This is a genomic window from Streptomyces sp. NBC_01241 (assembly GCF_041435435.1).
Classification (GTDB): domain Bacteria; phylum Actinomycetota; class Actinomycetes; order Streptomycetales; family Streptomycetaceae; genus Streptomyces.
Map to the genome: position 1 here is coordinate 5732863 of NZ_CP108494.1, position 115343 is coordinate 5848205.

Annotated in this window: 95 protein-coding genes, 1 tRNA gene and 7 pseudogenes (1 of these 103 running past the window's edge); 56 read left to right on the plus strand and 47 right to left on the minus strand. The window is 71.1% G+C overall.

What is annotated here, in order from left to right:
• Positions 1-213 precede the first annotated feature (213 nt).
• The 4 genes from OG306_RS25825 to OG306_RS25840 all read left to right on the plus strand — a co-directional run bounded on the left by OG306_RS25825 (position 214) and on the right by OG306_RS25840 (position 4946).
• Positions 214-1497 (plus strand): extracellular solute-binding protein, encoded by a 1284-nt coding sequence (locus OG306_RS25825; protein ID WP_266905487.1) that lies wholly within the window; start codon positions 214-216, stop codon positions 1495-1497.
• 84 nt (positions 1498-1581) lie between these two features.
• Positions 1582-2568 (plus strand): carbohydrate ABC transporter permease, encoded by a 987-nt coding sequence (locus OG306_RS25830; protein ID WP_266748466.1) that lies wholly within the window; start codon positions 1582-1584, stop codon positions 2566-2568.
• Positions 2565-3395 (plus strand): carbohydrate ABC transporter permease, encoded by an 831-nt coding sequence (locus OG306_RS25835; RefSeq protein WP_266748467.1) that lies wholly within the window; start codon positions 2565-2567, stop codon positions 3393-3395. Before OG306_RS25830 ends, OG306_RS25835 begins: the two co-directional genes overlap by 4 nt.
• 9 nt (positions 3396-3404) lie before the next feature.
• Positions 3405-4946 (plus strand): glycoside hydrolase family 3 protein, encoded by a 1542-nt coding sequence (locus OG306_RS25840; RefSeq protein WP_266748468.1) that lies wholly within the window; start codon positions 3405-3407, stop codon positions 4944-4946.
• 315 nt (positions 4947-5261) lie between these two features.
• Here OG306_RS25840 and nagB read toward each other — a convergent pair whose 3' ends face one another.
• On the minus strand, positions 5262-6047 hold the full coding sequence (gene nagB / locus OG306_RS25845; protein ID WP_266748469.1) for a glucosamine-6-phosphate deaminase: 786 nt from the start codon (positions 6045-6047) through the stop codon (positions 5262-5264).
• 165 nt (positions 6048-6212) lie between these two features.
• On the opposite strand from nagB, the gene OG306_RS25850 reads away from it, so the two are divergent.
• Both OG306_RS25850 and OG306_RS25855 read left to right on the plus strand, forming a co-directional pair.
• Positions 6213-6434, plus strand: a complete 222-nt coding sequence (locus tag OG306_RS25850; protein WP_266748470.1) for a hypothetical protein — start codon at positions 6213-6215, stop codon at positions 6432-6434.
• A gap of 291 nt (positions 6435-6725) precedes the next feature.
• Positions 6726-8192 (plus strand): PAS domain-containing sensor histidine kinase, encoded by a 1467-nt coding sequence (locus tag OG306_RS25855; protein ID WP_266752425.1) that lies wholly within the window; start codon positions 6726-6728, stop codon positions 8190-8192.
• A gap of 179 nt (positions 8193-8371) precedes the next feature.
• On the opposite strand, the gene OG306_RS25860 is transcribed toward OG306_RS25855, so the two are convergent.
• Both OG306_RS25860 and OG306_RS25865 read right to left on the minus strand, forming a co-directional pair.
• Positions 8372-8629 carry a WhiB family transcriptional regulator gene (locus OG306_RS25860; RefSeq protein WP_003953983.1) on the minus strand — a complete coding sequence of 86 codons (258 nt, stop codon included), beginning with the start codon at positions 8627-8629 and terminating at the stop codon, positions 8372-8374.
• A gap of 318 nt (positions 8630-8947) precedes the next feature.
• Entirely contained in the window at positions 8948-9916 is a 969-nt protein-coding gene (locus OG306_RS25865; protein ID WP_266748471.1) for a diacylglycerol/lipid kinase family protein, read from the minus strand.
• A gap of 210 nt (positions 9917-10126) precedes the next feature.
• On the opposite strand from OG306_RS25865, the gene OG306_RS25870 reads away from it, so the two are divergent.
• Positions 10127-10531 (plus strand): hypothetical protein, encoded by a 405-nt coding sequence (locus tag OG306_RS25870; protein WP_266752426.1) that lies wholly within the window; start codon positions 10127-10129, stop codon positions 10529-10531.
• 112 nt (positions 10532-10643) lie between these two features.
• On the opposite strand, the gene OG306_RS25875 is transcribed toward OG306_RS25870, so the two are convergent.
• The 3 genes from OG306_RS25875 to OG306_RS25885 all read right to left on the minus strand — a co-directional run bounded on the left by OG306_RS25875 (position 10644) and on the right by OG306_RS25885 (position 12498).
• Positions 10644-11597 carry an RNA polymerase sigma factor SigF gene (locus tag OG306_RS25875; protein ID WP_371665650.1) on the minus strand — a complete coding sequence of 318 codons (954 nt, stop codon included), beginning with the start codon at positions 11595-11597 and terminating at the stop codon, positions 10644-10646.
• Positions 11594-12007: an anti-sigma regulatory factor gene (locus tag OG306_RS25880; RefSeq protein WP_148839137.1), complete on the minus strand. Its 414-nt coding sequence runs from the start codon at positions 12005-12007 to the stop codon at positions 11594-11596. Before OG306_RS25880 ends, OG306_RS25875 begins: the two co-directional genes overlap by 4 nt.
• Positions 12008-12237: 230 nt before the next feature.
• Positions 12238-12498, minus strand: coding sequence for a UBP-type zinc finger domain-containing protein (locus OG306_RS25885; protein ID WP_266748472.1), 261 nt, complete (start codon positions 12496-12498; stop codon positions 12238-12240).
• 35 nt (positions 12499-12533) lie between these two features.
• Between OG306_RS25885 and OG306_RS25890 the strand changes: the two genes are divergently transcribed.
• Entirely contained in the window at positions 12534-14138 is a 1605-nt protein-coding gene (locus OG306_RS25890) for a Na+/H+ antiporter (protein WP_266748473.1), read from the plus strand.
• A 56-nt stretch (positions 14139-14194) separates the two neighbouring features.
• Here OG306_RS25890 and OG306_RS25895 read toward each other — a convergent pair whose 3' ends face one another.
• The 4 genes and pseudogenes from OG306_RS25895 to OG306_RS25910 all read right to left on the minus strand — a co-directional run bounded on the left by OG306_RS25895 (position 14195) and on the right by OG306_RS25910 (position 17405).
• Positions 14195-15091 carry a 1-aminocyclopropane-1-carboxylate deaminase/D-cysteine desulfhydrase gene (locus OG306_RS25895; protein WP_371665651.1) on the minus strand — a complete coding sequence of 299 codons (897 nt, stop codon included), beginning with the start codon at positions 15089-15091 and terminating at the stop codon, positions 14195-14197.
• A gap of 68 nt (positions 15092-15159) precedes the next feature.
• Positions 15160-15570 (minus strand): annotated as a pseudogene (locus tag OG306_RS25900) (N-acetylmuramoyl-L-alanine amidase); the annotation flags it as partial.
• A 77-nt stretch (positions 15571-15647) separates the two neighbouring features.
• Complete coding sequence (locus tag OG306_RS25905; RefSeq protein ID WP_266748475.1) at positions 15648-16844, minus strand: globin domain-containing protein; 1197 nt, start codon at positions 16842-16844, stop codon at positions 15648-15650.
• Positions 16845-16955: 111 nt separating this feature from the next.
• Positions 16956-17405: an RrF2 family transcriptional regulator gene (locus OG306_RS25910; RefSeq protein WP_266748476.1), complete on the minus strand. Its 450-nt coding sequence runs from the start codon at positions 17403-17405 to the stop codon at positions 16956-16958.
• 189 nt (positions 17406-17594) lie between these two features.
• Between OG306_RS25910 and OG306_RS25915 the strand changes: the two genes are divergently transcribed.
• The 10 genes and pseudogenes from OG306_RS25915 to OG306_RS25960 all read left to right on the plus strand — a co-directional run bounded on the left by OG306_RS25915 (position 17595) and on the right by OG306_RS25960 (position 26403).
• Positions 17595-19001 carry a family 2B encapsulin nanocompartment shell protein gene (locus OG306_RS25915; protein WP_266748477.1) on the plus strand — a complete coding sequence of 469 codons (1407 nt, stop codon included), beginning with the start codon at positions 17595-17597 and terminating at the stop codon, positions 18999-19001.
• A gap of 160 nt (positions 19002-19161) precedes the next feature.
• Complete coding sequence (locus OG306_RS25920; RefSeq protein WP_266752430.1) at positions 19162-20187, plus strand: family 2 encapsulin nanocompartment cargo protein polyprenyl transferase; 1026 nt, start codon at positions 19162-19164, stop codon at positions 20185-20187.
• 187 nt (positions 20188-20374) lie between these two features.
• Positions 20375-21043, plus strand: coding sequence for a DUF6304 family protein (locus OG306_RS25925; RefSeq protein WP_266748478.1), 669 nt, complete (start codon positions 20375-20377; stop codon positions 21041-21043).
• Between the two features lie 358 nt (positions 21044-21401).
• Positions 21402-22385, plus strand: a complete 984-nt coding sequence (locus OG306_RS25930) for a DUF1648 domain-containing protein (protein ID WP_266905477.1) — start codon at positions 21402-21404, stop codon at positions 22383-22385.
• A gap of 2 nt (positions 22386-22387) precedes the next feature.
• Complete coding sequence (locus tag OG306_RS25935) at positions 22388-22747, plus strand: GntR family transcriptional regulator (protein WP_266748480.1); 360 nt, start codon at positions 22388-22390, stop codon at positions 22745-22747.
• Positions 22748-22856: 109 nt separating this feature from the next.
• Positions 22857-23054: pseudogene (locus OG306_RS25940) on the plus strand (LysR family transcriptional regulator); the annotation flags it as partial.
• Positions 23055-23231: 177 nt separating this feature from the next.
• Positions 23232-24251: an NAD-dependent epimerase/dehydratase family protein gene (locus OG306_RS25945; protein WP_266907616.1), complete on the plus strand. Its 1020-nt coding sequence runs from the start codon at positions 23232-23234 to the stop codon at positions 24249-24251.
• 198 nt (positions 24252-24449) lie between these two features.
• The gene (locus OG306_RS25950; protein ID WP_266748481.1) at positions 24450-24809 is read left to right on the plus strand and encodes a DUF952 domain-containing protein; all 360 of its coding nucleotides are present in this window, start codon (positions 24450-24452) and stop codon (positions 24807-24809) included.
• Positions 24806-25732, plus strand: coding sequence for an NAD(P)H-binding protein (locus OG306_RS25955; RefSeq protein WP_266748482.1), 927 nt, complete (start codon positions 24806-24808; stop codon positions 25730-25732). The genes OG306_RS25950 and OG306_RS25955 overlap by 4 nt, the downstream gene beginning before the upstream one ends.
• Before the next feature lie 47 nt (positions 25733-25779).
• The gene (locus OG306_RS25960; RefSeq protein ID WP_266748483.1) at positions 25780-26403 is read left to right on the plus strand and encodes a nucleotidyltransferase domain-containing protein; all 624 of its coding nucleotides are present in this window, start codon (positions 25780-25782) and stop codon (positions 26401-26403) included.
• A gap of 178 nt (positions 26404-26581) precedes the next feature.
• Here the strand turns inward: OG306_RS25960 and OG306_RS25965 are convergent, their stop codons facing one another.
• On the minus strand, positions 26582-27061 hold the full coding sequence (locus OG306_RS25965) for a VOC family protein (RefSeq protein WP_266748484.1): 480 nt from the start codon (positions 27059-27061) through the stop codon (positions 26582-26584).
• 356 nt (positions 27062-27417) lie between these two features.
• On the opposite strand from OG306_RS25965, the gene OG306_RS25970 reads away from it, so the two are divergent.
• The 3 genes and pseudogenes from OG306_RS25970 to OG306_RS25980 form a co-directional block, all read left to right on the plus strand.
• Positions 27418-27534 (plus strand) — tRNA-OTHER (locus OG306_RS25970).
• A 300-nt stretch (positions 27535-27834) separates the two neighbouring features.
• Positions 27835-28005 carry an RCC1 domain-containing protein gene (locus OG306_RS25975; protein WP_266748485.1) on the plus strand — a complete coding sequence of 57 codons (171 nt, stop codon included), beginning with the start codon at positions 27835-27837 and terminating at the stop codon, positions 28003-28005.
• Between the two features lie 84 nt (positions 28006-28089).
• Positions 28090-28313 (plus strand): annotated as a pseudogene (locus OG306_RS25980) (protein kinase domain-containing protein); the annotation flags it as partial.
• Positions 28314-28822: 509 nt separating this feature from the next.
• On the opposite strand, the gene OG306_RS25985 reads toward OG306_RS25980, so the two are convergent.
• On the minus strand, positions 28823-29803 hold the full coding sequence (locus tag OG306_RS25985; RefSeq protein ID WP_266748486.1) for a helix-turn-helix transcriptional regulator: 981 nt from the start codon (positions 29801-29803) through the stop codon (positions 28823-28825).
• 282 nt (positions 29804-30085) lie between these two features.
• Between OG306_RS25985 and OG306_RS25990 the strand changes: the two genes are divergently transcribed.
• The 3 genes and pseudogenes from OG306_RS25990 (at position 30086) to OG306_RS26000 (ending at position 33101) form a co-directional block, all read left to right on the plus strand.
• Positions 30086-30943: a hypothetical protein gene (locus OG306_RS25990; RefSeq protein ID WP_266748487.1), complete on the plus strand. Its 858-nt coding sequence runs from the start codon at positions 30086-30088 to the stop codon at positions 30941-30943.
• A 31-nt stretch (positions 30944-30974) separates the two neighbouring features.
• A pseudogene (locus OG306_RS25995) lies at positions 30975-32027 on the plus strand (S8 family serine peptidase); the annotation flags it as partial.
• A 78-nt stretch (positions 32028-32105) separates the two neighbouring features.
• Positions 32106-33101 (plus strand): hypothetical protein, encoded by a 996-nt coding sequence (locus tag OG306_RS26000; RefSeq protein ID WP_266752433.1) that lies wholly within the window; start codon positions 32106-32108, stop codon positions 33099-33101.
• A gap of 103 nt (positions 33102-33204) precedes the next feature.
• On the opposite strand, the gene OG306_RS26005 is transcribed toward OG306_RS26000, so the two are convergent.
• The gene (locus tag OG306_RS26005; protein WP_371666272.1) at positions 33205-33294 is read right to left on the minus strand and encodes a hypothetical protein; all 90 of its coding nucleotides are present in this window, start codon (positions 33292-33294) and stop codon (positions 33205-33207) included.
• Positions 33295-33432: 138 nt separating this feature from the next.
• Here OG306_RS26005 and OG306_RS26010 point away from each other — a divergent pair.
• Positions 33433-33753: pseudogene (locus OG306_RS26010) on the plus strand (tyrosine-type recombinase/integrase); the annotation flags it as partial.
• 7 nt (positions 33754-33760) lie between these two features.
• On the opposite strand, the gene sodN reads toward OG306_RS26010, so the two are convergent.
• Positions 33761-34156 carry a superoxide dismutase, Ni gene (sodN, locus tag OG306_RS26015; RefSeq protein WP_093899557.1) on the minus strand — a complete coding sequence of 132 codons (396 nt, stop codon included), beginning with the start codon at positions 34154-34156 and terminating at the stop codon, positions 33761-33763.
• A gap of 181 nt (positions 34157-34337) precedes the next feature.
• Between sodN and sodX the strand changes: the two genes are divergently transcribed.
• Entirely contained in the window at positions 34338-34796 is a 459-nt protein-coding gene (sodX, locus tag OG306_RS26020) for a nickel-type superoxide dismutase maturation protease (RefSeq protein WP_266748488.1), read from the plus strand.
• On the opposite strand, the gene OG306_RS26025 is transcribed toward sodX, so the two are convergent.
• Positions 34700-35329: a CGNR zinc finger domain-containing protein gene (locus OG306_RS26025; RefSeq protein ID WP_266748489.1), complete on the minus strand. Its 630-nt coding sequence runs from the start codon at positions 35327-35329 to the stop codon at positions 34700-34702. The genes sodX and OG306_RS26025 overlap by 97 nt on opposite strands.
• Positions 35330-35376: 47 nt before the next feature.
• On the opposite strand from OG306_RS26025, the gene OG306_RS26030 reads away from it, so the two are divergent.
• Both OG306_RS26030 and OG306_RS26035 read left to right on the plus strand, forming a co-directional pair.
• Positions 35377-36180 carry a class I SAM-dependent methyltransferase gene (locus OG306_RS26030; RefSeq protein ID WP_371665652.1) on the plus strand — a complete coding sequence of 268 codons (804 nt, stop codon included), beginning with the start codon at positions 35377-35379 and terminating at the stop codon, positions 36178-36180.
• A 79-nt stretch (positions 36181-36259) separates the two neighbouring features.
• Complete coding sequence (locus OG306_RS26035; protein ID WP_323183935.1) at positions 36260-36529, plus strand: hypothetical protein; 270 nt, start codon at positions 36260-36262, stop codon at positions 36527-36529.
• 88 nt (positions 36530-36617) lie between these two features.
• Here OG306_RS26035 and OG306_RS26040 read toward each other — a convergent pair whose 3' ends face one another.
• Genes OG306_RS26040 through OG306_RS26050 form a run of 3 tightly spaced genes read right to left on the minus strand, consistent with a single transcriptional unit; the run spans position 36618 to position 39306 of the window.
• Entirely contained in the window at positions 36618-37379 is a 762-nt protein-coding gene (locus tag OG306_RS26040) for an amino acid ABC transporter ATP-binding protein (protein ID WP_323183937.1), read from the minus strand.
• Positions 37376-38326, minus strand: a complete 951-nt coding sequence (locus OG306_RS26045) for an amino acid ABC transporter permease (protein ID WP_266748491.1) — start codon at positions 38324-38326, stop codon at positions 37376-37378. The genes OG306_RS26040 and OG306_RS26045 overlap by 4 nt, the downstream gene beginning before the upstream one ends.
• A gap of 29 nt (positions 38327-38355) precedes the next feature.
• Positions 38356-39306, minus strand: coding sequence for an ABC transporter substrate-binding protein (locus tag OG306_RS26050; protein WP_266748492.1), 951 nt, complete (start codon positions 39304-39306; stop codon positions 38356-38358).
• A gap of 519 nt (positions 39307-39825) precedes the next feature.
• Between OG306_RS26050 and OG306_RS26055 the strand changes: the two genes are divergently transcribed.
• The 5 genes from OG306_RS26055 to OG306_RS26075 all read left to right on the plus strand — a co-directional run bounded on the left by OG306_RS26055 (position 39826) and on the right by OG306_RS26075 (position 44615).
• Entirely contained in the window at positions 39826-41049 is a 1224-nt protein-coding gene (locus OG306_RS26055) for an NAD(P)-dependent malic enzyme (RefSeq protein ID WP_266748493.1), read from the plus strand.
• Positions 41050-41353: 304 nt separating this feature from the next.
• On the plus strand, positions 41354-42319 hold the full coding sequence (locus tag OG306_RS26060) for a zinc-binding dehydrogenase (RefSeq protein WP_266748494.1): 966 nt from the start codon (positions 41354-41356) through the stop codon (positions 42317-42319).
• A 50-nt stretch (positions 42320-42369) separates the two neighbouring features.
• A complete protein-coding gene (locus OG306_RS26065; protein ID WP_371665653.1) occupies positions 42370-43758 on the plus strand; it encodes a cellulase family glycosylhydrolase in 1389 nt (462 codons plus the stop codon).
• A 66-nt stretch (positions 43759-43824) separates the two neighbouring features.
• Positions 43825-44034 carry a helix-turn-helix domain-containing protein gene (locus OG306_RS26070; RefSeq protein ID WP_266748496.1) on the plus strand — a complete coding sequence of 70 codons (210 nt, stop codon included), beginning with the start codon at positions 43825-43827 and terminating at the stop codon, positions 44032-44034.
• Positions 44034-44615 (plus strand): Clp protease N-terminal domain-containing protein, encoded by a 582-nt coding sequence (locus tag OG306_RS26075; RefSeq protein ID WP_266905470.1) that lies wholly within the window; start codon positions 44034-44036, stop codon positions 44613-44615. Before OG306_RS26070 ends, OG306_RS26075 begins: the two co-directional genes overlap by 1 nt.
• A 172-nt stretch (positions 44616-44787) precedes the next feature.
• On the opposite strand, the gene OG306_RS26080 is transcribed toward OG306_RS26075, so the two are convergent.
• On the minus strand, positions 44788-45774 hold the full coding sequence (locus tag OG306_RS26080) for a PadR family transcriptional regulator (protein ID WP_266905468.1): 987 nt from the start codon (positions 45772-45774) through the stop codon (positions 44788-44790).
• A gap of 1 nt (position 45775) precedes the next feature.
• Positions 45776-46633 carry a DUF4097 family beta strand repeat-containing protein gene (locus OG306_RS26085; protein WP_266748499.1) on the minus strand — a complete coding sequence of 286 codons (858 nt, stop codon included), beginning with the start codon at positions 46631-46633 and terminating at the stop codon, positions 45776-45778.
• Between the two features lie 185 nt (positions 46634-46818).
• Here OG306_RS26085 and OG306_RS26090 point away from each other — a divergent pair.
• Positions 46819-47635 (plus strand): annotated as a pseudogene (locus OG306_RS26090) (hypothetical protein); the annotation flags it as partial.
• A gap of 55 nt (positions 47636-47690) precedes the next feature.
• Here OG306_RS26090 and OG306_RS26095 read toward each other — a convergent pair.
• Positions 47691-47873, minus strand: coding sequence for a DUF6104 family protein (locus OG306_RS26095; protein ID WP_003961784.1), 183 nt, complete (start codon positions 47871-47873; stop codon positions 47691-47693).
• Between the two features lie 22 nt (positions 47874-47895).
• Positions 47896-49098, minus strand: a complete 1203-nt coding sequence (locus tag OG306_RS26100; RefSeq protein ID WP_266748500.1) for a zinc ribbon domain-containing protein — start codon at positions 49096-49098, stop codon at positions 47896-47898.
• A 638-nt stretch (positions 49099-49736) separates the two neighbouring features.
• On the opposite strand from OG306_RS26100, the gene OG306_RS26105 reads away from it, so the two are divergent.
• The 13 genes from OG306_RS26105 (at position 49737) to fxsT (OG306_RS26165) (ending at position 71843) form a co-directional block, all read left to right on the plus strand.
• Complete coding sequence (locus OG306_RS26105; RefSeq protein WP_266905466.1) at positions 49737-50495, plus strand: CU044_2847 family protein; 759 nt, start codon at positions 49737-49739, stop codon at positions 50493-50495.
• Positions 50492-52579 (plus strand): trypsin-like peptidase domain-containing protein, encoded by a 2088-nt coding sequence (locus OG306_RS26110; RefSeq protein ID WP_266748502.1) that lies wholly within the window; start codon positions 50492-50494, stop codon positions 52577-52579. Before OG306_RS26105 ends, OG306_RS26110 begins: the two co-directional genes overlap by 4 nt.
• Before the next feature lie 100 nt (positions 52580-52679).
• Positions 52680-53711, plus strand: coding sequence for an AAA family ATPase (locus tag OG306_RS26115; RefSeq protein ID WP_266748503.1), 1032 nt, complete (start codon positions 52680-52682; stop codon positions 53709-53711).
• A 7-nt stretch (positions 53712-53718) separates the two neighbouring features.
• Positions 53719-57219 carry an SAV_2336 N-terminal domain-related protein gene (locus OG306_RS26120; RefSeq protein WP_266748504.1) on the plus strand — a complete coding sequence of 1167 codons (3501 nt, stop codon included), beginning with the start codon at positions 53719-53721 and terminating at the stop codon, positions 57217-57219.
• Between the two features lie 299 nt (positions 57220-57518).
• Entirely contained in the window at positions 57519-57692 is a 174-nt protein-coding gene (gene fxsA, locus OG306_RS26125; RefSeq protein ID WP_266748505.1) for an FxSxx-COOH cyclophane-containing RiPP peptide, read from the plus strand.
• Between the two features lie 157 nt (positions 57693-57849).
• Complete coding sequence (locus OG306_RS26130) at positions 57850-59088, plus strand: FxsB family cyclophane-forming radical SAM/SPASM peptide maturase (RefSeq protein WP_371665654.1); 1239 nt, start codon at positions 57850-57852, stop codon at positions 59086-59088.
• The gene (locus tag OG306_RS26135) at positions 59085-60476 is read left to right on the plus strand and encodes an aKG-HExxH-type peptide beta-hydroxylase (protein WP_266748506.1); all 1392 of its coding nucleotides are present in this window, start codon (positions 59085-59087) and stop codon (positions 60474-60476) included. Before OG306_RS26130 ends, OG306_RS26135 begins: the two co-directional genes overlap by 4 nt.
• An 80-nt stretch (positions 60477-60556) precedes the next feature.
• Positions 60557-63550, plus strand: coding sequence for an FxSxx-COOH system tetratricopeptide repeat protein (fxsT, locus tag OG306_RS26140; RefSeq protein WP_371665655.1), 2994 nt, complete (start codon positions 60557-60559; stop codon positions 63548-63550).
• A gap of 85 nt (positions 63551-63635) precedes the next feature.
• Positions 63636-64049: a CU044_2847 family protein gene (locus tag OG306_RS26145; protein ID WP_266748508.1), complete on the plus strand. Its 414-nt coding sequence runs from the start codon at positions 63636-63638 to the stop codon at positions 64047-64049.
• Positions 64046-65011, plus strand: a complete 966-nt coding sequence (locus OG306_RS26150; RefSeq protein WP_266748509.1) for an AAA family ATPase — start codon at positions 64046-64048, stop codon at positions 65009-65011. The genes OG306_RS26145 and OG306_RS26150 overlap by 4 nt, the downstream gene beginning before the upstream one ends.
• A 7-nt stretch (positions 65012-65018) precedes the next feature.
• Entirely contained in the window at positions 65019-66968 is a 1950-nt protein-coding gene (locus OG306_RS26155) for a hypothetical protein (protein WP_266748510.1), read from the plus strand.
• Positions 66961-68280 (plus strand): CHAT domain-containing protein, encoded by a 1320-nt coding sequence (locus OG306_RS26160; RefSeq protein WP_266748511.1) that lies wholly within the window; start codon positions 66961-66963, stop codon positions 68278-68280. Before OG306_RS26155 ends, OG306_RS26160 begins: the two co-directional genes overlap by 8 nt.
• On the plus strand, positions 68277-71843 hold the full coding sequence (gene fxsT, locus OG306_RS26165; RefSeq protein ID WP_266748512.1) for an FxSxx-COOH system tetratricopeptide repeat protein: 3567 nt from the start codon (positions 68277-68279) through the stop codon (positions 71841-71843). The genes OG306_RS26160 and fxsT (OG306_RS26165) overlap by 4 nt, the downstream gene beginning before the upstream one ends.
• A gap of 153 nt (positions 71844-71996) precedes the next feature.
• Here the strand turns inward: fxsT (OG306_RS26165) and OG306_RS26170 are convergent, their stop codons facing one another.
• From OG306_RS26170 to OG306_RS26200, 7 genes and pseudogenes are all read right to left on the minus strand, one after another.
• Entirely contained in the window at positions 71997-75836 is a 3840-nt protein-coding gene (locus OG306_RS26170) for a multifunctional oxoglutarate decarboxylase/oxoglutarate dehydrogenase thiamine pyrophosphate-binding subunit/dihydrolipoyllysine-residue succinyltransferase subunit (RefSeq protein WP_327258775.1), read from the minus strand.
• Positions 75837-76093: 257 nt separating this feature from the next.
• Positions 76094-77170 carry a HAMP domain-containing sensor histidine kinase gene (locus OG306_RS26175; RefSeq protein WP_371665656.1) on the minus strand — a complete coding sequence of 359 codons (1077 nt, stop codon included), beginning with the start codon at positions 77168-77170 and terminating at the stop codon, positions 76094-76096.
• The gene (locus OG306_RS26180) at positions 77167-77904 is read right to left on the minus strand and encodes a response regulator transcription factor (RefSeq protein WP_266748515.1); all 738 of its coding nucleotides are present in this window, start codon (positions 77902-77904) and stop codon (positions 77167-77169) included. The genes OG306_RS26175 and OG306_RS26180 overlap by 4 nt, the downstream gene beginning before the upstream one ends.
• A 222-nt stretch (positions 77905-78126) precedes the next feature.
• Positions 78127-78819 (minus strand): spermidine synthase, encoded by a 693-nt coding sequence (locus OG306_RS26185; RefSeq protein ID WP_371665657.1) that lies wholly within the window; start codon positions 78817-78819, stop codon positions 78127-78129.
• 219 nt (positions 78820-79038) lie between these two features.
• Positions 79039-79654: pseudogene (locus OG306_RS26190) on the minus strand (hypothetical protein).
• A 38-nt stretch (positions 79655-79692) separates the two neighbouring features.
• Positions 79693-80085 (minus strand): hypothetical protein, encoded by a 393-nt coding sequence (locus OG306_RS26195; protein ID WP_266905457.1) that lies wholly within the window; start codon positions 80083-80085, stop codon positions 79693-79695.
• Positions 80086-80123: 38 nt separating this feature from the next.
• Positions 80124-81752: a transposase gene (locus tag OG306_RS26200; RefSeq protein ID WP_266905456.1), complete on the minus strand. Its 1629-nt coding sequence runs from the start codon at positions 81750-81752 to the stop codon at positions 80124-80126.
• A 317-nt stretch (positions 81753-82069) separates the two neighbouring features.
• Here OG306_RS26200 and OG306_RS26205 point away from each other — a divergent pair, with 317 nt between their 5' ends.
• Positions 82070-82921, plus strand: coding sequence for a rhomboid-like protein (locus tag OG306_RS26205; RefSeq protein ID WP_266905455.1), 852 nt, complete (start codon positions 82070-82072; stop codon positions 82919-82921).
• Here the strand turns inward: OG306_RS26205 and OG306_RS26210 are convergent.
• Positions 82848-83693 (minus strand): nucleotidyltransferase, encoded by an 846-nt coding sequence (locus tag OG306_RS26210; RefSeq protein WP_371665658.1) that lies wholly within the window; start codon positions 83691-83693, stop codon positions 82848-82850. The genes OG306_RS26205 and OG306_RS26210 overlap by 74 nt on opposite strands.
• Positions 83694-83824: 131 nt before the next feature.
• Here OG306_RS26210 and lon point away from each other — a divergent pair, with 131 nt between their 5' ends.
• Complete coding sequence (lon, locus tag OG306_RS26215; protein ID WP_266748522.1) at positions 83825-86248, plus strand: endopeptidase La; 2424 nt, start codon at positions 83825-83827, stop codon at positions 86246-86248.
• 290 nt (positions 86249-86538) lie between these two features.
• Here the strand turns inward: lon and OG306_RS26220 are convergent, their stop codons facing one another.
• Together OG306_RS26220 and OG306_RS26225 are read right to left on the minus strand one after the other, a co-directional pair.
• On the minus strand, positions 86539-87297 hold the full coding sequence (locus tag OG306_RS26220) for a polysaccharide deacetylase family protein (protein WP_266752439.1): 759 nt from the start codon (positions 87295-87297) through the stop codon (positions 86539-86541).
• A 224-nt stretch (positions 87298-87521) separates the two neighbouring features.
• Positions 87522-88379: a lysozyme gene (locus tag OG306_RS26225; protein ID WP_266748523.1), complete on the minus strand. Its 858-nt coding sequence runs from the start codon at positions 88377-88379 to the stop codon at positions 87522-87524.
• Positions 88380-88604: 225 nt separating this feature from the next.
• On the opposite strand from OG306_RS26225, the gene OG306_RS26230 reads away from it, so the two are divergent.
• Positions 88605-89102, plus strand: a complete 498-nt coding sequence (locus tag OG306_RS26230; protein ID WP_371665659.1) for a MarR family winged helix-turn-helix transcriptional regulator — start codon at positions 88605-88607, stop codon at positions 89100-89102.
• A gap of 315 nt (positions 89103-89417) precedes the next feature.
• On the opposite strand, the gene OG306_RS26235 is transcribed toward OG306_RS26230, so the two are convergent.
• Positions 89418-90203 (minus strand): hypothetical protein, encoded by a 786-nt coding sequence (locus tag OG306_RS26235; protein WP_371665660.1) that lies wholly within the window; start codon positions 90201-90203, stop codon positions 89418-89420.
• A 367-nt stretch (positions 90204-90570) separates the two neighbouring features.
• Between OG306_RS26235 and OG306_RS26240 the strand changes: the two genes are divergently transcribed.
• The 5 genes from OG306_RS26240 (at position 90571) to OG306_RS26260 (ending at position 96388) form a co-directional block, all read left to right on the plus strand.
• On the plus strand, positions 90571-93549 hold the full coding sequence (locus tag OG306_RS26240; RefSeq protein ID WP_266748525.1) for a sensor histidine kinase: 2979 nt from the start codon (positions 90571-90573) through the stop codon (positions 93547-93549).
• Positions 93546-94028, plus strand: coding sequence for a roadblock/LC7 domain-containing protein (locus tag OG306_RS26245; protein ID WP_266748526.1), 483 nt, complete (start codon positions 93546-93548; stop codon positions 94026-94028). Before OG306_RS26240 ends, OG306_RS26245 begins: the two co-directional genes overlap by 4 nt.
• Positions 94025-94438 (plus strand): DUF742 domain-containing protein, encoded by a 414-nt coding sequence (locus OG306_RS26250; protein ID WP_266748527.1) that lies wholly within the window; start codon positions 94025-94027, stop codon positions 94436-94438. Before OG306_RS26245 ends, OG306_RS26250 begins: the two co-directional genes overlap by 4 nt.
• On the plus strand, positions 94419-95069 hold the full coding sequence (locus OG306_RS26255) for a GTP-binding protein (RefSeq protein WP_266748528.1): 651 nt from the start codon (positions 94419-94421) through the stop codon (positions 95067-95069). Before OG306_RS26250 ends, OG306_RS26255 begins: the two co-directional genes overlap by 20 nt.
• A gap of 80 nt (positions 95070-95149) precedes the next feature.
• Positions 95150-96388: a styrene monooxygenase/indole monooxygenase family protein gene (locus OG306_RS26260; protein WP_266748529.1), complete on the plus strand. Its 1239-nt coding sequence runs from the start codon at positions 95150-95152 to the stop codon at positions 96386-96388.
• An 89-nt stretch (positions 96389-96477) separates the two neighbouring features.
• Here OG306_RS26260 and OG306_RS26265 read toward each other — a convergent pair whose 3' ends face one another.
• From OG306_RS26265 to OG306_RS26285, 5 genes are all read right to left on the minus strand, one after another.
• Entirely contained in the window at positions 96478-97677 is a 1200-nt protein-coding gene (locus OG306_RS26265; RefSeq protein ID WP_266748530.1) for a C40 family peptidase, read from the minus strand.
• Positions 97678-98221: 544 nt separating this feature from the next.
• Positions 98222-100921, minus strand: coding sequence for a PQQ-binding-like beta-propeller repeat protein (locus OG306_RS26270; RefSeq protein ID WP_371665661.1), 2700 nt, complete (start codon positions 100919-100921; stop codon positions 98222-98224).
• An 81-nt stretch (positions 100922-101002) separates the two neighbouring features.
• Positions 101003-101269: a hypothetical protein gene (locus OG306_RS26275; RefSeq protein WP_266905450.1), complete on the minus strand. Its 267-nt coding sequence runs from the start codon at positions 101267-101269 to the stop codon at positions 101003-101005.
• 17 nt (positions 101270-101286) lie between these two features.
• Complete coding sequence (locus tag OG306_RS26280; RefSeq protein WP_266748534.1) at positions 101287-102042, minus strand: TetR/AcrR family transcriptional regulator; 756 nt, start codon at positions 102040-102042, stop codon at positions 101287-101289.
• A 47-nt stretch (positions 102043-102089) separates the two neighbouring features.
• Positions 102090-103025, minus strand: a complete 936-nt coding sequence (locus OG306_RS26285) for an AurF N-oxygenase family protein (protein WP_371665662.1) — start codon at positions 103023-103025, stop codon at positions 102090-102092.
• Between the two features lie 198 nt (positions 103026-103223).
• On the opposite strand from OG306_RS26285, the gene OG306_RS26290 reads away from it, so the two are divergent.
• The gene (locus OG306_RS26290; RefSeq protein ID WP_266905446.1) at positions 103224-104342 is read left to right on the plus strand and encodes a ferritin-like domain-containing protein; all 1119 of its coding nucleotides are present in this window, start codon (positions 103224-103226) and stop codon (positions 104340-104342) included.
• Between the two features lie 33 nt (positions 104343-104375).
• Here the strand turns inward: OG306_RS26290 and OG306_RS26295 are convergent, their stop codons facing one another.
• From OG306_RS26295 to ligD, 9 genes are all read right to left on the minus strand, one after another.
• Positions 104376-105257: an alpha/beta fold hydrolase gene (locus OG306_RS26295; RefSeq protein WP_266748537.1), complete on the minus strand. Its 882-nt coding sequence runs from the start codon at positions 105255-105257 to the stop codon at positions 104376-104378.
• 35 nt (positions 105258-105292) lie between these two features.
• Positions 105293-106537: an amidase family protein gene (locus OG306_RS26300; protein WP_266748538.1), complete on the minus strand. Its 1245-nt coding sequence runs from the start codon at positions 106535-106537 to the stop codon at positions 105293-105295.
• Positions 106538-106541: 4 nt separating this feature from the next.
• On the minus strand, positions 106542-107999 hold the full coding sequence (locus OG306_RS26305) for a peptidoglycan D,D-transpeptidase FtsI family protein (RefSeq protein WP_266748539.1): 1458 nt from the start codon (positions 107997-107999) through the stop codon (positions 106542-106544).
• Between the two features lie 55 nt (positions 108000-108054).
• Complete coding sequence (locus OG306_RS26310) at positions 108055-109434, minus strand: FtsW/RodA/SpoVE family cell cycle protein (RefSeq protein WP_371665663.1); 1380 nt, start codon at positions 109432-109434, stop codon at positions 108055-108057.
• A gap of 248 nt (positions 109435-109682) precedes the next feature.
• The gene (locus tag OG306_RS26315; protein ID WP_266752443.1) at positions 109683-110993 is read right to left on the minus strand and encodes a sensor histidine kinase; all 1311 of its coding nucleotides are present in this window, start codon (positions 110991-110993) and stop codon (positions 109683-109685) included.
• 107 nt (positions 110994-111100) lie between these two features.
• Positions 111101-111850, minus strand: coding sequence for a hypothetical protein (locus tag OG306_RS26320; protein ID WP_371665664.1), 750 nt, complete (start codon positions 111848-111850; stop codon positions 111101-111103).
• 86 nt (positions 111851-111936) lie between these two features.
• Positions 111937-112290 carry a zinc-ribbon domain-containing protein gene (locus OG306_RS26325; RefSeq protein ID WP_371665665.1) on the minus strand — a complete coding sequence of 118 codons (354 nt, stop codon included), beginning with the start codon at positions 112288-112290 and terminating at the stop codon, positions 111937-111939.
• Positions 112287-114521, minus strand: a complete 2235-nt coding sequence (locus OG306_RS26330) for a HEAT repeat domain-containing protein (RefSeq protein WP_371665666.1) — start codon at positions 114519-114521, stop codon at positions 112287-112289. The genes OG306_RS26325 and OG306_RS26330 overlap by 4 nt, the downstream gene beginning before the upstream one ends.
• A gap of 316 nt (positions 114522-114837) precedes the next feature.
• A protein-coding gene (gene ligD / locus OG306_RS26335; protein ID WP_266748543.1) for a non-homologous end-joining DNA ligase crosses the window boundary here: on the minus strand, positions 114838-115343 show its 3' portion. 391 nt of this gene lie beyond the right edge of the window; 506 of the gene's 897 nt are visible here — the last part of the coding sequence; the start codon falls outside the window, past its right edge; its stop codon occupies positions 114838-114840.

Sequence of the window (115343 nt, forward strand, 5' to 3'; positions counted from 1 at the left end):
TGGCACGGTCCGGTCACGGCTCGTCGCCCTCCCTTAGGTGTCGGTCCTATAACGGACGCGAGTGCACTTCTTATACACCCTTGACACCCCTAAAGGTCTAGGCCAAGCTCCCGGTGCTGGTCTAAACCATTAAAGACCAGGTCCAGCCCCAGCAGTACTCGTCGAATGTCTTCGCGGTGGGCGGGGTTGCAGTATCCCTGAGGAGGGTTTGGCGTGAAGCGCAAGCTCATCGCGGCGATCGGCGTCGCGGGCATGATGATCGGCCTGGCGGCGTGCGGGTCCGACGACGGCGGTAGCGACAGCGGTAAGAAGACCGGCCCGGACAGCTACAAGGGCGAGACCCTCACCGTCTGGGCAATGGATGGCTCCACGCCTCCCGGCTGGACCAAGGACCTGACCGCGGCCTTCAAGAAGAAGACCGGCGCCACGCTGAAGTTCGAGGCCCAGAAGTGGGACGGCATTCAGCAGAAGATCACCACCGCTCTCTCCGAGTCGACCCCGCCGGACGTCATCGAGGTCGGCAACACCCAGACCCCCGCGTACGCGGCCACCGGTGGCCTCGCCGACCTCGGCGACCTCAAGAAGGAGATCGGCGGCGACTGGGTCGAGTCCCTCAACCAGTCCTCGGTCTTCGACGGCAAGCAGTACGCCGCTCCCTGGTACTTCGCCAACCGTGTCGTCATCTACAACAAGAAGGTCTGGGCCGACGCCGGCATCAAGGACACCCCGAAGACGCGTGACGAGTTCTTCAAGGACCTCGACGCCATCAAGAAGAAGGGCAAGGCCGAGCCGATCTACCTGCCCGGCCAGAACTGGTACTTCTTCGACGGCCTGACCATCGGTCAGGGCGCGGACCTGGTGAAGAAGGAAGGCGACAAGTACGTCTCCAACCTCTCCGACCCCAGGGTCACCGCGGCCATGAACCTCTACAAGAAGTACCAGTCCTACTCCAAGGCCCCCAAGGACAAGGACGAGGCCACCCCGCAGCAGGCCGAGGTCTTCGCCAAGGGCAACGTCGGTGCCTTCATCGGCATGGGCTGGGAGGCCGCCACCGCCATCACCGCCAACAAGAAGATCGAGAGCGACATCGGCTACTTCACCATCCCGGGTGAGACCGCCGACAAGCCCGAGGGCGTCTTCCTCGGCGGCTCCAACTTCGCGGTCGCCGCGGGCAGCAAGAAGCAGGAGCTCGCCAAGGAGTTCCTGAAGCTCGCCCTGTCCGACCAGTTCGAGGGCCAGCTGGCCAAGGAGAACGGCGTCATCCCGAACAAGGAGTCGCTCAACTCCAACCTGACCGGCAACGGCGCCGCCGAGGCCGCGGCCCCGGCCGCCGCCGCCGGTGGCACCACCCCGCTCATCCCCGAGTGGGCCGCTGTCGAGAACGATCCGAACCCGATCAAGAGCTACATGACCGCGGTTCTGAACGGCAAGAGCCCCGAGGACGCCGCCAAGGCGGTCGAGGCCGAGATCAACAAGCGTCTCTCGCAGAAGAGCTGATCGCACGCGCCGGGGGGCGGGGACCGACCGCCCCCCGGCGCGCCCGCGTGTCTGGAACGTACGGCCCAAGAAGAGATGGCGAGCATGTCAGTGCAGACCGAACAGGTGGACTCGGTCCGGGCAGCCGGTGTCCGCGAGGATGACGCGCCTCCCGGCGGCCCAGCCGCTTTGCGAAAGAAGCGGGGCGGAGGCTCGGCCCCGTACCTGCTCCTGTTGCCCGCACTGCTCGCCACGGCGCTGCTGCTGGGCTACCCGCTGGTCAAGAACGGCATGCTGTCGTTCCAGAACCTCAACCCGCGCCAGCTGATCCAACACCTGACCGAGTGGAACGGCGTCGACAACTACAAGGAAGTCCTCGGCAGTTCGGACTTCTGGAAGGTCGTCGAGCGTTCGGTCTTCTTCACCGCCGCCAACGTCGTCCTGATCATGCTGCTCGGGATGCTGGTCGGCCTGCTGCTCGCCCGCCTCGGCAAGAAGATGCGCCTGCTGCTCATGCTGGGCCTCGTGCTCGCCTGGGCCATGCCGGTCATCGCCGCGACCACGGTGTACCAGTGGCTGTTCGCCCAGCGCTTCGGAGTCGTCAACTACGTGCTCGACAGCCTCGGCTGGCACTCGATGGCCGACTACAACTGGACCAGCGGCCAGTTCTCCACCTTCTCGCTGGTCACTCTGGTGATCGTCTGGCAGTCCATCCCGTTCGTGGCCATCAACCTGTACGCCGCGTCCACGACGATCCCCAAGGAGCTGTACGAGGCCGCCTCGCTCGACGGCGCCGGAACCTGGAAGAGCTTCACCTCCGTGACGCTCCCGTTCCTGAAGCCGTTCCTGCTGGCCACGACATTCCTCGAAGTCATCTGGGTCTTCAAGTCCTTCGCCCAGCTCTTCGCGATCAACCGCGGCGGCCCCGACCGGCTCACCGAGACCCTGCCCGTCTACGCCTTCGTCGAAGGTGTCGGCAACCAGCACTTCGGCATGGGCGCCGCCATCTCGTTCCTGACGATCATCGTCCTGCTGGCGTTGACCGGTTACTACCTGCGCACGGTACTGAAGCAAGAGGAGGACGAGCTGTGAGGCGCTCACTGTTCGGCCGGATCTGGCCCAACGCGACGGCTGTCGTCCTCTTCATAGGCTTCGCCTTCCCCGTCTACTGGATGTTCAGCACGGCGTTCAAACCGACCGGCGACATCATCACCGACACCCCGGTGTGGTTCCCGACCGACATCACCTTCGAGCACTTCAAGAAGGCCGTCCGGGCGGACCACTTCTGGACCCTGGTCGGGAACTCGTTCACCGTCACCCTGATCTCCGTGGCCGCCTCACTGGTGATCGCGCTGGTGGCGTCCTTCGCGATGGCACGCATGCGCTTCAAGGGCCGGCGAGGCATCCTGCTGACCTTCATGGTCGCGCAGATGGCGCCCTGGGAAGTCATGGTCATCGCGGTCTACATGCTCGTCCGCGACGCGGACATGCTGAACAGCCTGGTCCCGCTGACGGCCTTCTACATGATGATGGTCCTGCCCTTCACCATCCTGACGCTGCGCGGCTATGTCGCCGCCGTGCCCAAGGAACTGGAGGAGTCGGCCATGGTCGACGGCTGCACCCGTTCCCAGGCCTTCATGAAGGTGATCCTGCCGCTGCTCGGCCCTGGCCTGATGGCGACCTCGCTCTTCGGCTTCATCACCGCCTGGAACGAATTCCCGCTCGTCCTCATCCTCAACAAGGACATCGAGTCGCAGACCCTGCCGCTCTGGCTCTCCCAGTTCCAGACCGCGTTCGGTGACGACTGGGGCGCGACGATGGCTGCCTCCTCGCTCTTCGCGATCCCGATCCTGGTCCTCTTCATCTACCTCCAGCGCAAGGCCGTCAGCGGCCTCACCGACGGCGCCGTGAAGGGATAACGCACCTCCATGACCACCCTGATATCCACCACGGACACCGTCACCCGCGACGCCCTCGCCGTCCTGCAGCCCGGATTCACCGGCACCACCGTCCCGGACTGGGTGCTGCGCCGGGTCGACGAAGGCCTCGCCTCCGTCGCGCTGTTCGGCCGCAACATCCGGACGGCCGAGCAGGTCGCCGCGCTCACCGCCCAGCTCAGGGCCGAGCGCGAGGACCTCCTCGTGGCGATCGACGAGGAGGGCGGTGACGTCACCCGCCTGGAGGTGCGTACCGGCTCCTCCTTCCCCGGCAACCTCGCGCTCGGCCACGTCGACGACCTGGAGCTGACCCGCGCGGTCGCCCAGGAGCTGGGCCGCCGGCTCGCGGAGTGCGGCGTCAACCTCAACTGGGCGCCGTCCGCGGACGTCAACTCCAACCCGGACAACCCGATCATCGGCGTACGGTCCTTCGGCGCCGACACCGCGCTCGTGGCCCGGCACACCGCCGCGTACGTCGAGGGCCTCCAGGCCGCCGGAGTCGCCGCCTGCACCAAGCACTTCCCGGGGCACGGCGACACCGCGATCGACTCGCACCACGCGATGCCGCGCATCGACGTGGACCTGGAAACGCTGCACGCCCGTGAACTGGTGCCCTTCCGGGCAGCCGTCGCCGCGGGTTCCAAGTGCGTGATGAGCGCGCACATCCTGCTGCCGGCCCTCGACCCGGACCGCCCCGCGACGGTGAGCCCGCGGATCCTCACCGGTCTGCTGCGCGAGGAGATGGGCTACGACGGCCTGATCGTCACCGACGCCGTGGAGATGCAGGCCATCGCCGGGACGTACGGCATCGAGCGCGGCTCCGTCCTCGCGATCGCCGCCGGGGCCGACGCCCTGTGCGTCGGTGGCGGACTGGAGGACGACGGCACGGTGCAGCGGCTGCGCGACGCGCTGGTCGCGGCGGTGCGCAGCGGTGAACTCGCCGAGGAGCGGCTCGCGGACGCGGCCGCACGGGTACGTGCCCTCGCGTCCTGGACGCAGCGGGCCAAAAGGGCCGGTTCGGCGCCGGTCGCGGCAACGCAGTTGGGGGCCGCGTCCGGTACCGGAAACGGCTCCGACATCGGCCTGATCGCCGCCCGCCGCGCGGTGCGGGTGACCGGCTCCGCCGAACCGCTCACCGAGCCCGCGTACGTCGCCGCGTTCACCTCAGCCTCGAACATCGCGGTCGGCGACGAGACCCCGTGGGGCGTCGCCGCGGAGCTGGGCCGGCTGGTGCCGGGCACGGAGACCGACACATACAGCGGCGAGACCCTGGAGCCCGCGGCCGCGGTGCTGCGGGCGGCGGGGGAGCGGCGCATCGTCGTGGTCGTCCGCGACGCTCACCGCCACGCCTGGATGGCCGGGACCATCGACGCCCTGGTGGCGGAGCGCCCCGACACGGTCGTGGTCGAAATGGGCGTCCCGCAGGCACCCCCCACGGGCGCCCTGCACATCGCCACCCATGGCGCGGCCCGCGTCTGCGGCCTGGCGGCAGCGGAGGTCATCGCCAGGGGCACGGAAGCCCGCGGGGCCTGAGCCCGGAGGCCCGGTAGCGGGGCGTGACGCGGAACGAGGGGCCACGTCACACCCGCTTCCTGCCCATCAAGCCCGTCACACCGGCCTCGGGCAATCCAGTCCCGTCACACCCGCCTCCGGCCAATCAAGCCCGTCGTCCGGCGATTGAGGGCAAAACTCGTCTCCCCGGTGGGGATGCCTCCCCGTGACGCGGCGGCCAAATCAAGCCCGTCCGGCGATTGAGGACAGTGCACGTTCCAGGACGCGTCACGGCACACGAGAGGGCCGGGACACCCACCACGGGTGTTCCCGGCCCTCTCGCCGCGTCCGGGACGACTACAGCCCCTGCCACAGCGGCTTCGCCGCATACGTGGCGCGGAAGTAGTCCGCCAGCCTCAGCTTCGACGCCGCGGCCTCGTCCACCACCACCGTCGCGTGCGGGTGCAGCTGCAGCGCGGACGCGGGAACGATCGAGGCCACCGGCCCCTCCACCGTCTGCGCCACGGCGTCCGCCTTGCCCTCGCCGGTGGCGAGCAGGATCGGGTGGCGGGACTCCAGGATGGTGCCGATGCCCTGGGTGATCACGTGGTGCGGCACCTGCGTGATGTCGTTGTCGAAGAAGCGCGCGTTGTCGATCCGGGTCTGCTCGGTGAGCGTCTTGATCCGGGTACGGGACGAGAGCGAGGAGCACGGCTCGTTGAAGCCGATGTGCCCGTCGGTACCGATGCCGAGGAGCTGCAGGTCCACCCCGCCGACCTCGGCGAGCGCCTTGTCGTACGCCTGGCAGGCGGCCAGGACGTCCTCGGCGGAGCCGTCGGGGCCCATGAAGGACGCCTCGGACAGGCCGAGCGGTTCGACGACCTCGCGCAGCACCACGGAGCGGTAGGACTCGGGGTGGCCCGCCGGCAGCCCGACGTACTCGTCGAGCTGGCAGATGCGGGCGCGCGAGGCGTCCACGGCGCCGGAGCGGACCTTGGCCGCCAGCGCCCGGTAGATGGGCAGCGGGGTAGAGCCGGTGGCAACGCCGAGAAGGGCGTCGGGCTTGCGGCTCAGCAGTGCGCCGATGGCCTCTGCGATGAGTTCGCCGCCTGCCTTGGCGTCCGGGACGATGACAACTTCCACGCGGGGCCTGCCGATCTGAGGAATCGAGTCAATGTGGTATAGACCAATCGTGGTCCAATCTAGCAGAACCAGGTAACACCGACACGGCAGCCTTGCCCGTCCTTGTCGCACTCCGCCGCTTTTGCCGGGGAGGGTGAGCGGCCGGGCAGGATCACGTCCGGCGAGATGCCCGAACAGCATGCGAGGGCGCGCCACATCCTCGGCCGGGGCGCGCCCGGGCTCCACGGGGAGGTCGCCGGGATCGCGCAGGGCGTCGAACCGGACGCCCGGGACGCACTGGTCGTCACGGCCGGCAGCTCCGGCATCGGCCCGGGCCCGTGGAAACACCCGCGGGCCGCGGCGCCGGGACGGGACCCTCAGCCCGTTCGGCACCGCAGCCCGGAGTAGGACCGGCCGTCGCCTGAGCGCCGGACGGTCCGCTCGGCCGGCGGTGTGCGGTGCCCCCGGCCGGGGAGAGGTACCGGCGCGGTCAGGGCAGAGAGCGCGGGTACCTCGATCCACTCTCCTGTGCGGGGAGAGTGGAGGCTCTGTCTTGAGCATTGTGGACTAGACCATTCGCCCGTGTCCATCCGTAGGAGCACCGCAATTTCCCGTGCTCATACTCCCTTGCACGTACGGCCGGGCCGCTCGGTTCGGAACCCGTACCCATCCGCGGGTACGCTCGCACACGTGCCCTCCATGAACGACCTCGTCCGCCAGCACACAGCCCTCAGCGACACCGACCTGGAGTGGCTGCACCTGCTGGTCTCGGAGTGGCAGCTGCTCTCCGACCTCTCCTTCGCCGACCTCGTGCTGTGGGTCCCCACCCGCGACGGCACCCGCTACGTCTCCGTGGCCCAGATGCGGCCCAACACCGGCCCCACCTCCTATCAGGACGACATGGTCGGCCACTTGGTGCCGCGCGGCCGCCGTCCGCTGCTGGACGCGGCGCTGGACGAGGGCCGGATCGTGCGCGAGGGCGACCCGGAGTGGCGCGAGGAGGTTCCGGTACGCGTCGAGTCGATCCCCGTACGCCGTGAGGGCCGGGTCCTCGGAGTCATCGCCCGCAACACCAACCTCCTGACCGTACGCACGCCGTCCCGGCTGGAGCTCACCTACCTCCAGTCGGCCTCCGACCTCGCCCAGATGATCGCCGCGGGGACCTTCCCGTTCCCCGGCCAACAGGTCGACATGGACGCGTCACCGCGCGTCGGCGACGGGCTGGTCAGGCTCGACGCCGAAGGGGTCGTCCAGTACGCCAGCCCCAACGGCCTCTCCGCCTACCACCGCCTGGGCCTCGCCTCCGACCTGGTCGGCCAGCACCTGGGCGGGATCACCGCCGAACTGGCCCCGTCCCGCGGCCCGGTCGACGAGGCCCTGGTCAAACTCGCCAGCGGTTACGCGCCCCGCGAGTTCGAGGTCGAGTGCGCGGGCGGGGTGATCCAGCTCCGGGCGATCCCGCTCAAGCCCAAGGGAGTCCGGATCGGCTCCCTGGTCCTCCTCCGGGACGTCACCGAACTGCGCCGCCGCGAGCGGGAGTTGATCACCAAGGATGCCACCATCCGGGAGATCCACCACCGGGTGAAGAACAACCTCCAGACCGTTGCTGCCCTGTTGCGGCTCCAGGCCCGCCGGATGGACTCGGCGCAGGGCCGCGAGGCGCTCAACGAGGCGGTACGGCGGGTCGGTTCGATCGCCATCGTCCATGAGACGCTGTCTCAGAATCTGGACGAGCGGGTGGAGTTCGACGAGATCGCCGACCGGGTCATCGCGATGGTCGCCGAGATCTCCCCGGGCAAGGTCACCTGCCGCCGTACGGGCCGCTTCGGCATACTCGACGCCGAGGTGGCCACACCGCTCGCGATGGTACTCACCGAAGTTCTGCAGAACGCCCTGGAGCACGCGTTCACCCTCGCCGAGTCCGGCACGGTGGAGGTGTCGGCGGTGCGCGGCGGTTCCTCCGCCGAGCCGCGGCTGCTGATCACCGTTCAGGACGACGGCTGCGGTCTGCCCGAGGGTTTCGACCCGCAGCGCGCCGGCAATCTGGGGCTCCAGATCGTCAGGACACTGGTGGAAGGCGAGCTGGGCGGAACCTTCGGGATGGTCCCGGCCCCCGAGCGCGGCACCCAGGTCGTTCTCGACATCCCGGTCCGCGCCGATAAGTAGCCCCGGTGGGGCCGGCCGGCCGACGCGGACACAGCAGTGAGCCCGGACCGTCGATCACGGTCCGGGCTCACTGTTCATGCATGCGTTTCGGGGGTACTGCGCGCTGCGACTCGGGGGGCGGGGTTGTGCGTACGCTCTGTACGCGCCGCCTGGCTGAGGCTCGTAGCGGTGGCGTCGGATCAGGCGCTGGCGTTACGCGCCCGGTTGCGAGCGGCACGGCGCTTCATTGCGCGGCGCTCGTCCTCACTGAGGCCACCCCAGACGCCGGAGTCCTGGCCGGACTCGAGCGCCCACTGCAGGCACTGCTCCATGACGGGGCAGCGACGGCAGACGGCCTTGGCTTCCTCGATCTGCAGCAGCGCAGGACCGGTGTTGCCGATGGGGAAGAACAGCTCGGGGTCTTCCTCACGACAAACGGCGTTGTGACGCCAGTCCATGGCTGCTACCTCTCCTTGGTATTACATCAGTTGCTTGTGAATGTGAACGCTTTCACGAATCCCCCCGCAGGTGAAGGGCCGACGCCCAGATGAACTGGTTGTGGTCCTGTGAAGTGAGGAGGGGTTCTGGCTCTCAGTGGAGGCCGTTGTTGCGGGCCGTCCCGATCGCCATGTAGAGATTCGCAAACCTCGGCGGCGGATACAACCCCTTCTGGAAAGTTTTTTTTGATTCCTCGGTGTCGACTAGGTCACAGCCGTACTTCTATGGGGTGGAGAGCAGCCCAAACGTTCGAGTTAAAGGACTTTGGTCCCTTCCACTCACACAATCACACGCAGTGCACGGCGTACGCCTGTGAACGTCACGCTGGTACGCACTCCCAGGTGGTCACCGTCCATCTGGAAGGGCAGTGGCGCCTTTGAATGCAAGGTGAAGTTCGTGAGGTCATGAAGTGAAACAGCGTGTTTGCCGCGAGGCCCCTTGTCGGGGCTTGAGGTGAGCAGCTGGGTGCCGTAGCGGGCGACCGCCGAAGTGGACAGCCGCTTCAGTCCGAGCACGTCCAGGCCGGTGTCGAAGCCGGCCTTCGGGGACGCGAACATGGGGCGATTCCCCAGGTAGGTCCAGGGGGCCGTGTTGGAGATTATCGACAGCGCGAGGCCGGTGACCGGTTCTTGTCCGGGTGTCTCCAGTGTCATCAGCCCGTGCCGCCGGTGTGGCTCCTCCAGGAATTGCCGGACCACCTGGCGCACGTACAAAGCATGCGTCGAGCGCTTGCCGCGTTCGCGCTGCTGTTCGACCCGGCCGACCACGCCCGCGTCGAATCCGAGCCCGGCGCAGAAAGTGAACCAGCGCTTGGGGACCGACTCGTCCTCCGTGCCCGGGGTGCCGGCCGCCAGTCCGAGACCGACCGTGCGTTCGGTTTGGTTGGCGAGCGCGTCCAGGATCGCGCCGGTCGCCTCCACGGCGTCGTTCGGCAGGCCCAGGGCGCGCGCGAAAACATTGGTGGAGCCGCCGGGAACCACCGCGAGGCTCGGCAGTCTGTCCAGGTCGGGGCCGTTGTGGAGCAGACCGTTGACCACCTCGTTGACCGTGCCGTCGCCGCCCAGGGCGACCACCAGGTCGATCTCTCCGGAGTCCGCGGCCAGCCGCCCCAGGTCCCGGGCATGGCCCCGGTACTCCGTGGTCACGGCCTCCAGCTTCATCTCGCTGGCCAGCGCGTGAATGAGCACGTCGCGCGTCCGCGCACTGGTGGTGGTAGCAGCTGGATTGACCACAAGGAGTGCGCGCATGACGGCCAGACTACCTACCGCGCGGTATCGCACTGAAGTCCTGCCCCATGACCTTCACGCTCGGTGACGGCCCTGGTGCGTTCCCACCCCGGCTTCGCTTTCGCGGCGCCGGGATGCCAACCTGCAAGGGTGAGTAATCAGCAGAACACGCCCTCCTCGTCGTCGCCTCTGCCGTCGGTCGGACCGGCGAAGCCGAGCAGGATCACGCTCGTGGCCGGACTCACTGCCCTGGAAGGGGCGGCGCTCGTCCTCGGCGGGATCTACATGCTGGTCATGGGACTGCTCGGCCGCCCCGAGAGCCCGCAGCAAGCGGAGATGGGCGGCCTCACACTGATCGCGCTCGGCCTGATCCCGCTGATCGCCGCGCGTGGCCTGCTGCGGCGGCGCAGCTGGAGCCGCGGCCCCGCGCTCATCACCCAGATCATCGCGCTCCCGGTGGCCTGGACGCTGCTGAGGTCCCACGGCGTACTGATCCCGGCCGGGATCGTCCTCGCCGCGGTGGTCCTGACGGCGCTCTACCAGCTGGTCAGGCCGACGACGATCGACGCACTCGGCATCCGCCGCCCGGGCACCTCCTCGGAGGCCACGTCCGGCGGCACCGCACCGGACGCCTGAGCGGGGGGTCCGGGTGAGGCGGCCCTCGGGCGCCGCAGACCGCCCGGGTGCGCGCGGGCCGCACGGGGGCTGACGCCCCCGCTCTTCCGCGCGCTCGTATCGGCCCTTCGCGCTACTCCTCGACGAGCAGCCGCTCGCGCAGCTGCGCCAGCGTACGGGCCAGCAGCCGCGAGACGTGCATCTGCGAGATGCCGACCTCCTGCGCGATCTGCGACTGGGTCATGTTGCCGAAGAAACGCAGCAGCAGGATCCGCTTCTCGCGCGGCGGCAGATCCTCCAGCAACGGCTTGAGGGACTCCCGGTACTCGACGCCCTCCAGCGCCTCGTCCTCGGAGCCCAGCGTGTCCGCGACCGCCGGGGACTCGTCGTCCGTGTCCGGCACGTCCAGCGAGAGCGTGCTGTATGCATTGGCCGATTCCAGGCCCTCCAGGACCTCTTCCTCGGAAATGCCCAGCCGCTCCGCCAGCTCGTGCACCGTCGGCGAGCGGCCGTGCTGCTGGGAGAGCTCGGCGGTCGCCGTGGTGAGCGAGAGCCGCAGCTCCTGGAGCCGGCGCGGCACCCGGACCGCCCAGCCCTTGTCGCGGAAGTGGCGCTTGATCTCGCCGACGACCGTGGGCGTCGCGTACGTGGAGAACTCGACGCCGCGGTCCGGGTCGAACCGGTCGACCGACTTGATCAGGCCGATCGTGGCGACCTGGGTCAGATCGTCCAGCGGTTCGCCGCGGTTGCGGAACCGGCGGGCCAGGTGCTCCACGAGCGGCAGATGCATCCGCACCAGCTGATTGCGCAGCTCCGCCTTCTCGGCCGACCCGTCGGGAAGCTCGCGCAGTTCGATGAACAGCGCCCGCGCCCTGCTGCGGTCGTGTGGATCGTGGTGCCCGTGCTCGCTCATCTGGCCTGCCCGCTCCGCCTGCGACTGCTCCACCGCGATCGTACGGCCCGCGGGCCCGTCAGCCCCGTCCTCCGGATGGGGCAGGGCCTGCTGCTCCGGGATGCCTGCTGCGCGCACCGCCCCTGGTCGCATCGTCTCGTCCCGCACAGGACCGTCCCCGTTCCCGCTGCTCACGCCGGCCCGGGTCCCGCGCCGCGCTGTTTGTACAGGCTGATGCTGACCGTACGGTCATCGGCCACCGAGGAGTCGACCTTTCCGGCCAGTGCGGAGAGCACCGTCCAGGCGAAGGTGTCGCGCTCCGGCGCCCGGCCGTCCGTCGTCGGCGCCGACACCGTCACCTCGAGAGAATCCTCGACGAGCCGGAAGACGCAGCTGAGGACGGAGCCCGGCACGGCCTGCTGCAGCAGGATCGCGCAGGCCTCGTCGACCGCGATGCGAAGATCCTCGATCTCGTCGAGAGTGAAGTCCAAGCGCGCTGCGAGACCGGCCGTAGCCGTACGCAGCACCGACAGGTAGGCACCCGCAGCGGGCAGCCGGACCTCTACGAAGTCCTGATTCCCGGGCTCGCCTGCGATCTGGGACACCCTCACCTCCAAGGTGGCACAAACTCTTTCGAGGATCCGGGAAGGGTGCCCCGGAGCCATGCGGTACGTCTTCGGTTCTGGCCCGGCGACGCTATCGCGATCCATGATGCCGTGTCGCCAGGCCCCAACCCATGACTGTCACTCATGGTAAGCCTATGAGTACACAGGGTGGGTAGGGGTCTGCGCTGGTCAATTACGAACAACCGGCGCCGGTTTGACGTACCCAGACCTCAGACGATCGAACCGTCCTCGAAGCACCAGCGCCAGCTCTCGCCCGGTTCGAAGCTCCGCATCACCGGATGGCCGGTCTCCTTGAAGTGCGCCGTGGCGTGCTGCAGCGGCGACGAGTCGCAGCAGCCGACATGGCCGCAGACCAGACAGAGACGCAGCTGCACCGGGTGGCTGCCCGCCGCGAGGCAGCCGAGGCAGGTCTCGCTGAGCGGGGCCGGTTCGGGTCGTGGCAGCTCGGACACGTGCGGGCATTCACTCATGATTGTCAGGTTACGACGGATGCGAGGACCGTGAAATGGACGCATTGCCGCTGGTGGCACTGATCGCTGTCAGTGCGGCTGTGGCGGGGGCCGCCCGCCGCACCCCCGTACCCGCTCCCCTGCTGCTGGTCGCGGTGGGGCTGATCGCCTCGTATCTGCCCGGGGTGCCGACGTACACCCTGAACCCGCACGTCGTGCTGCCGCTGCTGCTGCCGCCGTTGCTCTACACGGCGGCCGTCGACAGCTCGTACCTCGATCTGCGGGCCAATCTCCGGCCGGTCGCGCTGCTCTCCGTCGGTTACGTCCTGTTCGCGACCGTCGCGGTCGGGTGGCTGGCGTACCGCCTCGTGCCCGACCTGCCGCTCACCGCGGCGCTGGTGCTCGGCGCGGTCGTCGCCCCGCCGGACGCGGTCACGGCTGCCGCGATCGCCCGCCGGGTCGGGCTCCCCGGCCGCGTCACGACGATCCTGCAGGGCGAGTCCCTGGTGAACGACGCCACCGCGATCACGGCCTACAGGGTGGCGCTCGCAGCCGCCGTCGGCGAGGGCATGAGCTGGGCGGCCGGGATCGGCGAATTCCTCCTCGCGGCGGTCGGCGGCGTCGTGGTCGGCCTGGCGCTGATGGTGCCGCTGCACTGGCTCCGTACGCACCTCAAGGAAGCCTTGCTGCAGAACACGCTGTCGCTGCTCATCCCCTTCGTGGCGTACGCGGCGGCCGAGCGCGTGCACGCCTCCGGCGTGCTCGCCGTGGTCGTCGTCGCGCTCTATCTGGGCCACCGCTCCTGGCAGGTCGACTTCGCGACCCGGCTCCAGGAGGCGGCCGTCTGGAAGATGGTCGCGTTCATCCTGGAGTCCGCGGTCTTCGCGCTGATCGGACTCCAGCTGCCCTTCGTGCTGAAGGGGCTCGGTTCGCACGCGGTGGCGGACGCCCTCTGGTACGCGGTAGCCGTGTTCCTCGCCGTCGTCGTGGTCCGCTTCCTCTGGGTCTATCCGGCGACGTACCTGCCCCGGTGGCTGTCCAGGCGGATCAGGAAGCGCGAGCCGGAGACGAACTGGAAGGCGCCGCTGATCGTCGGCTGGGCCGGGATGCGCGGGGTCGTGTCGCTCGCCATCGCCTTCTCCATCCCGTTCGTCACCTCCGACGGGCACGCCTTCCCGGCCCGCAACCTGGTGCTGTTCCTGACCTTCACCACCGTCATCGGCACCCTCGTCGTCCAGGGGCTCAGCCTGCCGCTGCTGGTGCGCGTCCTGAAGCTGCCGGAGCGCGACGCGACGGCGGAGACGCTGGCCGAGGCGCAGGCGCAGAGCGAGGCGTCCACGGCCGCCGAGAATCGCCTGGAGGAGCTCCTCACCGACCGGCGCAACTCTCTGCCGGGACCGCTCACCGACCGGCTCCGCACCGTTCTGGAGCGCCGCCGCAACGCCGTGTGGGAGCGGCTGGGCGCGGCCAACCCGGTGACCGGGGAGTCTGCGGACGACACGTACCGGCGCCTGGCCAGGGAAATGATCGACGCCGAGCGCGAAGTCTTCGTACGGCTGCGGGACGAGCGGCAGATCGACGACGAGATGCTGCGCACCCTGCTCAGACGGCTCGACCTGGAGGAGGCGGCGGCCTACCGGGAGGAGTCGGGCGCGCCGTAGGGATGTGCCTTCGGCGCCTGTGCTCATAAGGGGCGCATTTTCCTGTGAGGGGGCTACTACGGCCGTCCCGTGATGACGGCCGCGACCGTGGTTCCCGTAGGGAACACGCCCTCCTCGGCCAGTGCGGTGAGCGCGTAGAGCAGCTTGGCGACATAGAGCCGCTCGACGGGCAGCCCGTGCCGCTGCTCGAAGTCGTCCGCGAAGGCGTGCAGCTGCGGGGTCGTACGGGCGTAGCCGCCGAAGTGGAAGCGCTCGTCCAGGGACCACGACCCGGCCGGTCCGCCGAACGCCTCGTGCTGCAGTTCCCGTACCGTGTCGCCGAGGAAGCCGCCGCGCAGCACCGGGATACCGAGGGCGCGCTGCCCGGGTGCGAGACCGGCGGCGAGCCCGGCGAGCGTGCCCCCGGTGCCGCAGGCCACCGCCACCACATCGGCGCAACCGCGCAGCTCGTGGCCCAGCTCCGTACAGCCCTGTGCGGCCAGGGCGTTGCTGCCACCCTCCGGGATGACGCAGCACTCCCCGAAGGCGCTCAGCAGCCCCGCCAGGACCTCTGGATCGGCCTTCGCGCGGTACGTCGCGCGGTCCACGAAACGCAGGGTCATCCCGTCGGCGGCGCATCGGGCGAGCGCGGGGTTGAGGGGGCGGTCGGCCAGTTCGTCACCGCGCACGACCCCGACGGTGGGGAACCCGAGCAGGCGGCCGGCGGCTGCGGTGGCCCGCAGATGGTTGGAGTACGCGCCGCCGAAGGTCAGCACGGTGCGCCCGGCGGTGGCCCGCAGGTTGGGGGAGAGTTTGCGCCACTTGTTGCCCGGAAGATCGGGGTGGATCAGATCGTCGCGCTTGAGCAGCAGCCGTACGCCGTGGCGCGCGAAGCGGTCGTCCTCGGCCGGTTGCAGCGGCGAGGGGAGTGCCGGCCGCAGGCGGGAGGGGTCGAGCGCTTCGGAAGGGGGCATGCCGCAATTGTCGCCGTGTGGTGGCGTGCCGTGCGAGGAGGGGCGGGTGTGGACGGGGGGTGCGCGGGTCACTTCAGGCGGTCACGGGTCCCGTTCCTCTTGGAGTCCATCGAGAAGCCGCGGGGATCGACCTTGCCGGGCTGCCACTCCTTGCGGCCGATCACCGAGCGGGAGGTCCAGCCGTGGTGGCGGCAGATCGCGGCGGCGGCCTTCTCGACGGCTTCGGGCCGGGCGGCGGTCCAGGGGTCCTCACCGTCGCCGAGATCTTCGCACTCGAAGCCGTGGAAGTGCCTGTTTCCGTCGGTATTGGCCTCGTTGCCGGACGGGAGGCGCTTCTCGGCGACGACGGCGCGCAGTACGTCGTCGTCGCCGAGCCCGGCGTGATAGACCCTGCCGTAGCCGACCAGATGGACCGTGCCGTCCTTGGTGATCATCCCGTGGCATAGCGGACCTTCATCCGCTTGTGCCGGAATGTCGGTGTCCGGGCCATTCCCGGAGGAGTTGTTCGAACGGCGTGCGCGTCGATCCGGTCAACTCCGCGAGCAATGAGGGGGGCTCAGTCCTGGGCGAGCCACAGGTCGGGGCCGAACACCTCGTAGTGGATGTCGGCCGCGGGGACGCCCTGGGCCAGCAGCTGGGTGCGTACGGCGCGCATGAAGGGCAGCGGGCCGCAGAGGTAGGCGTGGGTGCCGGGGGCGATGGGGAGTCCGCTCAGGTCGACCCGTCCGGTGCGGTCGGCCCGGTGGCCGGGCTCCGGGTCCTCGTACCAGAAGTGGGCAGTGGCGTCGGGGAGTTTGCCGGTGAGCTGGGCGTGGTCGGTGCGCATCGCGTGGTCGGCGGGGGAGCGGTCGCCGTGCACCACGGTGACCGGGGCGCGGTGTCCGGTCGCCGCGAGGTGTTCCAGCATCGAGAGCATCGGGGTGCAGCCGATGCCCGCCGAGGCGAGCAGGAGCGGGGCCTGCGAGGAGTGGAGCACGAGATCGCCGTACGGGGCGGAGACCCGCAGCCGGTCACCGGCCCCGACTTCGGTGTGCAGGTGACGGGAGACCTCGCCGTCGGGCGAGCCGTCGCCGTGCACCCGCTTGACGGTGATCGAGCGCAGCGGCGAGCCGGGGGCGCTGGAGAGGCTGTACTGGCGTATCTGGCGGGCCCCGTCGGGGAGTTCCACCTGTACGGAGACGTACTGGCCGGGGCGGAAGTCGGGGGCGGGGGCGTTGTCGGCCGGGCGGAGCTGGAAGGTGGCGACATCGGCCGTCTCCTCGATCCGGGCGGTCACCTCCCACTCGCGCCACACCTCGCCGGCGACGACGCCCTGCTGTGCGTACAGCCGCTGCTCGATCGAGATCAGGGCGCCCGCCATCAGCCAGTAGACCTCGTCCCAGGCGGCGGCGACGTCCGGGGTGACCGCGTCACCGAGCACCTCGGCGATGGCGGCGAACAGGTGGGTGTGCACGATGTCGTACTGCGCGGCGGTGACGCCGAGCGAGGCGTGCTTGTGGGCGATCCGGCCGAGCATCACGTCGGGCCGGGTGTCCGGGTGCTCGACCAGCTGGGTCGCGAACGCGGCGATGGAGCCCGCCAGGGCCTGACGCTGGGCGCCGGACGCCTGGTTGCCGCGGTTGAAGAGATCGCGCAGCAGCTCGGGGTGGGCGTCGAAGAGCTTGCGGTAGAAGAGATCGGCGATGTCTCCGATGGCCGCTCCCACGGCGGGGAGGGTGGCACGGACGGTGGCGGTCGACGACTCGGAGAGCATCGGTGACTCCTGACTCTTGAATTGGTATGTGAGATTCGTATTTTTGGGCAGCGGGAAGCGGGGTGGTGGCGCCCGTGGTGCGGGCAGGGGGTGCGGTGGTTCGGTCCCGGCTCAGTCGGCGCCCGGGCGGCCGCTGCTGATACCGATCAGCAGCGGTCCGGTGGGGGAAGCGACGAGTTCGGTGACGGTGATCGGATCGAGCGAGGCGTAGAAGGCCTCCTCCGCCCGGTGCAGGGCGCCGCGCAGCCGGCAGGCTGAGCGCAGGGGGCAGGGGGTGGTGCCCTCGCAATCGACGACGTCACCCGGCCCCTCCAGCTCGCGGACGAGTCCGCCGATCGAGGCGGACCGGCCCGCTCCGGTGAGACTGAGCCCGCCGCCGCGGCCCCGGCGTGCCTCGACGAGGCCGAGGTGCTGGAGCTTGGCGACGACCTTCGCGGCGTGGGTGTACGGCACCTGCATGGTCGCCGCCACCTCCCGGGTGGTCGGCGGGTCCTCGTTCTCCACGACGGCGAGGCGCATCAGTACGCGCAGCGCCACGTCGGTGAATCTCGTCAGCCGCATGACGGTCAGGCTAGATAAGTTGCATCAGGGATGCAAATTAACAGCGTTCGCGGGCACCGGGTGGGCATTGCTGAGCGTCGTGCCCAGCCCAAAGCCCGAATAGTCACACTCTTTTGTGTAATGGCGTGCCGACTCTCCATGCTGAAAGGCTTCTTCACGCAGGTCAGCCGATGATCGAGAGGACGTCAGATGTCCGTTGGTGAAGAGGTTCAGAACGCGCCGGTGCCGCCGCAGCAGAGTCTGGGCACGGCGGCGGCGCGGAACCTCGCGACGACCACCAAGTCCGCTCCGCAGATGCAGGAAATCACCTCACGGTGGCTGCTGAAGACGCTGCCATGGGTGCAGGTGCAGGGCGGCACGTACCGGGTGAACCGCAGGCTGAGCTACTCGGTGGGGGACGGCCGGGTGACCTTCGTGCAGACGGGTGACCGGGTCGCGGTCATCCCTGCCGAGCTCGGAGAGCTTCCCGCCCTGCGGGAGTTCGGCGACGAGGAGGTGCTCGGTGAGCTGGCCCGCCGGTGCGAGCAGCGTGACATCGCCGCCGGCCAGGTACTGGCCAACTCCGGGGACGCGGCGGACCGCGTCTTCCTGTTGGCACATGGCAAGGTCGCGAAGGTCGGCACCGGAAAGTACGGTGACGAGACAGTCCTTGGCCACCACGCCGACGGGGCCTACTTCGGCGACCAGGCCCTGATCGACGGCGACGCCGTCTGGGAGTACACGGCTCGTGCCGTCACCGCCTGCACGGTGCTGACGCTGCGCCGGGCCGATGTGCTGAACCTCGCCGAGCGCGCGGAATCGCTCCGCGCCCATCTCGCCGGGCTGCTCAGCATCCCGGAGCAGCGCACCAACAAGTACGGCGAGGCGGAGATCGACCTCTCCGCCGGCCATGTCGGCGAAGCCGTCGTCCCGCACACGTACGTCGACTACGAGGCGGCGCCACGCGAGTACGAACTGAGCGTCGCCCAGACCGTGCTGAAGGTCCACAGCAGGGTCGCCGACCTCTACAACCAGCCGATGAACCAGACCGAGCAGCAGTTGCGGCTCACGGTCGAGGCGCTGCGTGAGCGCCAGGAGCACGAGCTGATCAACAACCGGGAGTTCGGCCTGCTCAACAACTGCGACTACGGGCAGCGCCTCCAGCCGCACGACGGGGTGCCCAGCCCCGACGACATGGACGAACTGCTCTCCCGCCGCCGCGGCTCCAAGCTCTTCCTCGCCCACCCGCGGGCCATCGCCGCGTTCGGCCGCGAATGCAACAAGCGCGGTCTGGTGCCGGAGAGCGTGGACGTCGGGGGACACCACGTGCCGGCCTGGCGGGGCGTGCCGATCTTTCCGTCCAACAAGATCCCGGTCACCGACGCCCGGACCACGTCGATCATCTGCATGAGGACGGGTGAGGCGGAGCAAGGCGTCATCGGGCTCCAGCAGACCGGCATCCCCGACGAGATCGAGCCCAGCCTGTCGGTCCGCTTCATGGGCATCGACGAGCAGGCGATCATCTCCTACCTGGTGACGGCCTACTACTCCGCGGCCATCCTCGTTCCGGACGCCCTCGGCGTACTGGAAAACGTCGAGGTCAGCCGCTGGCGGTAGCCGCTCGGGGGCCCGGACGGCAGAGTCCGGGCCCCCGTCAACCTCCGTCACCGGGCAGCCGTGCCCGGGGCGGCATCGGGAGGACGTCCCAGTGAAGACCCACCACGCACTCCATTCACCGACACCCCGGGCGCCGGGCGACGACGCCCCGGCCGCCCTCGTGAGCCGGGGCAACGAGGCCCCGGCCCTTCTGGAACAGACCCGGACCCTCGTCGATCCCGAACTGCGCGCCGCCGTCGACTCCTTGCCCGGATCGATCCGCCGCGTCGCGATGTACCACTTCGGCTGGCAGCAGGCCGACGGCACCCCGTCGTCGGGACAGGCGGGTAAGGCGATCAGGCCCGCCCTCGTCCTCGCGGCCGCCCGTGCGCTGGGCGGCGACCCGCGACAGGCGGTACGGGCGGCCGTCGCCGTGGAGCTGGTCCACAATTTCACCCTGCTGCACGACGACGTCATCGACGAGGACCGGACCCGTCGGCACCGGCCCACGGCCTGGACGGTCTTCGGCATCCCGGACGCGGTCATCGCCGGTGACGCCATGCTGGCCCTCGCCCAGCGACTGCTGGCCGAGGACGCCGGCCCGGCCGCGGCCCGCGCTTCGGCGCGGCTCTCGACCTGTGTCATCGAGCTCTGCGCGGGCCAGCAGGCGGACTGCGCCTTCGAGGACCGCGATCCGGGCGAGGTCTCGCTCGACGAGTGCCTGGCCATGGCCACCGCCAAGACGGGCGCTCTGCTCGGCTGCGCCTGTGCGCTGGGAGCGCTGTACGCCGGCGCGGGGGAGCGGGCGGTCGGCTCGATGGACGGATTCGGCCGGGAGGCCGGCCTCGCCTTCCAGCTCATCGATGATCTGATCGGCATCTGGGGGGATCCCGCACAGACCGGGAAGCCGGTGGGGGCGGATCTCGTCGCCCACAAGAAGTCCCTGCCCGTGGTCGCCGCGCTGGCCTCCGGGACCCCGGCAGCGGCCGAACTTGCCGCGCTCTACCGGGGAGCCATGAACTCCCCCGGTGAGGTGAGCCGCGCCGCCGATGCCGTCGACCGGGCCGGCGGCCGGGACTGGGCACAGGTCTGCGCGGCGGACCGGATGGCACGCGCCGTCCACCACCTGTCCAGGGCGGTCCCCGGCCTGGCCCCGGCGGGCGACCTCCTGACCCTGGCGGAGTTCGTCACCCGCCGGACGCACTGAGCGCGAAGGGAGGAAGCGGCACACGCGGTGGCATCGGAGGGGGTCACTCGGAAGGGAGCGGAGAGCCGATGACGGCGAAGGGGGCGGAGAAAGGAGAACAGGGCAAGGTGCCGAGGTCACAGGGCTCGTGAGGCGAAAAGGAGGGCGGCAGCGCGACTGTCATGGGCACGGGCTACAGTCCGTGCCCATGACAGATGAGTCATGGGCAGGGTGGTACCGGGACCGACAAGGTTCCGACGCCGTCGTCCTCACCACCGACGGACAGCAACTCCGCCTCCGGATCAGGGGCATCGACTTCGAGGGCGAAAGCTTCGACGGTCTCGCCCCGGTGGCCGGCACGCCGCCGGCCGACGGCTTGTTCGCCCTGGTGGACGGCGCGTTGGGCGACTGCGTCCTGGAGTGGGACCTGCCGCTCCCGGTCCTCTGGGACGGAGCGGTCCATCAGGCCACGCTCAGCTGCCTGTTGTCGCTGCGCCGCCCCGATCCGTATCTCTACCTGGAGCTGCAGTTCGGCGGGGCCGCGTACGGATCCCACCGCGCCGAGAGCGACTTCGCGTCCGCGCTCGCCACGATCCAGCGCGTCCTCCCGCCGGGGGTGCGCCTCCAAACCTGCATCGCCTGCGCCTTCTCCGACTACTTCCCGGCCCCCGGCCGCGGCCTTTCCGGCGGTCTCGCGTGCTTCCGCGGCGCCAAGGACGCCTACCGCGGGGCGGCGGGTGAGGGCGATGTCCTGGACTTGTGGGACCGGCGGACCGGATTCGTCCAGGAGGTCTGGAGCTGCCGCGAGTACGAACCCCGCCCGGACCGGGGTGCCGGTACGGGGCATCGGGGCGCGTTCCCGCTGGAACTGGCCTGACCTTCCCGGTCCGGCCGGAGCGTTGTTCAGCCGGCTGTGCAGGCCCCGTCGGCCATGCGGCCTCAGCCGGCCGACAGGGCCCAGCGGGTCCGGCAAGCCCGAACAAGCCCAGCAGGCCCGAACAAGCCCAGCAGGCCCGACAAGCCCGACAGGCCCCGCAGGCCCGACAGGCCCCGCAGGCCCGGATCGGCATGCGCGCCGACGCCTGGCCGGTTGGCGGCCGACTGCCCGACTGCCCGACTGCCCGACTGATCGGTCTGCCGACTGCCCGGCCGGCCGACTGCCCGGCATCAGCATGCCGACAATCCTTTTGCCGTAACTCCATTGTTCTACTAGCATGCGAACAATGGAGGTTTTCATGATGCGTAAAAACCTGGGCAGAGCCGCCCTTGCTGCCCTGCCGTTCCTGCTCGCGCTCGTCGCCGATCTCGTGCTGTTCGCCGTCTTCCGGGATCGGCTGCCCGAACAACTGGCCAGCCACTTCCAGGCCAATGGCCGGGCGAACGGGCACATGGGTCAGGTGTGGTTCGTCGTGGCCGACGTCCTGCTGTTCGCCGTGACCGGTGTGCTGTGGGCCCTCACGGTGGTGCGGGGGAAGTTCTACGGGCGGGCCTACCGCTGGCTGATCGCCGGTGGGTATGCCTTCGCCGGATTCCTCGGCTGGGTGATGGCCGCCGTGCTGCTCGCCAATGTGGATGCCGGTGACGTCGTGAAGGGAGAGACGCAAGGTGCGTCGCTCCCGATGTGGCAGCTCGCCGTCGCCCTGGGCGTCGCCGTGCTCGCCGCGGGGCTGGGGCTGATCCTGGCCGCGCTCGGTCCCGTACCGGAGCAGCCGGCTGCGACCGGGCAGGCCGGCGACGGGGCGCGGATCCCGCTCGCCGACGGGGAGGTCGCCGGATGGGCGCGCAGCGCCGGGGGCTGGTGGCGGCCGCTGATCGCCCTCGTGCTCGTGGCCGGCGGGGTGGTGCTGCTGTTCGGCTCGGGCTGGGTGGCCGCGTTGCCTCCGCTGATCCTCGGTGTGCTGCTGGCCGTGTTCGCCCGGCCGTACGTCGTGGTGGACCGGCGCGGCATCACCATCTCGGGGATGCTCCCCTGGCCGCGGCTCAGGGTGCCGCTCGACCGGATCGAGACCGCGACCAGCCGCGACATCAACCCCCTTTCGGAGTACGGCGGCTGGGGCTACCGGATCCGCCCGGGACGGAGCGGTCTCATGATCCGTTCCGGTGAGGGAATCGTCGCGACGCTGGCCGACGGCCGGGTGTTCGCGGTGACCGTCGACGACTCGGCGACCGGGGCCGCGCTCCTCAACACCCTGATCGACCGGCGACAGGCGGAGCGCTGACCATGCTCTTCCGGGTCGATCCCACCTCCACCGTGCCGCTCGGTGATCAGATCGCGGCGTCCGTGCGCCGCGCCGTCGCCGAGGGGGCGGTGGTGCAGGGCGAGCGTCTGCCCGCCGCCCGCATGCTTGCCGAGTCCCTCGGGGTCAACGTCCATACGGTGCTGCGCGGTTACCAGCAGCTGCGCGAGGAGGGGCTGATCGAGCTGCGCCGGGGGCGCGGCGCGGTCGTCACCGGCGGTGCGTCCCCGCACCGGGCCCGGCTGCAGGAGCGGGTGCGCGAGGTGGTTGCGGACGCGCGCGAGCTGGGGCTGACGGAGGACGAACTGCTGGCCCTCGTCCGTGCCGCACTGGGCAGCTCGTAGGCCGGCGCGGGTCGTCCCGGACGTGGTGCGGCGGGCACCGAGCCGCCCGTCAGAGGCTCGAAATCAGAGGTGCAAGGGGCCACCCCGTCCTACGAGGTGGCCCCCGGTGCCGCGCGACGACATGGCGATCCGGCCGCTGCGCGACGACCCCCTCGCGGTCCGGCTGCTGCTGGTGTCCCGGCCGGGCGCCGACACGGCGCCGGTGTACGGGGAACTGGAGGCGGCCTACCGGGAGGCGGCCCAGCGGGCGGCCGGGTACCACCAGCGGCTGCTGCGCAACCGCAACCCGCTCGCCCGCACGCCGTGAGGGGCCGGCACCCGGCTGCGCGGCGAACGAGACGGGGCCGCCGCCCACTTGCACCGGGAGCGAGGGCCGCCGCCCACCCGCACCGAGGGTGAGGGCTGCCATCCGCTTACGCCGAGAGCGAGGACGGGTACCTGCCCGGCCGCTGCTGGGGCAGAGTCGACCCCCATGAGGCTTCTGATGCTGGGTGGTACGGAATTCGTCGGTCGCGCTGTCACCGAGGCGGCGCTCGCGCGCGGCTGGGAGGTCACGGTGTTCCACCGTGGCCACCACGCGCCCCCGCCGGGTGTGACGGAACTCCTCGGCGACCGCACCACCCGCGAAGGCCTTGCCACGCTGGCCGAAGCGGCAACCGTGGCCGTCGGTCACCGCACGGACGCGTCCGCCTGGGACCTGGTCGTCGACACCTGGAGCGGCGCCCCCAGGGCCGTACGGGACGCGGCCCGTCTGCTGGCCGGCCGGGCCGGGCGGTACACGTACGTCTCCAGCCGTTCCGTGTACGACTACCCGGCCCCGGCCGGCCTGCCCGAAGACGGCCCGCTGGTGGCCGGTGCCTCGCCCGACGAGGCCGGGGACGTCCCGTACCCCCTCGCCAAACGCGGCGGCGAACTGGCCGCGCTCGACGCCTTCGGCGACCGGGCGCTCCTCGCCCGCGCGGGACTGATCCTGGGCCCCTGGGAGAACGTCGGCAGGCTGCCCTGGTGGCTCTCGCGGATCGCCCGCGGCGGGACCGTACCGGCCCCGGGCACACCGGATCTGAAACTCCAGTACATCGACGCCCGCGACCTGGCGAACTGGCTCCTGGACGCGGCGCGTGACGGACTGTACGGGCCGTACAACCTGGTCAGCCGTACGGGGCACGCCACGATGGGGCAGCTGCTCGACGCCTGCGTACGCGTCACCGGTTCCGACGCCGCGCTCCGCTGGATCCCCGCCGAGGTGATCCTCGCGGCAGGTGTGGAGCCCTGGAGCGATCTGCCGGTCTGGCTGCCGCCGGGGGAGCTGTACGACACCCTGCACCAGGGTGACGTCAGCAAGGCGTACGCGGCCGGGCTGCGCTGCCGGCCGGTGGAGGAGACGGTCGCGGACACCTGGAATTGGCTGGCGGAACTGGGTGGCGAAGCGCCGCACCGGCCCGACCGGCCCCCGGTCGGCCTGGACCCACGGGCGGAGGGCCGACTGCTCGCGGAAACGGCCTGACGCGCGCCCACGCGCAACATCTTCGTCGGCGGTGACTACCTGGTCCGGCAGGCCGCCGCCGAGGCCGAGGGGATCCCGAACACGGGTTCCCGCGGCGGTGAATGGATGCTCGACGGTATCGCGGTGGTTCTGCTCGCCGTCGGATCGACGGCCACGCTGATGGCCCGTAGGACGCGTCGACGCGGCTAGCGTTGGCCCATGGCCGAACTGTTGCTGCACCTCACCGAAGGCCCCCTGTGGGAGGCGGCCCGTGGGATCGGGACGTACGAGATGTCCACCCGCGGCCGCACCCTGCACGAAGAGGGCTTCATCCACTGCTCGCTGCCGCACCAGCTCGACGGCGTTGCCGAGATGCTGTACGGCGCAGGGAGCCGGGCCGGGGCACCCGACCAGGACCTGGTGGTCCTCGTCATCGATCCCGCCCGGCTCCCGGCACCCGTACGGTACGAGCCCGTCGCGCCCGGCGGCGAGGAGTTCCCGCACATCTACGGACCCGTCCCGGTGGACGCGGTCGTGGAGGTGCGCCCCTGGCCGAGCGAGGAAGGCGACCACGCATGAATCCCGCACCCTCCACGGGCCCCACGAACCCGGCCGCCCCGATCGTCGCCGTCACCGGCGCCGGCGGTGCGGTCGGCGGCCGGGTGGCACAGCGCCTCGTGCGCGCCGGAGTGCCCGTGCGACTCCTGGGCCGCGACCCGGCCCGGCTGCCGGAGCTGCCCGGCGCCGTCGCCGCACCGCCCGCCCCCTACGACGACGGGGAGGCCATGCGCCGCGCCCTCGCCGGGGCGCACACCCTGTTCCTCGTCTCGGCGCACGAGAGCCCCGACCGGGTACGCCGGCACACGACGGCCGTGGACGCGGCAGTCGCCGCGGGCGTCGAGCGGATCGTGTACCTCTCCTTCCTCGGAGCGGCGCCGGATGCCACGTTCACCTTCGCCCGGGACCACTGGCACACCGAGGCGCACATCCGGGTCGCCGAGGTCCGCTACACCTTCCTGCGCGACAGCCTGTACCTCGCCGGGATCCCCGCGATGACCGGCGCCGACGGGGTGCTGCGCGGTCCCGGCGGCGACGGCCGGGTGGCGGCGGTGGCGCACGAGGACATCGCCGACGCCGCGACCGCCGTACTGCTGGCCGACACCGAGGCCGACAGCATGCGCCACGACGGGGTTGCGTACGACCTCACGGGCCCCGAGGCATTCACCCTCGCCGAAGCGGCCGAGGAGCTCGGCAGAGCCACCGGACGGACGGTCACCTACGTACCGGAGACCCGCGAGGAGGCCTACGCCTCACGGGCGCACTACGGCGCGGAGGACTGGGAGGTGGCCGGCTGGGTGACGTCGTACGAAGCCATCGCGACCGGCGAGATGTCCATGGTCTCGGACGCCGTACCGAACCTCACCGGGCATCCGGCGATGGGCCTGGCCACGTATCTGAGGGAGCATCCGGACAGCTACCGGCATCTGCTGAAGACGGACTGACCCGGCGAGGCGGCGGCGGAAGAGGAGAGGAAAGGGAGCCGGCAGCCATGCGTACGGAAACCCCGTGGGGCCCCTGGGACCCACCCCCGCTCGACGAGGCCGCCTGCCTCTTCGCCCCGCTGCGCGCCCCCTGGTGGATCGCGGGCGGATACGCGGTCGAACTCGCCGTGGGCCACACCTTCCGGGACCACGGCGACATCGACGTACTCCTGTTGCGCCGCGACCAGCTCACCGCCCAGCAGATACTGGCGGACTGGGAATGGTGGGCCGCCGATCCGCCCGGCACCCTGCGCCGCTGGCTTCCCGGCGAGGTCCTGCCGCCGTACGTCCACGATGTCTGGTGCCGCCCCGGCCCCGCCGAACCGTGGCGCATCCAGCTCATGTTCGACGACGCGGAGGGCGCCGACTGGCTGTTCCGCCGCGACCCCCGCATCCGCCTCCCGCTCGACCGGCTCGGGCGGGTCTCGACGGACGGCGTCCCGTACCTCTCCCCGGAGGTGCAACTCCTGTACAAGGCCAACTCCCCGCGCCCCAAGGACGAGCAGGACTTCGCGACGGTGCTGCCGGTCCTCACCGCGGACCAGCGTGCCTGGCTGACCGAGGCGATCACTCTCTCCCAGGGTGCCGGCCATCCATGGGCGGCGCGTCTGCGCGCCCAGCCAGCCGGCTGACCACCCGCCACAGCACCGGACTTCGCTCCGCCGGGGCTTTCCCCGGCCCGCGCCGCGCGAGGGCGGCGCACGGCCGTGGGAACGGGCTCGCCCGCAGACGACGCGGACGCGCGCCGAACGGACCGTTCGTCGTTCGTCGTTCGTCGTTCGCTGTTCTCTGCCGGGGATCTCTTCGGTGTCAGCCCTCGTCGTGCACTTTCTGCAACGTGGCGATGTCCAGCTTCTTCATGGTCATCATCGCCGCGGTGGTCCGCGCGGCCTTCTCGGCGTCCTGGTCGCCGATCAGATCGATCAGCACCTCGGGGACAACCTGCCAGGAGACGCCGTATCTGTCCTTCAGCCAGCCGCAGGGCCCCTCTTCGCCCCCGTCGGTGAGACTGCTCCAGTAGTAGTCCACCTCGTCCTGGTCCGAGCAGTGGATCTGGAACGAGATGGATTCGTTGAACGTGAACTGCGGCCCGCCGTTCAGACCGACGAACTTCTGGCCGTTGATCTCGAACTCGACCGCCATCGCCGACCCGGCAGGCCCGGGGCCCGCTTCGGTGTAGCGGCCGATCCTGCAGAGGCGGGAGTTCTTGAAGACCGAGAGGTAGTACTCCGCCGCCTCCTCGGCCTGCCCGTCGAACCACAGACATGTGGTGAAGCCCTCGGTGGTCATCGCTGTCTCCTGTCGTGAGCGCATGTCCGTCGTGTGCGCATGTCCACCCATACCGACTGATCCCGTACCGGAAACTCATCGATCGCATATGGGGGCATCGGTGGCGCCCGGCCGTTGGCCGCGGCTCAGCGGGCATCCCGGTCCGGACCGGGACCATCCGTCCTCCGGGTACGAAGAGGGGGATCAGCGACGTTCGGCTCCACACGGCCCCGGACTGGACGAGCGCCGGCAAGGTCATGGTGACGGCGGGGATCCCGCCGGGCGGCGCGACCCTTGCACCGGACAAACGGCTGGTCTCTGCCGGGTGTTGACCCTATACGCTCCCCGGAACGGGGCTGCGCAGTCCCCCAGGTTGCGGAGCCGAGGCAGAGCGGCCCATTGCAATCGGCGTGCGGGAGGTCCCCCTCATGCCGACTGACGGTTTCGGGCGGACCTGCCCCTCCCCGTCCGCGGGTTCGAATCCCGCCGGCCCGGCAGCCGACCGGCCGACCGTATCTCCCGTACATCTCGCACATCGCGCAGTTCCGCGCGCCTGCGCACCCTGGCCGCCGTCGCCGCGACGGCCGCCGCCCTGGCCGCCGCACCGGCCCTCGCACCCGCCGCCCACGCGGACGAGGGCAACCCCACGGTGCTCGCCCGGGGGCGCCGGCCGCACCGGCCGGCTCGGCAACGGCACCACCACCGACAGCCTCGGCCCGGTCTCCGTCACCAGCCTCTTCCGCGGCGACGTCGACCAGATCTCGGCGGGCGGCACCTCCTCGTCCGACTCGTTCGTGCTCGCCCGGACCGCCAAGACGGTCAAGTCCTGGGGCAACAACGCCACGTCCCAGCTCGGTGACGGTACGGTGACGCCGTCGGCCACGCCGGTGAAGGTGCTCCCGCCCGGCAGCGGCATCGCCCATGTCGCGACCGCGGAGACGGGCCGGTCCAGCTTCGCGTACTGAGCCGATCCGGTCCGTTCGATCCCCGTCCGCCCGGCGCCGGCTTCCATAGGCGCCGGGCGGACGGGAGCAGACGACCTCCTGTTCCGTTCCGGCGGTCGCGCCCTCCTCATGGACTTCGGGATCGCGACGTTCGAGGGCGTCGTGCAGGTGACGCGTACGCACGAGGTCATCGGCACGGCCCAGTACCTCGCACCCGAACTGCTGACCACACCCCCGACCGGCCTCACCCCGCCTCGGCGGCGTCCGACCTGTGGGCACTCGGGGGCACGCTGTACGAGAGGGTGGACGGCAGACGTCCCTTCAACGGGCAGAGCCGGCCTCCCTGAGCTTCCGCTGACCCACACGCACAGCGCTGCCCTCGCGCCGCCGCCGACGAAGCCTCGCCGTCGCCGCCCTGGACGTCATTGAGCGTGGTGCTGAGCCGCGCAGAGATTTCACGCCGTCGAAGTCGGTGGTGTACGCGAGGCCCTTGGCGGGGTCGAGGGCGATCCAGGAGGCGTGCGTCCGGCCGGAGGCGTTGACGGGCAGCGTGGCACTCGGTGCAGTCGGTGGCGACGCCCCGGGAGCGCTGGTGCGCGTGGACCGTGTTGAACTTCTCGCTGTCGCTCTGTGTTCAGGCGGCTTCCGCTCCCGCCGGTAAGGCGGTCAGGACGAGAGTGGCGGAGACCGCGAGGGCGGTCGCGGACGTCAGCAGGCGGGGAGATGCGCGCATGGGGCTTCTCCTGTGGGGTGGAGGAGGGTTCCTACGGGCCTTCTGGGGTGCCTGAGCAGCCAGGACCTGCCGGTACGTCAGATGCATGTACAGATCGAAGCCCTGTCACACCCAGCCCCGCTCCCGTGCCTTCACCCCGGCCTGAAATCGCGTTCCCGCGTCCAACCGCCGCATCAGCGCCGCCACCCGACGCGTCGCCGTACGCACACTCACCCCCAACTGCCGTGCGATGGCTTGGTCCTTGTACCCGGAGTGCAACAGCCGGATCAGCACCAGCTCCTCCTCGCTGGGGCCCTCCGTCGCACCCGGCTCCTCGGAGAGCAACGGCTCGGCCCGCTCCCAGTACGCCTCGAACAGCTCTATCAGTCCGTCCAGCAGGCCCGACGGATGCACCAGCACGATGGATTCCTGGCTGCCCCCCGTCAACGGCACCACCGCTATCCGCCGGTCCACTATCCGCGCCTTGAACGGAAGATGCGGCAACAGCCGTGACTGCTCCCCGAGCGCCGCCAGATTCAGAATCGTCTCCAACCGCCCGGGTGGCTCGATCGACTCCAGGCAGTACACCCCCCGGATGTCCACCCCGCGCTCCAGCCACTCCCGAGTCGTCGCCGTCTCCTGCTCATTGAAATGCGGCTGCCCCACCGCCTCCAGATACGGCGGCTTGTCCAACGTCCACAGATGCGTGGTGACGGACCGGCTCAACTCCTCGACCTTCTGCGTCATCATCTCGCGGCCCGTCAGCACCTCCACCAAGGCACCCGGATCCGACCCCAACTGCCCGGCCCGGTGAAGGCGATGCAGATCGGCGAACCTCGTCTCGACCCCGGCGAACAGCGTGTCCGCCTCCGACCGTCGCCGGTTCAGCAACGCCGACAACGCCGACCGCGGACTCACCGCTTCCCACTGGCCGCGCCCCACGCGCCGCACCAGCCCCAGTCCGGCGAGGCGGGTCAACGCCCGCCCCGTACGCGCCACTCCCGCCCCCGCGCTCTCCGCGAGATCACGCACCGCACTCTGCGGTCCCGACAGCACCGCCCGGTACACGCCCTCGTCGAACGCGCTCACACCCACTGCTTCCAGCACAGCCAGCCTCCTCAGCCACACGTGAGGGGCCGCCCCCGGACAGGCACGGGCAGTCAAAGTCACCGGCCGACCGTCCCCTCGCGGGTGGCGTGTTTGGTCACCACGCCAAAGACGCCAACAGATTATCTGGACAGCAAGTGATCGCACAGCGTTCACTTCTGCTGAACCGTCCGTCAATCACCGCACCTGAGAGGCGGTTCGCACACCTCGGCCCTCCGTCCATGCCGCAGGCGAGCACCCCCGCTCGCCTATCCGGCATGCCCGAACACCGTGAGGAACCCCGTGACATCCCAGCCGCGAAGAGCGCCCCGCATCCGACGAGCAGCCATAGGCACTCTGCTCACCACCACCCTCGCCGCTCTCAGCCTGCCCCTCGCCACCCCCGCCACCGCCGCCGGCCCCAGCACCCCCCTTGCTGCCGGCACGTACCTGATCACCCTCGCCGACCAACCCCTCGTCACCTACGACGGCAGCATCGCCGACATCCCCGCCACCAGACCCACCGCAGGCAAGAGACTCGACGTCACCGCCACCAACGCCAAGCGCTACCGCACCCATCTGGTCGACGAACAGACCCGTGTCGCCAAGAAGGTCGGCGCCACCGTCCGTCAGCACTACGCCGTCACCACCAACACCTTCAGCGCCCAGCTCAACGCCCGCCAGCTCCTCCGGCTGGCCGCCACCCACGGCGTCACCAAGATCACCCCCGACAAGCTCCACCACGCCACCGACGACAAGAGCTCCACCGACTTCCTCGGCCTCTCCGGCCGAAAGGGTCTGTGGGCCGCCCTCGGCGGTACCGCCAAGGCCGGCAAGGGCATCGTCATCGGCGACATCGACACCGGCATCTGGCCCGAGAGCGCGTCGTTCAAGGCCCCCGCGCTCACAGCCATGAAGTCCACCGGAAAACCCGCGAAGAAGCCCGGCAAGGACGATCTCTACCGGCCCTACCTGGACGGCACCACCACCACCGTCATGCACAAGGCCGACGGCACCACCTTCAAGGGCACCTGCCAGACCGGCGAGAGCTTCACCGCCGCCGACTGCAACGAGAAGATCATCAGCGCCCGTTACTTCGGCGACGGCTGGCTCCGAGCCGTCCCCGAGTCCAACCGCGGCGGCTACATCTCCCCCCCGTGACAGCCAGGGCCACGGCACCCACACCGCATCGACCGCGGCCGGCAACGCCGGAGTCCACGCCACGGTCGGCAGCGATGACCTCGGCACCATCTCCGGCGTGGCCCCCGCCGCCACCGTCGCCGTCTACAAGGCCCTCTGGCAGAGCAAGGACGGCACCAAGGACGGCGGCTTGACCAGCGACCTGGTCGCCGCCATCGACCAGGCCGTCGCCGACGGTGTGGACGTCATCAACTACTCCCTCGGCGGCATGTTCGAGAGCGAGTACGACGACCCGACCCAGACCGCACTCCGCAACGCAGCCGCCGCTGGTGTGTTCGTCGCCACCGCCGGGGGCAACGCCGGTCCCGAAGTCTCCAGCCTCGACAACACCGCCCCCTGGACCACCACGGTCGCCGCCGGAACCATCGCCTCCCACACCGGCACGGTCACCCTCGGCAACGGCCGGAGCTACACCGGGATCAGCACCACCGTGCGCAGCACCGTCGGCTCCGCGCCCCTCGTCCGTGCCACCGCGGTCAAGACCGCCGACGCCGCGGCCGACGACGCCGACTTCTGCGTCAAGGGCACCCTCGACCCCGCACGCACCGCCGGGAAGCTGGTTGTCTGCACCCGAGGCACCAACCCCCGCATCGAGAAGTCCGCCGAGGTCAAGCGGGCCGGCGGCATCGGCATGGTCCTGGTCAACCCCAGCAACCAGAGCACCGACGGCGACCTGCACTCCCTTCCGACCGTTCACCTGAACGGCCCCGACGCCACTGCCGTACGCGACTACGCCGCCACGGACAACGCCACCGCCACCCTCGCCAGCGGCGGCCAGGGCGCCACGTACCCGCAGGTCACCGGCTTTTCCTCCCGCGGCCCCTCCGTCGCCGGTGGCGGTGACCTCCTCAAGCCCGACATCACCGCGCCCGGCGCGACCATCCTCGCCGCCGTGGCTCCGCCCGGTAACGAGGGCCGCGACTTCGACTACTACTCCGGCACCTCCATGGCGACCCCGCACATCGCCGGCCTCGCCGCCCTCTACCTCTCCGAGCACCCCACCTGGTCCCCGATGAGCGTCAAGTCGGCCATGATGACCACCGCTTCCCCCACCAAGACGACCGACGGCAAGAACAGCGACGACGTCTTCGCCCAGGGCGCCGGTGAAGTCGAGGCCCGCGCCATGCTCCGGCCCGGACTCGTCTACGACTCCAACGAACAGGACTGGCTGGCCTACCTCGAAGGCGTCGGCATCGACACCGGGACCGGAACCAAGGCCATCGACCCCAGCGATCTCAACTACCCCTCCATCGCGATCGGTGAGCTCTTCGGCACCCAGACGGTCACCCGCACGGTCACCGCCACCACGGCTGGTACCTACCGTGCCAAGGTCGACCTCCCCGGCATCAAGGCCACGGTCTCCCCGTCCGTCCTGCACTTCAGCCACCCCGGGCAGAAGCGCACCTTCACCGTCAAGCTCGATGTGACCACGGCACGCGCGGGAGCCCCCGACACCGGTTCTCTCACCTGGACCTCGGGCCGCACCACCGTGCGCAGCCCGATCGTCGTCACCCCGCAGAGCGTCCATGCGCCTGCCGAGATCAAGGGCGCCGGCACCAACGGCGAGGTCACCTACTCCGTCACCCCGGCCACCACAGACCTCGTGGCCACCGCCTACGGCCCGGTCTCCTCGCCCCTCTTCAAGGGCAGCCTGACCGGAACCGCCGAGTTCGACCACGAGACGAACATCCCGGCCGGAACCAAGGCTTCCCAGATCGCGGTCCACTTCGATCTGGCCGCGGGCAACATCGGCGGCCTCGTCTGGGGACCGATGGTCGACGGCGTCCTCCAGACCATCCAGATCGCCTACCCCGACAGCAGTGGGACAGCCACCATCAGCGTGCCGCAGCCGACGGCCGAGACGATCTTCGTGGCCGTGGTCGCTCTCGACTCCAGCGGCTCCGGCGACGCCGTCACCCCGTACACCTACCAGGTGAACAACATCGCCGAGGACAGCCCGGTCACCGGCAAGGTCGCCGTCACACCCGACCACGCCCGTGTCACCCCCGGGACCCCGACCGACCTGACGGCCGCCTGGTCCGGCGCCCCGGCGGACGCCCGGTCCACCACCTGGATCGAGTACTCCAACGGCGCGGGCACCTTCCTGACCCTCAACTGACCCCGATAGACAGAAGCGGTGGCGGTGCCTCGGCGCCGCCACCATGGTTCCCGCGAACCGCGTGCCCGGCGCCCTGAGGAGCCGGGCACGCGTTTTCGCACGCTCAGCCCTGGACCGCGTACGCGACGGAGCGAGTCCAGGATGTGGGGGAGAGGGCGAGTCGGGGGCCCTCCTCCACTCTGGAGTCGCGGATGTGGACGGTGGTGAGGCAGGCGGCGACGCCTGAGGGCGGCGAGGTGCCGCTGCTCTACGGCGAAGGGAACGTGGCCGCGCGCGTGGCCCTGGAACGCGAGGTCAGAGGCTGGGGCACAACCGAGCTGGCGGAGCGAGCGCTCGCAAGGCGCTCCAAGCGGCGGAGAACGAGGCGGCCGAGCGCGAGGGCCGCAATCCCGTCGAGCTGCCGTACATGGTGACCCACGACCTGCGGCACTTCTACGCCTCCGCGCTCATCGCCGGCGGCGCGAGCGTCAAGCAGGTGCAGTTGGTTCTCGGGCACGCGTCCGCCGTCATCACGTTGCGGATCTACGCGCATCTGTGGCCAGGCGAAGAAGACCGCACCCGGTCCGTCATGGACGCCGTGCTCGGCGGCCTGCAGACCGGGTGCGGACCGGTAGGCGACATGACCAGCGAAACCGCAGGTCAGACGGCCTAACCAAAGATCAAGCCTTCTTGGTCTCCCAGAAGATCTTGTCGATCTGGGCGATGTAGTCCAGCGCCTTCTGGCCCGTCGCCGGGTCCGTGGAGGCCTTCGCGGCCGACAGCGCCTTCAGGGCGTCGTTGACCAGCTGGTGCAGCTCCGGGTACTTCTCGAAGTGCGGGGGCTTGAAGTAGTCGCTCCACAGCACCGAGACGTGGTGCTTGGCGAGCTCGGCGCGCTGCTCCTTGATGACCACTGCGCGGGCCCGGAAGTGCGGGTCCTCGTTGGCCTGGTACTTCTCCTGGACGGCCTTGACGGACTCCGCCTCGATGCGGGCCTGGGCCGGGTCGTACACGCCGCAGGGCAGGTCGCAGTGGGCGCTGACCTTCACCTTGGGGGCAAACAGGCGGGAAAGCATTGAGCTGTCCTTCCTCGTGATCGTCTTCTCAGGTGGGACATTACTCCGTGAGTGACGGGTTTTAGCGGCTGCCCCCATGGGCTTAGGCCAAAAGTCCAGGGTGAGGATGGGGCCGGTGGCCGAATGTACGGAACGCTGTACGGGACGGTGTACTGGACCGGACCGGGGAGGTGCCGGAGAGATGCGGGAGGTGCCGGAGGTGCCTGAGCTGACGCAGGAGCAGCGGGGGCGAGAGCTGGCCGGGCGCGTGCGGTTCCAGGTGGTGGAGGTGACGGGGCCGTCGATGGTGCCCACGCTCCATCACGGGGACTGGCTGCTCGTGCAGTACGGGGCGACGGTGCGCCCCGGGGACGTGGTGATTCTGCGCCATCCGTTCCAGCAGGATCTGCTGGTCGTCAAGCGGGCCGCCGAACGCCGCCGGGGCGGCTGGTGGGTGCTGGCCGACAACATCTTCGCCGGCGGCGACAGTACGGATTACGGGACGGTGCCGGAGGAGCTCGTACTGGCCAGGGTCCGGGCACGCTACCGGCCGCTGAAGAAGGATCAGCGGTCGGTGTGGGGTGTGGTGACCTGGGCGGTCTCCGCGCTGCGGCCGGTGACGGCGGCGCGTTCCGTCTCCAGGCGCTTGCGGGCCCGGTAGGCGGCCACGTTGGCGCGGGTCGCGCATCGGTCCGAGCAGTAGCGGCGGGAGCGATTGGTCGAGGTGTCGAGATAGGCGTTACGGCACGGCGCCGCCTCGCACAGGCCGAGCCGGTCCACCCCGTACGAGGTGAGGTGGAAGGCGAGGCCCATCGCCGCGATGGCGGCGTACCCGGCCGTCGCGTTCGACGGGTGGTCGGCCAGGTGCATGTGCCAGTCCGGCTTGCCGTCCTCGTCGCGGAAGTCGTGCCCGGAGATCTGCGGGCTGACCGGGAACTCCAGCAGCAGCGAGTTGAGCAGGTCGACGGCGAGCGTCTCGTCACCGCCGTCGGCCGCTTCGAAGACCGCGCGCAGCCGTGCCCGTACGGACCGGAAGCGGGTCACGTCCGCGTCGGTCGCCCGCCGGGCCGCCTGTTGGTTGAGGCCGAACAGCTCACGTACCGCCTCGACGGAGGTGAGGGAGTCCTTGTTGCGGGTCGGCTCCTCGGTGTTGACCAGACGCACGGCGTAGTCCGAGTAATAGGCAAGTTCCACTTGTAGTCCTTACGGCGTCGGTCTAAAGTGATGCAGCGAACGATGTAATGGGCTTTTCCCTTTTCAGGGTATTACATGGGAGGTTCCTCGTGGCGGAGACATCGACAGGCACCGACTGGGCGGCCTGGCAGGAGAGCTGGGACCGCCAGCAGGAGTGGTACATGCCCGACCGTGAGGAACGGTTCCGGGTGATGCTGGACATGGTCGAGGCCGTGGTGGGCCCCCGGCCGAGGGTGCTCGATCTCGCCTGCGGTACGGGAAGTATTACGGACCGGCTCCTCAAGCGGTTCCCCGAGGCCACCAGCACGGGCGTCGACCTCGACCCGGCGCTGCTCGCCATCGCCCGCGGCCACTTCGACGGCGACGAGCGCGTCACCTTCGTCACCGCCGACCTCAAGGACCCCGACTGGGCAGGGCAGTTGCCGTACGAGTCGTACGACGCGGTCCTCACCGCCACCGCGCTGCACTGGCTGCACACCGAACCGCTGACCGCGCTCTACCGGCGCATCGGCGGACTCGTCAGGGACGGCGGCGTGTTCATGAACGCCGACCACGTGATCGACACCGAGACGCCCCGTATCAACGCGGCCGAGCGCGCCCACCGGCACGCGGCCATGGACCGTGCCAGGGCCGCGGGCGCTCTCGACTGGACGGACTGGTGGGCCCTCGCCGCGAAGGCCCCGGTCCTCGCCGGGCCGACCGCCGAGCGGTACACGATCTACGGCGAGCACGCGGACGGCGACATGCCGTCCGTGCGGTGGCACGTCGACACCCTGCGCGAGGCGGGGTTCGGCGAGGCGCGCGCCGTCTGGGCGTCGCCGTCGGACACCCTGGTGCTCGCCGTGAAGTAGCGACGGGACGCGCAGGGAGGGCGGTGCGGGGCGGTTGCCGTGCAAACCCGCTCAGGGGCAGCCGGGCCTGGCGGACTGCGTGAACGAGGAGCTGCCGGACGGGCGGACGCTGACGACCTGGAGCGACCCGATGAACTACGGGGCCAACCCGCAGTGGGGGAGGGAGCTGGCCGGCCGGCTCACCCTGAAGGACGGCGGGGTGCTGGCCGTCCGTGACAGCACCGGCTTCAAGGGCGAGCGGGCGCAGGGCCCGCTCCTGAAGACGCCGCCGCTGACCCGTGCCCAGCTGCGGACGCTGCTGCTCAGCCCGGAGCTGCTGCCGAAGAAGCAGGAGAAGCAGGAGAAGTAGAAGAAGTAGAAGAAGTAGGGGACATGGGAGGAGGGCGGTACGGACGCCGGGTCCGTATCGCCCTCCTCCCGTGCTCTTACAGCACCGCTTACAGCACCTTCGACAGGAACGACTTCGTCCGGTCGTGCTGCGGGTTCGTCAGTACGTCGCGCGGGTGGCCCGACTCGACCACCACACCGTCGTCCATGAAGACCAGCGCATCGCCGACCTCACGGGCGAAGCCCATCTCATGGGTCACGACGACCATCGTCATGCCGTCCTCCGCGAGACCGCGCATGACGTCCAGTACGTCGCCCACCAGCTCCGGGTCGAGCGCCGACGTCGGCTCGTCGAAGAGCATCAGCTTCGGCTCCATGGCCAGGGCGCGGGCGATGGCCACCCGCTGCTGCTGGCCGCCGGAGAGCTGGGAGGGGTAGTTCTTCGCCTTGTCGGCCAGTCCCACCCGGTCCAGCAGCCGTTCGGCCCGGGCCCTCGCCACGGCTTTCGGCTCGCGCTTGACCTGGACCGGGGCCTCCATGACGTTCTCGATCGCCGTCATGTGGGGGAAGAGGTTGAAACGCTGGAAGACCATGCCGATGTCCTGGCGCTTCAGGGCGACTTCGCTGTCCTTGAGCTCGTAGAGCTTGTCGCCCTTCTGGCGGTAACCCACCAGCTCGCCGTCGACGTACAGCCGGCCGGCGTTGATCTGCTCCAGGTGGTTGATGCACCGCAGGAAGGTCGACTTGCCGGAGCCGGACGGGCCGATCAGACAGAAGACCTCGCGCGGAGCGACCTCCAGGTCGATGCCCTTGAGGATGTGCGCGGCGCCGAAGGACTTGTGGACGCCCTCGGCCTTCACCATGGCGGTCATGCCATGCCTCCCTTCGGGCGGCCCAGGGTAAGCAGATTGGCCTTGACCTTCTGCAGCGGAGTGGGCGGCAGACTGCGGCTCGACCCGCGTGCGTAGTACCGCTCCAGGTAGAACTGGCCGATGCTCAGCACCGAGGTCATGATCAAGTACCAGGCCGCGGCCAGGAAGTACATCTCGACCGGGGCTCCGGACGATTGCCCGATGTCCTGGGCGTACTTGAACAGTTCGTAGAACTGCACGGCCGCCACCAGCGACGTCGTCTTGAGCATGTTGATGACTTCGTTGCCCGTCGGCGGCACGATCACCCGCATCGCCTGCGGGATCACCACGCGCCGCAGCGTCTTGCCGTGGCTCATGCCCAGGGCGTGCGACGCCTCCGTCTGGCCCTCGTCGACCGAGAGCAGCCCCGCACGGCAGATCTCCGCCATGTAGGCGGCCTCGTTGAGGCCCAGGCCGAGCAGCGCCGTCAGCAGCGGCGTCATGAAGCTCGACCAGTAGTCCTTGTAGATCGGTCCGAGGTTGATGGTGGTGAAGACCAGCCCCAGGTTGAACCAGACGAACAGCTGGACCAGGACCGGGGTGCCGCGGAAGAACCAGATGTAGAACCAGGCGATCGACGAGGTCACCGGGTTCTTCGACAGCCGCATGACGGCCAGCAGGACGCCGCCGACGATGCCGATCACCATCGACAGGGCGGTCAGCAGCAGGGTCTGGCCGACGCCCTTGATGATGCGGTCGTCGAAGAAGTAATCGGGGACCGCACCCCAGTTGATCCTGCCCTGGCTGAACGCGTAGATGATCGCGACGAGTGCGGCGATGGCGACGACGGCCGAGACGTACCGGCCGTAGTGCCGGACCGGAATGGCCTTGATCGCCTCCGGACCGGTCGACGGCGTGGGGGGGATGGGCGGCCGGTCGGCCGTACCCGTCTTCTCTATGTCAGTCACAGGAAAAGCCTTTCCGCGCCGGAGTCCGGTCAGGATCCGCCGTTCAGCTTGGCCTCGGTGACGGCGCCGGCCTCCACGCCCCACTTGGCGATGATCTTCCCGTACTCGCCGCTCTTGATGAGTGCGTCCAGGGCCGCCTGGATGGCCTTGGTCAGCTGGTCGTTGCCCTTGGCGACGGCGATGCCGTACGGGGCGGCCTGGACCTGCTCGCCGACGATCTGGAAGTCCTTGCCGCCGCCCGAGGTCTTCACCGCGTACGCGGCCACCGGGAAGTCGGACGAGCCGGCGTCGGCCCCGCCGGAGCGCAGCCGGGTCTGGGCCTCCAGGTCGTTGTCGAACGTCTCCATGGCGATTGTCTTGCCGCCGGCGCACTTCTTGGACTCGGCCTTGGCCAGGTCGTGCGAGACGGTGTTCCGCTGGACGGCGATCTTCTTGCCGCAGAGGTCGGCCCAGGTCTTGATCCCCTGGTCGTCCCCCTTCTTGGTGTAGATCGAGACACCGGCGGTGAAGTAGTCGACGAAGTCGACCCCCTCGCCGACCTTCTTCTTGGTGTCGGAGTCGACGCCCTCCTGGCGGTCCTTGGTGTCGGTCATCGCCGACATCGCCAGGTCGTAGCGCTTGGAGCGCAGGCCGGTGATCAGCGTGTCGAACGTGCCGTTCTCGAACTGGAACGTCACGCCGAGCTCCTTGCCGAGCGCGGCACCCAGATCGGGGTCGATGCCGACCGTCTTGCCCGACTTGTCCTTGAACTCGACCGGCGGGTACGCGATGTCGGAGCCGACCTTGATGACGCCCTTGGCCTTGATCTCCGGCGGCAGGAGATCGGCGGCTGCGGAGCCCTTCGTCGACTCGGAGCTGTTGTTCCCGCTCTTGGTCTGGTCGCCGCAGGCGGTCAGCAGCATGGTGCCGGCGACCGCGATGGCGCCGACCGCTGCAATCCGGGACTTCGCGGCCGTACGACGAGTGGTGCTTGCGGTCATGATCGGGTACCTCCGGCGGATGAGGGTGGTGCGAGGCGGTGCGGAAACCCGACGTCGGATGCCGCCGCCCTGTGCGATTACGGCATCTTGCCATTCGGACTGGGCCATTCAGGGGGCTGGTCATGTCAAAATCGGGTAACGGGCGATCCCCGGACATCAGGGGCCGGTACACCAGGGCCGGACCATCTGCGGGATTTTCAACTTTGTGCTGGAGGATCTGCGGCGCGTCTCGACAGGCGGACGTTTTTCGTCGCTTGGTCGACTTGTCCAGGTATTCGACTATGAGTCGCGTCACCGCGCCGATTTGAACTCGTCCGTAATGACGTTCGTCGGGTAAGAAAGACCTCTACACCCCTCATCCGGGGCTCAGGGCGCGTGTGCGGCGCGCCCGCGCGTACGTATCTCCCCCTGCGGGGGCGGGCCGACCGCCCGGCGCAGGGGACGTACGCGGTGCCCGCCCACCCCTCCTCAACCAGGAGTGGCCACCCTCAAACGATGAAGACTTAAGGGGTCAACACCATGGCAGCGGAGATCGTCAATCCTCGCAGCGACAGCACCACTGACAGCACGACAGAAGGCACCACCGAAGCGCCGTTCGACCCGGCCTTCGCGCTCCACCGCGGCGGCAAGATGGCTGTGCAAGCCACCGTGCCCGTCCGTGACAAGGATGACCTGTCCCTCGCGTACACGCCCGGCGTCGCCAAGGTGTGCAGCGCCATCGCCGAGAATCCCGAGCTGGTCCACGACTACACCTGGAAGTCGCAGGTCGTCGCAGTCGTGACGGACGGCACCGCGGTGCTCGGCCTCGGTGACATCGGCCCCGAGGCGTCCCTCCCGGTGATGGAGGGCAAGGCGATCCTGTTCAAGCAGTTCGGCGGCGTCGACGCGGTGCCGATCGCGCTCGCGACCACCGACGCGGACGAGATCGTGGAGACGGTCGTCCGGCTCGCGCCGTCCTTCGGCGGTGTGAACCTGGAGGACATCTCGGCGCCGCGCTGCTTCGAGATCGAGCGCAAGCTCCAGGAACGGCTCGACATCCCGGTCTTCCACGACGACCAGCACGGCACCGCCGTCGTGACGCTCGCGGCCCTGCGTAACGCCGCGAAGCTGTCCGGCCGGAGCCTCGGCGACCTGCGCGCCGTGATCTCCGGCGCCGGTGCGGCCGGGGTCGCCATCGCCAAGTTCCTGCTGGAGGCGGGGCTCGGCGATGTCGCCGTGGCCGACCGCAAGGGCATCGTCAGCCGGGACCGCAAGGACCTGACGGACGTCAAGCGCGAGCTGGCCGAACTCACCAACCGAGCCGGGATCTCCGGTTCGCTGGAGAGCGCGCTGGCCGGTGCCGACGTCTTCATCGGCGTCTCCGGCGGTACGGTGCCCGAGGCGGCCGTCGCGTCGATGGCGCCCGGCGCGTTCGTCTTCGCCATGGCCAACCCGAACCCCGAGATCCACCCCGACGTCGCGCACAAGTACGCGGCCGTCGTGGCGACCGGGCGGTCGGACTACCCGAACCAGATCAACAACGTGCTGGCCTTCCCCGGCATCTTCGCGGGCGCCCTTCAGGTCCGGGCCTCCCGGATCACCGAGGGCATGAAGATCGCCGCGGCGAACGCGCTGGCGGATGTCGTGGGCGACGAACTCGCGGCGGACTACGTGATTCCGTCGCCGTTCGACGAGCGGGTCGCTCCTGCGGTGACGGCCGCTGTGGCCGCGGCGGCGCGGGCGGAGGGCGTGGCCCGGCGCTGAGGTCCGGGGCGGGGCGGGGTGCGCATGCCCGGGTGCGGGGTGTGTGCCCGTGGGTGATCCGGTCGCGGGTGCGTCTGCGGCGGGCCCGTTGCTCTCCCCGCCCCTTCCTTGTCCGGGGTGCTGCCCCCGGGCTCCCGCTTCTTCCTGTCCGGGGGTGCTGCCCCCGGTATCCCTGTTTCTTCTTGTCCGGGGGTGCTGCCCCGGACCTCAGCCCCTCCGACGCCGGAGGGGCTGATTCTTTCGCGGTGCGCGTCACACCCGTAGCCGGTTACGCCGGTCCGCGCCCCGGCCTATCGTCGAGGCCATGTTCGCCGCCTACGCATCCCGCATCGACCGCGACCAGCCCCTGAACGGCCTTGAGCTGGGTGAGCGCCCCGCCCCCGAGGCGCGCCCCGGCTGGACCACCATCAGCGTCCGGGCCGCCTCACTCAACCACCACGACCTCTGGTCCCTGCGCGGCGTCGGCCTCGCCGAGGACAAACTGCCGATGATTCTCGGCTGCGACGCCGCCGGGATCGACGAGGACGGCAACGAGGTCGTCCTGCACTCCGTCATCGGGCAGACCGGGCACGGCGTCGGCCCGAAGGAACCCCGGTCCATCCTCACCGAGCGCTACCAGGGCACCTTCGCCGAGCAGGTCGCCGTCCCCAGCTGGAACGTGCTGCCCAAGCCGAAGGAACTCACCTTCGAGCAGGCCGCCTGCCTGCCGACCGCCTGGCTCACCGCGTACCGGATGCTCTTCACCAACGCCGGCGTGCGCCCGGGCGATTCGGTCCTCGTCCAGGGCGCGGGCGGCGGCGTCGCCACCGCCGCGATCGTGCTCGGCCGGGCGGCCGGGCTGCGGATCTTCGCCACCAGCCGCGACGAGGCCAAGCGCAAGCGAGCCGTCGAACTCGGTGCGATCGAGGCGTACGAGCCGGGCGCGCGGCTCCCGCAGCGCGTCGACGCGGTCATCGAAACGGTCGGCGCCGCCACCTGGTCCCACTCGGTGAAGTCGCTGCGCCCCGGCGGCACGCTCGTCATCTCCGGCGCGACCAGCGGCGACCGGCCCTCGCACGCCGAGCTGACCCGGATCTTCTTCCTGGAGCTGAAGGTCGTCGGCTCGACCATGGGCTCCAAGGACGAGCTGGAGGACCTGCTGGCGTTCTGCGCGACGACCGGCGTACGGCCCGTCATCGACGAGGTGCTGCCCCTGGACCGGGCCCGCGAGGGATTCGAACGGCTGGACGCGGGCGACCAGTTCGGAAAGATTGTGCTCACCTGCTCTTGAGGTGTTCGGGGTGAGCTGTTCTCATCTGCGCCATGCGAATGCGGACGCGAATGGGCAGCGTACTCACCTCGATCGTCACTTCGGCCGTGCTCGCGGCGGGGGCCCTCGCCCCCGCCGCCGACGCACGGCCCGCACCACCGGACCGGACCGGCATCCCCCGCCTCACCGACGACGAGGGCCGCACCCTCACCCTGCGCGGATGGAGCGTCGCGGACAAGGCGAACAGCGGTGACCAGGCGCTGACCGCCATCGCTGAGACACACTTCCGCGATCTGCACGCGAAGGGCTTCGACTTCGCCCGGCTGCTCATCTTCTGGGACGACCTGGAGCCGCGCCGGGGCCAGTACAGCACCGCGTATCTGCGCAAGATCGACCGGGTCCTGGACTGGGCGCGGAAGTACGACATCCGGGTGGTGCTCGATGCCCACCAGGACGTCTTCGGCCCGGCATTCGGCAGTCGGGGCATCCCGGCCTGGGCGACCCGTACCGACGGTCTGCCCTTCACCCCGCACCCCGACGACTGGTTCTCCGAGTACTTCGAGCCCGCCGTGCAACGCGCCTTCACCCATCTCTACGAGGACCCCGATCTTCAGCGCGCCCAGGCGCAGATGTGGAAGGTCGTCGCCGACCGCTACGCGCACCACCCCGCCGTCCTCGGCTACGACCTGATCAACGAGCCGATGGGGGAGCTCCAGGAGGGGGAGGACCTGCCGACAGCTGCCCGGCGCATCGAGGCCCGCCAGCTCACCCCGATGTACAACAGGCTGGCCCGCGCAATTCGTTCGGTGGACCGCTCCACCTGGCTGTTCGTCGAACCCACCCCCGCCGTCGGCGAGGGTGTCCCCACCGGGCTGGGCGTGATCAAGGACCACCGGACCGTCTACGCACCGCACTTCTACAACACCGCGATGGAGGCGGGCGCCGACTACGACCCGTCGGCGGGCTGGATCGAGTCGTACGAGGCCGCCGTCACCACGTACCCGGAGCAGCGGCACATTCCGGTTGTCGTCGGCGAGTGGGGCCCATTGAACAACACACTTCCCCAGATGGGCCGTTTCTACCAGGACGCGATGGCCTCCCTGAGCCGCTACACCTCGGGCTGGGCCGGCTGGGCGTGGTGCTACGGCGGCGGTTACTGCGCGCTGGACAAGGACGGTGCGTTCGCGAAGAACAAGGAGAGGACCGCCACACCGTACGCACCTGCCGTCGCCGGAACCGTCCACTCCGACACGTACGACGACACCACCGGCGTCTACCGGCTCTCCTACACGGCGGGCCGCCGCGGCAGCACGGAGGTCTCCCTGCCGCCGACGCCCGGGGAGTGGCGGGTCTCGGTGGACGGCCGTGCCACGGTCCGGAGGCATGGGGGAGAGGTGAGTGTCCGTGCCCGCGAAGGGGCTCGCGTCACGGTCACGGTGACGCAGGCGACGCGCGGCTGAGCGGTCCTCGCGACACCCTTGTCAACCATCGTTGACAAGGGTGTCATGTCAACGTAAGTTGACATCATGACCGAAGCAACGGATCTCGCCGCGCGCGCCGGGGACCGCGACCCCCGGGTGGGGCTGCGGGCGGTCGCCGCGCTGCGGCGGCTGCTGGAGCAACTCGAAGCCGTACAGGTCGCAAGCGCCCGCGCGAACGGCTGGTCGTGGCAGGAGATCGCCGCCGAACTGGGCGTCAGCCGACAGGCCGTGCACAAGAAGCATGGGAGGCATTGATGTTCGAACGATTCACCAAGAGTGCCCGGACGACCGTGACCGGCGCCGTGGCCCATGCCGAACGGGCCGACGCCGAATCGGTCACCGAGGAACATCTGCTGCTCGCCCTGCTGGATCAGCACAGCGGCCGGGCCTCCTTCGCCATCACCTCGCTGGGCCTCGCCGACCGCCGCGCGGCGGTCGAGGCCGAGCTGGTCACCGCGCGCCGCCGCGGCGGGCTGACCCGGGCCGATGCGGACGCGCTCGCCGACATCGGCATCGATGTCGCCGAGATCGTCGCCCGGGTCGAGGAAGTCCACGGGGAAGGCGCGCTGGACAGGGGCCGGCGGCGCGGGTCGGGGCGTCGTCCGTTCACCCGCGGGTCGAAGGATGTCCTGGCGAAGACACTGCGGATCGCGGTGGGGCGCGGCGACCGCTTCATCGGCGAGGAGCACCTGCTGCTGGCGCTCACCGCCTGCCCCGGTGCGGTCGCCGACGTACTCGCCGCCCACGGTGCGACGTACGAGTCGGTGAACCGCGCGCTGTACGGGGGCGGGGATGCGGGCGGGGGCGGGGGTGACGCCGGCCCGTCCGGCGTCTGAGGGCCGGAAGCCGGAAGCCGGAAGCCGGAAGCCGGAAGCCGGAAGCCGGAAGCCGGAAGCCGGAAGCCGGGAGCCGGTGAGCCGGAAGCCGGAAGCCGGTGAGTCGGGAGTCGGGAGCCGGGAGCCGGGAGGCGGTGGGTCGGGAGCCGGTGGGCCGGGGCTGGGCCCCGGTTCATCTCTCCCCGCCGTCGTCCTTCCTCAGCAGTGCCCCGATGTGGGCCGCCGCCGTGGACAGATGACGGCGGGCCTCCGTCAGCTGCTCCTCCGTGACGCCCCGGTCCCGGGCCGCGTCGCGAATGTCGTCGCGGAAGCGGTCGAGCAGGCGGTCCAGGTCGCGGGCCGGGTCGCCGGTGTGGGCGGTGTCCTTGCCCCACTCCGGGTCGGCGTCGGCGGGCTCGGGCTTGATGTACGGGGGCCAACTGCCCGTCCTGGCGAAGTTGCCCAGCTGGCCGGTGATTTCGGCCAGCCCCTCCCGTACGCCCGAGGGCCAGTCGCCCCGCGCGAAGTGCTCCTGGACCTGGCGGGCGGCGTTCTGCATCTGTTCGCGCGCCTTCTCCTGGGCCTCCTTGGCCTGACGGCGGGCCTGTTGGGCGTCCTCGCGGGCGCGACGGGACTCGTCCTTCGCCCGGCGGGCCTGCTCCTTCCACTCCTGCTTGGCTTTGCGCAGCTCCTCCTTCGCGGCCCGCCACGACTCCTTGTCGCCGAAGTCCGTGAAGTCGCCGAAGGGGAAGTCCCGGTCGCCCCGGCCGCCGGTGGAACCGGTGGAGGTCTGCCGGGTCTCGTGCGCCGCGGCCCGCATCTCGCTGCGCAGCTTCCCGGCGGCGCCGCGGACGTCGTCCCGGATCTCGGTGGCCAGTTCGGAGACGGACTCCCTGATCTCCAGCTCCAGATCGGCCAGCTCGCCCGTGCGGCCCGCCAGTTCGGCGCGGCCCGCGTCGGTGATCGAGTAGACCTTGCGACCGCCCTCGGTGACATGGGTGACGAGGCCCTCGGCCTCCAGCTTGGCCAGCCGCGGATAGACCGTGCCCGCCGAAGGCGCGTACAGCCCCTGGAAACGCTCCTCCAGGAGCCGGATCACCTCGTAGCCATGGCGAGGGGCCTCGTCGAGCAGCTTCAGCAGATAGAGGCGGAGGCGGCCGTGGGCGAATACGGGGGCCATGTCAGAGCACCTTTCCGGTCGGCTCGGCGTCGTACGCGTCGTCCTCGGCCGGTGGGCGGCGCAGCAGGGCGATCGAACCCGAGACGGTCGTCGCCCGCAGCTGCCCGGTCCCGGCGCCCAGCGTGCCGGTGATCTTCTTCGCCCCCCACTGGCCGCTGACCCGCAGATCCTCGAAGCCGTTGGAGACGGCGCCGCTCGTGGTGTTCGCCTCGACCGTCGCGTCCGCCGGGTGCGGCAGCCGGATGGCGACCTCGCCGGACACCGTGGTCAGCCGGATGTCCGTGGGCTTCCCGCTCGGGTTCAGATCCAGCACCATGTTCCCGCTGATTGACTCCGCCCGCACCGAGGCCCCGGCGCCCTCGACGACCGTCAGATCGCCCGAGACCGTCTGGAAGCGCAGCTCACCGGTGACGGCCTGGGCTTCTACGCTGCCGGAGACCGTCTCGGCGCGGACCGGACCGGCGAGCCCGACGAGCGTGGAATCGCCGCTGACGCCCCGTACGTCCGTACGCCCGCGGATTCCGGACACGACGGCCCCGGCGCCGACCACACCGACCTCCACTGCCGACCCGGCGGGCACGGCGAGCGAGACGACGGCGCTGCGGTGCCAGCCCTTGCGGTCGAACCACTTGAGGAAGCCGTTCCAGGGCAGGCCCTCGTACGCGACCGTGAGAGTGCCGCCCTCCTGGGTCACGATCAGCGGCGGGCCCTCGATCGCGGAGACCTCCAGCCGCGCGGTCGGTTCATCGGTACCGACGACATTGACCGCGCCCCCGACGATGCGCACATTGAGTGACGTCACGGGATCGTCGAAGGTCAGTTTCCGGGGTTCGGCGATGGCCCATGTCGACACAGGCATGGATCTGACCTCCAGGGGAGCACGGAATGACACAACATATCGCGTCTCTTGCAGAACACGATATATCGCGGATCTGTGAAGTCAAGGGGTGTCGTGACGGCATTGCCGATCAGTCGTGCGCGGCATTGCCGATCAGGGGGGGGTGAATGCATTAGACATGGACAAATCACCCTAGCGTGTGAGGCATGAACGCGACATGCCCCGCCGGGGCGCTGCTGTTGTGCCGTGCCGAACCCGAGACCGTACGGCCGATGGCCCGTCTGCTGCGCGAACGGATGCTGCTCGCGCCCGCCGGAGACGGATGGTCCGTGCTCGTGCCCGAGGGAAAGCCCTGGCGGAACGGTGGCGCCGGGGGTGCGGACGCGGAGCCGGTCGACCGGGTCGTGGCCGGCTGGGCCGCTGCGCTCGCGGTCGGCTCGACCTGGCCCGTCCTCGCCCTGTGGTGGGACGGCGACCGGACCGGTTGCACGCTCGCGTCCGGATTCCGCCGATCGGTCGGCTACGTGTGGCTCGCGGACGGCACCCCGGCCGGTGAGGAAGAGGCCATGCGCGCGTTCGCCGAGCGGCTGGGGCTCGACCCCGTACTGGACGTCCAGGCGCTCGACGAGCTGATCCGCCCCGACCCGGACGCCGATGCCCGCGTACGGCTGCGCGGGCTGCTCGCGGTCCTCACCCGCATCGGGCTGGCCCTCCCGCCCGGCCTGGACCCGGAGACGCCCGGCGACCGGCTGTACGCAGCGGCCGACGAACGGCCCGAAGCGGAGCCGGTCGTCTGGACCGGCTGGCGCGAGGCGACGAGGGTCGAACTCGGCGCGGTCGAGAACAGCCGTCTCGGTCCCTGGATGCGCGGCCCGGGCCCGTGCACTAGGTGGCGCCCAGGTGGCGGCCGGATTGCCGCTCGCCCTATGGGGGATCGGGCGCCGCAGCGGTGGCTGGGCCTCCGCGAGGATACTGCTGGTGGCGCACGGAGTGCTCGGCCTCGCGTATGACCGATTCAGGGCCGACGGGCGACGGGGTCGAGGGTGTAGGGCTGGTCTGACCGGGCGTCCTCCTGCCCCTACTCGTCCTCGTCCTCATCGTCGAGGCGGGCCAGCCAGGTGGCGAGGCGCTCGACAGGCACCTCGAAGTCGGGATTGAGATCGACGAACGTACGGAGCTGCTCGGCGAGCCACTCGAAAGTGACTTCTTCCTCGCCTCGCCGCTTCTCCAGCTCCTCGATACCGCGGTCGGTGAAGTACATGCGGAAAGCGTCTCAGATGAGCTTAGGTTTTCCTAGGTGGGGCTGGGCTTACGGCCCGGCCTTGGTCCTGGTGGAAAAGTGATCTCGACTGTGGCCCTGGCTGCCTCCGTCGTGTGACGGGCGTGGCGTGGGTGTGCAGGTGGAAGCCTGCGCCGAGTCTTGCCCCGTGCGGTTGGTGCCGGTTGGGGGTGCTCATTGTGTGCGGTGTCTGTCGCCTTCCACGCCGTTGGGTGCGGTGGGTCGGTGACTGGGGCGGCCGCCCCGCCGGACGCTTTCCACCCGGGTCCGTAGCACGGGTATGCGCTGCGGGTGTTGTGGGTGGGGCGGGGACCCTGCGTCGCTGCCTGGGCACAGGGCGGTTTCTCGTCGGGCCCGTCTTCGTCCGGTCCGCAACGCCGTTGAGGTGTTGGGGGCCGTCGGTTGGGGTGGTGGGTCCGGGGTGGGTGGTGTGCCGGACCGGCTGGTCCAGCTCCTCGACGGTGCGGCGGATCAGGTACGTGCCGCTGCTCCGGTCCAGGACGGTTGTGTGCTGGTGTTGCAGGCCGCGGGCGCCGATCCTCTGCCAGGCGGCAATATCCCGGCCGGCGCTGTAGCCGCACGATTGGTTGGGGCAGATCGCCCACTTCCAGCCCGGTGTGGTGCGGTCCGGGGCGCTGCGGTGCCGGAAGGCGGTCAGACACCTGGGGCAGTACTTGGAGGTGCCGCGGGCGGGGACGATGACCACCCGCTTGCCGTACTTGGCAGCCTGGTGGCGGGTGTGGGCGACGATCTGACCCCGCACACTGCTGGAAAGGCGGATGTTGAGGGTGCGGCCCTTGCCCCGGGCCTCCATGTCCCGCAGGTCTTCCAGGTAGATCACCGACGCGTGTGCGACGCGGGCATGCCCGACCATGAAGCGGGCCGCTGCCTTGGCGAGTTGCTCGTTCAGCCGGGTGCGGCGCCTGCTGACGCGGGCATGTTCGGTCCGCAGGACCGCCGGTTTCACCACCGTGAGCGGATCGGGGCGCTGGCCCTGACCGGCCTGACCGTCGACCAGGGTCTGCAGGTGGGCGGCCTTGGCCCAGAGATGCTCGGCCAGGACGCGCAGTCGGTCGGCCTTGGCCAGCACCCCGTCCACCCGGAGGAACACCGGTTGTCCGTCGGTGAGGACGGCTGGCTGGACACCGCCGGACAGGGCCAGTGTTCCGCCGGTGAGGAGGGTGTTCAGCCCGTAGTCGAAGGCCACGGCCCGCGTGTGACCGTCGCGCCGGGTCTTGGGGGCGGCCGATGTGTGGGCGACGTCCGGGCATAGGCGTCCGTCGCGCAGGCGCAGGGTCGGAGCGTGGAGTGCGGCCGTGGCATCGATGGTGGGTGGCAGCCGGAACCGGATCAGAACCGGTCAGCCAGCCCACCCGCCCGGCCAGCACCCCGGCACCCAGCACCTCGCCGGTCACGGTGTCCAGGCCACGGAACGCGGACGCCGACGCACACGCCACCCGCTCCGTCTCCCCCTCACCCAGCTGGACTTTCCGCCGCACCACATCACCCCGCCTTACTGGTCAAGACCGCTGTCCGATCATCGGACTCGCGTACACAACGCACCCCAGCCACAAAGGTCACGTATCAACCGGAAGGAGCTTGAAAAGACCGTGGAGAATTCCGAGCAACGCCCAGGAATCCCAGCCCAATCAATCCGCTGCTGATGACGCTGATGCCAGGTGACAGCCTCGCGAAGGCCGGAAGTACGTCCCCGGCGCAGTCCGCGACGGATGCGCTGACCGGCCGAGAACCGGCCGGCGGGATGGCGGCGTCATGGCCCATGTGTCTCGCATCGGCCGCGTACTGCCGTTAACCTGCGGGTAGTTGGGGGAACTGGGGGGTTTCATGAGTGACAGCGGGGCCCGTATCACACGCATCGAGATGCCGGACGGCACGCCGGTCTGGGCGCGGATCTCCGGGGCGGAGGAGCTGGCGAAGCCCGCCCGGGGTCCGGCGTTCACGGACATCGGGTACGGGGACTTCGCCGAGCAGGTGCAGGCCCGGGTCGAGAGCCTGCAGGCCGTCGTGACCAGCGTCGCGCGCTCGCTCGCCGAGCCGCTGCGGGCGGTGCGGCCCGACGAGGTCAGCGTCGAATTCGGCATCGAGCTCACCGCGAAGGCGGGCAAGGTCGTCGGCCTCCTCGCCGACGGCGAGGCCAAGGGCGGCATCAAGGTCACCCTGACGTGGAACGGTGGGGGCCCGCCCGCCGACCCGTCGATACCGGCGCAGAGCGAGGCGCGCGGGGCGGGACGGACAGCGCCGGATCGCGGTTCCGGGGCGCGGGCCACCGGGCACCCGGCGGGGCCGACGCCCCCGCACCCCGCGCCGCACATGCCGCCCCCGCCCGCCTCGCCGCCCGTGGCCCCGCCCGCCCCCACGACGCCACCGGCCGCACCACAGGCTCCCTCGTCGTCCCCGGCGTCGCCGGGCGGCCCGTCCGTCGGGACTCCGGACCCCGGCCCGTCCGTCGGGACTCCGGACCCCGGCGCGTCCGTCGGGACTCCGGACCCCGGCGCGTCCGCAGGGAATCCGGGCGCCGGGGCATCCACCGGCGCACCGGCGCGTCCGGACGGGGCCGGGGCCGGCGCCGGAAGCGGGTCATGACGCAGCCGCCGGGCAGGGGCGCAGGGGGCGGCTCGGAGGGTGCCTACCGTGCGCTGGTGGGCCTCGTGATGGCGGCGACCGTACGCATCCATCGGCCGGAGCCCGGGTATGCCCCGGACGGATCCGACAGAGGCTTTCTGGGGAGCGGCTTCTTCATCGCCCCGAGCTGGGTCCTCACGTGCGCGCACGTGGCGATGGAGGGGGAGGGGCGTCACGTGAACGTGGTCTTCAAGCCGGACCCCGGCAGCGCCGAGACCGCGGTCGAGGGCACCGTGGTCGCCGCCCTGCCCGAGAGCCGGCCCGGCGGGTCCGGGGCGGGCGGCTGGCCCGCGCCCGACCTCGCGCTCATCCGGCTGCTGCGGCCCGTCGCGCACCCCTGTATGTACGTCACCGAGCGTCCGGCGGGCATGTTCGGCGGCGGCTCGGTCCTCTACGCCGGCTGGACCGACGGCGGGTCGGGACAGCTGACCCGGTTCAGCGGGCGGTGCCAGGTGATGGGCACCTTCGGCGACTGGGCCGAGGACGACGAACAGATGCGGCTGGACGGCGACCGGATGTACCCCGGCCTGTCCGGCGGACCCGTGGTGGACCTGGCCCGTGGCGAGGTCGTCGGCGTACTCAAGTCGCGTTCCGACGGTGCGACCGGCGGGACCTCGATCGGCGTCGAGCGGTTGCGTACGCTGCCCGTACCGCCCGGTGCGGTGGCCGCCGAGTCCGACGACCCCTACCAGGCCGTGTTCCACGCCCACGACCGCTACCACGCCGACCGGCACATCAGCTCCGTCGGCACGGAGCGGACCTGGGCCGATGTCCAGCGTGAACTGGGCGCCGGAGCCGGGCTCGCCCTCAGCCCCCAGCAACGGGTCGATCTGCTCGGCCGGCTCGCCGAACTCCCGCCCCCGCTCAGCACCCGCAGTCTCCTCGGCCTCCTGGACCGGCTGCCGGACACCCACCCGAGCGAGCACCACGCCGCCCCGCGCGGCTGGCGCGACGGCCTGGGGGCGCTGTACGACGCCCCCGGCGGCGACGGCGCGCTGGAACTGGTCCTGCGCTACTGCATGAGTGCCATCTCCGCCGAACGTCCCTATGTCCTGCCGTCCACCCAGGACGCCGAGGCGTCCCTGTGGGACTGGGTGAAGCGGATGGCGGAGGAGCGGCTCTCCCGCAAGTTCCGGCACGAGCTCGCCGGGCTCCGGTACAACGACCGGCACGCCCCCGGCCGCGAACACGCGCGCACCCCGGCGCCGACGCTCGAATCCGCCCGGACCCGCAGCGTCCCGTTCGTCCTGCTGGAGCTGGAGCCGCGCGGCTGGGAACCGGACCGCTACGACTGGCGGATCGGCGTCGGCCGGCACGCCGGGGACGTCCTGCCCGTCGCCGAGGACAGCCGGGGCACCGCACTGGACGCGCTCCCCGCCCGGCTCGCCGGCCCGCTGGCGGAGGCGTTCCGGCGGTGCGACGAACCCGACAGCCCCGCCATGCTCCAGGTCGTCGTCGACCGGAGCCTGATGGACCTGGAGGTGGATGCATGGCGGGTGCCGCCCGACGGGCGGCCCCTCGGGGTGCTGCGGCCCGTGGTCATCCGCTGCCCTGACCGAGGCCGGTTGCCGGCCGATGACGGGATCGACGAACGCGAGGCGCGCTGGAACCGGACCGTGTCCGCCGCGATGCGGGCCGCCGTCGTCGATTGCGAGGACGGAATGCGGGTACCCGTACCGGTGGTGGAGGAGCTGCGCGGACTGGCGTACGAGACGGTCCCGGTGCTCTGCCGTCATGGCGACCCGGCTCATGCGGAGGCGGCGACCGGTCTCGGGCGGGTGCTCGACTCGGGTTTCGGAGTGGCCCTGTGGCGGCGCCGAGTGGCCGAACCGGCCGCGGTCTGCACGGAATTCCACCGGAACGCCGCCCGATCCGTCACCGAGGCCGGCACGGCCGACCAGCTGCCGCGGAAGATCCATCGGCTGAGGCAGGGGGTGCACGCGGGGCGTACGGAGACGTTCTGGTCGGACGGCGTAGCCCTGCTGTACCAAGATCCACATCATCCGCTGCCCGGCTCCGGCGACGAGTTCTTGGAGGCGCCGTGAACGACCGGGCCGGCCGGCCCCTTACGGGGCATACGGCGGATCGCTACCGTGATGCACGTTCGACTGCTGCCCCTGGCGGACGAGTGACGAGGAACACGCTATGAGTGAACCCAGCGAGTGGCTCATCTACCGAGGGGCCGGCGAGCCGCACGGAGGCATCGAGCAGTTGCCGCCCCCGCCGCCCTGGCGGGATTTCGCGGGCCGTGGCGCCCCGGACCCCGGTGAGCAGGACGGGGACGGCTCCGCCGACCGCCGTCTCGGCGGCTACCGGCACATCGCCGAACTCCACCGGCCGGGCGCCGAGGAGCTCGAAATGATCAATGCGGCGCTCTATCTGCGGCGTCCGCTGCTGGTCACCGGCAGCCCCGGCGCCGGGAAGAGCACGCTGGCGCACTCCGTCGCCCACGAGCTCGGGCTCGGCCGGGTCCTGCGCTGGCCGATCGTCAGCCGCTCGGAGCTCCAGGACGGCCTCTACCACTACGACGCGATCGCCCGCCTCCAGGACGTGCAGATCGCCGCGCACGGCGCGGCGGCAGGGGCGACGGGCGCCGAATCGGCGGAGAGCGTCGGCAGTTACATCCGGCTCGGGCCGCTCGGCACCGCGCTGCTGCCCTCGGACCGGCCGCGCGTCCTGCTCATCGACGAGCTCGACAAGAGCGACATCGATCTGCCGAACGACCTGCTCAATGTGCTGGAGGAGGGCGAGTTCGGCATTCCCGAGCTGGAGCGGATCGCCGACCGGCTGCCCGGCGGAGAGGCGGAGGTCCTCGACGACGACGGCAACAAGGTGAAGGTGCGGGGCGGCCGGGTGCAGTGCCGGGCCTTCCCGTTCGTGGTGCTCACCAGCAACGGCGAGCGGGACTTCCCCGCGCCCCTGATGCGCCGCTGCATCCACCTGGAGCTCGGACGCCCCGACCACCAGCGGCTCGCGACCTTCGTGCGCGCCCACCTCGGCGACGAGGCGGCGCGTTCCGGGGACGATCTCATCGCCCACTTCCTGGAACGTTCCCGGAGCGAACTCCTGGCCACCGACCAGTTGTTGAACGCGATCTACCTCACCGACGCCGCCGCTCCGGCCGGCCGCGACCGCCTGGCCGACCTGCTCATCCAGCGACTCGACCGGCCGAGGTGATGCGCTGATGTCCAGGGACGTGCCACGCCACGGACCGGACGAGGAAGGCGGCCACGACAGCGTCGCGGGCGAGGTCCCGGTCGTGGCGGGCGCACCGGTCGCGGGCGACGCGCCGCCGTACGGCGGGGGTCTGCTGCCCGCGTTCGTCGCCCGGTTACGGGAGGCCGGGCTCGACCCCGATGTCGAGCAGCTCTGTGACGCCCTGTGGCTGGCCCGTTGGACCCGTGGCCCCGACGCGCCGGACGACGGGAGCGGCGGGGCCGCGCCGCCGCTGCCCGCCGACCCGGCACAGGAGGGCCGTCCGGGCGGACGCCCCGTGCGGCCGGAGGCGGGGGGCGACGTAGCCCCGGACCCCGCACCTGACGGCGGCGACGCCGTGCGGCAGCAGGAGCTCGGGGACGCGGACCGGCGGATCGCCCTCTACCCCGTGCCCCGCACCGGACCGCCCGGCCGCCCCCGCCCGGACGCCGCGGCCGGGCGGGGGCGGAGCACCGGCCGGGGTGGCCGGGCGAGCGCCCTCACCCTGGGCGTGCCCGCTGCTCCCGCGCTGCCCGCACCGCTCGAACTCCAGCGGGCCCTGCGCCCGTTGCAGCGCTACCGCCCGGCCGCACCGCCACTGCGCCGCACCCTCGACGAGACGGCGACCGCCGAGCTCAGCGCCCGGGCCGGCGGGATGATCATGCCGGTGTTCCGGGGCGCGTCCCGGGGGGAGGCGCTCCTGCAGTGCGTCATGGACGCCTCGTCCTCGATGCTGGTGTGGGACCGGCTGTTCGGTGAACTCCATCAGATATTCGGCCAGTTGGGCGCCTTCCGGGATGTCCAGATCCGCTATCTGCACCAGGGGCCCGACGGCGCGGCGGCGGTGAGCCGCAGCCCCGATCCGGCCGCCGCGCCGCTGAACTCCGCGGACCGGCTGAGCGATCCGACCGGCCGGCGGGTCACCGTCCTGGTCAGCGACTGCGCCGGTCCGCTCTGGCACAGCGGCCGGGCCCACCGGCTGCTGCACCAGCTGGCCGGGCAGGCCCCGGCGGCCGTGCTCCAGCCCCTGCCGCAGCGGATGTGGAACCGGACCAGGCTGCCGGTCACCTACGGTTCGCTGTCCCGGGGCGAGGGGCCCGGCGGAGCCGCCGCACTGAAGGTCACAGAGCACGCCGGATCGGGGCCCGCCGTGCACCCGGGCGCGCTCGCGATACCCGTACTCCCGCCGGTGGAAGGCGCGTTGGCGGCCTGGGCGAGACTGCTCTCCGGCACCGGTGCCGGGCAGATCTCCGGCGCCGTCGGCTGGGTACGGGCCGATCAGCCGGCGGCGGCCGCGCAGCGACCGGGCGACGGACTGTCCTCGCTCCAGCTGGTCAGCCGGTTCCGTTCGGCGGCCTCCCCGGCGGCCGGACAGCTGGCCGTCTACCTCGCGGCGGCCCCGCTGTATCTGCCGGTGATGCAACTGGTGCAGCGCACGATGCTGCCGAACTCGGGACCGTCCGAACTCGCCGAGGTGCTGCTGAGCGGACTGCTGACCCGGAGCAGGAGCCAGGGCGGCAGCGGCGCCGGCGAGGGCGTCGGCCAGTGGTACGAGTTCGCGCCCGGCGTCCGCGAGGCGCTGCTCGGTCCGCTGGGCCGCGACGAGGCACTGCTCGTACTCAAACACTGCTCGCAGTACATCGAGCAGCGGTTCGGGAAGGGCGGGCCGAATTTCCCGGCCCTGGCCTTCGCCCAGCTCGGCGAGGGCCGGTACGCGCCGTCGCGGACCACCCCCACCACGGACACCCTGGCGGACGGCGCGCCCGACGAGGACATCGAAGAGGGGGGCGAGAGCGGGGAGAGCGGCGCGATCGGCGAGCCGCGCGTCCCCCACCCCTTCGCCGAGGTCGCGGTCCGCGTACTGGAGCGATTCATGCCCCTGCCCGAGCAGTTCGTCGTCCAGGCCGGCCGGAACGGACACCGCGGCCCCGCCCAGACACCGAACGCGGCGGTGGAGAGCGCCCGCGTCCTGCTGCGGCACTTCGAATCGGACCACATGGTGCAGTACCTGATGGATGCCGTGCAGCTGCTGCGGGGCGCCACCGAGCGCGAGGAGCAGCCGGACGCCGACCCCGAGCTGTGGGCGGAGTACTCGCGCTGCGTCCTGCGCCTGTGGGAGGTCCAGGGCGACGCCGAACTGCTCCGTGAGGCCGAGTACGCCGCCGAACGGGCCGCCGCACACCCCGGCGCGGTACGCGAACGGGCCGTACTGGCCAAGGTGTTGCACGCCGCGGCCGACGACCGTCGGCGCCGTGGCGACCGGCGCGGCGCACTGGAACTGCTGCGCCGCGCCGACCGCGAGTACACGGCGGCCTGCTCGGATCCGGGCCTGGTACCCGCCGAGGCCCTCCGGCTCACCCTGGAGCGGGTCCGGGCCCTGGAGGCACAGTGGCGGCTCGACGGCGACACGGCCCTGCTGCAGGCCGCGTGCGGCATGCTGGAGGCATTCGCCGACGTCTGGCCCGACCAGGAGAACCGCCCCGCCGCCCTGCCGCTGGCGCACGGCCGTACGCTCCTGAAACTGTCCGGGGCCACCGCCGACGCCGAACAGTCCCGCGTCTACGCCGGTCAGGCCGCGCGCTCCTTGCGCACCGCGTTCGAACAGGGCGGCGGCCGGCACACCATGGGCACCGAGGTGCGCATCCTGCTGGACCTGGTGGACGCCCTGCTCGGTTCCGGCGAGGAGCCGGACGAGGCGGGCGCCCTGATCGAACAGGCACTGGAGACCGTACGGGAACAGCGGCTGCGCGCCTCGCTGCAGACCCGGGCCGCCCGGGTCCGTGTCGCCCGCTACGCGCACACCGGAAATCCGGACGAGCTGGTGGCGGCGGCCGACTGGTTCGCCCGCGCCGCGCGCGGCGTCCCGCGCGACTCGCAGGCCCACGCCGATCTGCTCGCCGAGTGGGGCGGCACCCTGCTGCGCCGCGCCCAACTTCCCGACGGGCGCCCGCACATCGGTGCCGCGGTACGGGTGCTGCGCGACTGCCGTACGGAGACGGCGGCGGGCGGCAGGCGCCAGGCCGAGCGGCTGCTGATGCTGGGCCGGGCGCTGATGCTGCGGCACCGGGCCACCGAGGACCGGGTCGACCTGCGGGAGGCCGAGCATCTCTTCGGTCTCGCGGCCCAGGAGGCGACCGACCCGCTGACCGAGGCGCACTGCTGGCTGGAACTGGGCCGGTCCCACCTCGACGCCTTCCGGGTGCTGCACCGTCCGGCCCGGCTCGACGAGGCGGCCGAGGCGTTCCGGGGCGCAGCCGAGGCGGCCGGGACGGCGGAGACGGAGCTGGACAGTCCGCAACAGGTCCAGCAGGCCGTCGAGTTGGGTGCTACAGCCAACCACTGGCGGGGTATGACATACGAGAGGGCGGGCCGCCCCCGGGCCGCACGCGAGGCGTACCGGGCGGCCGTCCGGCAATGGAGCAAGCTGCCGGACGGCGGCGGCTCGGCGGGCGAATCGACCGCCGAACGGCTGGCGGAGCTGGAGCGCTGACTGCCGGGCGGTGAGTGTTCGGGCGGAGCGTCTCCGGGCGCGATGCGAACCGGACGGCGCGCGCCGGGTACGGCCGGTGTACGACCGACGCCGGTCGACGGCAGGCTCAAGAAGGCGTATGTCGGCTTGTGCGGGGCATCGGTACAGAGGCGACCGGTGCGAGGCGGCGCGGCTCGCGCGAGCCGCACGGCTGCGCGAGCGGAGATACGTGTGTCAGGGACGCGGGCTCAACGGGATGCGCTCAACGGCGAGCGGGTGACCGCGGGTTCGAGCGGCAGTACGAGATACGGGGAGACACCATGAGCGAGTCGATACGCGACGGCGGGCCGGATGCGCTGCCGGACCTCCTGGGGCTGGATCTGGAGGCACTGCGGACACTGGAGCACCCGGTGCTCGCCGAAGTGGTCGCGGATCTGCGCGGACGGGCCGAGCAGCCGCGGGAGATGCTGTGGGGATTCACCAACGCCTTCTGAGACGAAGTGCCCCGCGGTCTCGCGGCACGGCGCCGAAGCCGCACGAATTCGGTCAGGGGTCCGGTTGAACCGGACATCGTGGCCCGGGACGGGTTTGCCCGCACGGCCGGCCAGGGATACTTGCCCGGGGCCGACGACGGGGGCCGTCCCCACGGACATGCAGCACGGGGGTGCCGGAGTGTCTCCAGAGTCGACGCCGCACACTCCCTCACGCACGAGTACCGGGGCGACCGGCCGACTCCCCGTCCCCTTCGGGCAGTTCATCGTCAAGGCGCACGGCCGCTGCAATCTCGCCTGCCGTTACTGCTACCTCTACGAGGGCCCCGACCGGACCTGGCGGACCCGCCCGGCCGCCGCCGCGCAGGCCGTCCTGGACCGCACCGCGGACCGGATCGCCGAACACGCGGCAGTCCATGGACTGCGGGACGTCTCCCTCGTCCTGCACGGCGGCGAACCCCTCCTCGCGGGCGCCGCCCGGCTGGCCGCCTTCACCGACCGGGCACGCGGCCTGATGCCCGACGGCTGCACCCTCCACACCACCGCGCAGACCAACGCCACCCTGCTCACCGACGCGCGTATCGCCACCCTCGCCCGGCACGGCATACGCATCGGCATCAGCCTCGACGGCGGTCTGGCCGCCCACAACACCCAGCGCACCGACCACGCCGGACGCCCCTCCTGGCCCGCCGCCTCACGCGGCGCCCGGCTCCTCGCCGACCGGTACCCGCACGCGTACGCGGGCATCCTCACCGTCGTCGACCCGCTGACCGACCCGGTCGAGCTGTACGAATCGCTGCTCACCCTGCGCCCGCCGGCCCTGGACCTGCTGCTGCCGCACGGCAACTGGACGAACCCCCCGCCGGGCCTGCCCGACATGCGCACGGCGGGGCCCGGACCGGACCGCCCGACCCCGTACGGCGACTGGCTCGTCACCGTCTTCGACCGCTGGTGGCCGGCCCGGCGTCGGGAGACCCGGGTGCGGCTCTTCGAGGAGTGCATCGCCCTGCTGCTGGGCCTCCCCGCCGCCACCGAATCCCTCGGCCTCGACCCCGTCAACGCGATCGTGGTCGAGACCGACGGAACGATCGAGCAGGTGGACTCCCTCAAGTCCGCCTACGACACGGCCGCCGCCACCGGGCTCGACATCTTCCGGCACACCTTCGACGACGCCCTGCGCCACCCCGGCATCGCCGCCCGCCAGGCAGGAGCCGACGCACTCGCCGCCGCCTGCCGCGCCTGCCCGCTGCTGACCGTCTGCGGCGGTGGCCACTACGCGCACCGCTACCGCGCAGAGAACGGCTTCACCAACCCGTCCGTCTACTGCGCCGATCTCGAACGGCTGGTGCGCCACATCGCGGGCCGGCTCGCCGACGCAACCGCAGGAGCACACCGATGAGCCCCCCACTTCCGGACCACATACTGCGCCGACTCGGCCGCACCGAGGGCGACGCCGACACCCTCCACGTACTCGTACGCGACCAGGACACCCGCCGGCTCCTCCTCCTGCGCGCCCTGCTCGACGCGGCCGAGGCCGCGCCCGCGACCGTCTGCCCGCACCGGGCGCTCGACCGGCTCCACCAGGACTGGGCACTGCTGGAATCGGCCGAACGCGCCGACCGGGCCGCCGTGCGCACCGTCCTGCTCCACCCCCTCGTGGGCCCCTGGGCCCAGCGCTGCCTGCGCGGCCTCTCCGGTTCCGGACCGAGCTCCGAACTCCGGGCGGACCTCGACCACTTGAGCGCCCTCGCCGCCGCCGCGGCGATCCGGGCAGGAGTGGCGTTCACGACCCGGCTCACCGCACACGACGGGTTCCTCCCGCTGCCCACTCTGGGCGCTCTGCGCACGGTCCCCGGACCGGTCGACATCGCTTTCTCGGACGGGGAACTGACGGTGCGTCCGGGCGGCGTCCGGGCGCCGCTCGTGGTGCGTACGCAGCGGGACGGGACGGCCGACTCGGCAGACCCGCGCTGGCTGCCCGTGCTCGTCCTGCCCGCCGTACTGCCCGGCGCCGGACCCGTACCCCTGGACGACGTCGATCCGTACCGCACCGACGGCGGCGGGCTCGTGCGTCACGGGCTGAGCGCCGCCACCCACATCGACGACCACGAACGCAAGGCCTGGATCGAGTCCTGGTCCGGGCTGGCGCCCCTGCTCCGCATCGGCGGCGAGCACCGCCTCACCGAAGCGGCCGTCCTCCTGCGCTGCCTGGTACCGCTCGGCCCGCCACCCGGCTCCGGACCCACGGGCGAGGGCGCGGCCCACTGCAGCGGCACCAGGCGCGAGGCGTTCGGCGCCGTCCTCAGCAGCAAACCGTCCACCCCCGCCTACCTCGCTTCCACCCTCGTCCACGAGCTCCACCACACCAAGCTGGCCGCGCTCGGCGCACTCGTGCCGCTGCACCACGAGGACGCGACACCACGCCACTTCGCCCCCTGGCGCTCCGACCCGAGGCCCTTCGACGGCCTCCTCCAGGGCGCGTACTCGCACATCGCGCTGGCCGACTACTGGCAGCGGTTCGCTCTCGGCGCGCGGCGCGTCACCCATCGCGACCTGGCCTGGTCCGAACACGCCCGCTGCCGCGAACAGGTCGGGGCCGTACTGCCGGTGCTGGCCGGATCGGCGGCGCTGACCCGAGAAGGCCGGGTCTTCGTCGACGAGATGATCACGCTCTACCACCGTCTGGACGATTGTCCGCCCCCCACGGGGCATCTCGCACGCGCGCAGGCGTACGTGTCCACCGCGAAGGTGATATGGCAGCAGAGGAACGGCTCGCGAAGGCAGTGAGCGACCGCGCGATAGCGATCGGAGCGACCATGCTCCGGTGTATGTTGACAACGCTCGCAATGAGGCAGGGAGACGGTTGAATGCCCGGAACGCGTAAGCAAGTTGGAGCAACCGGGGCGCAGGCCGTCACCATCAGTTTCGCCGGTTTCAACCGCGCCTGGGCGGCGTGGATCGCGGACCGTCTGGAGCGGCGCGGAGCGACGGTCGTCCTGCATCGGTGGGACCCCCCGGTGGAGGTCGCGCTGGAGGAGTCGTTGCGGGATCTGACCCTGGCCCGCGGCCGCGTGCTGGTGATCCTCAGCGACTGGTACTTCCAGCTCGGCCCCCGCAGCCACGACGAGTGGAACAGGGCCCTGCGCGAGGTCGTCGCCCCCGACCCCGACCGCTTCGCCGCCGTCTGCGTCACCACCTCCGCGATGCCCGGCGCCACCTCGGTCTTCGGTGCCGCAGATCTCACCAACGTCGGTGCCGACGAGGCCGAGCGGCGGCTCCTCGTACGCCTGGGCCTGCCCACCGATCCGTTGCCCGAGCCTGTCGAGGCCAGGCAGGGCCCCCACTATCCGGCCGACACCCCCGAGGTGTGGGGCGGGGTGCCGCGCCGCAACATCCGCTTCACGGGCCGCGAGGAGCTGCTCAGCAAGGCGTACCGGTCCCTCCAGGACGCCGGATCCGGCGCCGGGGTCGTGACCCTGCACGGCATGTCCGGCGTAGGCAAGACCCAGCTGGCCGCCGAGTACGTCTACCGCTTCGGCTCCGAGTACGACGTCGTCTGGTGGGTGCCCGCCGACCGTCGTGCCCTCTACCGCCAGAAACTCGCCGAACTCGCCCCCGAACTGGGCCTGTCCACCGGCGCCGAGTACGGCGAACGGCTGCGCGCGGTACGGGACGCGCTGCGCCGCGGCGAACCGCACTCCCACTGGCTCCTCGTCCTGGACGGCGCCGACGAACCCGAACACATCTGGGACCTGGTGCCGACCGGTCCCGGACACGTCCTGATCACCTCCCGCAACCCGGAGTGGAGCGAGCACAACAGCAACCTCGTCGAGGTCCCGGTCTACGCCCGCGAAGAATCGGTCGCCTTCATCCGCCGCCGGGCCCCGCGTCTGACCCCGCCCGAGGCCGACCAGCTCGCCGAAGCCCTCGAAGACCTCCCGCTGCTCCTCGACCAGACCGCCGGCTGGCTCAACGACTCCGACATGTCGGTCGGGGAGTACATCGATCTCCTCGAAGGCGGCATCGACCAGGACGTCGTCAAGGTCTCCGCGGACTTCCCGCTCGCCTTCCAGACCGCCTGGTCGATACTGCTGAACAAGCTCAAGGACACGGTCCCCGAATCCGTCGACCTGCTGCGCCTGTGCAGTTTCTTCGCGCCCGGCTCCATCCCCGTACGGCTGCTGAAGGAAATGCCCCCCGGCGAACTGCCGGAACAGCTCTCCGGCCTGATGAACGACCCGTTGCTGTGGAACAAGGCCATCAGCCAGCTCCGGCAGTACTCCGTGGTCCGCCTGGAGTCCCACGAATCGGTCGTCGACGAGGCGTCGTCCGGGGAATCGCTCTACATGCACCGCATGGTCCACCAGATCATCGGCAAGGACATGCCGGACCGGGACCGCCAGGAGTTCATCGACGTGGTCCGCCGGGCCCTCGCGGCCGCGGACCCCGGCCGGCCCGCCGACACCCGCCTGTGGCCCGCCTACGCCGAGATCACCCCGCATCTGAAATGGGCCGACGTGCTCCGGAGCACCGATCCGGCGGTGCAGACCCTGGTGCTCAACTGCCTGCGCTACATGTACCTCTCGGGGGAGTACCGGGCCGGCATCAAGCTGGGCGAACGCGCCATGAAGGCTTGGCGGGAACTCCTCGGCGAGGACCACCCCAGGGTCTGGGACCTCAGTTACCACTACGCGAACGTGCTGCGGGCCGTCGGCGACTACGCCGGTACGGAGGCCATCGAACGGGCCGCCGTCGACCATCTGCGCACCGAACGCGGCGCACAGGACCTGGAACACCTGCGCGCCGCCGGCGGCCTCGCCGCCGACCTGCGGGGCCTCGGCCGCTACGACGAGGCGCTGGAGATGTCGGCCTGGATCCTCGACGCCTACCGCGAGCTGCTGGGCGACCAGGACTCGCGCACGCTCAGCGCGCAGAACAATCTCGCTACTTCGCTGCGGCTGCTGGGCCGGTACGAGGAGGCGCTCGAACTCAACCGGCGCACCCTGGAGGCCCGGCGCCAGCTGCTGCGCCTACGGCACAGCTGGACGCTCTACTCCGAGATCAACTACGCGACCGACCTGCGGCTGCTCGGCCGGTACGGCGAAGCCCTGTCGCTCCAGAGCCAGAGTGCCGCGCTGCACCGGCGGGTCATGACCGCTGACAACCCGCAGACCCTGCGTGCCGAGCACAACCTCGCGCTCTGCCAGTACCGGACCGGTGAGCGCGCCATGGCCGCGAAGCTGTTCACCCGGGTCCTGGAGCGCTCCGAGCGGGTGCTGGGCGAGAACGACCCGCTGACGATGATGTGCGCCGCCAGCCAGAGCTTCTTTGCCCGTGAGCACGCCGACATCGACCAGGCCAGGGACATAAGCGAAAAGGTCGTCTCCGGCTATGCGGACATGCTCGGCGAGGGACACCCCTATGTGGCGGGGGCCCGGGCCAACCACGCGCTGATCCTCCGTAACGTGGGGGAGCGGGAGCACGCGCACAGCCTTCTGGAGGAGGCGCTCGCCGACATGACGCGCGCCGTGGGAGAGAACCACCCGTGGACGCTGGGCTGTGCCATCAACGCCTCCGCGATGCGCAATCTGGTGGGCGACCCGGAATCCGCCGCCGTGCTGACGGACTCGGTCATCACCCGGGCCATCGAGGTGCTCGGCCGGACTCACCCGCTGACCCTCTCCGCCCGGATCGCGCACGCCGCCGACCTGCGCGGTATCCGGGATCGGCAGCGCGCGGACAAGATTGAGACGGAGGCGCTGGGCGACCTGGTGGCGACGCTGGGCGTCCAGCACGTCCACACGGTCTCGGCGCGCTCCCGCAACCGTCCGTACTGGGACTTCGAGCCGCAGATGGTCTGACGTCGATCCGGCAAAGCGTACGCGGAAGATGACTGAGCGTCAGCAATCTGTCCGGCAGGCTGGTTGATGCACGAAGGGGAAGCGAATGGCAATCGTCGTGGGGTCCGTGGTGCCCGGGGAGGACGGCCCGATACCGGTCGTCGTGGACGCCGAGGCGTACACGAGCGCCGGGGGGCCGCCCACCGACGCCGACTCGTTGTACGACCTGGAGGAGACCCGGGACGGCGGCGCCGCGCGGCGGGCTCTCGGCGCGGCCGGGGACCTGTACGGGGAAGGGCTCGACCTGGCCCGCCGATGTGCGTCCCAGGCGATGCGCCGATTAGGTGATCTGGGGGAGGGGCTGCGGCCCGACGAGGTCGAGCTCCAGGTCGGCATCACCTTCGAGGCAGGCATGGCGGCTGTGGTGAAGGCCGGGGCGGAAGCCCAGATCCAGGTCACCTTCCGCTGGCAGCCCGGCCAGGAGGGGCGGGCGGACACCACGGTGGTGAACGCTTCATGAGCGGGGCCCCCTCGCCCGCCGGCCCGCCCCGGCCGACGCCGCCGATCCCCATCCTCCCGTACAGCCGGATCGTGGGTCAGGACGAACTGAAAGTCGCACTGGAGCTCAACTTCATCGCCCCGGACATCGGAGGCGTCCTCGTCTCCGGACAACGCGGCACCGCCAAGTCCACCGTCGTACGCGCCTTCGCGCTGATGTCCGGTGGTGCGCTGCCCGTCACCCTGCCGATCAACGCCACGGACGACCGGGTCCTCGGCGGCTGGGAACTGGACGCCCTGATGCAGGGCGAGCCGAAGAGGCAGCCCGGCCTGCTCGAAGAGGCCCACAAGAAGGGCCTGTTGTACGTCGACGAGGTCAACCTCCTGGACGACCACATCGTGAACATCATCCTGGACGTGGTCTCCACCGGCGTCCTGTCCGTACAGCGGGAGGGCCTGGACACCACCGCGCACGTCTCCTTCGGTCTCGTCGGGACCATGAACCCGGAGGAGGGCAGCCTGCGCGCCCAGTTGCTGGACCGTTTCGGTCTGATGGTCCCGACGGCCGAGCTGGGCATCGAGGACCGGCACCGGATGATCGACGCGGTGCTCACCTTCGAGGAGGAGCTCCGCGTCGAGGACTCCGCCTGGATCCGCGCGGCGGAGCAGGACAACGAGCGGTTGCGCGGCGGACTGCTTGTCGCGCGCGACCGGCTGCCCCGCGTCCGGCTGGACGGGAAGATGATCCGGCTCTGTGCCGAGGCGGCCGCGCGAACGGGCGCCGTCGGACAGCGTGGTGACCTGCTCGTGGCCCGCGCCGCCCGCGCTCTGGCAGCCAAGGACGACGCCCGACGCGTCGAGCCCGCGCATGTGCGCCGTGTGCTGCCGCTTGCCCTGCGCCATCGCAGGCCCGAGTCCGCCCATGGTTCGGCGTTCGGCTGGGGACAGGACGAGGACGCCGCCGTCAGCGACCTGTTCGGCTGAGCCGCCGATGTCCGCCCGCCCACCGCAGTCCGCGCTCGCACGGGAACCCGGCGAACTGCCCCGCCGACTGCTCACCGTGCTCGTCTGCGCCGCCCTCGAACCGGGGCTGCCCGGAGTCCTGCTCTTCGATCTGCCGCCGGAGCATCTCGCCGCCGTCACCGATGTGTTCGCCGGACTGGTCCGGATGGCCGGCGGGGATTCGGCAGGCACCCCGGTGCAGCGGTCGACGCTCAACGCGGCCACCGTCGACGAGGACCTGTGGTTGCGCCCGCGGATCCGCCGCGGCCCGGAAGGCATCGAGTTCACCGTCGAGCCCGGGCCGTTGACCGAGACGGGCACCGGCGCCTCGCTCGTCGTCGTGCCCGACCTCGCCCGGCTGAGCGTTCCCGGCACGCGCGCCGCCGTCCAGCTCCTCGGGGCCGATGTCGCCACCGTGGAACACACCGGATTCCGCCACCGGTGGCGGCCCCGCACGCGCTGGCTCGCCGTCTGCCGCACCGAGGACGTCGAACAGGTCTCGCCGCACATTCTGGACCGCTTCCCGCTCCGCCTCGCCGTCCCCGGTCTGCGGCCCGAACCGGAACCCGACCCCCTTGGTCCGCTCCCCGCCGCATGGGCCGCGGCCCTGGACCCCCGGGCGCCCCGTCCGCCCATGCCCCTCCACACCGAAGTTCCCCCACGCGTACTGGAGATGCTGGACGCCCGCGACGGCGCCGGGCACCGCAGGACGCTCGCCCTCGCCCGCACCGCCCGCGCCCTTGCCCGGCTGGAGGCGGCCGAGGCGGGTCCCGACGCAACCGCCGGTCACAGCTCCGCCCCTCGTCAGGGATCCGTTCCGCCCCCCGGCCCGCACCACGTCACCGCCCAGCACGTCGACCGCGCCGCCGAACTCATCCGGCTGCGTACCGTGCACCGGCCCGCCATCCCTCCCGGGCCCGGACCCGCCCCCACCGGCCCGGATCTGCCCGAGCCCCGCCGGGAGGACGTTGAACCCGTGCCCGGCACGACCCAGGACCGGCACGGAGCCCTCGACACCCCGGTCCACTCCCCCGGAGCCGAAGAGCCCATCGGAGCGGCCACCGCACCGCTGCCGCAGGACCGCATACCGGACGCCACTCCGTACCCGGAGGACACCGCAGGACCTCGGGCGGAGGGCAGCGAGCTGCGCCACCCGGCCCCACGCCCGGCCGGCGCACCGCGGACCGGGCGGGGACCCGTTGTCGGGGTGCGGCGTGCCCGTGACCTCTGGGACCTCGCCCCGGTCCGTACGGCGATGGAGGCCGCCAAGAACCGCGCGGTCCGCGAGGGCCGCGACCGGCTGGTCATCACTCCGCAGGACCTGCGCGGCTACGTCCGGGCGCCCGAACCCGTTACCCTGCTCACTCTCGTACTCGACCACACCTGCCACCCGGGCTGGGACTGGCACCCCGCGCTCGAACCGTTCCTGCAATGGGCTTATGTCACCCGGGCCTCCGTCCAGGTCGTGGAGGTCGGCAGCGGGGCAGCCGCGGACGAACTGCGGGCCGAGTCCTTCGCGGCCCGCTCCACCCGGGACCCGCGGATCGCCGCCGCGCTCGACCGGCCGCCGGGCCGGGCCACCCCGCTGGCCCACGGCCTCGACCGGGCCGGACGCGCTCTGCGCCACGCCTTCCAGCACCACCGTGCCGGATATGTCGAGGCGCTCCTGGTGGTCGTCACCGACGGGCGCGGCAACGTGCCGCTCGCCGCGGCACACCGGGGCCGTCGGCCGGGCCACGACCCGGTGGGACGGGCCGGGATCGAGGACGCGCTGGCGGCCGCCGGACGGATCGGCTCGCTGGGACGGACCCGGCTGCACTGCGTGGTCGTCGACCCGGGGCGCCGTCCGTACACCGCGCTGCCGGCCGAACTCGCCCACGCGTTGCGCGGCAGCGTGATCGTGGGACGTCCGGACGACGAGGCGGTGGACCGTGCGTGATGAGCCGCTGCGGGCCATCCGGCGACTCGGCCGAATCGCGGGGCAGGTGCTGCCCGCCCCACGCGCCGTCGTACCCGAAGGGGCCCGGACCGGACAACCGCAGGGGCTCGGTGTGGAGCCCGTGCACGCGAAAGCGCACCCCTCCACGACGTACGCCCGGGTCAAGGTGAAGCGTCACCGCACACCGCACGGCGCGCCGGAGGCCTTCGGTTTCGAGGCGTACTGCCCCGGAGTGCCGCCCCTGGAGTACTGCTCGGGCGAGGGGCAGCGACGGCCGCAGGCCATCAGCCTCCGCAGTGCCCGCCAGGGCGGTGAGCCGCCGTCCGAACTCCTGCGGTCCATCCGCCGCTGGTCCGGACACCAGCGCCCGCTGACCGACTGGATCAACCGCTGCCGTGCCGCCCACCGCGACGCCCTCCAGATCGTGTTCCTCGACCAGACAGGCTTCGACCTGCCGTGGGAGGCGCTGACCCTGCCGGCCGTAACGGAGACCGGGCTCGCCGGCGGGCTGCTGGGGGCGCTCGTCGACATCGCCCGCTGGCTCGACGTGCGGCACGGACGGGACGACTTCCCGGCCGACGCGGCCGCTCCCGCGGGTGGCGTCCTCGGGTATTTCCACCACGACATGCGCTCCGACATGACCGTCTTCGAGGGCTACGACCACCGACCGCACACCGGCATCGTCAGCTTTCTGAACAGTCTCGACGCGCACGACACCGACCGGACCGGACTGGTCTACATGGGCTGCCACGGCACCTTCGCCGATCAGCTCAGCAAACTGACCCTGGCCGACGTCACCTGGGCCGAGTACAGCGACCAGGAGATGACCCTGCTGCGCAGGGACGGTTCACTGGTCTGTCTCAACGCCTGCCACTCCGGGGGTTTGCTCGACTACGACGGCGACGGCCGACAGTATCTGCGCGGCTTCACCGAGATCTTCCTCGGCAAGGGGGCGGGCGGCTGCATCGTCACCGCCGGAAAGATCGGCGAGGCCGAGGCCGGTGACCTGATCCGTCATCTGGTCGAGGCCGTGACCGCAGATCCCGCCCGCCCGGTGGCCCGCGCACTGCGCGCCTTCCGTGCCAGGGCGCTCGCCGAATTCGAGGCCGGGGGCGGAAACCCGCTCCAGGCCGGGGGCGGCATCCCGCTCCAGGTCAGGGACGACGGCACCTTCGACGCGCGAGGACAGCGCCACGTTCTGCGACTGCTCTACAGCCTGATGTTCCAGTACTACGGCCACCCCCTCAGCACGCTGCACCTCACCGGACCCCACGAGCACGGCGCACGGGAGCGAGAGGGGGCCTCACCATGAGCGGTGACGAACAACCTCTGCTGATCGAACCGGTCGTGGGCTGGCTGCGCGAGGTGGAGCCGGGACTGGTCCACTACGTCAGCGTCGACCTGCGCGGCCCCCTCGACGCCCGCAGCGAGCACGACGGCGAGGCATGGCCCTACGACGAGGAGGAACTGGCCTTCAGTGTCTCGCTGGACGGTGCTCCGAACTTCGTCTGTGAAGTGCTCGACGACCCCGGCGTCGTACTGCACCGGTTCGGCGGTACGTACGGCCCGGCGCGGTTCGTCGTCACGGCAGGTGAGGTCACCGGTCCCGCCGTGCTGCGGCTGACCATCTCCAACCAGTGGGGCATGCCGGTCCGCAAGGCCGAACTGCCCTGCCACATCAGGGAAGCGGCGTCGGAGCCCAAGACGCCCCGAACGGTCGTCGGACGTCTGCCGGGGCTGTCGCCCGAGGCGCGCACGGACACCGCTCGGCCGTCCGGTGGGTCGGGCGAAGGGGAGGAGGACCGGGCGGCGCCCGCCCATGCCGCGCGGCCGAGCAGGGCGACGGGGCAACTGCGTGCGTTCCTGGAGCGGCTGACCAACTTTCGTGCGCCGTCGCCGCCGGGCGCGGCCACGGCCGCCCGGCCGTCCGTGCCGCCGGGGCCGGAGCCGACACAGTCAGCGGATGTCGCGAACCGGTCCGAGGACCGCGCCGAGGCCTCGCCCGACAGATCGCCCGATCCGCAGCCCGGCGCCGGTACCGCGGTCACGATCAGCTTCGCCGGTCCCGACCGGGCCTGGGCGGTGTGGATCGCGGACCGTCTGCAGCGTCGCGGAGTGCCGGTGGCACTCCAACGCCGGGAGCCGCCGGGGGAAGCCCTGTCGCCGGAGGTGCCACCGGTGGAGTTGCTCAGGGACCTGCTCCTGTCGCCCGGCCGCATCCTGTTGCTGCTCAGCGACGCGTACGTGCGGCCCGGCCCGGACAGCCACGAGCAATGGAGCCGGGCCCTGCTCGAGGTCGTCGCGCCCGCCCCGGACCGGTTCGCGGCGGTCTCCCTCACCACCTCGGCGCTGCCCGCCGCGGCGGCCGTGCTGTATCCCGTCCACCTGGTAGGCATCGGCGAGGAGGAGGCCGAGCGGCGGCTGCTGACCCGGCTGGACCTGCCCGTCGACGCACCGCCCGAGCGTGCCGTGGCCGGGCCGCGACCCCGGTATCCGGCTGACATCCCCGAGGTGTGGGGCGGGGTACCGCGCCGCAACACCAGGTTCACCGGACGCGACGAACTGCTGAACCGGACACATCAGCTGTTCGTGGACGCCGAGCCGGGACACGGCCGGGTCGCCCTGTACGGGATGTCCGGCGTCGGCAAGACGCAACTGGCCGTCGAGTACGCCCAACGCTTCGGCTCCGACTACGACGTGGTGTGGTGGGTGCCCGCGGACGGCCGCTCCCTCTTCCGCCAGCGGTTGTCCGAACTCGCCCCGGAACTGGGTCTGTCCACCGGTGTCGAATACGGCGAGCGGTTGCGCGCGGTAGCCGACGCGCTGCGTCGCGGCGAACCCTACGCACACTGGCTCCTGGTCCTCGACGGCGCCGACGATCCCGAACAGATCCGGGATCTGGTACCGGCCGGGTCGGGCCATGTCCTGATCACCTCGCGCCATCTGGGATGGGGCGAGCACAACAGCATGCTCGTCGAGGTCCCGGCCTACGAGCGCCGGGAGTCGGTCGACTTCATCAACCGCCGCGCCCCGCGGCTCACCCCGGCCGAGGCGGACCGGCTCGCCGATGCACTGGAGGATCTGCCGCTGCTGCTCGACCAGACCGCGGGCTGGCTCAATCAGTCCGGGCTGACCGTCGACGAGTACATCGAACTCCTCACGAACGGCGTCGGCGAGGATGTGGTCAGAGTCTCCGTGGACTTCCCGGTCGTCTTCCGGACCGCCTGGACGATCCAGCTGAGTCAGCTGCTGGAGAGCGATCCGGAGGCCTTCGAACTCCTGCGCCTCTGCGCCTTCTTCGCGCCCGGCTCCATCCCCGGACAGCTACTGACGCGCGCACAGCTGCCCGGCTCGCCCGGTGGCGACTCCGCACGCCTGCGAGCCATGCGTCAGCTGCTGCGTCACTCGGCCGCCCGTCTGGAGACCGGCTCCTGGCCGGTCGGCGACGGCGAAGCGCTTCAGCTCCACCGGTTGTTCCACCAGCTCGTGCGCAGCGGGATCTCCGGGGACGACAGAGCGCTCTACCGCGACGCCGCGCGGGACGCGTTGGCGGTGTCCGACCCCGGGGACCCCGCCGACATCGGTGCCTGGCCGCTGTACGCCGCCCTCACCCAGCACCTCGAATGGGCGGAGGCGCTGGAGAGCACCGCCCCTCCGGTGCAGCAGCTCGTCCTCAACTGCCTGCGCTACATGTACCTTTCGGGGGAGTACGGCAGTGGAATACGGCTCGCCGGGCCCGCCATGGATTCCTGGCGGTCACTGCTCGGAGAGACGCACCCGAGGATCTGGGACCTCAGCCACCATTACGCCAATCTGCTGCGCGCGCTCGGTGACTACCGCACGAGTGAGAGTGTCGAACGCAGGGTGACCGTCTCGCTGCGGGCCGAGGGCAGGGAATCGGAACCGGAGCATCTGCGGGCGGTCGGCGGGCTCGCGGCCGATCTGCGCGGTCAGGGGCGCTACCAGGAGGCGCTGACGCTCTCCGTCTCGATCAGGGACCGCTGCCTGACCCTCTTCGGCCAGGAGGACGGCCGCACGCTGAACGCGGACAACAACCTGGCCGTGTCGTTGCGCCTGCTCGGCCGGTACGAGGAGGCCCTGGCACTCGACCGGCGCACCCTCACCCTGCGGCGGGCCGTGCTGCGCAGGGGTGCGGCGGCGACCCTCTACTCGGAGATCAACTGTGCCATCGATCTGCGGCTGCTCGGGCACCACCAGGAGGCCGAGGAGGAGCTGAGCCGGACCGTCCACAGCCATCTGCGGCTGCTCGGGGCCGGTAATCCCCAGACCTTGCGCGCCCAGCACGGTCTGGCCCTGTGCCGGTATGCCCGGGCGGGAGCAGCCGTGGCCCTGCCCCTGCTGATCGACGTACGGGAGCGCTGCCTGCGCGTGCTCGGTGAACACGACCCGCTCACCCTGCAGATCACGGCGAGCGGTGCCTGCGTGGAGGGGGAGGCGGGCGACCCCGGGCAGGCGCGGGCGCTCCATGAGCAGGTGGTGGCCGGATACTTGCGGATGCTGGGCCCGGAGCATCCGTACACCATCGGAACGCAGGGCAACACGGCCTTGATGCGATGGACCCTGGGCGATCACGCCATCGCGAGCCACGGTATCGAGCAGGCCCGCGCCCTGATGGCCCGCGAGGTGGGGGAGGACCACCCGTGGACGATCGGCTGGGGGCTGAACACGACGCTGGTACGGATCTGGACCGGGCAGCAGGAGGCCGCGCGAGAGCTGGGCCGGGAGTGCGCGGCCCGGGCGGCCACTGCGCTGGGGCCCCGTCATCCGCTGGCCGTCGCCTGCCGGGCGGCCTACGTGATGACGCCGACGACTGACGACCCGCCGTTTCAGCCGTTCGAACCGCTCGTCATCTGAGGACCGTCCGACGAGTGCTCCGTGCCGACCGGGCGGTGGTGCGCCGGACGGCTGTGCGCGTGGCCGCGGCACGAGCCCGGGCACCCCGAAGGGCCCGCTCCCGCGAGATGATCGCGGGAGCGGGCCCTTCGGGTTCGTGCGTACGGCGACCGGTCAGGCGTCGAAGACCTCGGCGACCAGTTGGGCCTGCTCGGCCTGGTGGCGCTTGGCCGAGCCGACCGCCGGGGACGAGCTGTGCGGCCGCGAGATGCGGCGCAGGCGCTCACCGTGCGGGACGTCGGCGCCGACGGCCAGGTCCAGGTGGTCGATCAGGTTCAGGGCGATGAACGGCCAGGCGCCCTGGTTGGCCGGCTCCTCCTGGGTCCAGAGGTACTTCTCGGCGTTCGGGTACTTGGCGATCTCGGCCTGCAGCTCGGCACCCGGCAGCGGGTACAGGCGCTCCAGACGGATGATGGCGGTGTCCGTGACGCCACGCTTCGTACGCTCGGCCTCCAGGTCGTAGTAGACCTTGCCGGCGCAGAAGACGACCTTGCGGACGTCGTTCGGGTTCACCGAGTCGTCGCCGATCACCGGGCGGAAGCCGCCGGTGGTGAACTCCTCCACCTTCGACGCGGCCGCCTTGAGGCGGAGCATCGACTTCGGGGTGAAGACGATCAGCGGCTTGTGGTGCGGGTTGTGCACCTGCCACCGCAGGAGGTGGAAGTAGTTCGACGGCAGGGTCGGCATCGCGACCGTCATGTTGTTCTGCGCGCACAGCGTGAGGAAGCGCTCCGGGCGGGCGGACGAGTGGTCCGGGCCCTGGCCCTCGTAGCCGTGCGGCAGCAGCAGCGTGACGCCGGAGGTCTGGCCCCACTTCTGCTCGGCCGAGGAGATGAACTCGTCGACGACGGTCTGCGCGCCGTTGACGAAGTCACCGAACTGGGCCTCCCAGATGACCAGCGATTCCGGGCGGGCCAGCGAGTAGCCGTACTCGAAGCCCATCGCCGCGTACTCGCTGAGCAGCGAGTCGTAGACGTTGTAACGGGCCTGGTCGTCGGCGAGGTAGAGCAGCGGGGTGTAGTCCTCGCCGTCCACCTGGTCGACGAGAACCGCGTGCCGCTGGCCGAAGGTGCCGCGGCGGGTGTCCTGGCCGGCGAGCCGGACCGGGGTGCCCTCCATCAGCAGCGAACCGATGGCCAGGGTCTCGCCCATGCCCCAGTCGATCGTGCCGTTCTCCACCGAGGCCGCGCGACGCTGCATCTGCGGCATCAGACGGGGGTGGACGGTGATCCGGTCGGGGATGTTGACCTGCGACTCCGCGATGACCTTGACGACCTCCTGGGAGATCGCGGTGGTCACGGCGACCGGGAACTCGGGCTGGACCTCGGGGGTCTGCGCCGGAGCCGGCAGCGAGGTGGCCTCGCGGACCTCCGCGAAGACCTTCTCCAGCTGGCCCTGGAAGTCCTGGAGCGCCTGCTCGGCCTCTTCCAGCGTGATGTCGCCGCGACCGATGAGGGACTCGGTGTAGAGCTTGCGCACCGAGCGCTTCTTGTCGATCAGGGTGTACATCTGCGGGTTGGTGAACTCCGGGTTGTCGCCCTCGTTGTGACCGCGGCGGCGGTAGCAGATGAGGTCGATCACGACGTCCTTGTTGAACGCCTGCCGGAACTCGAAGGCGAGCCGGGCGACCCGGACGACGGCCTCGGGGTCGTCGCCGTTGACGTGGATGATCGGCGCCTCGATCATGCGCGCCACGTCGGTGGCGTACATCGAGGAGCGCGAGGACTCCGGGGCGGCGGTGAAGCCGACCTGGTTGTTGATCACCACGTGCACCGTGCCGCCGGTGCGGTAGCCGCGCAGCTGCGACATGTTGAGCGTCTCGGCGACGACGCCCTGGCCCGCGAAGGCCGCGTCGCCGTGGAGCGCGACGGGCAGGACGGTGAAGTCCGTGCCGCCCTTGTTGATGATGTCCTGCTTGGCGCGGGCGATGCCCTCCAGGACCGGGTCGACCGCCTCCAGGTGCGAGGGGTTGGCGGCCAGCGAGACCTTGATCTGCTCGCCGTCCAGACCGGTGAAGGTGCCCTCGGCGCCCAGGTGGTACTTCACGTCGCCGGAGCCGTGCATCGACCGGGGGTCGAGGTTGCCCTCGAACTCGCGGAAGATCTGCGCGTACGACTTGCCGACGATGTTCGCCAGCACGTTCAGCCGGCCGCGGTGGGCCATGCCGATGACGACCTCGTCGAGGCGGGCCTCGGCGGCGGAGTCGATGACCGCGTCGAGCAGCGGGATGACGGACTCGCCGCCCTCCAGCGAGAACCGCTTCTGGCCGACGTACTTGGTCTGCAGGAACGTCTCGAACGCCTCGGCGGCGTTCAGCCGGCGCAGGATGCGCAGCTGCTCCTCGCGCTCGGGCTGCTGGGCGCGCGGGCGCTCCACCCGGTCCTGGAGCCACTTGCGCTGCTTCGGGTCCTGGATGTGCATGAACTCGATGCCGGTGGTGCGGCAGTACGACTCACGCAGCACGCCGAGGATGTCGCGGAGCTTCATCATCGACTTGCCGGCGAAACCGCCGACCGCGAAGTCCCGCTCCAGGTCCCACAGGGTGAGGCCGTGCTCGGTGATGTCCAGGTCGGGGTGCTTGCGCTGGCGGTACTCCAGCGGGTCGGTGTCGGCCATGACGTGGCCGCGGACCCGGTAGGAGTGGATCAGCTCGAAGACCCGCGCGGCCTTGGTCACGTCGTTGTCGTGCGAGGCGTCGATGTCCGTGAGCCAGCGGACCGGCTCGTACGGGATGCGCAGCGACTTGAAGATCTCGTCGTAGAACTCGTTCTCGCCGAGCAGGAGCTGGGCGACGATCCGCAGGAACTCGCCGGAGGCGGCGCCCTGGATGACCCGGTGGTCGTACGTCGAGGTCAGCGTCATGACCTTGGAGATGCCCAGCTTGTTCAGGGTGTCCTGGGAGGTGCCCTGGAACTCGGCGGGGTAGTCCATCGCGCCGACGCCCATGATGAGGCCCTGGCCGGGCATCAGGCGGGGCACGGAGTGCACGGTGCCGATGCCGCCGGGGTTGGTCAGCGAGGCGGTGACTCCGGTGAAGTCGTCCATGCCGAGCTTGCCGTTGCGGGCGCGGCGGACGATGTCCTCGTAGGCCTGCCAGAACTCGAAGAAGTTGAGCGTCTCGGCCTTCTTGATGGCCGCGACGACCAGCTGGCGGTCGCCGTTCGCCTTCACCAGGTCGATGGCCAGACCGAGGTTGACGTGCTCCGGCTTGACCAGGGTCGGCTTGCCGTCCTTCACCGCGAAGGACTGGTTCATCGCCGGCATGGCCTTGAGGGCCTGCACCATCGCGTACCCGATGAGGTGCGTGAAGGAGATCTTCCCGCCGCGGGCGCGCTTGAGGTGGTTGTTGATGACGATGCGGTTGTCGAAGAGCAGCTTCACCGGAACGGCGCGGACGGACGTGGCCGTCGGCAGCTCAAGCGAGGCGTTCATGTTCTTCGCGACGGCGGCCGACGGGCCGCGCAGCGTCACGTACTCCGGGCCGGCCGGGGCCTCGGTGGCCGGAGCCGCCGCAGCCTTCACCGGGGCCTCGGCCGGCTTCGCGGCCGGCACGGCCTTCGCCGGTGCTGCCGGGGCAACGACGGCGGGGGCGGCGGAGGCGGCCTGTGCGGGCGCCGGAGCCGCGGGCGCCGGAGCAGGCGCGGCCGGAGCCGGGGCCTGCGCCCCAGGTGCCTGGGGTGTGGTGGTCGGCGCGGTGGCGGCCGGGGCCGGGGTCACCGCAGCCCCCGCGGCTGCGGCGCCGGGAACGGGCTTGTCCGCCGTGCCGGACGTACCCGGCTTGTAGTCGGCGAAGAAGTCCCACCAGGCGCGATCGACCGAATTGGGGTCCTGGAGGTACTGCTGGTAGATCTCGTCGACGAGCCACTCATTGGGGCCGAAAGCCGCAGCCGGGTCGGAACCCGGGCTGGCTTGGTCGGTCGAGATGCTCGAGTTACTGGGGGACTGAGACGACACGGCGGCAACCGCCCTCTTCCGCTTCACAAGGTGATGGACAGCGGAAATCAAGGCTACGCCTCCCGAGCCGTTCCATGGAGGCCGGGCCGGTCTTCGTCGTGCAAGTCACATCGGAAGGCGGGTTTCGGCGCAGGAAATGGCGGGAAACAAGCATGGTTCCGCTGCACTTCGGGTACGCAGGGCCGCAGCTACGGCCCCCTGGACCGTACCCCTGAAAGAGAACACGCAGAACGTTCCCTTCCGGTTCGAACCCTATGTCAACCTCGCGGTTGCGGGATGCCCGGAAGAGTGACCTGAATGCGGCAGCCGCGTCCGGATTCGGCCACACCGATGCGACCGCCGTGCAGATCCACCGCCCAGCGGGCGATCGCCAGGCCCAGACCCGTACCGCCGTCGCTGCCGGGACCGTGCGGGGACGGCACCTCACCGCGGTTGAAACGCTCGAAGACCCGGTGCCGCTCGGACTCCGGAATGCCCGGACCCTCGTCCAGGACCTCCAGTGCCAGGGACTCCGGCCCGGCTCCGCGCCGGGCCAGGACGGTGACCCGGCCGTGCGGCGGGCTGTGCTTGACGGCGTTGTCGATGAGGTTGGCCACCACCTGGTGCAGCCGTTCCGCGTCCGCGTGCGCGGTCAGCTCGGGCGGCGACACGTCCAGATGCAGATGGACGTCCTTGCGGGCGTGGTTCCCGGAACCGGAGGGCAGCCGACGGTGCGAGGCGGCGAGATTCGCCTCCTTCAGCACGCCCGAGAGATACGGCCACACCTCGAAACGGCGGGCCTTCAGCGTGACCACACCGCTGTCCAGACGGGACAGGTCCAGCAGCGTCTCCACCAGCCTGCCGAGCCGCTCGGTCTGCTTCAGGGCCGTGCGCATGGTCTCCGGATCGGCCGACGACACCCCGTCCACGACGTTCTCCAGCACGGCTCTCAGCGCCGCGATGGGTGTCCGCAGCTCATGGGACACATTGGCCACCAGCTCCTTGCGGTGCCGGTCCACGGCCTCCAGATCGTCCGCCATGAGGTTGATCGTCTGGGCCAGGTCGCCGAGCTCGTCACGCCGGCCGGCGCCGCTCACCCGTCTGGTGTAGTCGCCGTGCGATATCGACCGGGCCACGGTCGTCATCTCGTCCAGCGGCGCCGTCAGGCCGTGCGCCACGAACTGGGTGATCAGCAGGGTCGCGATCACCGAGAAGACCGTGATGAAGCGCAGCTCCGTCCTGGTGCGCAGGGCCACCATCAGCAGCCCGGTGGTGATGAACACCGAGACCACCACGAGCGTGCCCAGCTTGGCCTTGACCGAAAAGGGACGCAATCCGGAACCGGTCCGGGTCATGGCGCCGGGGTCTCCAGGGCGTAGCCGACACCGTGCACGGTACGGATCCGCTCCGCACCGATCTTCCGGCGCAGCGCCTTGATGTGACTGTCGACGGTACGGGTGCCGGAGGCGTCCGCCCAGTCCCAGACCTCGGCCAGCAGCTGCTCCCGGGAGAGCACCGCGCGCGGCGTATTGGCCAGGCAGACCAGCAGGTCGAACTCGGTCGGCGTGAGGTGGACGTCATCGGTGCGCACCCGGACCCGGCGCTGCGCGTGATCGATCTCCAGCTCACCGAGGCGCAGTATGCCGCTGCGCGGAGTGACCGCGGCCAGCGCCGCACGCTCGACCCGGCGCAGCAGGACATGCACCCGGGCCGCCAGCTCGCGCATCGAGAACGGCTTGGTCATGTAGTCGTCGGCGCCGACCCCGAGGCCGACCAGCATGTCGGTCTCGTCGTCCCTGGCGGTCAGCATCAGCACCGGCACCGGCCGCTGGGCCTGCACACGGCGGCAGACCTCCAGGCCGTCGAAGCCGGGGAGCATGATGTCGAGCACCATCAGATCGGGCTGCCACGCCTCGGCCGCGTCCACGGCCGCGGGCCCGTCGAGTGCGGTCTGCACCAGAAAGCCCTCGGCCCGCAGCCGGGCGGAAATGGCATCGACGATCGTGACGTCGTCCTCGACCACCAGCACCCGGCGCTGCGCGCCCGGGGTGGCCGCGACACCGTTGTGGGTGGTGTGTGTCTGTTCCATCGCCCCGCCCCTGCCCGTTCTCACGGGGGCCATTCCCCCGGACGCACGGTCTTCGCTTGTGGATGTCATGGGTGATCCCGTCACCGGTCAGCAGCGTAAAGGCAGCGGACTGCTCTCGGCTACGCAGGGTGTAACGGCTTGGGTGCGACGAAGTGGCGGAGTGTCGGCCTTGTGGCGCTTGGCCCCGGGCGTCCGGGGGCCGTGGATACCCGGTGGGGGCTCTCAGCCTGTCCGAAGTGCGAGATGCACCACGTCGGGAACACCTCGGGCAACACGGATCTCTTCCGTCCTTACCCCGCTGAATCCGGCATTCCGCAGGCTCTGTTCGAAGTCTGCGGACGGCTGCGCGGACCAGACCGCGAGAACGCCGCCCGGCGTCAGCCGCTCCCGGCAGTCCGCCAGACCGGCGGGGGAGTACAGGCTCATGTTGTCCTCGGTGACGGTCCAGTCCGGCCCGTTGTCGATGTCGAGGCACAGCGCGTCGTAACGGTCCGTAGTCGTATGCAGGTACGCGACGAGATCCGTCGTCAGGATCTCGGTCCGCGGATCAGCGAGCGCCGCACCGGAGATCCTCGCCAGCGGCCCCTCCCGGTGCCAGTCCACGATCGCCTGCTCCCGCTCGACGACGGCGATCCGCCCCCACCGCGGCTCGGCGGCGGCCCGCACGAGCGAGAACCCGACCCCGAGCCCCCCGATGAGCACCGACGGCGCCGTCCGGCCCGCGGGCAGCGCGGCCAGCGCCGCGTCGATCAGCAGCCGCTCGGACCGCCCGTCCGAGGTGTCCATGAGGAAGCATCCGTTGGCGATGATCTCGAAGCCGTCACCCCGCTCCCGCAGGACGACCTCGCCGTACGGGCCTTCCCGGCGGTCGAGCGTGACGGGGGCGAGGGTGTCGAGGCCGTGGATGTGGGGCATGGTGCGGGTCTCCGGTGGATGGCGGACACGGTCACCGCCATCCTGGCCGCTCGACGCGGCCGGGGCCAGCGGATTGCCGGATCCGCCCGATCCATCCGATCCGTCCGGGGGAGCGTGCGCCGTTGCGCGGCCTGGGGCGTGCGACGGACGAGAGTTACGCGCTCCGGGGGGCGCGGAACATCCAGGGTTACGCGCTCTCCGGGCGTGCGCCGCCGAGAGTCACGTGCTCTCCGGGCGTGCGCCGCGCACCGCGAGGAGGACCGCCCCGATCACGTACGCCGTCAGGGCCACTGCCCATGCCGCGCCCTGCGGGCCCGGCTGCATCGGCCACGCCCCACACCGCCGCCGCGCCGTCGTGGGTGCAGGGCGCCACCAGATAGACGGCGCCGCCGTAGACCGTCATCGGCAGCCAGCTCAGCCGGGCACCGATCAGCGCGGCGGAGGCCGCGGCCACCCCGGTCGCGCCGAGCACGTTGCGCACCATGGCCGGTGCGCCGAACGCCTCCGGGTGCCCGGGGACCGCCAGCGCGAGCGCCCCGGCCGTCAGCACGGTCAGGGCCAGCAGATGCAGCAGCCGGCGCGGCCACCAGCGCCGTACGCCGGTCCGGTCCAGCTCGTCGCTGGGCGCGTGCAGGCTGGTGCCGATCGCGGCGGAGGCGAGCAGCGGGGCCAGCACGACGACCGGGATGCGGGCGGTGTGGTCGAAGTGCGGCCTGGTTTCCAGCCAGTGGGCCGCACCTGCGGCCACGAGAACGATGCCGGCCAGGGCGACGGCGGTGAGGGGGAGGGCGCGCGAGCGGATATAGAGGACAGGGACGGGCGGTGCGGCGTGGATCGGCCGGTGGCTCACACGTCTCCAGATGGTCGAAGGATCTACGGCGTACGGCGAGCAGCACGGCGCACCCCAGCGCCCCGGCCGCCCTGTGCGGCGGGCTGCGCGAAGTACCGCGCGGCCTCGGCCGCCGGGGCGGGGACCCCCGGCGCGGAGGAGGTGGCGAAGGCGGGCAGGAGCACGGCGGCCGCCCACGCCACGGCGACGGACGAGGCGCCGTTACGGCAGCCGACGTACGAGCCGAGGGCGAGCGCCGCCAGCGTCATCGTCAGCCCCGGCAGCAGCCAGGCCGCCGGGCCCGGCCCGGCGGCGGACGGGGGCAGCGCAGGCCCCGGGAGAGTGAGCGCCGGAATGCTCGCGCCGAGCACCGCGGCGGTCCTGGTCAGCAGCAGCCGGAGCCCGCCGGACGGGGTGGCGGCGACGGTCTCGTGCATCGGGTCCGAATGCCGTCCGTAGGAGACGACGACCGTTCCTAGCCAGTGTGCATGAGTGGGTCCTGGACCCACTGATGTGTACTGGGCGCATCCCGAACGGTGTTGGATGCACTCGGTCCCCGCTTTCGCGTCCCGCTCGGCGGCACGCCTCCAGGGGCGTGGTCCGTTGCGGGTGGGCGGGTTCCGTCACGCCCCCGTGCACCTGGCCCGGCCTGGGCGGTCCGATGCCCCGCACGATCACTCCGGTCGTGTGGGGGCGGTGCCGTCCGACGCCGGACCGGGTGTCCGAGGGCGCGTCGTCCGATCGCGATACCGGCGGCATCGTGACGGGACATTCTGCGGTGCGGGGTGGCCAGCGGTTTCTGCCAGTGCTGGGCACCCCACATCGAGGTGTAGGCGGGGTCGACCGCGACAATGCTCAGGCCCTGTTCGGCTGCCATGGAGACCAGCCGGGCCTTGAGCTTCCCGGTCGGGATACCAGAGATCAGCTGCCGGAACCGTTTCCTGCGGCCGTGCTTCTCCCGGGTCTTCTCGGTCGTGAAGTCGAGGTCTTCGATGCCGATCGCGGTAACACCGGCCTGCTTGGCCCAGTGGAGCAGGCGGGTCAGCGCGTGACGGATCTGGGCGTCGCGATGAGCGGTGGTGCCGGACAGGTCGTAGAAGAACCGCCGGGGCTCGCCGTTGGGGTTGCCGTGCTGGTCGAGCTGGTAGGCGGCGAAGTGGTCGGCGTTGGTGTCGACGCCGATCACACCCCGGGCGCGGGCAGTCTCCAACGGGATGGTCTGCACGGTGGGGCGCTGCCAGGAGGCGGTGAGGTACCAGCGGCGACGGTCGGTGTCGAGGTGGATGCGGTAGGCGACGGCCCGGTTCGCAGTGACGCGGTCGGCCCACTCCGCGCCCCGGTGCGCAAACGCCACGGTCGAGGTGAGGGTGTACCGGCCGTACTTGGCGTTGGCCAGGTGCGCCAGCGGGGCGGGCAGTTTGACGCTCACCTCACCGTCCGGGGTGACGCGGATTGTTTCGTTCCCGAACCGCTTGCCCGACTCGCCGTCAGCAGCGATGAACCAGCGCTCCGCCTCCCAGCGCTCCCGCCACTGTTCCTCGGTGAGGTGGGCCCGGGTGAGGTGGTGGCGGGTGTTCAGGAGACGTCTGCCGCCCCGTACCACCCGGACGCGTCCGGCCTGCCGGTCACAGACGGCGGCGGCGTGCCGGGCTTCCAGCGCCGTGAGGCGGCGGGACTTGTGGAACCACTCGCCCTTGGAGCGGTAGCCGCCTGCGGCCCGCTTCGTTCCCGGCGCACCGATCGGGAGGGACAGGCGGTGCCGCAGCGTCCTGATCCCGGCCTCCAGATTCCGTACATATGCCGCCTGACAACGACGGGCGAGTGCCCACTGATCGTGTGTGGCTTTGGTGATCGCACCGGCGATCCGCGACGACGACTGTGCGGTCAGGTCCCGCTTGCGTGACGCCCAGGTGTCCGCGCTGTGCTCTAGGCCATCCGCACAACGGGCCCTGAGATCACGGGAAGCGAGTGCCCCCTGATGCTCACCGACCAGGCGGAGCACGTTCTCGTCCTGGGGTGTGAGGTGCTTGAGGCGGTCCCGGATTGCCACCCCGCACGGCCCGGGCACCACGAACGGCGCCGCCAACTCCCGCAAACCACCCATCACAACACCCCCTCCCCAAGACTGGAAACCTGCCACCCAGCCCAACGAGCAGCAGCCGCCAAGGTCACCCATTCGGCCCCAGAACCCCCGTTCCCACTCCCGCGAACCCGCCGCCAGGACTCACTCCCACTCACTACAACGCACTTCAACGCAGCAAACCGACAGCAGCTCGCAACCCCTCTATCGGCACCGGGCCCGGGTCGGTTCATACGTCGCTCATGTGGCTCAGGCCATAGACGGCGTGGGGGACGATCACGGAGGGTGGGACGTGTTTCAGGGGGCTTGTACGGAACTTCTACGGAAAGGGGCCTCGCGCGGTGCGTCAGGGTACGGACAGGGCGGTTCGGGAAGAACACCGCGAGGCTCCACTGCTCGACGCCATACCGCGTCAGCGCCGTACGGACGAGAGCGCCGCTCCTGAGGCCCGCGACGCCCGCAGGACCCGCGGGATCCGCGCGGCCCGCCGGTGGCTGCGGCTGCTGCCGACGCCCCTGGGGACACCGTTCACCTTCTGGTATCTGCTGGTGCTCGTCGCGACGTCCCTCTTCATGGAGTACGCCGATCCGGCCACCGTCGCCGCCGTGCTGCGCGAATCGAGCACGGACGTCGCGCACCTCGGCGACACCCCGTTGCTTGTCCTGGCCGCCAGCGCCCTGTGGGTAGTCGGCGGGCTCGGCTCCCCGTACGTCTTCGGTTTCGCTCTCGTGCTGACCGCGCTGGAACGCCGCATCGGCGGATGGCGCACCGCCGGGGTGTTCCTGCTCGGCCATGTCGTGGCGACGCTCGCCACGGAGATCCCGGTCGGGCTGTCGGTGGTGGCCGGTCATCTGCCGGAGTCCTCGCTGCACCGGCTCGACTACGGCATCAGCTTCGGACTGATGGCGAGCGTGGGTGCGCTCGCCGGGCTGCTCACGCCGTGGCTGCGGGTGCTGGTGCTCGGCGGGGTCGGCGCGATGCTGCTGCGTGATCTGTTGGAGCTCAGCAGCCCCCTCACCGAGTGGGGGCATCCCCTGGCGCTGGTGCTCGGCGTGGCCTGCTGGCCACTGCTGCGCAGGGCCGGTGCGGGCCGGGGCCCGGTGACCGGGGGTGCGGAGGTCAGGGGCGTGGGGCCTTCTCGCCGTGCACCGCGAGGTACTCGGCCGCCAGCCAGGGAGCCAGGTCGTCGATGAGCATCGCGAGAACGGCCGGGTCGGCGGACGGGACACGGCCCGTGCGCGCGGCCGTCCGCATCTGTTCGACCCGCTCCGGGTGGTCCGGGTAGTAGCCGGCGAACACCTCGGCGGACTCGGCCAGGTCGCTGGTCCAGCTGCCCCACCGCGGCATGACCAGCGTGAAGCCCGACCGGACGATGCGCCGGGCGGCGCCCCGGCTGAGGTTTCGGCGTTCGGCGTCCGTGGTGGCCTCGGCGGCCCGTCGCCGCCACCGGGGGAGCGAGAGATGGAGGTCCCCGTTGGTCTCGCGGGCGAGCAGCGGGGTGGGGCGGTAGTGCGGCAGCCGCGCGTCGAGGTCCTCGCCCAGCAGCGGGGTGCAGAGACAGGCGAGGAAGAAGCCGAGGTCGTTGCGTTCGAGTTCGCTCGTGACGGTCTCGGCGGCGACCAGGAGGACGCCGACGCCGTCGATCTGGTCGAACGACCCGTCCAGCTCGGCCTCGACGGCCCGGGCCGCCGCCAGGACGACCTCGGTGGGTTCGGCGCGCAGGGCGAGCAGCACGTCCAGGTCGGAGACGCCGGGAACGGCCGTGCCGCGCGGAATGCTGCCGTAGATGTACGCGCTGTGCAGCCTTGCGCCGCCGAACGTCTCGGCGATCCGGGCGCGGGCCGCGTCCACCACGGGGGCGAACACCGCCGGCATCCGGGTCAGCGAGCCTTCCCGCCGGATCGTCCCGTCCGGATTCAGCCCCCGGCCGCCACTGTCGCCGCCGTCTCCGCTGCCGTCATTCATGCGGTCACTCTGCATTGCTGCGTGCGCACAGCGTTCAGCTGATCGCTCACAGCGAACACGCTCCAGGGAACAATGAGCGGCTCACAAGCATTGAGTCTGCATAGCTCAACTTGACTGCCGAAGGGGAGATCATGGCTACCGAGTCCAATGCGGTCACTCCGCTCGCCCTGCCCGTGCTGCCGCTCGACGACGAGGTCGTGCTGCCCGGGATGGTGGTGCCTCTGGACCTGTCCGACACCGATGTACGCGCTGCCGTGGAGGCCGCACAGGCGGCGGCCCGCGAGGGCGGCGGCAAGCCCGAGGTGCTGCTTGTGCCACGGGTCGACGGTACGTACACCGGCACCGGTGTCATCGGCACCGTCGAGCAGGTCGGACGGCTCTCGGACGGGGATCCGGGCGCGCTCATCCGCGGCCGTGGCCGGGTGCGGATCGGGGCCGGGACCAGCGGTCCGGGCGGGGCGCTCTGGGTGGAGGGGACGCGGGTCGACGAGGCCGTCCCCGATCCACTCCCCGGGGCCGCCGCCGAGCTGGTCAAGGAGTACAAGGCGCTCGCCACCAGCTGGCTGAAGAAGCGCGGCGCCTGGCAGGTCGTGGACCGGGTCCAGCAGATCGAGGACATCTCCGCGCTCGCCGACAATTCCGGTTACTCACCCTTCCTCACCACCGCCCAGAAGGTGCAGCTCCTGGAGACCGTCGACGCGGTCGCCCGGCTGAAGCTCGCCATCCAGTGGCTCGGTGAACACCTCGCCGAGCAGGACGTCGCCGAGTCCATCGCCAAGGACGTCCAGGAGGGCGTCGACAAGCAGCAGCGCGAATTCCTGCTGCGGCGCCAGCTCGACGCCGTACGCAAGGAGCTCGCCGAACTCAACGGGGACCCGGAGGACGAGTCCGACGACTACCGGGCGCGCGTCGAGGCCGCCGGCCTTCCCGAGCACGTCCGCGAGGCCGCGCTCAAAGAGGTCGACAAGCTGGAGCGTTCCTCCGACCAGAGTCCCGAGGGCTCCTGGATCAGGACCTGGCTCGACACCGTCCTCGAACTGCCGTGGACGGAGCGGACCGAGGACGCGTACGACATCCGCGGCGCCCAGCGGATCCTCGACGCCGAGCACGCGGGCCTGCAGGACGTGAAGGAGCGGATCACCGAGTACCTGGCGGTGCGCAAGCGGCGTGCCGACCGCGGCCTGGGCGTCGTCGGCGGGCGGCGCGGCGGTGCCGTGCTCGCGCTGGTGGGGCCGCCGGGCGTGGGCAAGACCTCGCTCGGTGAATCCGTCGCGCACGCCATGGGCCGCAAGTTCGTCCGCGTCGCGCTCGGCGGGGTACGGGACGAGGCGGAGATCCGCGGCCACCGGCGTACGTACGTCGGCGCCCTGCCGGGACGTATCGTCCGGGCCATCAAGGAGGCCGGTTCGATGAACCCGGTCGTCCTGCTCGACGAGATCGACAAGGTCGGCTCCGACTTCCGGGGCGACCCGGCGGCCGCCCTGCTCGAAGTCCTCGACCCGGCGCAGAACCACACCTTCCGCGACCATTACCTGGAGGTCGAACTCGACCTCAGCGACGTCGTCTTCCTGGCCACGGCCAATGTGCTCGAAGCCATCCCGGAAGCGCTGCTCGACCGGATGGAACTGGTCAGGCTCGACGGCTACACCGAGGACGAGAAGGTCGTCATCGCCCGTGACCACCTGCTTCCGCGCCAGCTGGAGCGGGCCGGTCTGGCGAAGGACGAGGTGACGCTCGACGAGTCCGCGCTGCGCAGGCTGGCCGGCGAGTACACCCGCGAGGCGGGCGTACGGAACCTGGAGCGGGCCGTCGCCCGGCTGCTCCGCAAGGTCGCGGCCCAGCACGAACTGGATGAGCGGGAGCTGCCGTTCACGGTCACCGAGGCGGATCTACGCGGTCTGATCGGACGGCCGCACCACGTCCCCGAGTCCGCCCAGGACCCGGCCGAGCGCCGTACCGCGGTGCCGGGCGTGGCCACCGGACTCGCGGTGACCGGCGCGGGCGGTGACGTGCTGTTCGTGGAGGCGTCGCTGGCCGACCCGGAGACCGGGGGGTCCGGACTGACCCTCACCGGTCAGCTCGGTGACGTCATGAAGGAGTCCGCGCAGATCGCGCTGAGCTTCCTGCGGTCGCACGGCGCGGAGCTGGAGCTGCCGGTCGCGGACCTGAAGGACCGCGGCGTGCACATCCACTTCCCGGCGGGCGCGGTCCCGAAGGACGGCCCGAGTGCCGGGATCACGATGACGACGGCGCTGGCCTCGCTGCTCTCCGGACGGCTGGTCCGTACGGATGTGGCGATGACCGGTGAAGTCTCGCTGACCGGGCGGGTGTTGCCGATCGGCGGCCTGAAGCAGAAGCTGCTGGCCGCGCACCGGGCCGGAATCACGACCGTGGTGATCCCGAAGCGGAACGAGGCGGACCTGGACGATGTCCCGGCCGAGGTCCTGGACACCCTGGAGGTCCACCCCGTGACGGATGTGCGCCAGGTGCTGGAGATCGCCCTCGCCCCGGCCTCCGCGGTCAGGCCCGAGGCAAGGATCCCGGCCGCGGCGTAGCGGCCATGGCGTGACGGACGTGGCCCCACGTGCGCGACCGGTACGGACGGCCCGCCTTCCCGGCAACGGGCGGGCGGGCCGTTCCGGCGTTCAGGACGTACGGGTGCGGGGCCGGCCGTTCCGCGCGGCCGGCCGCCGGCGGGCTCCGCCGTGCGGGCCGGTGTGCGGTCCCGACTTGGTGAAACGGGAGCGGCCCGCGGGCAACCGCGGCTGACGGCACCAGGGTTCGGCATCCGACGGGATCCCCGGCGCCCCTGCGCCGGGGATCCTCACGTTCCGTGCCTCACGGGTCAGGGGCGGTAGATGGTCCCCGGGACCGGCTCGGCGGGTGCCATCAGCTGCGGGATGGTGACGAAGGTGTAGCCCTGCTTCTTCAGCGCGTCGATGATGCCGGGCACGGCGGGCACCGTCCCCTTGTAGATGTCGTGCAGCAGGATGACGCCGTCCTTGCTCGCCTGGTCCAGGATGCGCTTCTTGATCAGCGCCGAGTCGTTCGTGGAGTAGTCCTTGGCGGTGGCGCTCCACAGGATCTGGGAGAGCCCCAGGTCCTTGCTGATGTCGGAGACGGTGTCGTCGGTGCGGCCCTGCGGCGGGCGCATCAGGCGCGGCTTCTTGCCGGTGATCTCCGCTATCGCGTCCTGCGTCTTCTCCAGCTCGGCGCGTATCTCGGCGGGCTTCCTGTCCGTCAGTATCTGGTGGGTCCAGGTGTGGTTGGCCACCTCGTGCCCCTCGGCGGCGAGCCTGCGCACGGTGTCGGGGTACTTCTTGACGTGGTTCTTGCCGAGCAGGAAGAAGGTCGCGTGCACCTTCTTCTCCTTGAGGATGTCCAGCAGATGCGGGGTGTTCTCGCCCGGTCCGGCGTCGAAGGTCAGCGCTATGCACTTCGCCTTGCGGCAGTCCACCGGGCCGAAGGAGCCCTTGGCGTCGGAGCCCGCGTCGCCACGCGCCGAGGCCGGCGCGGTGGTCTGCATGGAGCAGCCGCTCAGCGTCAGGGTGAGGGCCGTCACCAGGGCGGCGGCCAACCCCGTACCGATCGACTTCGTCTTCATGGACAAGGCGGGTCACTCCTCCGTGGCTGAACAAGGCACGCGATGTGCGGCAGAGAAGGACTATACACACGGGGTATACACCAGGTGCATAGGGGTCTTCGGTTCAGTTCGGAGGGTGAATTTCCTGGTCGGGGGCGTGAACAGGCTAGAGCCCCCGGTGACCGGGTGCGTCATCGGGGGCTCGGCCGTGTGACGGGGTGTCCGGCGCGGCGAGGCGGGTGGGCTCAGCCGTTGGCGAGCGCCTGCACGCGGTCGAGGGCGCCATTGAAGTGGCTGTGGTCGCCCACGTACGGGCCGGACGAGGTGTACTGCCACATCGTGTAGTAGCCCCAGCCGGCCGGGAGTTCGCCGACCGTGCTGTTGTAGCGGGCCACCCACAGCGGGTTGGTGGCGCCGAAGCCCGCGTTGTTCCCGGTGCAGCTCTGCCACCAACTGGTCGCGGTGTAGATCACCGCGTCACGGCCGGTGCGCGCCTTGTACGTGTTCACGAAGTCGCGGATCCAGTTGACCATGGCGGCCTGGCTCAGGCCGTAGCACTGGTCGCCGTACGGGTTCCACTCGATGTCGAGCGCGCCCGGCAGGGTCTTGCCGTCCTTGGACCAGCCGCCCCCGTGGTCCACGAAGTAGTTGGCCTGGACGGCGCCGCTCGTGGTGTTCGGGGTCGCGAAGTGGTACGAGCCCCGGATCATGCCGACGTTGTACGAGCCGTTGTACTGCTGGGCGAAGTAGGGGTTCGTGTAGTACGTCCCCTCGGTCGCCTTGGTGTAGGCCCACCTCACGCCGCTGTTCCAGAGCGTCGCCCAGTCGACGTTGCCCTGGTAGCTGGCGACGTCCACGCCTTCGGTCTGGGCGGCCCGGGTGTCGCGCGGCAGTCCGCCCTGGCCGTCGTGGGCGACGACACCCATACCCATCGTGGCCGTGCCACGGGCGGGCTTCTTGGCCGCAGTGGCGGTGTCGTTGGTTCCTGCGGCGCTCGCCGCGCCGGGCAGGGTGAGGAGGAGGGAGAGGGCTGCGAGCAGGGTCCCGGCCGCTGCGAGGCGCGAGCGGCGGGATGTTCTGGAAGCGGATCTGAGCACCGGCATGTGAGTGCCTCCGAGGCCTTGGTGGGGGGACGTGCTGATCCCAGGGGCACGGGGAGTACCCCTGTCGGCATGTCATGGTGTGAACATGCCATGTATGACGCTACGCACGTAGACCCGTGCTGCGGAAGGGGGCCTGCGAGCTGCCGTTGGTCTACGCCTGCGAAATAATGGCCGAGCTGCGGCGATGACCAGCGGCGAAAGAAACTGATCGCGGCAGGAAAGCTCATGAGGGGTGTTGACGTGCACGGGAGCGAAAGTGGTGGTGAACCCGGCGCGACCGGAGAAGGTGGTGTGGACCACGCATTCCTCGCCCTGGAGCGGGAGTTGGCCGTCTTTTTGCGCCGGGCGCGGGCCAACTCCGGCGAAATGGCGCGCGAGGTCCACCCCGAACTGGAGGCCGCAGCCTACGGACTTCTTGTACGGCTGGAGTCGGCCGGGCAGCAGCGGGCCACCGATCTCGCGGCCTACTTCGGGGTCGGGAAGGCGACGATGAGCCGTCAACTGCGGGCCCTGGAGGACCTCGGACTGGTGGCACGCGAACCCGACCCGGCCGACGGCCGGGCCTTTCTCGTCCACCTCACCGCCGAGGGGCTGGCCCGCTACCGCAGCGTCCGCGACGCCCGCCGCGACCGCTATGTGCGCAAGCTCGCCGACTGGGACCGGGTCGAGGTGGCCGAACTGGCCAGGCTGCTGCACCACTTGAACGCCCGCGCGGAGGACTGACACCCGGCCCCGGCTCGGGCTCGGGCTCCGGCTCGGGCTCGGGCTCCGGTTCCGGTTCGGGCCCGGCTCCGTCCTCCCGGCTCGGGCTCCGGCACCGTTCCCGGTTCGGGTCCCGGCCTCAGCTCGGGCCCCGGCCCAGGCCCAGGCCCTGGCTCGGGCTCCGGCTCGGGCTCCGGCTCGGGCTCCGGCTCGGGCTCCGGCTCGGGCTCCGGTTCGGGCCCGGCTCCGTCCTCCCGGCTCGGGCTCCGACACCGTTCCCGGTTCGGGTCCCGGCCTCAGCTCGGGCCCTGGCCCTGGCCCTGGCCCCGCCCCCTGTCACAGCAGTGCGTAGATCGCCGTCGCGTCGTCATGCGTCTTGCCGCGGCGCAGAAACGTGCGTTTCGTGTCCGCGTCCTCCAGCGCCCTGACCCGGTCGATCAGCCCCTGGGGTCCCTCCTTGTGGAGCACCCCGAGGCAGTCCGCCCAATCGCCCTCGTGGAACATCTCCGTCCAGCGGGCCGCCCCGTCGGTCATCGCGGCCAGCGCCCGCACTCGGTCGAGCGGGGTGCGTCCGGTGACCGCGCGGGCCGCCACGGCGGGATCGGCGGCAGCCGTGAAGAAGCCGCCCTCCTTGTTCCGCACCGTGGCGTCGGCGATCGCTTCACTGGCCAGCGAGCCCGGCGGCAGGCGGTCCAGCCGGTCGTCGAGGAGGGGGCGCACGGTTCCATCGGGCGCCTCGAACAGCAGTGCGGAATCGGAGAGCACCAGGTGCTCGACCTCGCGTTCGTCCCAGCGCGCCACGACGACCGTCGCCTGTGGGGTGCGTACGTGAGAAAGGTCACACGTGGAGCGGTGTGCGCCGGCGGTGCGCCGAATGGACTCGGCCAGAATCTCCTGGAGGGTCAGATCCCGTCGTGAACCGGACAGTTCGACCAGCGCGCCACCCAGTCGCGCGGTGAACCAGGGGACCGAGTGCACACAACCGTCGTCACCCGGTGGCGGAGTCACTCCGTCGAGCAGGATCAGCGTCCCGCCCTGGGCGGAAGCGGGCAGGGCGGTCGCGGCCCAGTCCTCGTTCGGGCGTTCGGGGCTGCCGGGGGCGGTCGTGAGTTCCATGCGCATGCAGCCAGTCTGCACGATGCCTTCACGAGCCCTGCACGGTCCGGATATTGGCCTGTACTGGCAGGTCAGACGGATGCCAGGAGCGGAAGGAATGGCTCCGTACGGCGTGCGGGCGGGCATCCTGCCAAAGCCCGGGCGGAAGTTCCAGCCGACGGGCCAGGTGTGCCGGGCGCACCCCGAGGGGAGACTTGTTCGTCAACTCCGGAGTGATGTTCACTCGTTCAGGTGGCGGAGTGGTTGATGCGCGCCCCCCTCTCAAAAGCACTGGAATGGTCAGAAGCCGTACCAGCGGTCGGGGGCGCTCGTTCATATGTGACCGTGCGTCACCTCTGCTTCAAGGGCGGACGAGTCAAGATTGCGAGCACCGGTGCAGAAGAAGCGGCCTCGGAGCAAGGGCAGTAGGCACAGCGGTTCCGGGGTGACGCCTCCGGCACCCGCCGAGAGCGAGGGCACCCGTCGTAAAGTGCGCGTACGCAGCCGGCTGGTCGCCGGTGTCGCGGTCGTCGGTATCACCGTCATCGCCGCGGGCGCGCCGGCGGCCCTCAGCGCCTCCGCCGACCTCAACGACTCACAGCGGCTGGTCACCCTCGCCGAGCTGAACCAGCAGGCCATCGCGCTGGCCCACGCCCTCGCCGACGAGCGTGACGAGGTCACCACCTACATCGCGGCCGGCCGCGGCGAGGAGTCCGGCCCGGCGGGTGAGGGCAAGGGCGACCCCGGCAGCCGGAGCGCCCGCGTCGACCAGCGGGTGGACGAGATCAGGGAAGCGGCCCCGGCCGCACTGCGCCGCGACCTCTCCACCATCCCCTCCCTGCGCCGCGACGCGCTCAGCGGCAAGGGCACGGTGCTGGCCGCCCATGAGGCGTACTCCGAGGTCATTGCCAAGCTCCTCGACCTCGCCGAGGAACTCGCCGAGAAGACCCCGCCGCGCGCCGCCGAGGCCACCCGCGCCCCGCTCGCGCTCGGCCGGGCCACCGAGCAGGCCTCCGCAACCCGCGGGCTGCTCCTCGCCGCGCTCGCCGTACCCCGTACCACCACGCTTCCGCAGACCGACCCGATCACCGGGCTGCCCCTCCAGACCCAGGACCAGGGCAGCAGCAAGGACGACCGCACCCGTGACGAGCTGAGCGCCGCCGCCCAGCAGGCCCGGGTCCGCGAACTCTCCTCGCTCGCCGACTTCGACCAGGCCGCGGGCTCCACCGCCCGCGACAAGCTGTCGTCCACCGTCACCGGGCCGGAGGTCAACAGGGCGGAGAAGTACCTCAACTCCCTCACCGACCGCCCCGAGCTGTCCGAGTCCGACCAGCAGACCAGCAGCAAGAAGGTCGAGACGGCCCTCTCCGCCCGGATCGACCGGATGCGGGGCGTCGAGTCCGCCCTCGGCACAGCACAGGTCCAGCACCTGGAGCAGCTGCGCGACGACGACGTCACCGCGCTCGAACTGCGGATCGCGCTGCTCGGCGGCTGCCTGCTGATCGCCGTCGGTGTCTCCACCGCCGTGGCCCGTACCCTCACCCAGCCGCTCGCCGTCCTGCGGATCGGCGCCGCCCGCCTCGCCACTGAGCCCGACAACGCCGAACCGGTCCGCTACACCGGCCGCAACGACGAGTTCGCCCAGGTCGTACGGTCCATCAACGCCCTGCACGGCAAGCTGCACGGACTGCTCAACGAGTTCAACGGCCGCTTCGAGAGCCTGCAGACCGAGCGCGCCGAGCTGGTCGCCGGACGCGAGGCGCTCACCCTCCAGCGCGCCGAACTCCAGGTCATGGCGTCCGACCTCACCGCCCAGCTGGAAGCGCTGAAGAACACGGTCCACCACACCTTCGTCAACCTCTCGCTGCGCACCCTCGGCCTCGTCGAGCGCCAGCTCGGTGTCATCGAGAACCTGGAGGAGCGCGAGCACGACCCGGAGCGGCTGGCCACCCTCTTCAAGCTCGACCACATGGCCACGGTCATGCGCCGGCACAGCGAGAACATGCTGGTCCTCGCGGGCGCCGAGCACGGGCACGGGCACGCGGGCCCGATTCCGCTGGTCGACGTGTTGCGCGCGGCCGTCTCCGAGATCGAGCGGTACGAGCGGGTCACCATCCAGTCCCTGCCGCCGCACGCCCAGATCGCCGGTTTCGCCGCCGACGACCTCAGCCACCTCGTCGCCGAACTCCTGGAGAACGCGACTTCGTTCTCCCCGCCGGACTCCCATGTCCAGCTCTCCGGCTGGCTGCTGGAGACCGGCGAGGTGATGCTCTCTGTCCAGGACGAGGGCATCGGGATGTCGGCCGAACGGATGAGCGAGCTCAACACCCGGCTCGGCGACCCCACCCTGTTCGACGCGGGGGAGCGGGACGACAAGCAGACGCCCGGCGCCGGACTCGGCCTCCAGGTCACCTCGCTGCTGGCTGCCCGCCACGGCGTACGCGTCCAGCTGCGCGGCAACAACGGCAGCGGGGTCACGGCGGTCGTCGTCCTGCCCCAGGCCCTGCTGCCGAAGGCGCCGCCGGCCGCCACGCCGCCGCCGCTGAAGGTCCCCGGCGAAGCGCCCGCGCTGAACCTTCCGGGGTCGGTCGCCGAGGCCAACTCCAACGCATTGCCGACGCGCACGCTCGCCCTGCCCGGCGACCCGCTGATCGCCGCGGCCGAGCAGACGATCCGCGAGTCCGGGGCGGACGTCGCCGAGCCTGTGTCCGCGCCTGTTTCCGAGCACGTTTCCGAGCCCGGGTACGCGCCCGCTTCCGCGCCTGTTTCCGAGCCCGGGTACGCGGTGGACAACGCCCCGGCCTTCGCCGAGGCCGAGGCCGAGACCACGATGCAGGTCCGGCTCCCGGTGGTGCCGGAGTTCGCCGACGTCCCCGAGTTCAGGTCTCCCGACCCGTATGCCATCGGCCCCGACCGCCACGAGCGCACCGTCGACGAGTTCCCGACCCCGACCCCGACCCCGACCCCGACCCCGACCCCGACTCCGGCCCCGACTCCGGCCCCGGCCCCCGCGCCCGTCGCCGACGCCCTGCCAGGCCCCCGCATGGCGGAGCCGCAGGAGCGCATCACGGACAAGGGGCTGCCCAAGCGCACCCCCAAGGTCGTCAAGCCCAGCACGGCATCCAGCACGGAGCGCAAGGGCAACCTGGACAAGGAGGCGCTGCGCCGTCGGCTGGGCGGCTTCCACCAGGGCGCGAAGAACGGCCGCCGGGACGTCGAGGCGGAGATCTCCGAGATCACGGCGACCCAGCCGTTCCCCGCGGCCGCGGCACACGCCGGGCGCCCCGCACGTACCGAGCACAGTGACCCGGCCGACCGTAACGACGGCCGAACCGATGAGACGGGGGACACAGTCGAGGAGGCACGCAGTTGACTGCGCCCAGCACATTCGGGCTGAGTACCGAAGCCCGGAACCTTCACTGGTTGCTGAGCAATCTGGTGGAGGAGGTGCCAGGGGTCCACTCGGTCACCGTCGTCTCGTCCGACGGACTGATGCTGCTCTCCTCCGACCCCGGCCATCTGATCACCCACGAGGCCACCGGCCGGCAGGACGGCCCCAGGGGCTCCAGCGCCGACCTGGCCACCATCGTCTCCGGCATCGGCAGCCTCACCATCGGCGCCGCCAAACTGATGGACGGCGGCGGCGTCAAGCAGACCATGGTCGCCATGGACGAGGGCAGCGTCTTCGTCATGTCGATCAGCGATGGCTCGCTGCTCGGTGTGCATGCCACCCCGGACTGCGACATGAGCGTCATCGCGTACCACATGGCGCTCTTCGTCGGCCGAGCCGGACACGTACTCACCCCCGAACTCCGCAGTGAATTGCGCAAATCGATGGAGAGCACCCAGTGACGCCCGCTGCTGAACCCGCCCGCAGGCTCCCCGTCCGCGGGTCCGACCGAAGGCCCGCACGGGTCCGCCCGTACTCCCTCACCGGCGGTCGCACCCGCTTCGGTCACGTCCTGCTCGTCGAGACGTTCGTCGCCGCGCTCGAAGCGCCCGAGGAACGCCGCGAGCTGACCAACGGCAACCTGACCACCCGGGTCATGCCGGAGCTTCAGGCCATCGTCGAGATCTGCCGCCGGATGCGTACCGTCGCGGAGATCTCCGCCCTGCTGAAGATGCCCCTCGGCGTGGTCCGGGTGCTGATCAGCGACTTGGCCGACCAGGGAAAGATCCGCGTGTACGGGACCGGTCACGGCACCGGCCAGCCCGACCGCGCACTGCTCGAAAGGGTGCTCAATGGACTCCGCCGTCTCTGAGTCGCCGCTCTTCGCCCCGCGCCGGCCGGGAGCCAAGAACCAGGCCGAAGAATCTCTGCAGGCCTGGCAGTTGGACCACACCAGGGCCCCCATCGCCACGAAGATCGTGGTCGCGGGCGGGTTCGGCGTGGGCAAGACGACCTTCGTGGGATCCGTCTCCGAGATCACGCCGCTGCAGACCGAAGCGATGATGACCCAGGCCAGCGAGGAGACCGACGATCTCACCGCGACGCCCGACAAGCTCACCACGACCGTCGCGATGGACTTCGGCCGGCTCACGCTCGACGACGACCTCGTCCTGTACGTGTTCGGCACACCGGGCCAGCAGCGCTTCTGGTTCATGTGGGACGACCTGGTGCGCGGCGCGATCGGCGCGGTCGTGCTCGCCGACACCCGGCGGCTCGCCGACTGCTTCCCCGCACTCGACTACTTCGAGAGCTGCGGCCTGCCGTACATCGTCGCCGTCAACCACTTCGAGGGAACACCGGGGTTCGAGCCGGAGGACGTCCGGGAGGCCCTGACTGTCCCGCCGCACGTGCCTGTTGTGATCATGGACGCGCGTAACAAGATCACTGTCGTCGAGTCGCTGCTGGCCCTCGTGGGCCACGCCCTCGACGCCACTCCGGCATAGGAGGGCGTTGAAGATCTCGGCCGGGCCGAGATCTTCAACATCCTCCTGGCTCGCACGCAACACGTAACGGAGAAACCGCGATGCGGAAGATACTCATAGTCGGAGCCGGCCAGTCCGGTCTCCAGCTCGCCCTCGGACTGCAGTCCAAAGGCTACGAAGTCACCCTGATGTCCAACCGCACCGCCGACGAGATCCGGTCCGGCCGGGTCATGTCGACCCAGTGCATGTTCCACACCGCGCTCGAGTACGAACGCGACTACCAGCTCAACTTCTGGGAGTCCCAGGCCCCGCGCATCGAGGGCCTCGGTGTCTCGGTCGCCGCGCCCGACTCCTCGCGCGCCGTCGACTGGGTCGGCAAGCTGGACGGCTTCGCCCAGTCCATCGACCAGCGCGTGAAGATGGCCGGCTGGATGGAGACCTTCGCCCAGCGCGGCGGACAGCTCGTCATCCACGGTGCAGCCGTCTCCGACCTGGACTACTTCTCCCGTACGTACGACCTGGTGATGGTCTCCGCGGGCAAGGGTGAGCTGGTCTCCATGTTCGGCCGGGACGCGTCCCGTTCGCCGTTCGACGCCCCGCAGCGCGCCCTGGCCGTCGCGTACGTCCACGGCATGGGCCCGCGCCCCGAGCACCCCGAGTTCGACGCGGTCCGCTGCAACCTGGTCCCCGGCGTCGGCGAGCTCTTCGTGATGCCGACCCTGACCACGTCCGGCCGCGCCGACATCCTGTTCTGGGAGGGCGTCCCGGGCGGCCCGCTCGACGCGTTCCAGGGCATCAAGGACCCCTCCGAGCACCTGGCCAAGACGCTGGAGCTGCTGGAGCGGTTCCTGCCGTGGGAGTACGCCCGCGCCACCAAGGTCGAACTGACCGACGCCAACGGAACCCTGGCGGGCCGTTACGCCCCGACCGTCCGCAAGCCGATCGGCCGGCTGCCCAGCGGCGGTCTGGTCCTCGGCGTGGGAGACGTGGTCGTCGCCAACGACCCGATCACCGGCCAGGGCTCCAACACGGCCTCCAAGTGCGCGAACTCCTACCTGAACTCGATCCTCGAGCACGGCGACCGCGAGTTCGACGCGGAGTGGATGCAGGCCACGTTCGACCGGCACTGGGAGACCACGCAGCACGTCGTGAAGTGGACCAATGCGATGCTCGGCGTACCGCCGGAGCATGTACTGAACCTGATCGGCGCCGCCGGTCAGCTCCAGCCGGTCGCCAACCGCTTCGCGAACGGCTTCAACAACCCGGCGGACTTCGAGAACTTCTTCTTCGACCCGGAGAAGACCAACGCGTACCTCGCCGAGGTGTCCGGCGCCGCGTAGGCGCCTGACCGCGGCAATCGGTCCGGGTCCCGCCGGGAACCCGACGGGGCCCGGACCGGCTGTCATGCGCGGCCCTCGCGGCCCGGGACCTACTCCCCGGGAGCCGAGGACGAGCCGTACCCCGCGTCCGACCCTGCGGACGCCCCCTGCGGAAGCTGCGGCGCCTCGTACCCGGACAGCGGTACGCCCTGCGGATCCGGCCGTACGGCGCCCAGCAGCGGGTTCGACGCCACCGGCGAGACCTTCACCTGCGCGCCCGGCCGGGGTGCCTGCACCACCAGACCGTTGCCGATGTACAGCGCCACATGGGTGGCCTTCGGGAAGTAGATCACCAGGTCACCCGGGCGCAGCGCGTTCAGCGGCACCTTCGGCAGCTGCCGCCACTGCTCCTGCGAGGTCCGCGGAATGACCCGGCCCGCCTTCGCCCAGGCCTGCGAGGTGAGCCCCGAGCAGTCGAACGAGTCCGGCCCCTCCGCGCCCCACACGTACGGTTTGCCGACCTGTCCGATCGCGTACTTCACCGCCTCGTCGCCCGCCCGGGACGGCGGCCTGACCGAGGACAGCGCGCCCGAGGCCACCAGTACACCCTGGGCCTTGGCCGCGCCCTGCTGCTCCAGCCGGGCCAGCTCGGCGAGCTGGGCGGCAGAGAGCTTGGCCAGCTTCGCCTCGACGGCCTCGAGCCGCGACTGCACCGCGTCCCGCTGCTTCTTTCGCTTCGCGGCCAGCACCCGCTGCTGGTCCAGCACCTTGCGCGACTCGGTCGCCAGCTCGTCCGCGCGCTCCTCCGCACCGGTGAGCCGCTTCACGGTCGCCGCCCGGCCGGCTGCCGCCCGCTGGATCACATGCTCCTGGTCGAGGAAATGCTCGGGATCGGGCGCCAGCAGCAACCGCACGTACGACGAGAATTCCGACTGTCCCTGGTACTGCTCCCGGGCCAGCTGCCCCGCAGCGTCCCGACTGCCGGCCAGCGCGACGCGGGCGGTGGTCAACGAGGCACTGAGCTTCTTCGCTCGCGCCGTACGCTTCTTCAGCTCCGCCGCGGTCCCGTTGTACGCCTCGGTGGACTCCTCGGCCTGCTGGTACAACCTCTGCAACTCGGTCAGCAGCTGTGCGATGCCCTTGCCCGCTGCCGCGGGGGCCGGGGCGGGAGCGGCCGTGGGCGCGACGGACGGCTTCGCTGCGCCGCCCGCCTCCGGCCCCGGCTCGACGGGTCCGGCGGCTGCCGGTGAGGCTACGACGATCGTGGCCAGCGCCGCGGTGCACACCACGCGCAGAACTCCGCCTGACATGACATCACCTCTGGTGACGGGGCGAATCAAGGGAATACCCCATAAGCGAGCACAACGGATCAATGTGGCCACCCGGTGCCAGGAGAGTCAAGAACCTCGCGGTGTGGCGACCGGCGGATTCGCCCGGAAGGCGGTGAACAGGTGCTGGAAACCGTCGCCTGCGGGGGTCCGGGGCGGGGCGGTTGCCCCGGACATTCGGCACTTGACGCACTCCGGCCCTGCAACCGACCCAGAATGCACGGTGGCTTCCGGGGGCACGGAGCCTGCGGGTGCGGGTGCGGGTGCGGGTGCGGGTGCGGTGGCGGGGGCAGGGCCGGCTTGGTCGGGCGGATCAGCGGATTGCCCCTTCAGGCCATCTCCCTCAAGGCTGTTCCCCAGTTGGGCCCCGACCGAGAAGTCCCCCGAGTTGCTGAGCACGCGTCACGTGGTTGCCGCTGACCGCGAGGACGGCGGGCACGCCTTGCACGCGCTGGGCGAGCGATGGCAGCGACATGGGCCACCGCTCGCCGGCGGCCCATGACTACGACCCCTTGGACTCATTCATCTAGGCGACCGGGAACGCGTAGAAGATCCGGTCGCGTTGGATGACGGCGGTCGTACCGGACACCAGCACCCGGTACGGGGCGGTGACCGTGGGGCCCTTTGGGTCCTGGGCGCCGATGTCCTGGAACTTCCACAGTCGGCGTCCGTCCTCTGCCGTGAACGCGGTGACCTGGGACGCGTCAGCGGCCAGGAGTGTCCTGCCCGTCGTGCTGGGGGTCACCGCGGGGGCGGTGGTTCCGGGGGCGGCCTCGGTGGAGCGTCGCCAGCGCAGTCGGCCCGTCTCCCGTTCCACCGCGCCGACTTCCTGGTTGCGGTTGGTGGTGTGCAGCAGTGTGCCGCTGGCCACGGGGGTTCCGTACGGGGTCCCCGTGGTGCCGTTCAGCGTCCACTTCGGTTTGCCCGCGGGGAGTTCGAACGCCTGCAGGTCGTCGCCCACGGCCGCGTACAGCACGTCCCGGTCGTCGCCCAGAGCCGCCGCGTCCGGTGTGATCGTGCCGAACGACCGGCTCCACAGCTGCTTCCCGGTCTTCTGGTCGAAGCTCCGGAAGACGGCCTTCCCCTTGGCGGCCTTCACATCGCCGGGGGTGAGCGTGGCCGCGCTCTGGCATACGACGAAATCGTCCTGCCCGGTGGCGATCAGCCGGTACACGGGGGCGGCGGGTCCGCGTCCGGTGGCTACGGGGGTCCGCCACAGAACCTTGCGCTGGAGTACGTCGTACGCGAAGAGGTACGACCTGACGGCCTGGGTGTCCTTGCCGCGCTTCTTGCCCTTCTTCGGGGGCGGGGCCTTGACCGTGACCTTGTGGGACCCGGTGAACCAGACCACCGGACCGAGTGTGCCGGCGATGTACGACACCGCGAGGCCCGGTGTGTCGGTGAACTGGTCGGCGTAGCCCGCCCGGTGTACGACCTTGCCGTCCTTCGACGACAGCCACAGGAACTCGGTCGGACCCGCGACGAAGCAGAGGTCCTTCCCCGCCGGCAGGGCGGCGCGCCCCTTCGCGGCGTCCGCGCTCTCCCAGACCCGGCGGCCGGTACGCAGATCGATGCCGGCCGCCCCCTGCTCGCTGGTCACGACCAGCAGTCGGTCGTTCCAGAGGGCGGCGGTGAGCGGCGGCGGTTCGGCCGCCGGGTGCCGGTACACCCAACGCGGCTGCGGCGGCAGGCCCGCGACGGCGGCACCGCTGTGGCTCGGTGCGGGCTTGGGATCGTCGGTCGTGCCTTCGTCGCCGGACCCGAACGCGAGCACCCCGCCTCCGCCGACCATCAGCCCGGCGGCCCCGGCGGCGAGCCCGATGAAGAGGCCGCGCCGACCGAACGTGGCGGAGGCGGGGGCGGGGGCGGGGGAAGGTGCCGGAGTTACGGGGACCGGGAGCGGGTGGGGTGGCATCGGCGCGACGGGCGGGAGCACAGCAGGGAGCCCGGCGGCGGGCCCGGACCCGGCGGACCCGGCGGACCCGGCGGGGGGCCCGGCAGGCGGGCCGGTGAGTTCGCGCGGGACGGACAACTGGGTCGTCGGCCGGTCGGTCGTCGGTACGTGGCGCCCGATGTCCCCGAGCTGCGTGGTTCGGGCGTCCCCGGCGGGCGCGGGGGCGGTGGTGTTCGCAGGTTCCAGGGCGACTCCGCCGACGGGTGCCGCGGCCGATGCGCCCGACGGTGCGTCGGTCGGCTCACCGGTCGGGACCGTGTCCACGGGTCCGTCGACCAGGCGGGCGGCCGGCCCGCCGCCCGCCCCGTCCACCGGGTCGCTGACCGGCGCATCCGCCGATTGCCCCGCCTCTGCCAATTCCCGTACGCGCAGCTCCTGTTCCGACACCTCGGCCACCAGCCGCTCCGGCAGCCAGCCGCCCTTCGCCAGGCCCGCCGCCCCTTCCAGGGCCAGCTCCGCCGCCACCGTTCCCGCGGTCGGCCGGTCGGCCGGATCCTTCGCCAGGCAGCGGGCGATCAGGTCGCGCAACTCCGCCGGGACCGCGCCGAGTTCGGGGTCCGTGCGGGCGATCCGTTCGGCGCCCTCGGCGGCCGGGCCGTCGGCGAGCGGGGTCGTGCCGGTTGCCGCGTACGCCAGCAGCAGGCCCAGCACGAAGAGGTCGGAGGCCGGTCCGGGCTCCTCGCCCTCGACCTGTTCCGGGGTGAGGTAGGCGAGCCGTACGGACAACTGCCCGCCGGGACGGGCCTCGGCGGCGGCCGCGGCGGCCAGCGGGCCGAACGCGGTGAGCCGCGGCCCGTCCTCGGCCAGCAGCACCGTCCGGGGGGCCAGGCCCTGGAGTACGGATCCGGTGGCGTGCACGCGGGAGAGGGTCTCGGCAATGCCCGCGCCCAGTATCCGCACGGCACGCTCGGGAAGCGGGCCCGCGGCCTCGATCGCCTCGGAGAGTGTCAGCGCGGGCACGTAGGGGCCGGCCGTCCACAGCAGGCCGTCGTCCGCGTCATCCGCCGGGGGGTCGAGATGCGGCTGGACCCAGCCGCCGGCCAGCCGGTCCGCCGTGCGGGCCTCCGCCTGGAAACGGCGCCGGAAGGCGGGCAGCGCGGCGAGTCCGGGACGGGCGACGGTGATCAGCACGGGCCGGCCGGTGGCGCCCCCGTCCCGGCCGGCGGCCGCGTCGTGTGCGACGTACTGCACGGCGCTCGCGGTCTCACGGAACCGCGCCAACGCGGTGTACGGACCGATGCGGCGTGGATCGTCCTGACGCAGCGCCTCCATGGCGCACCCCCTTGCTGACCGTGCCCGGCACCAGAGCGTCGATCTTAGACCGGCCCCTCGGCCGCACCGGGCCCCGTACCCTCAGTCGGGCTTGGACCAGGGCCACTTGGGGCTGTGCCGCACACGCCCCTCCGGGACGTACTCGTACACCCAGCCGCGCGGAATTCCCAGCCGCTTGGAGTGACCGGCCGGGGCTCGGCGGTACGCGTACACGGTGGGGGGCCCGCCGTCGGCGGCCGGTACCGGGACCTCGTACCACTTGGGCGGATGACCGGTCGGGCCGACGAGGACGGGCAGTACCCGCCCGTCGAGAGGGCCGCCGGTGAAGGGGGTGTTCTCGCTTCTCACCGCGCCAGTCTGACCGATCAGCCCTCGGGCAGCAGATGGGCCGCTCCGCCGACGACCGGGATCAGTCGCTCCGCCAGCCGTCCGGCCGGACCCGCCGCGGTCTCCAGCGGCAGCAGCTCCGCCACCGCCGACGCGGTATCCGGGTCCTTCGCCGCCGTCGCGGCCAGCAGCGCGATCAGCTGGTCGACGAGCCAGTCGCGCAGATCGGCCGCGGCGGGCTGCTTCCCCTCGTCCAGCCACATCAGGGACGCCGCCTCGACGGCCGCGATCCAGGTGCGCACCATCATCCGCAACCGGGGCCCGGCCCCGTCCCCCGCGCCCGCGTCGCCCCGGCCCAGGTGCAGCAGGATCTGCTCGGCCGCCGCCCGCCGTACCTCGTCGACGATCGCCGTCGTACGGGAGGTCTCGACGACGCTCCCGCCGCGCAGCAGTGCGCTGAAACCGGTGTCGTGCTCGTCCACGAACGCGAGATAGCGGTCGAGCACCCGCAGCACCCGCTCGGTGGGCGGGCCCACGGGCGGCTCGCTGAAGCACAGGATCAGTTCCTCGGCGGCGGACCTCAGCGCCGCCTCGTACAACTGCTGCCGCCCGCCCGGGAAGTAGCGGTACACGAGCGGGCGGGAGACTCCGGCGACCGTCGCCACCTCGTCGAGCGAGACCTCGTCGGGGGCCCGGTGCGCGAACAGGCTGAGGGCCGCACCGAGGAGCTGGGTGCGGCGCTCCTCGACGCTGAGCCTTCGGTACGCGCGGGTCGGCGGCGCGGCAGTGGTCATGCCATGAAGCGTATGCGCTGCGGGCGCCCGGGCAACGGGGCGTCGGGTCAGGCGAGCAGGCCCGAGCTCTTCCACAGCCTGCGCCCCACCCCGTTGAGCACCCCGATGTCGTCGAAGAAGTCCGTCAGCCGCTTCGCGCCGCTCTGCATGACCTCCGCCCGGTGGCCGCTCGCCTTCACCTGGGCGACGGCCTCGCGGCGGTCCAGGCCGACGTTCTCGTACACCTGCGGGTTGACGAAGCAGACGGAGAAGACCCGGGCCGCCTCTCCGCAGCTCACCCGGGTGAGTTCGCGCTCCCAGCGCGGGGCCGTCACCATCTGGCGGCGGAGCTCCTCGCGGGCGTACCGGACGTGCCGTGCCTCCTCGACGACATGGATGCGGGTCACGCCGCGCACCAGCGTCTGGACGCGCTCGTCCGGGAACGTCAGCCGCTGCATCCAGTCGAGGATCTCCTCCCCGAGCAGCGTCGCGGCGAACGAACCGGGCGTGGTGGAGACGGTCTTCAGCACGCGTGCGAGGTTGTGATAGACGCGCGGTACGGGGTAGTCGGGCGAGCCGCCCCACGTGATCAAGCGGGCGAACATCATCGAATGCCGGCATTCGTCGGCTATCTCGGTGAGCGCGTAGCGGACGTGGTTGCTGGTCACCCGCTTGTCGTAGATGTGGCGGACCAGCAGCTGCATGAGGATGATCTCGAACCAGATGCCCAACGATGCCAGCGACGCCGCCTCGTGCCTGGACAGGTCCATCCGCTGTTCCTCGGACATCCGCCGCCACAGCGGGGTGTCGTAGAGCGAGACGAGCTCGGGCGGCCAGAACCACTTGCCGTCCTCGATCGCCGCGTCCCAGTCGAGTTCCTTGTCCGGGTCGAAGGAGTGCTTGGCCGAGGAGGCGAGCAGCCGCTCGGCGATCTCCTCGCGGTCCCGGAGCGGGCCGAGTGCGTCGCGGAGCAACTGCACGTCGCGTTCGGTCACTGTCGTCATGGCTGGAGGCACCTCACCCAGGGGTTACCGGCGGTCACTTCTTATGAGACTCCCCGTCAGCAATGCCGTCAATCCCTTGTGCGCGACTTGTTGACCCGGCGTCTACCAACGTGTGAACCTGCCAAGTGAAGCAACTGAAGCAACTGACCGAACTGCCATGGAACTTGTCGGTGCATGCAAGGCGAACAGGAGCCGACCGTGTCGACACACGACCTCTACACCACCGCCCCGGACACACCGCTCTGGCAGGTGTCCGCCTCCGGCGCGGCCCGCTTCAGCTGGGATTACGACGACGGCCGCGAACGCCTGCTCGCCCTCTACCAGAAGGGCAAGGACAAGCAGTGGGACGGCAACAAGCGCATCGACTGGTCCCTGGAGGTCGACCCCGCCGACCCGCTCGGCACCCCGGACGACGTCCTCGCCCTGTACGGCACGCCGCACTGGGCGAAGATGACCGAGAAGGACCGGGGCGATCTGCGCACGCACTACACCGCCTGGCAGTTCAGCCAGTTCCTCCACGGTGAGCAGGGCGCCATGGTCTGCGCGGCCAGGATCGTGGAGTCCGTCCCCGACCTGGACGCGAAGTTCTACTCCGCGACCCAGACCATGGACGAGGCCCGGCACGCGGAGATCTACAGCCGGTTCCTGCACGAGAAGATCGGGATGCTCTACCCGGTCAACGACAACCTCCAGGGGCTGCTCGGAGACACCCTGCGCGACTCCCGCTGGGACATGCCGTACCTCGGCATGCAGGTCCTCATCGAGGGCCTCGCCCTGGCCGCCTTCGGCATGATCCGCGACACGACGACCAAGCCGCTGCCCAAGCAGATCCTCGCGTACGTCATGCAGGACGAGGCCCGGCACGTTGCCTTCGGGCGGATGGCGCTGCGCGACTACTACAAGCAGCTGAGCGACGCCGAACTGCGCGAACGCGAGGAGTTCGTCATCGAAGGCTGCTATCTGATGCGCGACCGGCTCAGCGGCGTCGAGGTGCTGGAGAACTTCGGCATCGGCAAGCGCGAGGCCGAGGAACTCTCCGAGCAGTCAGCGTTCCTGCAGCTCTTCCGCAAGCTGCTGTTCAGCCGGATAGTTCCGTGCGTCAAGGACATCGGCCTGTGGGGCGAACGGCTTCAGAAGGCGTACGTCGACATGGGCGTCCTCGAACTCGGCGACTCCAGCCTGGACCTGCTGATGGCCCAGGACGAGGAGCTGGCCGAGCAGCTGGACCGGGACCGTTTCGCGGCGGAGGAACAGGCCAGGGTCGCCGAGGTCGAGGAGGCGATAGCCGAGGGCGGAACGAGCCCGTCCGGGGACTGAGGGGGAAGTGGCGGCCGGGCGTGGACCCGGGTCTCAGAGCCGCGAGACGAATCCCCGCACCAGCTCCGCCACCTGCTCCGGCACCTCCAGCAGCATCGCGTGCGTCGCCCCGATGCCCTCGGCCGTCACACCTTCCCGCTCCGCCACCAGCACCGCCAGATCCCGGGCCAGGCCGTGGCCGTACGCCGCCATCAGCTCGTCCAGCCACTCCAGGCCGGGCGTCGGCGGCACCCGGTGCAGCGCCCGGACCAGCAGCAACGGACAGGGGACGCGGCGGAACAGCGCGAACAGGTCGAGGGCGTCCATGGCATCCAGCATCTCCAGGGCGCACTCCCGCTCCGGCAGCAACTGCCAGCCGCCATCCGGGAGTTCCCGCACGCTCGCGCGGAACGACGCCTCGGCCCGTTCGTACGGGATGCCCAGCCCCGTGCTGTACTCGGCCTGCTGCTCGACGTACTCCGCGGGCATCCGCTGCCCCGCCGACGTCCGGGCCAGGTCCCCGATATCGGCCAGCCGCCGTGCCACCTCGTCCGGGTCCAGCCCCGGGTACTGCGCGGGCTTGCCCCACCAGAAACCGTCCAGGTTCACCGCCCCCGGCACCCGGCCCGGCCGCTCGGCGGCGTACAGCGCGGCGACCATCCCGCCCAGCGAGTGCCCGACGGGAACCACACCACCGGTGACGCCCAGGGCGGCGAGGGTCTCGTCCAGGTCGCTCAGTACCGTGTCGAACGACCACGACGGGGCGGCGCTCAACCCGTGCCCCGGCAGGTCCACGGCGAGCACCCGGTGGCCGGCGGTGAGGTGCGGGGCGACGGCGTCCCAGTCGGCGAGGGAACGCGAAGCCGCGTGCAGCAGGAGAAGGGCGGGCAGGCCGTCGTCGGGGCCACCGTGGTCGCGTACGTGAAGAACGGTCATGGAGCCCACGGTAGGACGCGAAAGGCGGCCCGAGATCATTCGACAGCATGAGGGAACGGGGTACTCGCGACAGCCATAATGGATGTACGCCGTCCACCGGCCCCGGAAGCCCGGCCGGTATGACGGCTCGGCCGCACGGTGATCAGCGCGTTCTCCGCCGCACGGGCCATTTCGAGCAGCGAGACGTCCGCCCCGTGCTCCGCCACCAACTGGAGCCCGACCGGGCAGCCGTCCGCCGTGAATCCGGCGGGCACGCTCGCGGCGGGATGGCCGCTGAGGTTGAACGCCCAGGTCAGGGCGGTCGAGTAGAGCTCGCCCGGGCCGTCGTGGCCGTGCGGGCGGTTGGGGGTGGTGGGGGTGAGCAGCAGCGGAGTACGGGCGAACAGGGCGTCGAGCCGGAGGTCGTTCTCGCGCCGGATCTCCGAGGCGGCCGGGGAGGGTTCCCCGCTTCGGACCGCCTGCCACGCCTCTCGCGGGTCGAGCAGCTCGCACGTACGCTCCACGAGCCGCACCACCCCGGCGGCAACGAGCCGCCGCACCGCGTGCCGGACGACCGAATCCACTTCCGGGTCGACCTCCGCGTACCCCAGACCGGGGCTGAACACGGCAGGGAGCGGAAGGTCCGGAAGGTTGGCCGCCGCCGGGTCGCCCGCCGCCATGACGTGGGCCGCCGGGACGTCCGCCGCCGGGACGTGCGCCGTCGGGTCGCCCGCCGTCGTCGGTTCGCCGCCGCCCAGCACGCAGCGCAGGTACCTCTCGGCGTGAGCCGCCGAACGGGCCAGCACTCCGGCCGACGCGAGACCGGATTGGTCGGGGGAGGGCAGCAGGCCGTTCGACGTCTTCAGCCCGAACACCCCGCACCACGCCGCCGGAATCCGCACCGACCCCGCCCCGTCGCTGCCGGTCGCCAGCTCCACCAGATCCGCCGCGACCGCCACCGCCGAGCCGGCCGAGGAGCCGCCCGGCGTGCGGTCGGGGCGCCACGGGTTGACCGTACGGCCGTGGGCGCCCAGCCCCCAGGTCTGCCACGGCGTACCGGGGCCCGGCACGGAGGTCGCGCCGACCGGGACGCCACCGGCCGCGATCAGCCGCCGGGCCGCGTACGAACGGATACCGGTCCGCCCCTTGACGGCGAACGGCATTCCGCCCAGGGGGAGTTGACGGGCCCGTTGCGCGTCAGCGAGCGCTCGTGCGGGCCACACCTCGATGAACGCACACAGACGGGGATCCTCCCGCCCGATCCGCTCCAGCGCCCGGCCGGCCTCGCCCGCATCCGTCACGCGTTCAGTCTCGCAGGGCCGCCTCCATGACGGAACGGGCGATCGGGGCCGCGCTGCCGCCGCCACTGATGTCGGCCCGGTTCGCGGCGGCGTCTTCGACGACCACGGCGACCGCGACAGCCGACTGCCCCGCGTTCGGCGCCTGCGCCCAGGAGATGAACCAGGCGTAGGGCCTGCCCGAGTTGTCGATGCCGTGCTGTGCAGTGCCGGTCTTGCCGCCGACCGTCACCCCGTCGATCGCGGCGTTGGACCCGGTGCCCTGCTCCACGACGTCGACCATTATCCGCCGCAGCTGCACGGCCGTCCGCGGGCTCATGGCCCGGTGATAGGTGTGCGAGCCGTTGCGGTGGACGGTCGAACCGCTTCTCGTGGTCGTACGGTCCACCAGATACGGGTACTTGAGGTCGCCGCCGTTCGCCACGGCGGACGCGACCATCGCCATCTGGAGCGGTGTCGCCGATGTGTCGAACTGCCCGATCGACGAGAGTGCCAGCTGATCGTCGCTCATCTGCGTGTCGAAGTTGCTCTTCGCCACCCCCGACGGGATCTTCAGCCCGGTGTCGTTGAAGCCGAACTTCCGCACGGCGTCCACCATGCCCTTCAGGCCGACACGCACCCCGAGTTCCGCCATCACGGTGTTGCAGGAGACCCGGATCGCCTCGGCGAGCGGGGCGTTCTCGCAGCCCTCCGCCTCGTTGGGGAGCGTGGTCGTCGTACCCGGCAGCACATAGGGGGACGGGGTGTCGGTCTCGGCGTCGGGATCGGTGACGACGCCCGCGTCGAGCGCCGCCGCCGCCGTCACGATCTTGAAGGTGGAGCCCGGCGGATACGTCTGCCTGATCGCCCGGTTCAGCATCGGCTGGCTCTTCGCCGCGTTCAGCTGCAGCCAGGCGTCGGTGACGGACGACCCGGTTCCGGAGAGCCGGCCGGGATCGTACGAGGGGGTGGAGACCAGCGCCAGGATCTTGCCGGTCGACGGTTCGACGGCGGCGACCGCGCCCCGCCGCCCGCCCAGCCCGTTGTAGGCGGCGCGCTGCATCGAGTCCTTGATGGTCGTGACGACATTGCCGCCGGGCTGCTGGCTGCGCGTGATCTCGTTCCACAGCGGGAACGGGGCGAGCATCGAGTCGGTGCCGGACAGGATGCCGTCCTCGGCGTGCTCGATCAGGGTCGTGCCGTACGTCTGCGAGGCGTAGCCGGTCACGGGCGCGTACAGCGGGCCGTTCTGGTACGTGCGCTCGTACGTGAGCTGCTCGCCGGTGTTCCGGGAGCCGGTGACGGACGTGCCGCCGACCAGGATGTTGCCGCGCGGCTGGTGATAACGGGCGATCGTGAGGCGGCGGTTGGCGGGGTTGTTGTCCAGGCTGTCGGCGTCGAGGACCTGGACACGGGCGGCGTTCAGCAGCAGCGCCACGAGCAGCAGAAGCAGGAGCGCGGCGGCCCGGCGGATGTAGCGGATCACGGTCCGACCTCCGGGGCTCGTGACGGGTACGGGATCGCCGTGCGCGGGTACGGGCTCACAGTTCGTCCTCCGTCACCGGCGCGATGATCCCGGTCTCCACCTGTCCGGGGTGCGGTCTGCGGGCCTGGTCGCTCACCCGGATCAGCAGCGCCACGATGATCCAGTTGGTGACGACGGACGAACCGCCCTGTGCGAGGAACGGCATCGCCATGCCCGTCAGCGGGATCAGCCCCATTACCCCGCCCGCGATCACGAACACCTGGAGCGCCAGGATCGAGGCGAGACCGATCGACAGCAGCCGTCCGAAGGGGTCGCGCAGGGCGAGCCCGGCGCGGTAGCCGCGAGCGACGAGCAGCGTGTACAGCAGGAAGACCGCGGTCAGCCCGGTCAGGCCGAGCTCCTCGCCCGCCGTCGCCAGAATGAAGTCGGACTTGGCGGCGAAACTGATGAGGATCGAGTGGCCGAGCCCCAGCCCGGTGCCGAGCATCCCGCCCGCGGCGAACGCGAACAGCGACTGGGCCAGCTGGCCGGGGCCCTGACCGGCATTGATGGAGGCGAATGGATCGAGCCAGTCCTGGACCCGGCTGTGCACATGCGGTTCGACGGAGCCGACGGCGAACGCGCCGACGGCGGCGAGCAGCAGACCCACGGCGATCCAGCCGGTCCGGCCGGTCGCCACGTACAGCATGATCACGAAGAGGCCGAAGAAGAGCAGAGACGTGCCCAGATCGCGTTCCAGGACCAGTACGCCGACGCTGAGCAGCCAGATAGCCACGATCGGGCCGAGAACCCGGCCGGTGGGGAGCTGGAGCTTCCAGATGGTGCGGCCGGTGTAGGCGAGGGCGTTGCGGTTCGCGGCGAGATACGCGGCGAAGAACACCGCGAGCAGGATCTTGGCGAACTCACCGGGCTGGAAGGAGAATCCGCCGACCCGGATCCAGATCTTCGCGCCGTTCACCGCCGGGAAGAAGATCGGCACGATCATCAGGACCAGGGCGGTGGCGACCGAGAGATAGCCGTACCGCTGGAGCACCCGGTGGTCGCGCAGGAAGACGACCACGGCGATGAAGAGCGCCACGCCGAGCGTGGACCAGATCAGCTGGGTGGGGGCCGCCTGGTCCTTGGGGGTCTCCAGGTCGAGCCGGTAGATCAGCACCAGGCCGAGGCCGTTGAGGAGTACGGCGATGGGCAGCAGCAGCGGATCGGCGTACGGGGCACGTAACCGGACCGCGAGATGGGCGACGAGGGCGAGCAGACCCAGGCCCGCGCCGTAACCGGCCACGTCGGGCGGGACCACGCCGTTCCGGGCCAGGCCGACGGCGGCGTAGCCGTAGACGGGGATGAGGACGGCCCCGATGAGGAGCAGGAGCTCGACTCCGCGCCGCTTGGGCAGACGTAGATCGGGCGGGGGTGCGTCCGCCGTCGTTGCGGTCATGCCAGGCAACGTAGCAAGAGGCGGTGTCTATTTCCCTTATGTCATAGCGGGTATGTCCGTCGGGATGACGGACCGGCAACCGATGCCGACGGGCCCGGCCGATGTGCTCAGCCGATGTGCTCGGCCGATGGGCCCGGCCGCTGTGCTCGGCCGATGTGTTCGTGCGGTCTGTCCGGCGGCGGGCGTCGGCGGTTACCTGACGCAGACGCAGACGCAGACGCAGACGCAGACGCAGACGCACCGTCACCTCAGCGCTGCCGCCCGGATCCCGGATCGTCCCGGCGCTCCGCCGCCTCGTCGTCCGGTCGTGCGTACGCGGGGAGCGTGAGCCGGGCCACCGCGCCGCCGTCCGGGGCATTGCGGAAGACGAGGTCGGCGCCGATGGCCGCCGCCTGCCCGGCGGCGATGGTCAGCCCGAGACCGTGTCCCTTGCCGCCGCCCTCGGTGCGGAACCGCTGCGGACCGTCCTCCAGCAGATAGTCCGGAAAGCCCGGTCCGTGATCGCGTACGGTCACCGTCGGCCCGTCGACCGTCAGCACCACCGGGGGGCGGCCGTGCTTGTGCGCGTTGGTGATCAGATTGCCCAGCACCCGTTCCAGGCGCCGCTTGTCGGTCTCGACGCGCACCGGCGCCCGTGGCCGCCCCTGGCCGGTGTCCCCGAAACGGATCTCGGTGTCCGTTCCGGACGCGCGCACCACGCGTTCGACGAGCGGCGCCAGTTCGTGCACATCGAGTTCGACCTGTTCGGTACGGGCGTCCAGCCGGGAGATCTCCAGCAGGTCCTCCGTCAGTGCCCGCATCGTCCGGACCCGGTCCCGCACCAGCTCGGACGGGCGCCCCGGCGGCAGCAGTTCGGCAGCGGCCGACAGCCCGGTCAGCGGCGTGCGGAGCTCGTGCGCCACATCCGCGGTGAACCGCTGCTCGGTCAGCAGCTTGCGCTGGAGCGTGGACGCCATCGTGTCCAGCGCTCCGGCGACGATCGCCACCTCGTCCTGCGGGCGCGAAGGGTCCGCCGTACGCGGGTCGTCGACGCGGGCGTCGAGGTCGCCGGCACTGATCCGGCGCGCCACCCGGGCCGTCTGGTGCAGTCGCCGGGTAACCCGGGTGACGGCGAACGCGCCGACGAGGACAGTGGCGCCGGTGGCCAGCAGGGAAGAGCCGATGATCGCCCCGTCGAGGTCGTTGATCGTGCGGGCGCTCTGGCTGTAGTCCACCTGCGTGGCCAGTGCGCGGCCGTCGGCCGGAGCCGCCGCCCACATGGCGGGACGCCCGTTGTGATCGGCGACGAGCGTGCCGCGCCGGCCGTGCGCGGCCAGCGCCCGCAGGGAGGCGGGCAGCCCCGGCGGATCGATGCCGGAACCCGGCGGGAGCTCCTCGCCGGCCTTGTACGCGGCGCCGACGTCCGCCAGTCGCGACAGCGCCTCCTCGCGCGCCTGGCTGACGGTCGCACGCGTCACCTCGGTGTGGACCAGCACACTCAGCAGCGCGGCGAGCGCGCAGCACATCACGGTGATGAAGACGGCCGACTTCCCGGTGAGCGTCGCGGTCCAGGGAGGCATCCGCGGCCTGCGCCGCTCTCCGAGCCGCTGTCCGGGCCGGCCCTGATCGGCGCTCCGCTGTCCGGGCCCGCCCTGATCGGCCCCCTGCCGCCCGGTCCGGTGCCGTCTCATCGGCGCTCCGCGGACACGCCGACGGACGGGCTTGCGGCCGGGCGGGTGGCGGTGGGGCGCGGCTGCGCAGCCCGGTTCGGTGGAATCCGCAGGATCTCGTCCCGGGTGGGCAGCATCGCGCGCTGCCGGTCGTCCCAGGTCCAGGCGGTGCGGTACTCGTATCCGGCGATGGCCGACGGCACCCGCATGATCAGGTCCCGCCCGGCCGGCTCGACGCTGATCACGGCGTCCGCGGTCGACAGGATCCGGGTCAGACCGCCCCCCTCCGGCATGTAGACCCGTACGGAGAGCTGGTGGTCGGCCAGCCGGATGCCGAGCACCAGCTCGTCCTTGCCGTCGCCCGTCAGGTCACGGAAGTAGGGCCGCAGTACGGGACAGGAGGCCGGTTCGGTGCGGCACGCGTCGATGCGGCGGACGGTGTCGGCGGGGAGGTCGGCGGCGGCGCCGCCCCGGTTGGGCCGGGCCTTCAGGCCGGCCCGCACCACCGCGACCGGATCCAGGCGGTGCACGTCGTCGTGCGGCACCTCGATGCCGGGGATGCGCGCGGTCTCACCCTCGCCGTAGTCGTACGGAGCGGCGGAGGCGGGCGGCAGCTCGGGCCAGAGCCGGGCGGGCCCGACGGCGTTCGGAGCAGGTCCGGTGCTCCGCAGCCCGCCGCCGACGCCACAGCCGGCCAGCAGCGCTGCGCCGACGACGACCCCGAGGGCCGCCGCCGTGCGGCACCGCATCCGGCGCTGCGGACGCATGACAGCCTCCCTTCCCGCGGCCCGTCCCTCACAGACCTTATTCGGAAGGAAGTCTGTTATGCCCATTTAGTGCTCGGTGATGCTTGTTAGTGCTGGTAGGGATTCTGGCCCTGTCCACCCGGCGCGTACCCCGGCTGCCCCTGCGCCGATCCCTGCCCCTGCCCCGGCCCCTGTCCCTGTCCGAACGGGTTGCCGTTCTGCGCGGCGGCATGCTGCGCCAGCAGCTGTTCGGCCTGTTCCTTCGGGATCTGCTGCTCACCGCCGCAGAACGTGCACTGCGTCGCGAACTTCGTCGAGAACGGGAACAGCGGCACGAAGAACAGCGTGAACTTGGTGACCCGCTTGCGCAGCGTGTGCGCGGCCGGATTGCCACACCAGCCGCAGACCATCGTCAGGATGGCCAGTTGGTACAGATATCCCCGCGTACCGAAAATGATCATGTTGTGGGTCCCTTCCCCGTATCACCCAGAAGAGCCTGCCGACAGAGCGCCAGCAGCTTTTCGTCCTCGTATGTGTCGTGGCTGCCGTATCCGCCGTCCATCGCGTTGTGACGGCGTACGGAGGCGAGTTCGGCGCGCAGCGCGTGTGCCACGTCCGACCCTGCACCAGTGGCCCCCGTCCGCGCCAGGGATTCCGCCACCCGGACCCGGACATGACGATGCCGCTCCCAGGCCGTCAGGAGCACCGGCACGGACTCGTCGGCCCGCCCGGACACGTCCCGCAGCGCCACTGCCGCGTCCACCCGCAGCCACGGTTCCTCGTGTCGCAGCAGCGCGCGCAGCCGGGGCGCGGTCACCGCCGCCCGCGTCCCGAGCCTGCCCAGCGCGTTCACCGCGGAGCACCGCTCGTGGACGCGCTCCGCCTGGAGGCCCTCGATCAGCACCGGCAGCACGGCGTCGGCATCCCCGTCGATCGCCCACAGTGCCTGAGCGGCCTCGGTCGCCGAGGTGGACCCGGGACGGCGCAGCAGCGTACGCAGCTCCGGTACGGCGCTGTGCGCGGCGGGCCCGAACGAGCCGAGCGCCCGCAGCGCCGCCGTACGCAGTCGCCGGCCCCGGTACTCCGGCGCGCCGCGCAGCACCCGCAGCACCTCCGGCGTCGCCTCGCCCGCCCGCAGCGCGGTCAGCCCCGCGAGGAGCGGGCCCGCCAGGTCGTACGCCGCCTCGTCGAGACGGACCTCGCCGAGCCTGCGGCGCAGCGCCGGGGCCAGCGGGGCCGCCGCCGCGCCCAGGTGGCCGATGGCGAACCCCACGTCGTGCGGCACCTCGGGCCGCTCCAGTGCCGCGGTCAGCGCGGGCACGGCTCGCGCATCGCCCAGCCGGGCCAGCGCCTTCACCGCGCTGCCGAGCCCGGTGGGGCCGCTGGGCCAGGCCTGCACCCAGGAATCGGGGTCCGCCGCCACCCGCGCGGCCAGCGCGTCGCCGGCGGGCGCGGCCAGCCCGAAGAGCTCCTCCAGCACATGCGCGGCCGCCCCGGCCAGCTGAGACTCCGGCGTGGCGAGCTGCTCACCGACGAGCCGGACCAGCTCCTCGTACGAACCGCGCCAGACCCGGATCAGCCCGCTGCTCATCCGCAGCGCGTCGATCCGCTGCCGCCGGTCGGGGCTGCGCAGCTGGTCCGCCAGCAGCGCAGTCCGCTCGGCGACCCGGTCGTCGAGCCCGACGTGCAGCGTCCGCAGCAGATCCGCCGTCCAGGGGGCGGTACGCCCCGAGTCCTCCTCGTCGGACAGCGCCCGCAGCTGCCCCACCAGCGTCACCGGCGTGGCCCGCTCCTCGCCGGACGGCTCCCCGGCCCCAACCGGCTCGGCGTGCGCGTCGACGGCCGCGACCGCCTCGGCCTGGGCGCCGGCCCGGGCCCCGACCGCGCCGACCGCGCCGGCCTGGGCCCCGGCCGCGCCGGTCCGGTCGTCGGTCGTGGTGGCCGCCCCGGACCGGCGCGCGGGCGCGGAGCGCAACTGCCGCAGCAGCCCCGTCACCACCCGTACGACATCGCCCGGCAGCGCGTCCGGCGCACACCGCGCCAACTGGGCCAGGGCGGCGAGCCGCAGCCCCGGCGGGAACCCCTCACCGGCGAGCCGGGACAGCCAGTCGGCCGTCTGTCCGGCCAGCTCGCGATGCCGCAGAGCGACCCGCCCGGCGGCCTCGACCAGGGCGAGCCGCACCTCCTCGGCCGGCTCCACCGGCAGCCGCTCCCGCAGCAGCGCGAGCACCCGTGCCGGGCGGTTGTGGAGGGTGGCGAGCGCCAGGGGAGCGGAGAGCCGCACCCCCGGGTCCTCGTCGGCCATCAGCTCGCAGAACACCCCGGCGCACGCGGTGACGGCGGTCGCCGCCATCGCGTAGTTCGCCGCGCCCTCGATCTCCTCCTCGTCGATCTCGTCCTCGTCGTCCTCGTCCAGATCGATGCCGCCGATGCTGGTCAGCAGCTCGACGATGCTGCCCCGGTCCTGAATCCCCGGATCCACGACCAGCTCGAACAGAAAAGGAATGCAGGCCAACGTGCAGGCGTACACATCGCCCTGATGGTGAACGGCCCCGTACATACCGTCCAGCGCCGTCTCGCGCTCCGCCGGATCGTCGGACGCGAGGCCCCGCAGCATCGCCGGCACATCATCGGCAGGCCCATAGGCATGCTCCATCGAGGCCCAGTCGACCTCGTCGATCCCTGTGAACACGCCATCGCCTCCCCACGCAACTCCACGAAGCAGTGTCTGCGAGGAGTGTGCACCACGGTTCGGACGCTCCGCCCGCCACATGCGGTCACTTCCTTACGGACATGACAAGATCGTCCACCATGCGCCATGCGGCCGTGAGGGCGAATTCCGGCCGCCTCGACGGCCCGTACGACACGCCACCCGCTCCGGCGCCGAACCCGGCGCAGACCATCCACGCCTGCCCCGAACTCCGGCGCAGACCATCCACGCCCCACGCCTGCCCCGAACTCCGGCGCAGACCATCCACGCCCCACGCCTGCCCGGAGCACTACTACCGCTACCGCGCAGCCGGCAGCGGTCGCGCCCGGTCAGGATCGGTGAGCGGCCCGAGCAGATCCCCGTACCGCTCCAGCCGCGCCGCCATGTCACCGGCCAGGAAGACCAGCGTCTCCGGCGTCCGGCACGCCTCGATCTCCGCCCAGGTGACGGGCGCCGAGACGGTCGGTTCGGGCCGGGCACGCAGCGTGTAGGGGGTCGCGGTCGTCTTCGACGCCGCGTTCTGGCTGAAGTCGACGAACACCTTCCCCGGCCGCAACGCCCGCCTCATGCGGTGCACGACCTGCTCCGGAAGCTCCTGTTCCGCCTCGACGGCCAGCCGTTTCGCGTACGCGGACACCCGATCGGCGGGGGTCGGCTCCAGCGGTACGAGCAGGTGCAGCCCCTTCGACCCGGAGGTCTTCCCGTACGCGGGCAACCTGTCCGCCGCCAGCCGCTCACGCAGCCACGACGCCACCGCACAGCACTCCACGACGGTCGCGGGCGCACCGGGGTCCAGGTCGAACA

Bases quoted from the DNA above. Each gene is read 5' to 3' on its own strand.
- OG306_RS25830 (WP_266748466.1), top strand. From the start codon at position 1,582: ATGTCAGTGCAGACCGAACAGGTGGACTCGGTCCGGGCAGCCGGTGTC.
- OG306_RS25840 (WP_266748468.1), top strand. From the start codon at position 3,405: ATGACCACCCTGATATCCACCACGGACACCGTCACCCGCGACGCCCTC.
- OG306_RS25850 (WP_266748470.1), top strand. From the start codon at position 6,213: ATGCCCGAACAGCATGCGAGGGCGCGCCACATCCTCGGCCGGGGCGCG.
- OG306_RS25855 (WP_266752425.1), top strand. From the start codon at position 6,726: ATGAACGACCTCGTCCGCCAGCACACAGCCCTCAGCGACACCGACCTG.
- OG306_RS25860 (WP_003953983.1), bottom strand. From the start codon at position 8,629: ATGGACTGGCGTCACAACGCCGTTTGTCGTGAGGAAGACCCCGAGCTG.
- OG306_RS25865 (WP_266748471.1), bottom strand. From the start codon at position 9,916: ATGCGCGCACTCCTTGTGGTCAATCCAGCTGCTACCACCACCAGTGCG.
- OG306_RS25885 (WP_266748472.1), bottom strand. From the start codon at position 12,498: ATGAGTGAATGCCCGCACGTGTCCGAGCTGCCACGACCCGAACCGGCC.
- OG306_RS25890 (WP_266748473.1), top strand. From the start codon at position 12,534: ATGGACGCATTGCCGCTGGTGGCACTGATCGCTGTCAGTGCGGCTGTG.
- OG306_RS25895 (WP_371665651.1), bottom strand. From the start codon at position 15,091: ATGCCCCCTTCCGAAGCGCTCGACCCCTCCCGCCTGCGGCCGGCACTC.
- OG306_RS25905 (WP_266748475.1), bottom strand. From the start codon at position 16,844: ATGCTCTCCGAGTCGTCGACCGCCACCGTCCGTGCCACCCTCCCCGCC.
- OG306_RS25910 (WP_266748476.1), bottom strand. From the start codon at position 17,405: ATGCGGCTGACGAGATTCACCGACGTGGCGCTGCGCGTACTGATGCGC.
- OG306_RS25915 (WP_266748477.1), top strand. From the start codon at position 17,595: ATGTCCGTTGGTGAAGAGGTTCAGAACGCGCCGGTGCCGCCGCAGCAG.
- OG306_RS25925 (WP_266748478.1), top strand. From the start codon at position 20,375: ATGACAGATGAGTCATGGGCAGGGTGGTACCGGGACCGACAAGGTTCC.
- OG306_RS25930 (WP_266905477.1), top strand. From the start codon at position 21,402: ATGATGCGTAAAAACCTGGGCAGAGCCGCCCTTGCTGCCCTGCCGTTC.
- OG306_RS25935 (WP_266748480.1), top strand. From the start codon at position 22,388: ATGCTCTTCCGGGTCGATCCCACCTCCACCGTGCCGCTCGGTGATCAG.
- OG306_RS25945 (WP_266907616.1), top strand. From the start codon at position 23,232: ATGCTGGGTGGTACGGAATTCGTCGGTCGCGCTGTCACCGAGGCGGCG.
- OG306_RS25950 (WP_266748481.1), top strand. From the start codon at position 24,450: ATGGCCGAACTGTTGCTGCACCTCACCGAAGGCCCCCTGTGGGAGGCG.
- OG306_RS25955 (WP_266748482.1), top strand. From the start codon at position 24,806: ATGAATCCCGCACCCTCCACGGGCCCCACGAACCCGGCCGCCCCGATC.
- OG306_RS25960 (WP_266748483.1), top strand. From the start codon at position 25,780: ATGCGTACGGAAACCCCGTGGGGCCCCTGGGACCCACCCCCGCTCGAC.
- OG306_RS25965 (WP_266748484.1), bottom strand. From the start codon at position 27,061: ATGACCACCGAGGGCTTCACCACATGTCTGTGGTTCGACGGGCAGGCC.
- OG306_RS26000 (WP_266752433.1), top strand. From the start codon at position 32,106: ATGCTCCGGCCCGGACTCGTCTACGACTCCAACGAACAGGACTGGCTG.
- sodN (WP_093899557.1), bottom strand. From the start codon at position 34,156: ATGCTTTCCCGCCTGTTTGCCCCCAAGGTGAAGGTCAGCGCCCACTGC.
- sodX (WP_266748488.1), top strand. From the start codon at position 34,338: ATGCGGGAGGTGCCGGAGGTGCCTGAGCTGACGCAGGAGCAGCGGGGG.
- OG306_RS26030 (WP_371665652.1), top strand. From the start codon at position 35,377: ATGGGCTTTTCCCTTTTCAGGGTATTACATGGGAGGTTCCTCGTGGCG.
- OG306_RS26040 (WP_323183937.1), bottom strand. From the start codon at position 37,379: ATGACCGCCATGGTGAAGGCCGAGGGCGTCCACAAGTCCTTCGGCGCC.
- OG306_RS26050 (WP_266748492.1), bottom strand. From the start codon at position 39,306: ATGACCGCAAGCACCACTCGTCGTACGGCCGCGAAGTCCCGGATTGCA.
- OG306_RS26055 (WP_266748493.1), top strand. From the start codon at position 39,826: ATGGCAGCGGAGATCGTCAATCCTCGCAGCGACAGCACCACTGACAGC.
- OG306_RS26060 (WP_266748494.1), top strand. From the start codon at position 41,354: ATGTTCGCCGCCTACGCATCCCGCATCGACCGCGACCAGCCCCTGAAC.
- OG306_RS26065 (WP_371665653.1), top strand. From the start codon at position 42,370: ATGGGCAGCGTACTCACCTCGATCGTCACTTCGGCCGTGCTCGCGGCG.
- OG306_RS26070 (WP_266748496.1), top strand. From the start codon at position 43,825: ATGACCGAAGCAACGGATCTCGCCGCGCGCGCCGGGGACCGCGACCCC.
- OG306_RS26075 (WP_266905470.1), top strand. From the start codon at position 44,034: ATGTTCGAACGATTCACCAAGAGTGCCCGGACGACCGTGACCGGCGCC.
- OG306_RS26080 (WP_266905468.1), bottom strand. From the start codon at position 45,774: ATGGCCCCCGTATTCGCCCACGGCCGCCTCCGCCTCTATCTGCTGAAG.
- OG306_RS26085 (WP_266748499.1), bottom strand. From the start codon at position 46,633: ATGCCTGTGTCGACATGGGCCATCGCCGAACCCCGGAAACTGACCTTC.
- OG306_RS26095 (WP_003961784.1), bottom strand. From the start codon at position 47,873: ATGTACTTCACCGACCGCGGTATCGAGGAGCTGGAGAAGCGGCGAGGC.
- OG306_RS26105 (WP_266905466.1), top strand. From the start codon at position 49,737: ATGAGTGACAGCGGGGCCCGTATCACACGCATCGAGATGCCGGACGGC.
- OG306_RS26110 (WP_266748502.1), top strand. From the start codon at position 50,492: ATGACGCAGCCGCCGGGCAGGGGCGCAGGGGGCGGCTCGGAGGGTGCC.
- OG306_RS26115 (WP_266748503.1), top strand. From the start codon at position 52,680: ATGAGTGAACCCAGCGAGTGGCTCATCTACCGAGGGGCCGGCGAGCCG.
- OG306_RS26120 (WP_266748504.1), top strand. From the start codon at position 53,719: ATGTCCAGGGACGTGCCACGCCACGGACCGGACGAGGAAGGCGGCCAC.
- fxsA (WP_266748505.1), top strand. From the start codon at position 57,519: ATGAGCGAGTCGATACGCGACGGCGGGCCGGATGCGCTGCCGGACCTC.
- OG306_RS26130 (WP_371665654.1), top strand. From the start codon at position 57,850: ATGCAGCACGGGGGTGCCGGAGTGTCTCCAGAGTCGACGCCGCACACT.
- OG306_RS26135 (WP_266748506.1), top strand. From the start codon at position 59,085: ATGAGCCCCCCACTTCCGGACCACATACTGCGCCGACTCGGCCGCACC.
- fxsT (WP_371665655.1), top strand. From the start codon at position 60,557: ATGCCCGGAACGCGTAAGCAAGTTGGAGCAACCGGGGCGCAGGCCGTC.
- OG306_RS26145 (WP_266748508.1), top strand. From the start codon at position 63,636: ATGGCAATCGTCGTGGGGTCCGTGGTGCCCGGGGAGGACGGCCCGATA.
- OG306_RS26150 (WP_266748509.1), top strand. From the start codon at position 64,046: ATGAGCGGGGCCCCCTCGCCCGCCGGCCCGCCCCGGCCGACGCCGCCG.
- OG306_RS26155 (WP_266748510.1), top strand. From the start codon at position 65,019: ATGTCCGCCCGCCCACCGCAGTCCGCGCTCGCACGGGAACCCGGCGAA.
- fxsT (WP_266748512.1), top strand. From the start codon at position 68,277: ATGAGCGGTGACGAACAACCTCTGCTGATCGAACCGGTCGTGGGCTGG.
- OG306_RS26175 (WP_371665656.1), bottom strand. From the start codon at position 77,170: ATGACCCGGACCGGTTCCGGATTGCGTCCCTTTTCGGTCAAGGCCAAG.
- OG306_RS26180 (WP_266748515.1), bottom strand. From the start codon at position 77,904: ATGGAACAGACACACACCACCCACAACGGTGTCGCGGCCACCCCGGGC.
- OG306_RS26185 (WP_371665657.1), bottom strand. From the start codon at position 78,819: ATGCCCCACATCCACGGCCTCGACACCCTCGCCCCCGTCACGCTCGAC.
- OG306_RS26195 (WP_266905457.1), bottom strand. From the start codon at position 80,085: ATGCACGAGACCGTCGCCGCCACCCCGTCCGGCGGGCTCCGGCTGCTG.
- OG306_RS26200 (WP_266905456.1), bottom strand. From the start codon at position 81,752: ATGGGTGGTTTGCGGGAGTTGGCGGCGCCGTTCGTGGTGCCCGGGCCG.
- OG306_RS26210 (WP_371665658.1), bottom strand. From the start codon at position 83,693: ATGAATGACGGCAGCGGAGACGGCGGCGACAGTGGCGGCCGGGGGCTG.
- lon (WP_266748522.1), top strand. From the start codon at position 83,825: ATGGCTACCGAGTCCAATGCGGTCACTCCGCTCGCCCTGCCCGTGCTG.
- OG306_RS26220 (WP_266752439.1), bottom strand. From the start codon at position 87,297: ATGAAGACGAAGTCGATCGGTACGGGGTTGGCCGCCGCCCTGGTGACG.
- OG306_RS26225 (WP_266748523.1), bottom strand. From the start codon at position 88,379: ATGCCGGTGCTCAGATCCGCTTCCAGAACATCCCGCCGCTCGCGCCTC.
- OG306_RS26230 (WP_371665659.1), top strand. From the start codon at position 88,605: ATGAGGGGTGTTGACGTGCACGGGAGCGAAAGTGGTGGTGAACCCGGC.
- OG306_RS26235 (WP_371665660.1), bottom strand. From the start codon at position 90,203: ATGCGCATGGAACTCACGACCGCCCCCGGCAGCCCCGAACGCCCGAAC.
- OG306_RS26255 (WP_266748528.1), top strand. From the start codon at position 94,419: ATGGACTCCGCCGTCTCTGAGTCGCCGCTCTTCGCCCCGCGCCGGCCG.
- OG306_RS26260 (WP_266748529.1), top strand. From the start codon at position 95,150: ATGCGGAAGATACTCATAGTCGGAGCCGGCCAGTCCGGTCTCCAGCTC.
- OG306_RS26265 (WP_266748530.1), bottom strand. From the start codon at position 97,677: ATGTCAGGCGGAGTTCTGCGCGTGGTGTGCACCGCGGCGCTGGCCACG.
- OG306_RS26270 (WP_371665661.1), bottom strand. From the start codon at position 100,921: ATGGAGGCGCTGCGTCAGGACGATCCACGCCGCATCGGTCCGTACACC.
- OG306_RS26280 (WP_266748534.1), bottom strand. From the start codon at position 102,042: ATGACCACTGCCGCGCCGCCGACCCGCGCGTACCGAAGGCTCAGCGTC.
- OG306_RS26285 (WP_371665662.1), bottom strand. From the start codon at position 103,025: ATGACGACAGTGACCGAACGCGACGTGCAGTTGCTCCGCGACGCACTC.
- OG306_RS26295 (WP_266748537.1), bottom strand. From the start codon at position 105,257: ATGACCGTTCTTCACGTACGCGACCACGGTGGCCCCGACGACGGCCTG.
- OG306_RS26310 (WP_371665663.1), bottom strand. From the start codon at position 109,434: ATGACCGCAACGACGGCGGACGCACCCCCGCCCGATCTACGTCTGCCC.
- OG306_RS26315 (WP_266752443.1), bottom strand. From the start codon at position 110,993: ATGCCTCCCTGGACCGCGACGCTCACCGGGAAGTCGGCCGTCTTCATC.
- OG306_RS26320 (WP_371665664.1), bottom strand. From the start codon at position 111,850: ATGCGTCCGCAGCGCCGGATGCGGTGCCGCACGGCGGCGGCCCTCGGG.
- OG306_RS26325 (WP_371665665.1), bottom strand. From the start codon at position 112,290: ATGATCATTTTCGGTACGCGGGGATATCTGTACCAACTGGCCATCCTG.